At 70.2% G+C, this 111661-nt stretch carries 110 protein-coding genes, 2 tRNA genes, 1 pseudogene and 1 riboswitch (1 of these 114 cut by a window edge); of the genes and pseudogenes, 66 read left to right on the top strand and 47 right to left on the bottom strand.

Annotated elements, in window-relative coordinates; translation table 11 throughout:
- The 3 genes from ACPL7H_RS14565 to nrdJ all read left to right on the top strand — a co-directional run.
- Window positions 1–1321 carry the 3' portion of an ABC transporter ATP-binding protein gene (locus tag ACPL7H_RS14565; protein WP_424797577.1) on the top strand. The gene continues 380 nt to the left of window position 1, outside the view, so the window shows 1321 of its 1701 coding nt (coding positions 381–1701); its start codon lies beyond the left edge, outside the window; the stop codon is at window positions 1319–1321.
- The gene (locus ACPL7H_RS14560) at window positions 1318–2184 is read left to right on the top strand and encodes an ECF transporter S component (protein ID WP_424797576.1); all 867 of its coding nucleotides are present in this window, start codon (window positions 1318–1320) and stop codon (window positions 2182–2184) included. The genes ACPL7H_RS14565 and ACPL7H_RS14560 overlap by 4 nt, the downstream gene beginning before the upstream one ends.
- Before the next feature lie 94 nt (window positions 2185–2278).
- On the top strand, window positions 2279–4399 hold the full coding sequence (nrdJ, locus tag ACPL7H_RS14555) for a ribonucleoside-triphosphate reductase, adenosylcobalamin-dependent (RefSeq protein ID WP_424797575.1): 2121 nt from the start codon (window positions 2279–2281) through the stop codon (window positions 4397–4399).
- A 107-nt stretch (window positions 4400–4506) separates the two neighbouring features.
- Here the strand turns inward: nrdJ and ACPL7H_RS14550 are convergent, their stop codons facing one another.
- Window positions 4507–5919: a glutamyl-tRNA reductase gene (locus tag ACPL7H_RS14550; RefSeq protein ID WP_424797574.1), complete on the bottom strand. Its 1413-nt coding sequence runs from the start codon at window positions 5917–5919 to the stop codon at window positions 4507–4509.
- 44 nt (window positions 5920–5963) lie between these two features.
- Between ACPL7H_RS14550 and hemE the strand changes: the two genes are divergently transcribed.
- The 10 genes from hemE (at window position 5964) to ribH (ending at window position 16306) form a co-directional block, all read left to right on the top strand.
- The gene (gene hemE, locus ACPL7H_RS14545; protein WP_424797573.1) at window positions 5964–7013 is read left to right on the top strand and encodes a uroporphyrinogen decarboxylase; all 1050 of its coding nucleotides are present in this window, start codon (window positions 5964–5966) and stop codon (window positions 7011–7013) included.
- The gene (locus ACPL7H_RS14540) at window positions 7010–8416 is read left to right on the top strand and encodes a protoporphyrinogen/coproporphyrinogen oxidase (protein WP_424797572.1); all 1407 of its coding nucleotides are present in this window, start codon (window positions 7010–7012) and stop codon (window positions 8414–8416) included. Before hemE ends, ACPL7H_RS14540 begins: the two co-directional genes overlap by 4 nt.
- Window positions 8413–9372 (top strand): hydroxymethylbilane synthase, encoded by a 960-nt coding sequence (gene hemC / locus ACPL7H_RS14535; protein WP_424797571.1) that lies wholly within the window; start codon window positions 8413–8415, stop codon window positions 9370–9372. The genes ACPL7H_RS14540 and hemC overlap by 4 nt, the downstream gene beginning before the upstream one ends.
- A gap of 11 nt (window positions 9373–9383) precedes the next feature.
- Complete coding sequence (locus ACPL7H_RS14530) at window positions 9384–10202, top strand: uroporphyrinogen-III synthase (RefSeq protein ID WP_424797570.1); 819 nt, start codon at window positions 9384–9386, stop codon at window positions 10200–10202.
- The gene (gene hemB, locus ACPL7H_RS14525; protein WP_424797569.1) at window positions 10202–11203 is read left to right on the top strand and encodes a porphobilinogen synthase; all 1002 of its coding nucleotides are present in this window, start codon (window positions 10202–10204) and stop codon (window positions 11201–11203) included. The genes ACPL7H_RS14530 and hemB overlap by 1 nt, the downstream gene beginning before the upstream one ends.
- Window positions 11200–12519 (top strand): glutamate-1-semialdehyde 2,1-aminomutase, encoded by a 1320-nt coding sequence (hemL, locus tag ACPL7H_RS14520; protein WP_424797568.1) that lies wholly within the window; start codon window positions 11200–11202, stop codon window positions 12517–12519. Before hemB ends, hemL begins: the two co-directional genes overlap by 4 nt.
- 71 nt (window positions 12520–12590) lie before the next feature.
- Window positions 12591–12718: riboswitch (FMN riboswitch) on the top strand.
- Between the two features lie 86 nt (window positions 12719–12804).
- Window positions 12805–13839 (top strand): bifunctional diaminohydroxyphosphoribosylaminopyrimidine deaminase/5-amino-6-(5-phosphoribosylamino)uracil reductase RibD, encoded by a 1035-nt coding sequence (ribD, locus tag ACPL7H_RS14515; RefSeq protein ID WP_424797567.1) that lies wholly within the window; start codon window positions 12805–12807, stop codon window positions 13837–13839.
- A gap of 12 nt (window positions 13840–13851) precedes the next feature.
- Window positions 13852–14451, top strand: a complete 600-nt coding sequence (locus ACPL7H_RS14510) for a riboflavin synthase (RefSeq protein ID WP_424797566.1) — start codon at window positions 13852–13854, stop codon at window positions 14449–14451.
- 26 nt (window positions 14452–14477) lie between these two features.
- Complete coding sequence (gene ribB, locus ACPL7H_RS14505) at window positions 14478–15827, top strand: 3,4-dihydroxy-2-butanone-4-phosphate synthase (protein ID WP_424797596.1); 1350 nt, start codon at window positions 14478–14480, stop codon at window positions 15825–15827.
- Window positions 15824–16306: a 6,7-dimethyl-8-ribityllumazine synthase gene (gene ribH, locus ACPL7H_RS14500; RefSeq protein WP_424788312.1), complete on the top strand. Its 483-nt coding sequence runs from the start codon at window positions 15824–15826 to the stop codon at window positions 16304–16306. Before ribB ends, ribH begins: the two co-directional genes overlap by 4 nt.
- A gap of 145 nt (window positions 16307–16451) precedes the next feature.
- Here the strand turns inward: ribH and ACPL7H_RS14495 are convergent, their stop codons facing one another.
- The 3 genes from ACPL7H_RS14495 to cmtR form a co-directional block, all read right to left on the bottom strand.
- Window positions 16452–16694 carry a hypothetical protein gene (locus tag ACPL7H_RS14495; RefSeq protein ID WP_424797565.1) on the bottom strand — a complete coding sequence of 81 codons (243 nt, stop codon included), beginning with the start codon at window positions 16692–16694 and terminating at the stop codon, window positions 16452–16454.
- Between the two features lie 12 nt (window positions 16695–16706).
- Window positions 16707–16847 (bottom strand): hypothetical protein, encoded by a 141-nt coding sequence (locus ACPL7H_RS14490; protein ID WP_424797564.1) that lies wholly within the window; start codon window positions 16845–16847, stop codon window positions 16707–16709.
- Window positions 16848–16964: 117 nt separating this feature from the next.
- Window positions 16965–17321, bottom strand: coding sequence for a Cd(II)/Pb(II)-sensing metalloregulatory transcriptional regulator CmtR (cmtR, locus tag ACPL7H_RS14485; protein ID WP_424788310.1), 357 nt, complete (start codon window positions 17319–17321; stop codon window positions 16965–16967).
- Between the two features lie 17 nt (window positions 17322–17338).
- Here cmtR and ACPL7H_RS14480 point away from each other — a divergent pair, with 17 nt between their 5' ends.
- From ACPL7H_RS14480 to ACPL7H_RS14470, 3 genes are all read left to right on the top strand, one after another.
- A complete protein-coding gene (locus tag ACPL7H_RS14480) occupies window positions 17339–18361 on the top strand; it encodes an aldo/keto reductase (protein ID WP_424797563.1) in 1023 nt (340 codons plus the stop codon).
- A gap of 82 nt (window positions 18362–18443) precedes the next feature.
- The gene (locus ACPL7H_RS14475; RefSeq protein WP_424797562.1) at window positions 18444–18800 is read left to right on the top strand and encodes a PadR family transcriptional regulator; all 357 of its coding nucleotides are present in this window, start codon (window positions 18444–18446) and stop codon (window positions 18798–18800) included.
- Window positions 18797–19426 carry a hypothetical protein gene (locus ACPL7H_RS14470; protein ID WP_424797561.1) on the top strand — a complete coding sequence of 210 codons (630 nt, stop codon included), beginning with the start codon at window positions 18797–18799 and terminating at the stop codon, window positions 19424–19426. The genes ACPL7H_RS14475 and ACPL7H_RS14470 overlap by 4 nt, the downstream gene beginning before the upstream one ends.
- Window positions 19427–19430: 4 nt before the next feature.
- Here ACPL7H_RS14470 and ACPL7H_RS14465 read toward each other — a convergent pair whose 3' ends face one another.
- The 3 genes from ACPL7H_RS14465 to ACPL7H_RS14455 are packed head-to-tail and all read right to left on the bottom strand — an operon-like array spanning window position 19431 to window position 21080.
- Complete coding sequence (locus ACPL7H_RS14465) at window positions 19431–20117, bottom strand: alpha/beta fold hydrolase (RefSeq protein ID WP_424797560.1); 687 nt, start codon at window positions 20115–20117, stop codon at window positions 19431–19433.
- Window positions 20118–20119: 2 nt separating this feature from the next.
- On the bottom strand, window positions 20120–20923 hold the full coding sequence (locus ACPL7H_RS14460; RefSeq protein ID WP_424797559.1) for a DinB family protein: 804 nt from the start codon (window positions 20921–20923) through the stop codon (window positions 20120–20122).
- Between the two features lie 13 nt (window positions 20924–20936).
- Window positions 20937–21080 (bottom strand): hypothetical protein, encoded by a 144-nt coding sequence (locus tag ACPL7H_RS14455; RefSeq protein ID WP_424788304.1) that lies wholly within the window; start codon window positions 21078–21080, stop codon window positions 20937–20939.
- A gap of 86 nt (window positions 21081–21166) precedes the next feature.
- Here ACPL7H_RS14455 and ACPL7H_RS14450 point away from each other — a divergent pair, with 86 nt between their 5' ends.
- Entirely contained in the window at window positions 21167–22120 is a 954-nt protein-coding gene (locus tag ACPL7H_RS14450) for a helix-turn-helix transcriptional regulator (RefSeq protein WP_424788303.1), read from the top strand.
- A gap of 9 nt (window positions 22121–22129) precedes the next feature.
- Here ACPL7H_RS14450 and ACPL7H_RS14445 read toward each other — a convergent pair whose 3' ends face one another.
- Window positions 22130–23095, bottom strand: a complete 966-nt coding sequence (locus tag ACPL7H_RS14445) for an arsenic resistance protein (protein WP_424797558.1) — start codon at window positions 23093–23095, stop codon at window positions 22130–22132.
- A gap of 112 nt (window positions 23096–23207) precedes the next feature.
- On the opposite strand from ACPL7H_RS14445, the gene ACPL7H_RS14440 reads away from it, so the two are divergent.
- Window positions 23208–23639: an ArsR/SmtB family transcription factor gene (locus ACPL7H_RS14440; RefSeq protein ID WP_424797557.1), complete on the top strand. Its 432-nt coding sequence runs from the start codon at window positions 23208–23210 to the stop codon at window positions 23637–23639.
- A complete protein-coding gene (locus tag ACPL7H_RS14435; RefSeq protein WP_424797556.1) occupies window positions 23636–25276 on the top strand; it encodes a SulP family inorganic anion transporter in 1641 nt (546 codons plus the stop codon). Before ACPL7H_RS14440 ends, ACPL7H_RS14435 begins: the two co-directional genes overlap by 4 nt.
- Window positions 25277–25321: 45 nt before the next feature.
- Here the strand turns inward: ACPL7H_RS14435 and ACPL7H_RS14430 are convergent, their stop codons facing one another.
- The 3 genes from ACPL7H_RS14430 to ACPL7H_RS14420 are packed head-to-tail and all read right to left on the bottom strand — an operon-like array spanning window position 25322 to window position 27813.
- On the bottom strand, window positions 25322–26080 hold the full coding sequence (locus ACPL7H_RS14430) for a sugar isomerase domain-containing protein (RefSeq protein WP_424797555.1): 759 nt from the start codon (window positions 26078–26080) through the stop codon (window positions 25322–25324).
- Window positions 26081–26096: 16 nt separating this feature from the next.
- Window positions 26097–26816 (bottom strand): N-acetylmannosamine-6-phosphate 2-epimerase, encoded by a 720-nt coding sequence (locus ACPL7H_RS14425; RefSeq protein WP_424797554.1) that lies wholly within the window; start codon window positions 26814–26816, stop codon window positions 26097–26099.
- Window positions 26809–27813, bottom strand: coding sequence for an N-acetylglucosamine kinase (locus ACPL7H_RS14420; RefSeq protein ID WP_424797553.1), 1005 nt, complete (start codon window positions 27811–27813; stop codon window positions 26809–26811). Before ACPL7H_RS14420 ends, ACPL7H_RS14425 begins: the two co-directional genes overlap by 8 nt.
- A 230-nt stretch (window positions 27814–28043) precedes the next feature.
- Between ACPL7H_RS14420 and manD the strand changes: the two genes are divergently transcribed.
- Entirely contained in the window at window positions 28044–29276 is a 1233-nt protein-coding gene (gene manD / locus ACPL7H_RS14415; RefSeq protein ID WP_424797552.1) for a D-mannonate dehydratase ManD, read from the top strand.
- Window positions 29277–29286: 10 nt separating this feature from the next.
- Here manD and ACPL7H_RS14410 read toward each other — a convergent pair whose 3' ends face one another.
- Window positions 29287–29799: a GNAT family N-acetyltransferase gene (locus tag ACPL7H_RS14410; RefSeq protein ID WP_424797551.1), complete on the bottom strand. Its 513-nt coding sequence runs from the start codon at window positions 29797–29799 to the stop codon at window positions 29287–29289.
- A 57-nt stretch (window positions 29800–29856) separates the two neighbouring features.
- Here ACPL7H_RS14410 and ACPL7H_RS14405 point away from each other — a divergent pair, with 57 nt between their 5' ends.
- Together ACPL7H_RS14405 and surE are read left to right on the top strand one after the other, a co-directional pair.
- The gene (locus ACPL7H_RS14405) at window positions 29857–30888 is read left to right on the top strand and encodes a PfkB family carbohydrate kinase (protein WP_424797550.1); all 1032 of its coding nucleotides are present in this window, start codon (window positions 29857–29859) and stop codon (window positions 30886–30888) included.
- Window positions 30888–31760 (top strand): 5'/3'-nucleotidase SurE, encoded by an 873-nt coding sequence (gene surE / locus ACPL7H_RS14400; protein WP_424797549.1) that lies wholly within the window; start codon window positions 30888–30890, stop codon window positions 31758–31760. Before ACPL7H_RS14405 ends, surE begins: the two co-directional genes overlap by 1 nt.
- A gap of 7 nt (window positions 31761–31767) precedes the next feature.
- Here the strand turns inward: surE and ACPL7H_RS14395 are convergent, their stop codons facing one another.
- On the bottom strand, window positions 31768–32346 hold the full coding sequence (locus ACPL7H_RS14395; protein ID WP_424788291.1) for a helix-turn-helix domain-containing protein: 579 nt from the start codon (window positions 32344–32346) through the stop codon (window positions 31768–31770).
- Window positions 32347–32420: 74 nt separating this feature from the next.
- Between ACPL7H_RS14395 and ACPL7H_RS14390 the strand changes: the two genes are divergently transcribed.
- Window positions 32421–32843: a VOC family protein gene (locus tag ACPL7H_RS14390; protein ID WP_424797548.1), complete on the top strand. Its 423-nt coding sequence runs from the start codon at window positions 32421–32423 to the stop codon at window positions 32841–32843.
- Window positions 32844–32931: 88 nt separating this feature from the next.
- On the opposite strand, the gene ACPL7H_RS14385 is transcribed toward ACPL7H_RS14390, so the two are convergent.
- From ACPL7H_RS14385 to ACPL7H_RS14375, 3 genes are read right to left on the bottom strand one after another with little or no spacing between them, the layout of a single operon-like run.
- A complete protein-coding gene (locus ACPL7H_RS14385) occupies window positions 32932–33279 on the bottom strand; it encodes a DUF202 domain-containing protein (RefSeq protein ID WP_424797547.1) in 348 nt (115 codons plus the stop codon).
- Window positions 33276–33647, bottom strand: coding sequence for a YidH family protein (locus tag ACPL7H_RS14380; RefSeq protein ID WP_424797546.1), 372 nt, complete (start codon window positions 33645–33647; stop codon window positions 33276–33278). The genes ACPL7H_RS14385 and ACPL7H_RS14380 overlap by 4 nt, the downstream gene beginning before the upstream one ends.
- A 43-nt stretch (window positions 33648–33690) precedes the next feature.
- Complete coding sequence (locus tag ACPL7H_RS14375) at window positions 33691–34941, bottom strand: aspartate aminotransferase family protein (RefSeq protein ID WP_424797545.1); 1251 nt, start codon at window positions 34939–34941, stop codon at window positions 33691–33693.
- A gap of 147 nt (window positions 34942–35088) precedes the next feature.
- Here ACPL7H_RS14375 and ACPL7H_RS14370 point away from each other — a divergent pair, with 147 nt between their 5' ends.
- Window positions 35089–36546, top strand: coding sequence for an NAD-dependent succinate-semialdehyde dehydrogenase (locus ACPL7H_RS14370; protein ID WP_424797544.1), 1458 nt, complete (start codon window positions 35089–35091; stop codon window positions 36544–36546).
- A gap of 120 nt (window positions 36547–36666) precedes the next feature.
- A complete protein-coding gene (locus ACPL7H_RS14365; protein WP_424797543.1) occupies window positions 36667–38070 on the top strand; it encodes an FAD-binding oxidoreductase in 1404 nt (467 codons plus the stop codon).
- Window positions 38071–38103: 33 nt separating this feature from the next.
- Here the strand turns inward: ACPL7H_RS14365 and ACPL7H_RS14360 are convergent, their stop codons facing one another.
- The 6 genes from ACPL7H_RS14360 to ACPL7H_RS14335 all read right to left on the bottom strand — a co-directional run bounded on the left by ACPL7H_RS14360 (window position 38104) and on the right by ACPL7H_RS14335 (window position 44443).
- Window positions 38104–38778 carry a GntR family transcriptional regulator gene (locus tag ACPL7H_RS14360; protein ID WP_424797542.1) on the bottom strand — a complete coding sequence of 225 codons (675 nt, stop codon included), beginning with the start codon at window positions 38776–38778 and terminating at the stop codon, window positions 38104–38106.
- Window positions 38778–39605 carry a maleate cis-trans isomerase family protein gene (locus tag ACPL7H_RS14355; RefSeq protein WP_424797541.1) on the bottom strand — a complete coding sequence of 276 codons (828 nt, stop codon included), beginning with the start codon at window positions 39603–39605 and terminating at the stop codon, window positions 38778–38780. Before ACPL7H_RS14355 ends, ACPL7H_RS14360 begins: the two co-directional genes overlap by 1 nt.
- Before the next feature lie 329 nt (window positions 39606–39934).
- The gene (locus ACPL7H_RS14350; protein WP_424797540.1) at window positions 39935–41122 is read right to left on the bottom strand and encodes a M20 family metallopeptidase; all 1188 of its coding nucleotides are present in this window, start codon (window positions 41120–41122) and stop codon (window positions 39935–39937) included.
- Entirely contained in the window at window positions 41122–42339 is a 1218-nt protein-coding gene (locus ACPL7H_RS14345; RefSeq protein WP_424797539.1) for a PLP-dependent aminotransferase family protein, read from the bottom strand. Before ACPL7H_RS14345 ends, ACPL7H_RS14350 begins: the two co-directional genes overlap by 1 nt.
- Before the next feature lie 27 nt (window positions 42340–42366).
- On the bottom strand, window positions 42367–43605 hold the full coding sequence (locus ACPL7H_RS14340) for a M24 family metallopeptidase (RefSeq protein ID WP_424797538.1): 1239 nt from the start codon (window positions 43603–43605) through the stop codon (window positions 42367–42369).
- Window positions 43598–44443: a maleate cis-trans isomerase family protein gene (locus ACPL7H_RS14335; protein ID WP_424797537.1), complete on the bottom strand. Its 846-nt coding sequence runs from the start codon at window positions 44441–44443 to the stop codon at window positions 43598–43600. Before ACPL7H_RS14335 ends, ACPL7H_RS14340 begins: the two co-directional genes overlap by 8 nt.
- Window positions 44444–44496: 53 nt before the next feature.
- On the opposite strand from ACPL7H_RS14335, the gene ACPL7H_RS14330 reads away from it, so the two are divergent.
- From ACPL7H_RS14330 to ACPL7H_RS14315, 4 genes are all read left to right on the top strand, one after another.
- Window positions 44497–45468, top strand: coding sequence for a D-2-hydroxyacid dehydrogenase (locus tag ACPL7H_RS14330; RefSeq protein WP_424797536.1), 972 nt, complete (start codon window positions 44497–44499; stop codon window positions 45466–45468).
- A gap of 53 nt (window positions 45469–45521) precedes the next feature.
- Window positions 45522–46943: an amidase gene (locus ACPL7H_RS14325; RefSeq protein ID WP_424797535.1), complete on the top strand. Its 1422-nt coding sequence runs from the start codon at window positions 45522–45524 to the stop codon at window positions 46941–46943.
- Complete coding sequence (locus ACPL7H_RS14320) at window positions 46940–47443, top strand: DUF3830 family protein (protein ID WP_424797534.1); 504 nt, start codon at window positions 46940–46942, stop codon at window positions 47441–47443. Before ACPL7H_RS14325 ends, ACPL7H_RS14320 begins: the two co-directional genes overlap by 4 nt.
- A gap of 97 nt (window positions 47444–47540) precedes the next feature.
- Window positions 47541–49427, top strand: a complete 1887-nt coding sequence (locus tag ACPL7H_RS14315) for a BCCT family transporter (RefSeq protein ID WP_424797533.1) — start codon at window positions 47541–47543, stop codon at window positions 49425–49427.
- Window positions 49428–49581: 154 nt separating this feature from the next.
- On the opposite strand, the gene gdhA is transcribed toward ACPL7H_RS14315, so the two are convergent.
- The 3 genes from gdhA to ACPL7H_RS14300 form a co-directional block, all read right to left on the bottom strand.
- A complete protein-coding gene (gdhA, locus tag ACPL7H_RS14310) occupies window positions 49582–50937 on the bottom strand; it encodes an NADP-specific glutamate dehydrogenase (RefSeq protein ID WP_424797532.1) in 1356 nt (451 codons plus the stop codon).
- A 94-nt stretch (window positions 50938–51031) separates the two neighbouring features.
- Complete coding sequence (locus ACPL7H_RS14305) at window positions 51032–51919, bottom strand: M48 family metalloprotease (protein ID WP_424797531.1); 888 nt, start codon at window positions 51917–51919, stop codon at window positions 51032–51034.
- Between the two features lie 34 nt (window positions 51920–51953).
- Window positions 51954–52313 (bottom strand): BlaI/MecI/CopY family transcriptional regulator, encoded by a 360-nt coding sequence (locus ACPL7H_RS14300; protein WP_424788272.1) that lies wholly within the window; start codon window positions 52311–52313, stop codon window positions 51954–51956.
- Between the two features lie 194 nt (window positions 52314–52507).
- Between ACPL7H_RS14300 and ACPL7H_RS14295 the strand changes: the two genes are divergently transcribed.
- The 3 genes from ACPL7H_RS14295 to ACPL7H_RS14285 are packed head-to-tail and all read left to right on the top strand — an operon-like array spanning window position 52508 to window position 54929.
- Window positions 52508–52909: a hypothetical protein gene (locus ACPL7H_RS14295; protein WP_424797530.1), complete on the top strand. Its 402-nt coding sequence runs from the start codon at window positions 52508–52510 to the stop codon at window positions 52907–52909.
- Complete coding sequence (locus tag ACPL7H_RS14290; protein WP_424797529.1) at window positions 52909–53967, top strand: hypothetical protein; 1059 nt, start codon at window positions 52909–52911, stop codon at window positions 53965–53967. Before ACPL7H_RS14295 ends, ACPL7H_RS14290 begins: the two co-directional genes overlap by 1 nt.
- 5 nt (window positions 53968–53972) lie before the next feature.
- A complete protein-coding gene (locus tag ACPL7H_RS14285; RefSeq protein ID WP_424797528.1) occupies window positions 53973–54929 on the top strand; it encodes a metal ABC transporter substrate-binding protein in 957 nt (318 codons plus the stop codon).
- 12 nt (window positions 54930–54941) lie between these two features.
- Here ACPL7H_RS14285 and ACPL7H_RS14280 read toward each other — a convergent pair whose 3' ends face one another.
- A complete protein-coding gene (locus ACPL7H_RS14280) occupies window positions 54942–55574 on the bottom strand; it encodes a DUF4203 domain-containing protein (RefSeq protein WP_424791638.1) in 633 nt (210 codons plus the stop codon).
- 131 nt (window positions 55575–55705) lie between these two features.
- Between ACPL7H_RS14280 and ACPL7H_RS14275 the strand changes: the two genes are divergently transcribed.
- Window positions 55706–56320, top strand: a complete 615-nt coding sequence (locus ACPL7H_RS14275; RefSeq protein ID WP_424797527.1) for a TetR/AcrR family transcriptional regulator — start codon at window positions 55706–55708, stop codon at window positions 56318–56320.
- A 34-nt stretch (window positions 56321–56354) separates the two neighbouring features.
- On the opposite strand, the gene ACPL7H_RS14270 is transcribed toward ACPL7H_RS14275, so the two are convergent.
- The 6 genes from ACPL7H_RS14270 to ACPL7H_RS14245 all read right to left on the bottom strand — a co-directional run bounded on the left by ACPL7H_RS14270 (window position 56355) and on the right by ACPL7H_RS14245 (window position 64391).
- On the bottom strand, window positions 56355–57527 hold the full coding sequence (locus ACPL7H_RS14270) for an acyl-CoA dehydrogenase family protein (RefSeq protein WP_424797526.1): 1173 nt from the start codon (window positions 57525–57527) through the stop codon (window positions 56355–56357).
- Window positions 57528–57687: 160 nt separating this feature from the next.
- Window positions 57688–59307 carry an ATP-binding cassette domain-containing protein gene (locus ACPL7H_RS14265; protein ID WP_424797525.1) on the bottom strand — a complete coding sequence of 540 codons (1620 nt, stop codon included), beginning with the start codon at window positions 59305–59307 and terminating at the stop codon, window positions 57688–57690.
- Complete coding sequence (locus ACPL7H_RS14260) at window positions 59304–60161, bottom strand: ABC transporter permease (protein WP_424797524.1); 858 nt, start codon at window positions 60159–60161, stop codon at window positions 59304–59306. Before ACPL7H_RS14260 ends, ACPL7H_RS14265 begins: the two co-directional genes overlap by 4 nt.
- The gene (locus ACPL7H_RS14255) at window positions 60158–61156 is read right to left on the bottom strand and encodes an ABC transporter permease (RefSeq protein WP_424797523.1); all 999 of its coding nucleotides are present in this window, start codon (window positions 61154–61156) and stop codon (window positions 60158–60160) included. Before ACPL7H_RS14255 ends, ACPL7H_RS14260 begins: the two co-directional genes overlap by 4 nt.
- Window positions 61157–61160: 4 nt before the next feature.
- Window positions 61161–62822, bottom strand: coding sequence for an ABC transporter substrate-binding protein (locus ACPL7H_RS14250; RefSeq protein WP_424797522.1), 1662 nt, complete (start codon window positions 62820–62822; stop codon window positions 61161–61163).
- Window positions 62823–62969: 147 nt separating this feature from the next.
- Window positions 62970–64391, bottom strand: a complete 1422-nt coding sequence (locus ACPL7H_RS14245) for a serine hydrolase domain-containing protein (protein WP_424797521.1) — start codon at window positions 64389–64391, stop codon at window positions 62970–62972.
- Between the two features lie 196 nt (window positions 64392–64587).
- On the opposite strand from ACPL7H_RS14245, the gene ACPL7H_RS14240 reads away from it, so the two are divergent.
- Window positions 64588–65175 (top strand): TetR/AcrR family transcriptional regulator, encoded by a 588-nt coding sequence (locus ACPL7H_RS14240; protein ID WP_424797520.1) that lies wholly within the window; start codon window positions 64588–64590, stop codon window positions 65173–65175.
- A gap of 2 nt (window positions 65176–65177) precedes the next feature.
- Here the strand turns inward: ACPL7H_RS14240 and ACPL7H_RS14235 are convergent, their stop codons facing one another.
- Together ACPL7H_RS14235 and ACPL7H_RS14230 are read right to left on the bottom strand one after the other, a co-directional pair.
- Window positions 65178–65948 (bottom strand): ABC transporter ATP-binding protein, encoded by a 771-nt coding sequence (locus ACPL7H_RS14235; RefSeq protein ID WP_424797519.1) that lies wholly within the window; start codon window positions 65946–65948, stop codon window positions 65178–65180.
- A gap of 78 nt (window positions 65949–66026) precedes the next feature.
- The gene (locus tag ACPL7H_RS14230; protein WP_424797518.1) at window positions 66027–67169 is read right to left on the bottom strand and encodes an acyl-CoA dehydrogenase family protein; all 1143 of its coding nucleotides are present in this window, start codon (window positions 67167–67169) and stop codon (window positions 66027–66029) included.
- Between the two features lie 424 nt (window positions 67170–67593).
- On the opposite strand from ACPL7H_RS14230, the gene ACPL7H_RS14225 reads away from it, so the two are divergent.
- From ACPL7H_RS14225 to ACPL7H_RS14155, 15 genes are all read left to right on the top strand, one after another.
- Window positions 67594–69624 carry a cytochrome c oxidase assembly protein gene (locus ACPL7H_RS14225; protein WP_424797517.1) on the top strand — a complete coding sequence of 677 codons (2031 nt, stop codon included), beginning with the start codon at window positions 67594–67596 and terminating at the stop codon, window positions 69622–69624.
- Between the two features lie 166 nt (window positions 69625–69790).
- On the top strand, window positions 69791–70072 hold the full coding sequence (locus ACPL7H_RS14220) for an HU family DNA-binding protein (RefSeq protein ID WP_424788257.1): 282 nt from the start codon (window positions 69791–69793) through the stop codon (window positions 70070–70072).
- A gap of 258 nt (window positions 70073–70330) precedes the next feature.
- Window positions 70331–71830, top strand: a complete 1500-nt coding sequence (locus ACPL7H_RS14215) for an arsenic transporter (protein WP_424797516.1) — start codon at window positions 70331–70333, stop codon at window positions 71828–71830.
- 93 nt (window positions 71831–71923) lie between these two features.
- Window positions 71924–72598 (top strand): helix-turn-helix domain-containing protein, encoded by a 675-nt coding sequence (locus ACPL7H_RS14210; protein ID WP_424797515.1) that lies wholly within the window; start codon window positions 71924–71926, stop codon window positions 72596–72598.
- Between the two features lie 14 nt (window positions 72599–72612).
- Complete coding sequence (locus ACPL7H_RS14205) at window positions 72613–73029, top strand: arsenate reductase ArsC (protein ID WP_424797514.1); 417 nt, start codon at window positions 72613–72615, stop codon at window positions 73027–73029.
- Complete coding sequence (locus tag ACPL7H_RS14200; protein WP_424797513.1) at window positions 73026–73748, top strand: arsenate reductase ArsC; 723 nt, start codon at window positions 73026–73028, stop codon at window positions 73746–73748. The genes ACPL7H_RS14205 and ACPL7H_RS14200 overlap by 4 nt, the downstream gene beginning before the upstream one ends.
- Before the next feature lie 66 nt (window positions 73749–73814).
- Window positions 73815–74156, top strand: coding sequence for an ArsR/SmtB family transcription factor (locus ACPL7H_RS14195; protein WP_424797512.1), 342 nt, complete (start codon window positions 73815–73817; stop codon window positions 74154–74156).
- Between the two features lie 22 nt (window positions 74157–74178).
- Window positions 74179–75099, top strand: coding sequence for a three-helix bundle dimerization domain-containing protein (locus tag ACPL7H_RS14190; protein ID WP_424797511.1), 921 nt, complete (start codon window positions 74179–74181; stop codon window positions 75097–75099).
- A gap of 126 nt (window positions 75100–75225) precedes the next feature.
- Window positions 75226–76134 (top strand): phosphate ABC transporter ATP-binding protein PstB, encoded by a 909-nt coding sequence (pstB, locus tag ACPL7H_RS14185; RefSeq protein WP_424797510.1) that lies wholly within the window; start codon window positions 75226–75228, stop codon window positions 76132–76134.
- A gap of 55 nt (window positions 76135–76189) precedes the next feature.
- Window positions 76190–77350, top strand: coding sequence for a phosphate ABC transporter substrate-binding protein PstS (gene pstS / locus ACPL7H_RS14180; RefSeq protein ID WP_424797509.1), 1161 nt, complete (start codon window positions 76190–76192; stop codon window positions 77348–77350).
- A 90-nt stretch (window positions 77351–77440) separates the two neighbouring features.
- Window positions 77441–78433, top strand: coding sequence for a phosphate ABC transporter permease subunit PstC (pstC, locus tag ACPL7H_RS14175; protein WP_424797508.1), 993 nt, complete (start codon window positions 77441–77443; stop codon window positions 78431–78433).
- Complete coding sequence (gene pstA / locus ACPL7H_RS14170) at window positions 78430–79359, top strand: phosphate ABC transporter permease PstA (protein WP_424788247.1); 930 nt, start codon at window positions 78430–78432, stop codon at window positions 79357–79359. The genes pstC and pstA overlap by 4 nt, the downstream gene beginning before the upstream one ends.
- A complete protein-coding gene (locus tag ACPL7H_RS14165) occupies window positions 79359–80132 on the top strand; it encodes a winged helix-turn-helix domain-containing protein (RefSeq protein ID WP_424797507.1) in 774 nt (257 codons plus the stop codon). Before pstA ends, ACPL7H_RS14165 begins: the two co-directional genes overlap by 1 nt.
- A 132-nt stretch (window positions 80133–80264) precedes the next feature.
- Entirely contained in the window at window positions 80265–80615 is a 351-nt protein-coding gene (locus ACPL7H_RS14160; RefSeq protein ID WP_424791661.1) for a DUF3039 domain-containing protein, read from the top strand.
- Window positions 80616–80692: 77 nt separating this feature from the next.
- Complete coding sequence (locus tag ACPL7H_RS14155; RefSeq protein WP_424797506.1) at window positions 80693–82456, top strand: DEAD/DEAH box helicase; 1764 nt, start codon at window positions 80693–80695, stop codon at window positions 82454–82456.
- Window positions 82457–82498: 42 nt separating this feature from the next.
- Here ACPL7H_RS14155 and ACPL7H_RS14150 read toward each other — a convergent pair whose 3' ends face one another.
- Window positions 82499–83632, bottom strand: a complete 1134-nt coding sequence (locus tag ACPL7H_RS14150) for an FUSC family protein (protein WP_424797505.1) — start codon at window positions 83630–83632, stop codon at window positions 82499–82501.
- Between the two features lie 129 nt (window positions 83633–83761).
- Window positions 83762–85090 carry a nicotinate phosphoribosyltransferase gene (locus ACPL7H_RS14145; protein ID WP_424797504.1) on the bottom strand — a complete coding sequence of 443 codons (1329 nt, stop codon included), beginning with the start codon at window positions 85088–85090 and terminating at the stop codon, window positions 83762–83764.
- Between the two features lie 114 nt (window positions 85091–85204).
- On the opposite strand from ACPL7H_RS14145, the gene clpS reads away from it, so the two are divergent.
- The 5 genes from clpS to ACPL7H_RS14120 all read left to right on the top strand — a co-directional run bounded on the left by clpS (window position 85205) and on the right by ACPL7H_RS14120 (window position 90884).
- On the top strand, window positions 85205–85498 hold the full coding sequence (gene clpS / locus ACPL7H_RS14140; protein WP_424797503.1) for an ATP-dependent Clp protease adapter ClpS: 294 nt from the start codon (window positions 85205–85207) through the stop codon (window positions 85496–85498).
- Window positions 85498–86271, top strand: a complete 774-nt coding sequence (locus ACPL7H_RS14135; protein WP_424797502.1) for a DUF2017 domain-containing protein — start codon at window positions 85498–85500, stop codon at window positions 86269–86271. The genes clpS and ACPL7H_RS14135 overlap by 1 nt, the downstream gene beginning before the upstream one ends.
- Window positions 86272–86310: 39 nt before the next feature.
- Entirely contained in the window at window positions 86311–87210 is a 900-nt protein-coding gene (gene murI, locus ACPL7H_RS14130; protein WP_424797501.1) for a glutamate racemase, read from the top strand.
- Entirely contained in the window at window positions 87207–87980 is a 774-nt protein-coding gene (locus ACPL7H_RS14125; protein WP_424797500.1) for an MBL fold metallo-hydrolase, read from the top strand. The genes murI and ACPL7H_RS14125 overlap by 4 nt, the downstream gene beginning before the upstream one ends.
- A gap of 276 nt (window positions 87981–88256) precedes the next feature.
- Window positions 88257–90884, top strand: coding sequence for a phosphoenolpyruvate carboxylase (locus tag ACPL7H_RS14120; protein ID WP_424797595.1), 2628 nt, complete (start codon window positions 88257–88259; stop codon window positions 90882–90884).
- Between the two features lie 114 nt (window positions 90885–90998).
- Here the strand turns inward: ACPL7H_RS14120 and ACPL7H_RS14115 are convergent, their stop codons facing one another.
- On the bottom strand, window positions 90999–92069 hold the full coding sequence (locus ACPL7H_RS14115; RefSeq protein ID WP_424797499.1) for an alcohol dehydrogenase catalytic domain-containing protein: 1071 nt from the start codon (window positions 92067–92069) through the stop codon (window positions 90999–91001).
- Between the two features lie 71 nt (window positions 92070–92140).
- Between ACPL7H_RS14115 and rph the strand changes: the two genes are divergently transcribed.
- Window positions 92141–92911: a ribonuclease PH gene (gene rph / locus ACPL7H_RS14110; RefSeq protein WP_424797498.1), complete on the top strand. Its 771-nt coding sequence runs from the start codon at window positions 92141–92143 to the stop codon at window positions 92909–92911.
- A gap of 17 nt (window positions 92912–92928) precedes the next feature.
- Window positions 92929–93513, top strand: a complete 585-nt coding sequence (gene rdgB, locus ACPL7H_RS14105) for an RdgB/HAM1 family non-canonical purine NTP pyrophosphatase (RefSeq protein WP_424797594.1) — start codon at window positions 92929–92931, stop codon at window positions 93511–93513.
- Window positions 93514–93555: 42 nt separating this feature from the next.
- Here the strand turns inward: rdgB and ACPL7H_RS14100 are convergent, their stop codons facing one another.
- A complete protein-coding gene (locus ACPL7H_RS14100) occupies window positions 93556–94095 on the bottom strand; it encodes an NUDIX hydrolase family protein (RefSeq protein WP_424797497.1) in 540 nt (179 codons plus the stop codon).
- A 117-nt stretch (window positions 94096–94212) separates the two neighbouring features.
- Between ACPL7H_RS14100 and ACPL7H_RS14095 the strand changes: the two genes are divergently transcribed.
- From ACPL7H_RS14095 to ACPL7H_RS14080, 4 genes are all read left to right on the top strand, one after another.
- Entirely contained in the window at window positions 94213–95040 is an 828-nt protein-coding gene (locus tag ACPL7H_RS14095; protein ID WP_424797496.1) for an AzlC family ABC transporter permease, read from the top strand.
- Complete coding sequence (locus ACPL7H_RS14090) at window positions 95037–95348, top strand: AzlD domain-containing protein (protein ID WP_424788233.1); 312 nt, start codon at window positions 95037–95039, stop codon at window positions 95346–95348. Before ACPL7H_RS14095 ends, ACPL7H_RS14090 begins: the two co-directional genes overlap by 4 nt.
- 43 nt (window positions 95349–95391) lie before the next feature.
- Window positions 95392–97017 carry an NAD-dependent epimerase/dehydratase family protein gene (locus ACPL7H_RS14085; RefSeq protein WP_424797495.1) on the top strand — a complete coding sequence of 542 codons (1626 nt, stop codon included), beginning with the start codon at window positions 95392–95394 and terminating at the stop codon, window positions 97015–97017.
- Window positions 97018–97090: 73 nt separating this feature from the next.
- Complete coding sequence (locus tag ACPL7H_RS14080; protein ID WP_424797494.1) at window positions 97091–98134, top strand: zinc-dependent alcohol dehydrogenase; 1044 nt, start codon at window positions 97091–97093, stop codon at window positions 98132–98134.
- A gap of 98 nt (window positions 98135–98232) precedes the next feature.
- On the opposite strand, the gene ACPL7H_RS14075 is transcribed toward ACPL7H_RS14080, so the two are convergent.
- Window positions 98233–98466 (bottom strand): hypothetical protein, encoded by a 234-nt coding sequence (locus ACPL7H_RS14075; RefSeq protein WP_424788230.1) that lies wholly within the window; start codon window positions 98464–98466, stop codon window positions 98233–98235.
- Window positions 98467–98655: 189 nt separating this feature from the next.
- Here ACPL7H_RS14075 and ACPL7H_RS14070 point away from each other — a divergent pair, with 189 nt between their 5' ends.
- Entirely contained in the window at window positions 98656–99849 is a 1194-nt protein-coding gene (locus ACPL7H_RS14070; RefSeq protein ID WP_424797493.1) for a zinc-dependent alcohol dehydrogenase, read from the top strand.
- A 66-nt stretch (window positions 99850–99915) separates the two neighbouring features.
- The gene (locus ACPL7H_RS14065) at window positions 99916–100812 is read left to right on the top strand and encodes an SDR family oxidoreductase (RefSeq protein WP_424797492.1); all 897 of its coding nucleotides are present in this window, start codon (window positions 99916–99918) and stop codon (window positions 100810–100812) included.
- 41 nt (window positions 100813–100853) lie between these two features.
- Here ACPL7H_RS14065 and ACPL7H_RS14060 read toward each other — a convergent pair whose 3' ends face one another.
- Complete coding sequence (locus ACPL7H_RS14060) at window positions 100854–102374, bottom strand: FAD-dependent oxidoreductase (protein WP_424797491.1); 1521 nt, start codon at window positions 102372–102374, stop codon at window positions 100854–100856.
- Window positions 102375–102527: 153 nt separating this feature from the next.
- Window positions 102528–103952 (bottom strand): DEAD/DEAH box helicase, encoded by a 1425-nt coding sequence (locus ACPL7H_RS14055; RefSeq protein ID WP_424797490.1) that lies wholly within the window; start codon window positions 103950–103952, stop codon window positions 102528–102530.
- 342 nt (window positions 103953–104294) lie between these two features.
- Between ACPL7H_RS14055 and ACPL7H_RS14050 the strand changes: the two genes are divergently transcribed.
- Complete coding sequence (locus tag ACPL7H_RS14050; protein WP_424797489.1) at window positions 104295–105440, top strand: cytochrome P450; 1146 nt, start codon at window positions 104295–104297, stop codon at window positions 105438–105440.
- A gap of 120 nt (window positions 105441–105560) precedes the next feature.
- Here the strand turns inward: ACPL7H_RS14050 and ACPL7H_RS14045 are convergent, their stop codons facing one another.
- Complete coding sequence (locus tag ACPL7H_RS14045) at window positions 105561–105926, bottom strand: fluoride efflux transporter FluC (protein ID WP_424797488.1); 366 nt, start codon at window positions 105924–105926, stop codon at window positions 105561–105563.
- Window positions 105923–106360, bottom strand: a complete 438-nt coding sequence (locus tag ACPL7H_RS14040) for a fluoride efflux transporter FluC (protein WP_424797487.1) — start codon at window positions 106358–106360, stop codon at window positions 105923–105925. Before ACPL7H_RS14040 ends, ACPL7H_RS14045 begins: the two co-directional genes overlap by 4 nt.
- A 185-nt stretch (window positions 106361–106545) precedes the next feature.
- Between ACPL7H_RS14040 and ACPL7H_RS14035 the strand changes: the two genes are divergently transcribed.
- Entirely contained in the window at window positions 106546–107763 is a 1218-nt protein-coding gene (locus ACPL7H_RS14035; RefSeq protein WP_424797486.1) for a hypothetical protein, read from the top strand.
- A gap of 44 nt (window positions 107764–107807) precedes the next feature.
- Here the strand turns inward: ACPL7H_RS14035 and ACPL7H_RS14030 are convergent, their stop codons facing one another.
- Window positions 107808–108182, bottom strand: a complete 375-nt coding sequence (locus ACPL7H_RS14030) for a MerR family transcriptional regulator (protein WP_424797485.1) — start codon at window positions 108180–108182, stop codon at window positions 107808–107810.
- 33 nt (window positions 108183–108215) lie between these two features.
- On the opposite strand from ACPL7H_RS14030, the gene ACPL7H_RS14025 reads away from it, so the two are divergent.
- On the top strand, window positions 108216–109547 hold the full coding sequence (locus ACPL7H_RS14025; RefSeq protein WP_424797593.1) for an MFS transporter: 1332 nt from the start codon (window positions 108216–108218) through the stop codon (window positions 109545–109547).
- Here the strand turns inward: ACPL7H_RS14025 and ACPL7H_RS14020 are convergent.
- Both ACPL7H_RS14020 and bcp read right to left on the bottom strand, forming a co-directional pair.
- Window positions 109499–109580, bottom strand: a tRNA-Leu gene (locus ACPL7H_RS14020). The genes ACPL7H_RS14025 and ACPL7H_RS14020 overlap by 49 nt on opposite strands.
- A gap of 29 nt (window positions 109581–109609) precedes the next feature.
- Window positions 109610–110086 (bottom strand): thioredoxin-dependent thiol peroxidase, encoded by a 477-nt coding sequence (bcp, locus tag ACPL7H_RS14015; protein WP_424797484.1) that lies wholly within the window; start codon window positions 110084–110086, stop codon window positions 109610–109612.
- A 147-nt stretch (window positions 110087–110233) separates the two neighbouring features.
- Here bcp and ACPL7H_RS14010 point away from each other — a divergent pair.
- Window positions 110234–110306 (top strand) — tRNA-Lys (locus tag ACPL7H_RS14010).
- A gap of 253 nt (window positions 110307–110559) precedes the next feature.
- Here ACPL7H_RS14010 and ACPL7H_RS14005 read toward each other — a convergent pair.
- A pseudogene (locus ACPL7H_RS14005) lies at window positions 110560–111537 on the bottom strand (IS1634 family transposase); the annotation flags it as partial.
- Window positions 111538–111661 lie beyond the last annotated feature (124 nt).

The raw sequence follows: 111661 nt of genomic DNA, 5'->3' as shown, positions 1-111661 counted from the left end.
CCTGCTCGCGCTGGCCCCGCTGCGGGACCGGGCGCTGACCGAGTTGTCCGGCGGGGAGCAGCAGCGGGTGGCCATCGGCGCGGTGATGACGGCCCAACCGCGGATCCTCGTGCTCGACGAGCCGACCTCCGCGCTGGACCCCGGCGCGGCCGAGGACGTGCTGGCGGCCCTGACCCGGTTGGTGCACGACCTGGGCGTGACCGTGCTGCTGGCCGAACACCGGTTGGAGCGGGTGATTCAGTTCGCCGACTCCGTTCTCGAGGTCCATCCCGATGGCACGGTCACCTACGGCGACCCCGGGACGGTCCTGGCCGCCAGTCACAGTGCGCCTCCGGTGGTGGAGCTGGGCCGCCTCGCGGGGTGGGACCCGGTGCCGCTGTCGGTGCGGGACGCGCGCCGGCGTGCCGGGCCGTTGCGCACACGGCTGGGGCCGCCGGACGGTGACGGCGCGCGGGAACCCGGCAGCACCGGCTCGCCCCGGTCGCGGCGGCCGGCAAGGACCACCGACGACGACGCAGGCGGACCGGGAACCGGCGGTGCACCCGGGCATGGGCTGCTGAGCGCGCGCGGCCTGAGCGTCACCTACGGAGGCGTCACCGCGGTGCACGACCTCGACCTGACCCTGCATGCCGGTGAGGTCCTGGCGGTCATGGGTCGCAACGGCTCCGGCAAGTCCTCCCTGCTCTGGGCCCTGCAGGGCACCGGATCACGCTCGGGCGGGCGGGTGAACCTGCTCCGCGCAGCGGGAACACCGGACCCGGCCGCGTTGTCCCCGGCCCGGGCCCGCCGCCACGTGGCCCTGGTGCCCCAGACGCCGGCACACCTGCTCTACCACCAGTCGGTGGCCGCCGAATGCGCCGCAGCCGACACCGATGCCGGGGCGGCCGACGGTACCGCCGCGGACCTGCTCGACCGGATCGCTCCCGGCCTGGACCGGGCCAGGAACCCCGCGGACCTGTCCGAGGGCGGACGGCTGGCGCTGGCGCTCGCGGTCCAACTGGCCGCCGACCCGCCGGTGCTGCTTCTGGACGAACCGACCCGCGGCCTGGACTACGGCGCCAAGGAAGCGCTGGCACGGGTGCTCACCGCTCGTGCCCGGGCCGGCCACGCCGTCGTCCTGACCAGTCACGACGTGGAGTTCGTGGCCCGCTGCGCCCACCGGGTGGTGACGTTGGCGCAGGGACAGGTGGTGGCCGATGGCCCGGCGCGGGAGATCCTGGTCGCCTCGCCCACCCTGGCGCCGCAGACCGCGAAGATCCTGCACCCGCTCGGCTACCTGACCGTGGCCGAGGTGCGCCGGGCACTGGAGGCGCGGGCATGAGCCGGGGTCCGGACGCTACCCCGGCCGTGCCCCTGCGGCCCCGGACCCTCGTGGTCCTGGCCGCCGCCACCGCGGTCGGCCTGGTCATCTTCGGCTGGCCGTTGGTGATGACCGAGGGATTCATCCAGGTCGATCATGTCCCGATCGCGCTCGGTCTGGTGCTGAGCCTGGTGCTGGTGGTGCTGCTGGTGGCGCTGGCCGACGGGGGGATCGGGGTGAAGGCGATCGCGCTGCTGGGCCTGCTCTCGGCCGTGGGGGTGGTGCTACGACCCCTGGCCGGCGGCACCGCCGGGATCGAGACCGTCTTCCTTCCGCTGGTGCTCGGTGGGCGGGTGCTGGGCCCCGGCTTCGGGTTCGCGCTGGGCTCCACCACGCTGTTCGCCTCGGCGCTGCTCACCGGCGGGGTCGGGCCCTGGTTGCCCTACCAGATGCTGGCCGCCTCCTGGGTGGCGATGGGTGCGGGTCTGTTGCCCCGCGGGGTGCGCGGACGGTGGGAGGTCGCCATGCTCGCCGGGTACGCCGTGATCGCCTCGGTCGGGTACGGGTTGGCGATGAACTTCTCCTTCTGGCCCTTCCAGCTCGGCCTGGGCACCGAACTCTCCTTCGTCCCCGGCGCGGCGGCGGGGGAGAACATCCAGCGGTTCCTCGTCTATGCGGTGACCACCTCACTGGTGTGGGAGATCGGGCGTGCGATCACCACGGTGGTGGGCATCGTGGTGATCGGTCCGCTGGTGCTGGCCACCCTGCGCCGGGGGGCCAGCCAGGTCGGGTTCGCACCCGCTCCGGCCGCTGTGGTGCGACACGCCGACGGAGGACACGCCGACACGCCGGACACAAGATCTGGTGGTCGTTCCGAACCCTGACTACTAGGTGTAGTGTTGGTCATCCAGCGAATTACATTGATGTCGTTCACGCCCCAGCCGCGTCCCAGCCACACCGAAGAAAGCAACTCACCTGATGTTCTCCTTCCAGCTCCCGTCCACGTTCGTCGACTCCTACGCCACCCGGCAGGTGCCGTGGGGCTATGCCGACGCCGCCGGCAACTCCCTGGGTGAGATCACCTTTTTGCGTACCTACTCGCGCCAGCGGGAGGACGGCACCAAGGAACGCTGGCACGAGGTGTGCAGCCGGGTGGTCGAGGGCATGTTCTCCATCCTCAAGGACCACTACACCTCCCAGCGCCTGCCCTGGGACGAGGCGGAGGCGCAGGAGATGGCCCAGGACGCCTACGAGCGGCTGTTCCAGCTCAAGTGGACCCCGCCGGGCCGGGGCCTGTGGGTGATGGGAACCCCGCTGGTCAACGAGGTGGGCAACTCGGCTCCGCTGCAGAACTGCGCGTTCGTGTCCACCGAGGACATGACCGAGCAGGACCCCTCGGCGCCGTTCACGTTCCTCATGGAGGCCTCGATGCTCGGGGTCGGGGTGGGCTTCGACACCCGCGGGGCCAAGAAGGGCTTCACCATCGCAGACCCAACGGTGCACGACTCGGCCACCGGCCTGGAGATCGACGCCGACGGACGCGCACTGCGCCCGGTGGTGGAGACCGGCACCCCGGTGTTCACCATCCCCGACACCCGCGAGGGCTGGGTGGACTCCACCGCGATGGTGATCGACGCCTACCTCAAGGGCACCGAGCTCCCGGCGATGGACTACGCCCAGATCCGCCCCAAGGGCGCACCGATCAGGACCTTCGGCGGCACCGCCGCGGGACCGGCGCCGCTGCACCGGCTGCACACCGCGATCCGGGGTGTGCTGCACGGCCGCGGCGGCCAGGCCCTGACCACCCGGGACATCGCCGACATCGGCAACCTGATCGGTGTGTGCGTGGTGGCCGGCAACGTGCGCCGCTCCGCCGAGATCCTGCTCGGGGAACTGGACGACCCGGACTTCCTCAACCTGAAGAACCCCGAGGTCTTCCCCGAGCGCAACTCCTACGACGCGCAGGCACCTGGCTGGGCCTGGATGAGCAACAACTCCGTGGTGGTCAACTCCGGCGATGACCTGTCCGGCGTCACCGAGGCGATCTCCCGCAACGGTGAGCCCGGGGTGATCTGGCTGGACACCACCCGTGCCTATGGGCGTCTGGCCGACCCCGCCGACCACAAGGACCACCGGGTGATGGGCTACAACCCCTGCGCCGAGCAGCCCCTGGAGTCCTTCGAGTGCTGCACCCTGGTGGAGTCCTTCCCCTCCCGCGCGGAGTCCAAGGAGGACTTCCTGGCCACCCTCAGGATCGCCTTCCTCTACGGCAAGATCGTCACGCTGCTGTCCACCCACTGGGAGCGCACCAACGCGGTGATGCAGCGCAACCGGCGGGTGGGCACCTCGATGTCGGGCATCGCCGACTTCGTGGACAACCACAGCACCGAGGTGCTGGTCGAGTGGATGGATGAGGGTTACCGGGCGGTCCGGTCCTGGGACGCGGAGTTGTCCGAGAAGCTCGCCGTGCGCGAGTCCATCCGCACCACCACCGTCAAGCCCAGCGGGACCGTGTCCATCGTGGCCGGGGTCTCCCCGGGGGTGCACTGGGCCCCGGGCGGGACCTACTTCGACCGGGCGATCCGGTTCCGCAACGAGGACCCGCTGGTCACCCTGTTCCAGGCCGCCGGGTACCGGGTGGAGCCGGCCAGCGAGGACCCGACCGGCACCACCGTGATCTTCTTCCCGGTCAAGTCCGCGGCCCGCCGCTCGGAGAAGGACGTGTCCCTACGGGAGAAGGCCGAACTGGCCGCGCTGGCCCAGAGGTACTGGTCGGACAACTCCGTCTCGGTGACCCTGTCCTTCGACCCCGAGTCCGAGGGCGACCAGATCGGGGACATCCTGACCGACTACGCCGGCCGGCTCAAGACCGCCTCGTTCCTGCCGCAGGGCAATTTCACCTACCCGCAGATGCCCTACACCCAGATCACCCGGGAGGAGTACGAGGCGGCCACGAAGAAACTCATCCCGGCCTTCCTCGATGCGATCTACGACGGCGACATGGAGACAATCGACGCCATCGGTGAGGCGTTCTGCGAGACCGACGACTGCGAGATCGACGACCTGAAGATCAACGCGGACTTCAACGCCGCCACCTGAAGCCACGGACCGAAGGGCTACGCGGTACCGTCGCGTCCGGCTGCGGCGAGACCGGTTCCGTGCCGGACACGCGGTACCGTCGCGTCCGGCCGGGTCGAGGCGGACGGTCAGCTCGGGGAGACCAGGGCGCGTGCGTCCGGCATGGTTCCGGCGGCGCACGTGTCGTGGGCCGTCGCGCGGCGCGGACGGTCCCGGGGTAGTGGGTCCTCGCGCTGGACCTGCACGCCGGTGACGAGGGCCAGCGCCTCGATGAACTGTTGACTGCGGCCCTCCCGGCCCGCTGCGCGTGCGGCGACAGTGGGGTCATGGAGGAGTTTGGCGGCCAGCCGGCGTAGGGCTTGCGTCGCCTGGCCGGCGTCCACCACACCGGACATCGGTAGCCGGGCAAGCTCTGCCTCGAGCGCACCACCGACGTGCTCACGCATGGCGACGACGACATCGTCCATGGCCCTCTCCGCCCTTCGTCCGAAGAACTCCTCGACCTCTTTGGCGAGGATCTCCTGGGCGCGGTGGACCTGGCCGTCGGTCGCTGCCGGTGCGTGGCTGCGTACGGTGTTCAGGTCCAGCAGCACCAGACCCGGAAGGTCGGCCACACCGGCGGCGACGTCGCGACGGAGGGCCAGATCCACCAGAACGAGGGGAGTCCTCGCGGGCGATCTCATCGCCAGGGCCTCGGAGGCGGTTTCGACGTCGATGACCGGGGTGCCCGTGCCACGGCAGCAGATGACGAGGTCGGCGGTCGCGAGTGCCGCGACCAGACCGTCGGCGGCCAGGGGCACGACGGCGTTCTTCGCCGCGAACTCCTCGGCCCGGTCGGAGGAGGACCAGACGCTGATGTCGGCGCACGACCGCTTGCGCAGGGCGGCGACGGTCGCACCGGCGTAGGCGCCGGTGCCGACGACGACGGCGCGCGCTCCGGCCCAGGTGCCGGCGGGCACCCGCGGTCCGTCCGCGTCGCTCCAGGCGGGAACTTCCCGCGGACAACCCGCACGCGACGTGCGTGCTGAGGCGAGGTCGATGGCAACGGACACGACCGATCGACCGGCGGCGGCCAGGTCGGTGGACACGGCGATGCGGCGCGATGCCCGGGAGGCGCGCTGGAAGACGTCCTCGAGCGTCGGTGACGTCGTCCCGTCCGCGCGGGCGGACTGCAGGGCGCGGCGAAGTTGACCGGCGATCTCCCGCTCACCGACGACCATGGAGTCCAGGCCCGCCGCCACCTCGAAGACGTGCCTGACGACCTCCTGGCCGACGGCGTGGGACGTGCGGGCGGCGACGTGTGCGCGCGATGTCCCGGATGTCTCGGCGAGTGCCTGGCGGGCAGCCTCGATCGCGTCGGTCTCGGCCCCCGCCGGCTCGAGGTAGATCTCGACCCTGTTGCAGGTCGAGAGAACGAGCACACCTTCGACCGCGGGATGGGCGGCCAGGCGAGCCCCGGCGGCTTCGGCACCGACCGAGAGTCTCTCGAGTTCTGGCAGGGGTACGTCGTGGTGGTTGGCAGCGAGAATGGCGAGCGGCATTCTGGCAGGTTAACTAACCCCGCGAGGTTTGACACAATGCTTGAGTGAATTCATCTGATGATCCCTCGTCGACCCCCTCCGCCCTGTTGTCCGCGTACTCCGGGCTCCGGCCGGAACGACTGCCCGTGTGGTTCATGCGTCAGGCCGGCCGGTCCCTGCCGGAGTACTGGAAGGTCCGGGAGGGAACCGAGATGCTCGAGTCCTGTCTCCGGCCGGAGTTGTCGGCGGAGATCACCTGCCAGCCGGTGCGGCGGCACGGCGTGGATGCCGCGATCTTCTTCTCCGACATCGTCATCCCCCTGCGACTGGCGGGTGTTGACGTCGAGATCGTCCGGGGTGTGGGCCCGGTCATCGGCTCGCCAGTGCGCACGGCCGCCGACGTCGACCGCCTCACCGCACTACCCGGCGGCGACATGACGGCGATTCGCGAGGGCGTCGGCATCGCCGTGCGCGAGCTCGACGGTGGGAGTGAACCGGTCCCGCTCATCGGTTTCGGTGGTGCCCCGTTCACCCTGGCGGCCTACCTCGTCGAAGGGCGGCCCTCACGGGATCACCTCGCCGCCCGAACGATGATGCACGCAGACCCGGCCGCATGGGCCCGGTTGATGACCTGGGCGGCGGACCGCACCGCGGAGTTCCTCCTCGCCCAGATCGATGCCGGGGCACGCGCGGTCCAACTCTTCGACTCGTGGGCCGGTTCGCTGTCGGTCACCGATTACAGCGAGCGGGTCGCGCCCTACTCCGCCCGCGTCCTGTCCGCTGTCGAGGGCCTGGTGCCGCGGGTTCACTTCGGGACCGGCACCTCGGAGATCCTCACTCTCATGCGCGACACCGGTGCTGAGGTCGTCGGGGTGGACCACCGGATCGGCCTCGACGAGGCTGTCCGGCGACTAGGTCCCGGCACCGTCGTGCAGGGCAATATCGACCCGGCACTGCTCGCCGCGCCGTGGGACGTGCTCCAGCGGCACGTGGAGGATGTGATCGACCGGGGGCGATCCGCCGCTGCGCATGTGCTCAACCTCGGCCACGGTGTTCCTCCCGAGACGGATCCCGCCGTCCTCACCCGCATCGTCGAACTCGCGCACGCGCGATGAGGGATGCAGTGGACGTCGTCGTCGTCGGCGGCGGTATCGGCGGCCTCACGGCGGCGTGGGAACTGGCCCGCAGCGGACGCCGGGTCACGTTGGTCGAGGCCTCCGACCATCTCGGTGGGCTCGTGCGTCCGCTCGACGTCGGCGGTGTGATCGTCAACCGCGGGCCGGAGGCGTTCGCGGTACGGCGGCCCGCGGTGGCCGAGTTGTGCGCCGAACTCGGGCTGCCCACGGAGCTGCCCGCGCACGGTTCGTGGCTGGTCACCCCGGAACAGGGCGCCTTCCGTGCCCCGGCCCGCGCCATGCTCGGCATCCCCGCGGACCCGAGCGCCCCCGACGTCGTCGCCGCCATCGGTGAGGCCGCGGCACGACGCGCGGCACTGGACGCCGATCTGGGCCCGACCCCCGGCTCCGACGCCCGCGACCTCGCGACGCTCATCACCGTTCGGATGGGCGAGGGGCTGCTCGAACGCCTCGTACGGCCTCTGGTCTCGGCGATCCACGGCGCCGATCCGTCGGTGCTACCGGTCGACAGTGTCATGCCGGGCCTTCGCGATGCGCTACGGCGCACCGGGTCGCTTGCCGCCGCCGTCGCCGCGACCCTGCCCGAGGGGCCCGCCGTCGCGTCCGTCACCGGAGGCATGCACCTCCTCGCCGAGGCCCTCGCGGAGGCCGCACGCGCCCACGGCGCCACCTTGCTCACACGCGCCCCGGTCGCCGCGATCGAGTCCGGTTCCCGCGGGCGCTGGCGGGTCGTGGTCGCCGGCGGCACGGACGTCCCGGAGGCGCACGACGTCGTCGTGGCGACGTCCGGGGCCGCCACCCTCGCGCTCCTACAGCCGCACGTGGACACCCACGCGTTGCGGACGACGACGGGTCAGCCGACGACCCACATCACGCTACTCCTCGACGCTCCAGAACTCGACGACGCCCCTCGCGGTAGCGGAGTCATTGCCGCAGAGGGGGTGCCCGGGGCCAAAGCGCTGACCCACGTCACCGCGAAGTGGGACTGGGCCGCCCGGGCCGCCGGGCCAGGGCGGCATGTGATCCGACTCTCCTACGGCCGGCCGGGGCAGGAACCACCCCCCGATTCCGTCGACACCGTCACGGACGCCGCCCGCCTGCTCGGCACCGATCTTCGGGCCGACCAGGTGCGCGACAGCAGGGTGGTCCGCCACGCCGGAGCGCTCGTTCCGGCTGATCCGCACGTTCGAGATGCGGTGCTCGACCTGTCCCGGACGATGGCCGGGCGTGGCCTTCACCTTGCCGGCGGGCTCGTCGCGGGGACGGGATTGCCCGCCGTCGTGACGCGGTCGCGGTCGCTCGCCGCGATGCTGGGCGGCCCGGCCAGCGCGCCCGCCCTTCGTGCGGCTGCACGGCCTGCCGATGAGACAGTGGCACTGTGAGCGCCACCTCCGACTCGAGTCCCTGGGTGCTGGGCACCCGGGGCTCCGACCTCGCCCGGACCCAGGCCGGAGGCGTCGCGGACGACCTCGTTGCCGCCGGCGCCGGGCCCTTCGAACTGCGCATCGTGCGCACCGAGGGAGACGTCCGCACCGAGTCCCTCGCCTCGCTCGGTGGTGCCGGCGTCTTTGCCGGAGCACTGCGCGCGGCGCTGGGTGCGGGGACGGTCGACGTCGTCGTCCACTCGCTCAAGGACCTCCCCACGGCGCCTGCCCCGGGGTTACGGATCGCCGCCGTCCCGGTTCGTGCGGATGCCCGGGACGCGCTGTGCGCACGGGAGGGTCGCACCCTCGACACACTGCCGCGAGGCGCCCGTGTCGGAACGGGGTCCCCCCGCCGAGCCGCCCAGCTGCGCGCCGCCCGCCCGGACCTGGACGTCGTCGACATCCGCGGCAACGTCCCAACCCGGCTTGCTCGCACCGAGAACGATCTCGACGCCGTCGTGCTCGCGCTCGCCGGCCTCGCGCGCATCGGGCTCGCCGGCCGCGCGACCGACGTCCTCGACCCGGTCGCGATGCTGCCGGCTCCCGGTCAGGGTGCGCTCGCCATCGAGACCCGCGTCGAGGTGCCTGAGCCGCTGGGTCGGGCCCTTGCGGCCCTGGACCATCTGCCGACCCTGATCGAAGTCACCGCCGAGCGCCAACTCCTCGCCAGTCTGGAGGCCGGCTGCGCCGCCCCCGTCGGTGCGCTCGCGACCCTGGAGGGCGAGACGCTCAGGCTCGAGGCGGTTGCGGCGGCGATCGACGGTAGTCGGGTGCTGCGCTCGTCCGGGACGACGTCGGTGGACCTCACGGGCCGGCGTGATGATGTGCTGGCGAGCGCTCGCGAGCTCGGCCACGAACTCGGCACCGAACTCATCGGGCAGGGTGCCGGCGAACTCGCCAGGGCAACCCCGTGACCGAGGCGTCGGTGAGCAGTGACTCCCCGGCTCCGGGCTCGCCGCTCTCGGGCCTGCGAGTGCTCGTCCCGCGGGCCGGCGCCGAGGACCCGATCGCGCGCGCGGTCCGGGAGGCCGGGGCCGTGCCCGTGACCGTCGCACTCACCGAGACCGTGCCGGCCCACGACACCGTGATGGAGCGTGCCCTCGCACTCGGCGGTGCTGCGTGGCTGGTGCTCACCTCTGCTCGCACGGTTTCGGTGCTCGCGGACTACGCGGCCCGGACCGGGGCACCGCTCGGGGAGCGCCTTCGCCGTGCCGTTGCGGCCGGCACCCGACTGGCCGTCGTCGGCCCCGCCACCGCGGCTGCGCTCGCCGGCATCGGGCACCCGCCCCACCTGTGTGCCACCGCCCCGGAGTCGGCCAGGACGCTCCTGGCCGGCTTCCCCCGTCTCGGCGGCGGCGGTCGCGTGATCCTGCCGTGCTCCGCCCTCGCCGCGCCGGAACTGGTCCGGGGACTGCGCGAGCGGGGTTGGGACGTCGACCGCCAGGACGTCTACACCACCCGGGGCGCGGACCTCGACGCCGCCACGCGGGCACGGCTGACCGAGCCGTGGCCGGACGTGATCCTCCTCACCGCGGGCTCAACGGTTCGCGCCCTCGTGGCGCTTCTCGGTCCGCCGCCCTCCTCCACCGCCATCGCCGTCATAGGCGACCCCACCCGGCGCGCCGCCGAGCAGGCCGGGTTACGGGTCGGCGGCGTCGCGCCCGAGGCGACCCCGGCAGGCCTCATCGCTGCCGCCGCCCAGTCACTCCGTCACTGCCACCCCGACCCAGGAGCCGACCACTGATGTCCCCCATGCCTCCGCTCGCCGACCGCCCGCGGCGCCTGCGTGCCAGCGCCCCGTTGCGCCGACTCGTCGCCGAGCACCGCCTCTCGCCCTCCGACCTGGTGCTGCCCGTCTTCCTCGCCGAGGACGCGAGGGAGTCGCGTCCGATCTCCTCGATGCCGGGGGTCGTCCAACACACCGCGGACTCACTGCGCGCTGCGGCACACGAGGCCGCCGCTGCAGGTGTCGGCGGCATCATGCTGTTCGGAGTACCCGCCGTCCGCGACGCCGACGGCTCGGGCGCTACTGACCCGGACGGGATCGCCAACCGTGGTCTGGCGATGCTGCGGGAGGAGGTCGGCGCGGACGTCGTCATCATCTCCGATCTGTGCCTCGACGAGTTCACCGACCACGGTCACTGTGGTGTGCTGGCGGCGGACGGCTCGGTCGATAACGATGCGACGCTTCAGCGGTACGCCGAGATGTCGCTCGCCCAGCACGAAGCCGGCGCACATGTTCTGGGTCTGTCCGGCATGATGGACGGCCAGGTGGCCGCCTGCCGTGCCGCGCTGGACGAGGCCGGTGCCACCAGCGCCGCCATCCTCGCGTACTCGGCGAAGTATGCCTCCGCCTTCTACGGGCCCTTCCGTGAGGCGGTGGACTCCCGGCTCCGTGGCGATCGCCGCACGTACCAGATGGACGTCGCGAACCGCACCGAGGGCACGCGCGAGGCGCTTCTGGACCTCGCGCAGGGCGCCGACGTCGTCATGGTCAAGCCGGCGCTCGGCTACCTCGACGTTCTGTCCGACGTCGCCTCGGCCGTCGACATCCCGGTGGCCGCCTACCAGGTGTCGGGCGAACTGGCGATGGTCGAGGCGGCCGCGGCGAACGGCTGGCTGGACCGGGGCCGCACCATCCTCGAGACGCTGACCTCCATCCGCCGCGCGGGAGCCGGCATCATCGCCACCTACTGGGCCACCGAGGTGGCGGGCTGGCTCACCGGACAGCAAGGAGAGAAATGACCACGAACGATGATCTGTTCACCCGGGCACTCGGCGTCATCCCCGGGGGCGTGGACTCCCCGGTCCGTGCCTACGGCTCCGTTGGCGGCAACCCCCGCTTCGTCGCCGCGGCGTCCGGTGCTCGCATCACCGACGTCGAAGGACGCACCTACGTCGACCTTGTGGCCTCGTGGGGGCCGGCACTGCTCGGTCACGCGCACCCCGAGGTCGTCGCCGCCGTCCAGGACGCCGCGGCTGACGGGCTGTCCTTCGGTGCGCCCACGCTCGGTGAGATCGAACTGGCCGAGACCATCCGCGAACGGGTGCCCCCGGCGCAGCGGGTGCGCCTGGTCTCCACCGGAACCGAGGCCACGATGACGGCGGTGCGCCTCGCGCGGGGCGCCACGGGCCGTGACCTCGTCGTCAAGTTCGCCGGTTGCTACCACGGTCACGTCGACTCCCTGCTCGCCGAGGCCGGCTCGGGCGTGGCGACCTTCGGCCTACCTGGTTCCGCCGGGGTCCCGGCGGCAAGCGCCGCACAGACGATCGTGGTGCCGTACAACGACATCGGCGCGATCGAAGCGGTGTTCGCCGAGCGCGGCGAGGAGGTCGCCTGCGTGATCACCGAGGCCGCACCGGCCAATATGGGCGTTGTCGCACCCGCTGCCGGGTTCAATGCGGCCCTGCGGCGTCTCACCGCGCAGCACGGTGCGCTCCTCGTTCTCGACGAGGTGCTGACCGGATTCCGCGTCGGTCCGGCGGGCTGGTGGGGGCTCGAGGGTGCCGAGGAGTCCTGGGCCGCGGACCTCATGACGTTCGGCAAGGTCGTCGGCGGCGGGATGCCGCTGGCCGCGGTTGGGGGTCGTGCAGAACTCATGGAACTCCTTGCCCCGACCGGGCCCGTCTACCAGGCCGGGACCCTGTCCGGGAACCCGCTGGCAACCGCGGCCGGGCTCGCGACGCTCCGGCTCGCCGACGCGAGCGTCTACGCGCACGTCGACCGCGTGGCGGGCGTCATCGCGCAGGCTGCCGGGCAGGCCCTCTCCGCGGCGGGTGTGCCGCATGTGGTCAACCGGGCCGGGAACCTCTTCTCCGTGTTCTTCGGTCCGGACGCCGCGACCGGTGGCGTCCACGACTACGCCGGTGCCACGGCGCAGGAGTCGTGGCGCTATCCGGCATTCTTCCAGGCGATGCTACAGGCGGGGGTGGCCCTGCCGCCGAGCGTGTACGAGGCGTGGTTCCTCAGCGCAGCACACGACGACAACGCTGTGGACGTCATCCTCGAGGCGTTGCCGCGCGCGGCCCGGTCCGCCGCCCGGGCGCTGCCACCTGGTTGATGACGCCGGCGCCGCGGTGCACGGCGGTTTGGCTGTCCCTGGGAAGTGTGCCATGCTGCTGTCCAAGCAACACGTGCTCCGGGGTCGGTGAAATTCCGAGCCGGCGGTGACAGTCCGCGACCCGCGCGTCTGATGACAAGCGGTTGACCTGGTGGAACTCCGGGACCGACGGTGAGAGTCCGGATGGGAGGCAGCACTGTTGGCGCCGCCGTCGAACGACGACGGCGCCAGTGGCATCGTGCGTCCTCAGGCACCCCGGCTCACACCGAGGCAAGAGGAGACCAGGTGCCGGACGACGCTATCAACCGGGCGCTCCAGCGCGCGCTCGTGCTCGCTCGGCGGGGACCGCAGCGCGGTGGCAACCCCCGCGTGGGGTGCGTCATCATCGGTTCCTCCGGCGCCGTCCTCGCTGAGGGTTGGCACCACGGTGCCGGAACCGAACACGCAGAGGCCGCAGCCATGGCGGCGGCTGACCGTTCCACGCTCCGGGGTGCGACCGCCGTCATCACTCTGGAGCCCTGTCACCACAGCGGACGCACCGCGCCCTGTTCGCAGGCGCTGCTCTCAGCCGGGATCGCCCGGGTCGTGTATGCGGTCCGCGACCCCGATCCGGTCGCCGCCGGTGGCGCACAGTGGCTCCGGTCGCAGGGGTTGGAGGTTCGCACCGCACGGGAGGCGGAGGTGCCCGACGACGTCGTCCGCGGTGCCGAAGCACTCACCGAGGCCTGGGTCACCGCCGTGGAGCGTCGGACGCCGTGGGTCCTGGGCAAGATGGCGGCCAGCCTGGACGGCCGGGTCGCGGCGGTGGACGGCACCTCGAAGTGGATCACCGGACCGGTCGCCCGCGACCATGCCCACGCGGTGCGCGGTGACGTGGACGCCATCGTCGTGGGCACAGGCACCGTCATCGCCGACGACCCCGCGCTCACCGCACGCCGGGCCGGCGGCACGCTGGCAGACCACCAGCCGCTGCGGGTGGCCGTCGGCCATCGTTCCGTGCCCGCCTCAGCCGCGATCCGCAACGGCCCGGGGGACTGGCTCCACCTCACGACACGCGACATCCCCTCGGTCCTCGCGCGGCTCTGGGATGTCGGCGCCCGCCGCGTCCTGATCGAGGGCGGCCCGACCCTCCTCGGGGCCGCCGTGCGCGCCGGCGTGGTGGACGAACTGCACAGCTACGTCGCGCCGGTCCTGCTCGGAGCGGGCCCGGCCGCCGTCCCCGACCTCGGTGTGTCAACCCTCGCTGACGCGCACCGCCGACACACGACCGACGCACAACACCTGGGTGAGGACATCCTCGTCGTCACCCGACGAGCCTGAGGAGTTCTGGCGATGTTCACCGGACTTGTCGAGGAGGTCGGAACCGTTGACGACCGGACCGATCTTGACGGCGCCGCCGTTCTCGCTGTCACCGCGACCACCGTCCTCGAGGACCTGCGCACCGGCGACTCCATCGCGGTCTCCGGGACATGCCTGACTGTCACCGAACTGGACGAGCGCGGCTTCACCGCCGACGTCATGCCCGAGTCGCTGCGCCGGACGACCCTCGGTTCGCTGGCGCCCGGCGACCCGGTCAACCTCGAACGCGCAGTTCGCGTGGATGCTCGGCTGGGCGGCCACGTCGTCCAGGGGCACGTCGATGGCGTCGGCACGGTCCTGCAGCGCAGACCCGGCCCCCGATGGGACGAGGTCGACCTCGGGATGCCCGTCGCCCTCGCCCGGTATGTGGCCGAGAAGGGATCCATCACCGTCGAAGGGGTATCGCTCACGGTGACGTGGGCCGGCGACGAGGCCTTCGGAGTCGCGCTCGTCCCCACAACTCTGGAGCGGACCACCCTCGGTACGCTGGCTCGGGGGGACAGGGTCAACCTCGAGGTCGACGTCGTCGCCAAGTACGTCGCACGCCTACTCTCGGTGAGGGCTGACGTGTGAGTGTCGCGAAGGTTCCTGCGCGATCGGTGCCCTCGGGTGGCGCGGTTTCAGCGCACCGGGAACGCGTCGACGCCGCTCTGGCGTGCCTGCGCGACGGGCGCCCTGTTCTCGTGGCCGACGACCGGGACCGGGAGGACGAGGTCGACGTCGTCCTTCCCGCGGCGACGGCCACCACCACATGGGTTGCCTGGACCATCCGGCACACCTCGGGCTACCTGTGCGCCCCGCTTCCCGAGCACCGGGCCGACCACCTGGAGCTGCCGGTCATGGTGCGCCGCACCCAGGATCCACGCGGCACGGCGTACACCGTGTCCGTCGATGCCTCCGGCGGCGTGGGCACCGGCATCTCAGCGGCGGATCGCGCAACGACCCTGCGAGTGCTCGCCGACCCGACCGCCGGTCCAGCCGACCTCATCCGGCCCGGTCACGTCCTCCCGCTGCGCGCCCTACCCGGCGGCGTCCTGGAGCGGCCCGGACACACGGAGGCCGCTGTTGACCTGTGCCGCCTCGCCGGCGTCGGTGACGTGGCAGCCATCGCCGAACTCGTCGAGGACGACGGCACGATGACCAACCGTGCCCGGGCGGCGGTTCTGGCGCGGCGCCACGGCCTCGCCCTACTCACGATCGCAGACCTCATCGCCTACCGGAGTGCCGAGGGTCGGCCTGCGGTTCCGGCACCGGCACACACCTCGAACCGGGTCCGCGCCCGCGGGACCGCCCGCCTGCCCACCCCGCACGGCGTATTCGACGTTCACGCCTATGCGGACCTGCGCACCGGGGATGAGCACCTCGCCCTCACCGCACCCGGCCCGATTCATGACGGCGGCACCGCCGCGCGCCCGGACCCACTGGTTCGCCTGCACTCGGAGTGTCGCACCGGGGATGCGCTCGGATCCGCGCGGTGTGATTGCGGGGAGCAACTGCGCACCGCCATGGCCCGGGTTGCCAAGGAAGGCGGCGCGGTGATCTACCTCGGCGGTCACGAGGGCCGCGGCATCGGGCTTCTCCCGAAGATCGCGGCGTACGCACTGCAGGATGCCGGGGCCGACACCATCGAGGCGAACCTCAGGCTGGGCCATCCCGCCGAGGCGCGCGAGTACGGCGCGGCCGCGGCGATCCTCACCGACCTCACGATGCGCAGGATCCGGCTGCTCACGAACAACCCCGCCAAGGTCACCGGCATGACCGACGCCGGTATCGAGGTCAGCGCCGCGCTCGGGCTCGACGTGGGTCACACGCCCCATAACCATCGCTACCTGGAAACCAAGAGGACGGCCATGAACCATCATCTGCCGAGTCTGGACGCCCGCATGGGTGGCACAACCACTCCCCGCCCCGCCGAACGCGGAACCGACGCCACGGAGGACCTGTCATGAGCGGTCCGGGAGCGCCTACCGTCACACCCGACGGCGCAGGCCTCACGGTCACGGTGGTCGCCGCGCAGTGGCACGCCACGGTCATGGAGGGCCTCATCGCCGGAGCCCTCCGCGCCACGCACGAGGCCGGTGCTGTCGCGACTCTCCTGCGGGTTCCCGGTTCGTTCGAACTCCCGGTGGCTGCTGCCGCCGCCGCTCGGGCCGGCGCGGACGCAGTCGTCGCGCTCGGCGTCGTGATCAGGGGGGAGACCCCGCACTTCGACTACGTCTGTCAAGCCGCGACGAACGGCCTCACTGACGTCACGGTACGAACCGGTGTGCCAGTCGGCTTCGGACTGCTCACCACCGACGACGAGGCGCAGGCCCTGGACCGGGCGGGGCTGCCCGACTCGCGAGAGGACAAGGGAGCCGAAGCAGCCCAGGCAGCCATTGCGACGGTACTCTCCATTCGCCGCCTCGACGGCCGCGACCGGATCTGACTGCCCGATCGTGACCGGCGAGTAGGTGCTCGGAGAACCTACTCGAGCGGGTTCTTGCGATCGACGTCGGGCTCCCGTCCCCTCAGCAGCCACGACGCCGCATGAGCTCCCGCCGGGTCAGGAGGGAGCCGGCTGCTCCGCCGCCTCAGTCGCGCTGACGGCGTGTGTGGTCGGCCGGTTCGTCGCGGTTCATCTCCTCCAGGACCTCGACGGGCGACTCCACCTCCCCGCGCCACGCCTCGATGCCCTCACGGATCGCCAGGAAGGCGACCACCAAGGCCGCGACGGAGTCGGCCCAAGCCCAGCCGAACAGGGTGTTGAGCAGCAGACCGATCAACACCGTGCCGGACAGGTAGACGCAGAGCACCAGCTGCCTGGCATCGGCCATCACACTCTTGGACTAGAGTTCACGGCCGGTTCGGTGCTCCAGCCAGGCCAGCGCCGGCATCACGATCAGGCTCAGAGCCGCGATGCCGATACCCAACGGGGAGGAGTCGACGTCCGGGGTTCCGGTCAGGGAGAGCACCGAGTCGGTGATCACGGGCGCCGGCCCAGATCGCGACGATGGCTTCCAGGACGTTGTAGGTGATGGTGAAGGCGACGATGAAGCGCACGCGGCGATCGAGGGTGGTGCGGCGCGCTGCGGTGACCGCAGCGGTCATGAGGTCCTCGCGGCGCAGCAGTCGGGGACGGGGCAGGCGGAATCCATACACGGTGCGTCCTCATCGACGGCCAGCGTCACCTCGATCAGGACGGTCAGGGCGCGGGCCAGGTGTGGATCGGCGATCTCATACCGTGTCCGGCGGCCCTCCGGTTCGGCGACGACGATGCCGCAGTCGCGCAGGCAGGTGAGGTGGTTGGACACGTTCGAGCGGGTCAGCCGGAGATCGCGGGCCAGCGCGGCCGGGTAGCTCGGCGCGTCCAGAAGCGTCATGAGGATCCGGGACCGGGTCGGGTCCGCCATGGCCCGGCCCACCCGGTTCATGACGTCGAGATGGTCGGCAATAGTCAGCACCCGATGACTATACAGCGGTGACTGTACTAGTTTGTCGCGCCCGTCTGATGACGGCAGCGCTCGGGGTCGGGCTGGCAGACTGGCCGGTGCCGTACTCCCACGACGAAAGGTCTGCACCGGTGCCTCCCGACATTCCGACCCTGGCCACTCCGTCCGCCATCACGCTGGGCACCTCCGGGCTGGGGCAACCGGACGACGCCGAATCCGAGGCCGCGCAGGTGCGTGCTGCCGTGGCGTTGCTGGGCAGTGAGCACACGCTCATCGACACCTCCAACGCCTATGGCGGGGGCCGCAGCGAACTCATCCTGGGGAAGGCGATCGCCGAGGCCGGTGGCGTGCCGGCGGGCAAGCAGATCGTCTCCAAGGCTGACGCAGAGCCCGGTACCGGCGTCTTCGACCGGGATCGGGTGATGCGCTCCTTCGAGGAGTCCATCACCAGGCTCGGGCTGGACACCCTGCCGCTGTATCAGTTGCACGACCCGTACACCATCACCTTCGCCGAGGCGATGGGCACCGGGGGTGCGGTACAGGGTCTGGTGGAACTGCGTGAGCAGGGCGCGATCGGTGCGATCGGCGTGGCCGCCGGACCCACCTCGATGCTCACCGAGTTCGTGCGTACCGGCGCCTTCGACGTGCTGCTCACCCATAACCGCTACACCCTCGTGGACCGCTCGGCAGCGGACCTGATCAGCGAGGCGGCCACCGCGGGCATGACGGTCCTGAACGCCGCTCCCTACGGGGGCGGGCTGCTCGCCGGTGGCCCGCGGGAGGGGGCGACCTACGCCTACCAGGCTGCGCCGTCGGCCCTGTTGGCCTGGCTGGAGAGGCTCCAGCAGGTCTGCACCGCGCACGGGGTGCCCAGCGCGGCGGCCGCGCTGGCGTTCTCGGCCCGCAACCCCCACATCGCCTCCACGGTGGTGGGCGTGCGTTCACCGCAGCGGCTGGTCGAACTGGATCGGTTGCTGGCCACGGAGGTGCCCGCGCAGATCTGGTCCGCGATCGAGGCGCTCGGCGTGCCGCCGTCAACGATCGAGGACTGAGGGTTCGATCGCGGACGCCGGCAAGGTGATGAGCAATGCCATCTAACTTGCATAGCAACCTAGGTTGCTTTACGTTAGCGGGATGGCGACGCCGTCGACCCAGGAGTGGCCCGCGCAGTGGCTTCGCGGCCCGCTTCCGCTGTGCGCGCTAGAGGTGATCGCGCGGCACGCACCACTGCACGGCTACGCGATCACCCAGCACTTGGAGGAAGCCGGCCTGGGCAGCATCGGGGGAGGCACGCTCTACCCGCTGCTCGGCCGGTTCGAACGGGACGGGCTGGTCAGCACCGACTGGGTTGCCGGCGCGAACGGCCCGGCTCGGAAGGTCTATGTCCTGACCGAGACCGGCGTGCAGCGACTGCAGACCGATGCCGAGCGCTGGCACCGGTTCGCCGAGATCACCACCACGTTGCTCGCCAAGGAAGGGGCGCCGGCATGAGCACCTCGATCGATGAACTGTATGACCGGATTCCCCACGTCGACCGCCACTGGGCGGCCCGGGCGATGACCGAGCTGCGGCTCCGCGATGTCAGCGGCGCGGACATCGGTGCCGCCATGGCCGAGGTCGACTCCCACATGGCTGAGCACGGCGGTGACATCCATGAGGTATTCGGTGATCCCGCGACCTATGCGGCCGCACTCGACCTGCCCGACACCGACAGGCTGCGTGGGTCCCAGTGGGTGGGCGTCTGGCTACCGTCCCTCCTGTTGTACGCCGGGGTCAGCATGCTCCTGGGCGCCGTGGTGCAGGCCTTCGGTGGAGGTGGGCTGCCGCTGGCCCCGATGGGGATCGTGCTCCTGGTTCTCGTGGCCGTGGCGTGGGCGGTCGTCCGGTGTGACCTGCTCCGGGTGATGGTGACCCGGCCGGTGGTCAGCGGGGTGGTGCTGGCGGCACTCATCGCCGGAATCGGCGTCCTCACGGCGCTCGTACCCGGTCCGTGGCTGGATCTGGCCCCCGCGGTGGCGATTCCCGCCGGAGGTGCCCTGGTCGCGGCAGGGATACTGCTACTGGAACGCCTCCGGCGGCGCGCGGTGGCCAACGCGATCACGCTACCGCGCGCCTAGGGACCTACCCGGTCAGGGTCGAGATGATCTGCGCGAGTTCTCCGGGCCGGGTCAGCATCGGCCAGTGCCCGGAGTCGATGTCGACGAAGGTGACCTGCTCGGCCTTGGTCAGTTCGGGCATCTCACCGGCCCTCAGCCACGCCTCGGCGTCCTCGGCGCTGTACTCCGGGCACACCAGCACCACCGGCACGGCATAGCGGCGCTCATCGCGCAGGTGCACCACCCCCTTGGTCACCGTGCCCGGAACCGGGATCGCCGCTGCGCTGAAACGGTCCTTGGCAGCCTGGTCCAGGTCGGCGGAGTCGGGGCCCTCGAAGGCTTCCCAGCCGGGGAAGGGAACCTGCCCGTTGGTGGGTTCGAAGAAGTCGGCGTAGGTGCCGCCGTCAGCGGCCGGGAAGCCGCCGATCAACGCGACCGTGGCGACCTCCTCCGGCCTGGCATCGGCCGCGATCCAGGCCAGGGTGCACGCGGCCGAGTGCCCCACCACCAGCACCTGACCGGATGCGGCGTCCACCGCCTGCAGCACTGCCTCGACCTGGTCGGCGAGCGTGGCCTGCTGCCCGGCGGAGCCGCTGGTCTGCCCCGGGAGCGCCACCGGGTGCGGGCGGTGGCCGAGTCGTCGAAGTTCGCCGGCCACCTCGTCCCAGGCGCTCGCGTCCAGCCACAGCCCGGCGATCAACACGATGTCCATGCTCATCCCTCCTCGTTCGCCAGAATATCCAGGTCACGTTCGGCGTACCGCCGGTGCTCCCACTGCTCGACCAGCACGATCCACAGGCAGGTCCTGACCGGGAAGTCCTCCGCCTGCGGCCAGCCCGGTTCGGTGCGGGTCACCGTCGCCTCCAACTGCTCCGGGGTCAGGTCCTCGATCACCCGGCGCACCGAGGCGGTGCGCCGGTCCCGGACCGCCAGCACCTCGTCCAGGGTCGGACGGGCCTGGCGGTCCCACGGGATTCCGTCCCAGCCGGGCGCTTCGTCCCAGGGCAGGTCGAGCGGGTGCCAGGGGGAGAGCTCGCCCAGGATCATCCGATCCACCCAGGCGGCGTTGGCGAAGTTCAGGTGGCGCAGGGTCTGGATGAAGGACCACTCCTCATTGACGCTGCGATGCAGGATCTCGGCATCGAAGGTGCGTGCGCGTTCGATGGTGCCCTGCCACAGGCGCTCCAGGGTGGTCCAGGCCCGGCCGAACTCCTCCGGAGTGCTGGCCCGCAGGAGGGTGCGCTCGGGCTCGCGCCGGTCGAGTTCCGCCTCGATGAGGGGGCCGACGTCGACGCCGTTGATCACGACGTTGCGCAGTTCACCATCGATCGTGACGTCGACCAGCTCGGCACCGCGCACCCGGGTCCCGGCGAATAGCGACCCGCGGATGTCCGCGCCGGAGAAGTCGACCGAGCGCATCCGGGCGTCGGTGAACCGGACCCTGGTCAGGTGGGCCTCGCGCAGATTCACCCGCTCCAGGTTGGCGCCGGCCAGGTCCCGGTCGGTGAGATCGGTCACAACCGGGCCCCGCTCATGCCGAGCGGGTGCCGCGCCTGCGGCGACGTCCGGAGTGGCGGGCCGACGCGCTCTGCGGCCGGATCAGGTCCCACTCCGGTGGGTCGGTCGGGGTGCGCACCACGTGCAAGCCGAGTGCGGCATTGGTGAGTTGTTCCATGACTCCTCCTTCGTTGCTTACCACCGTAGAAGCCATTCCGGACGATCTGCTTCCGCCTTCTTTAGATGCCGTACTACCGTGGTCCGATGACCGACCTGAGCCCCACCGCCCGTGCGTTGCGCGCGTTGGAAATCCTGCACGCCCGCCCGGGGGTGACCGCCGAGGAGCTGGCCCAGCGGCTGGATGTCAGCGAACGCGCCGCCCGGCGCTACATCGGCATCCTGCGCGAGGCCGGGATCCCGGTGGAAGCGACCCGCGGCCGCTACGGCGGCTACCGGCTGGGCCGCGGCACCCGGCTGCCGCCGGTGACGTTCACCGAACTCGAGGCGCTCGCGCTGGTGATGGCGGTGCTGGACAGCCACCCCACCGCCACCGATGACGACGACGCGGTGGGCCAGGCGCTGGGCAAGGTGATCCGGGCGCTACCCCCGGCGATCGGCCGCCAGGCCGGGGAGATGCGCGCCCATGCCGCGGCTGCACCGGATCCCTATCAGGCCCAGGCTGACCCCGCCATCGCCAGTGCGCTGATCGCCGCTGCTGCAGCGCACCAGCGCACCCGGATCACCTACCGCAGCAACCCGGACCGGGAGTGGGACGCCGACGTGGACCCGTGGTCGGTGGTGGTGCGCTTCGGGCGCTGGTACCTGCTCTGCTTCGCCCACCACGTGCGCGCGGTGCGCACCTACCGGGTGGACCGGATCTTGAAGGTGCAGCCCGGCACGTTCACGTTCGAACCGCGCCAGGACCTGGACCCCGTGGCCGAACTGGAAGAGAATCTCGGCCTGGGCTGGCCGTTCGAGACGCGGGTGGTCTTCCACCATACGCAGGACGAAGTGAAGCAGTGGGCGCATCCGGCGATGGGCCGCCTCGATGACCATGCCGAGGGGTGCCTGCTGAGCGGGACCACCAGCGACCCGTACATGTACGCCGCGGAGTGGCTGGCCCGCATCCCGCTGTCCTACCGGGTGGAGGGCGGGGCCGAACTGCGTGAAGCCGTGGTGGCGCTGCGGGATCGACTCGGCGTGGCGGTGTTCGGGTAGGGGACCGGGTCAGCGGTCGGGGAACAGCCGGGGCACCAGCCACAGGCAGGCGATCATGCCGAACAGTTCCACCAGCGCCTGGATCACGATCACCAGCGCCACCACCTCCCACCCGGGCGGAAGCGCCAGTGCCACCGGTAGCACCAGGAACGAGTTCCGGGTGGCCAGGGTGAAGGCCAACGTGCGACCCCTCGCCGGAGCGAGGCCCACGAGAAGGGTGCTCATCCTGGCCACCACCAGTGCGCCGGCGAGGAAGACTGCGGCGACGGTGACGACGACCGGCACCAGGTGGGCGGCCCCGAGCGCGGCATCGGTGTGGGCCGCGGCGACGGCGAAGATGACCGATCCCAGCAGGGGCACCGGGGCGTGTCCCAGGATGTTCCGGATCTGCTCACCATCACGGCGCCGGCGCAGCGCCGGCTCGGTCAGCACCGCAGCCAGCAGCGGTCCGAGCACCACGAGCAGCGCCGGCCACAGGTCGGCGAGGTCCAGTGCGGCGCTGATCCGGGTACCGGCCATCAGCCACAGGTAGGCAGGTAGGAGGAGGAACTGCAGAAGGAGATTCACCGGCGTCAGCGCGATCGCGGCCGGAGTGTCACCGCGACCCAACTGCGTGAACGTGATGAACCAGTCGGTGCACGGCACCAGCAGCACCAGGAGCAGTCCCAGCCGCAGCGCGTCGTCGGCGGGGGTGAACTGCAGCACGAGCCATACCAGGGCCGGCATGATCAGGAAGTTGCCGGCCAGCGCAGACGCGAGAAATCGACCATCGGCGAAAGCCGCTGCCATCGAGCGCAGCGGCACCTGGGTGAAGGTGGCATAGAGCAGCAGGGCCAGCGCCGGCCAGACCGCGATCTCCAGCGCGAGGCCGGCCTGGGGCCACCGGCTGCCAGTTCCGAGACCGAGGAGGGCGAAGCCGAGATAGATCCAGACCTGCCCGCGCTCCAGGCGCTCGCGGAGAGTGGGAGTCGGCACGCGCTCGACTGTAGGTCACCTGGGATCACCTGGAGCCCCAGCGCGGGCACCTCCGACCAATTTGACATCGACAATATGATGGAATGGTCAAGTCATCATCTTGGAGGCATGTGTGGGGTTCGCGGTACAGAATCAGCCGCTGTATGAGATCAAAGCCGACCTGTTCAAGGGCTTGGCGCATCCGTTCCGGATCCGGATCCTCGAACTCCTCGCCGCCGACCCCGAGGTCTCGGTGGCGCAGATGCTCACCGATATGGACCTGGAGGCCTCGCACCTGTCCCAGCACCTGTCCGTGCTACGTCGGCACCGCTTGGTGACCTCCCAGCGACGGGGCTCGCACGTCTACTACCAGCTCGCCTCCGCCCGAGCCGCCGAACTGCTCACGGTCGCCCGGTTGCTGCTCGCGGACATCCTGCAGACCAACGCCGCCCAACTCGAACAGGCCACCGCACCGGCGCCACCGGCGCAGCAGCCACAGGCTCCGCCCCAGGAGCCGGCAGCGGCAGTCCAGGACTCTCCGACAGATGCGGTGGAGGCTAAGTGAGCACCTGGCGCTCCCTGTTCCCGAGCCGCCAGGACTACACCGGACTGGGCAGGACATGGAAACGCGACGTGATGGCGGGGCTGACCGTCGGCATCGTCGCGCTGCCCCTGGCCCTGGCCTTCGGCGTGAGTTCGGGTGCGGGCGCCGAGGCCGGACTGATCACCGCGATCGTGGCCGGACTGGTGGCCGCGATCTTCGGCGGCTCCCACATCCAGGTCTCCGGCCCCACAGGGGCGATGGTGGTGGTGCTGCTGCCGATCGTGGTCGACCACGGCCCCGGTGCCCTGGTGGTCACCAGCGTGATGGCCGGTCTCCTGGTGCTCCTCGCCGGATTCCTACGGCTGGGCCGCACCATCAGTTACATCCCCTGGCCCGTGGTGGAAGGGTTCACGATGGGGATCGGCGTCATCATCTTCGCCCAGCAGATCCCTGCCGCCGTCGGGGCCTCCGATGCGGTCGACTCCACCAACGCCGTGGTCGCGGCTGCGCAGGCTTTCGGAGCGGCCACCTGGCCCAACACCTTCCTCACCCTGGGGGCGGTGGTCACCGTGGCGGCCATCATGATCGCCACCGGTCGGTGGTTGCCGCAGGTGCCCGGCTCCTTCCTGGGGATCGTGCTGGTGACCGTGATCGCCGTCGTCGCCGCGGTGCCGCTGGAGACCATCGGCGCCCTGCCCGACGGTCTGCCCGCACCCACGCTGCCGGAGGTGAACCTGGACATCCTGCAGACGCTGGCCGGGCCTGCGCTGGCGGTGGCCGCACTGGCAGCGATCGAGTCGCTGCTGTCGGGCCGGGTGGCCCACTCGATGTCCGAGGTCGGCCCGTTCGATGCCGACCGGGAACTGGTGGGACAGGGCATGGCCTCGGTGGCCTCGGGACTGTTCGGGGGCATGCCGGCCACCGCGGCGATCGCGCGCACCGCGGTGAACGTGCGCTCGGGAGCCCGAACCCGGGTGTCCGCGGTGGTGCACGCCCTGGCGCTGCTGGCCGTGGTGTACCTGGCCTCCCGGGTGGTGTCCCAGGTACCACTGGCCGCGCTTTCCGGTGTGCTGATGGTCACCGCCGCACGGATGATCTCGGTGCGGGTGGTGCGCACCATGTTCGCCACCACCCGCTCCGACGCGTTGGTGTTCACCATCACCGCGATCATCACGGTGTCCTTCGACCTGGTGGTGGCGATCCTGATCGGGCTGGCGGTGGCGGCGTTCTTCGTGCTGCGGGGCCTGAGCCGGGCCAGCGGCGTGCACCGGGAGACGATCGCCGGGAAGGTCCAACCCGGCGATGAGCGGATCGCGGTGTTCCGCATCGACGGTGCCCTGTTCTTCGGAGCGGTGGAACGGATCATGGAACGGGTCGGCGAGCACGAGGGGATCGACGTGGTGATCCTGCGGCTGTCCCAGTTGCATCTGGTCGATGCCACCGGTGCGCACTCCCTGGCCGCGGTGGTCTCGGAGTTGGAGAAGCGCGGCGTCACGGTGCTGATCAAGGGTGTGCGCCCGGAGCACCTGAACCTGATGCGCCGGCTGCAGGTGTTCAGCGCGTTGCGGCACCGCAGCCACCTGTTCGATGATCTCGAGCCCGCGGTGGAGCACGCCCGCTCCCACATCCAGCGGATCGACGCGGCCGCCCGGCCCTAGCCCGCTCCCGCCCCGCGAACCGCCCGGGATGGTGGCGAGACCGGCTCAGGGCTCGCCGACGCGCAGCCGGGTGCCGTAGCGGGCACGGATGGTGTCGTTGTGCTCATCCCCGCCGGGTACGTTCGCCGACACCAGGATCGGCGGCGTGTCGCCGCGATCGAGCATGATGCCGCAGACCTCGGCGGCGATCATCTCCGCGATCATGTTGGCGGTGACGGCGCTGGAGGGGACGGCCGCCCCGACACCCGGGATCTCCACCTCGGCATCGCCGAACACCGACCCGTTGTCGATCACCACATCGGCCACCTCGAACAACCGCCGGCCCGAGGGGTGCCGGGAGGTGATCTGGGTGGTGTGGTCCATGCTGGTCACCGCGATCACCTGGTGCCCGCGCCGGCGGGCCTCCACCGCCATCTCCACCGTCGCCCCGTTGCCGCCGGAGTTCGAGGCGATGATGAAGGCGTCGGCCGGGTGCAGTTCGGCCAGGTCCAGCACCGCGTGGGCGGTCTCGGGCCTGCGCTCGGCATCGGGGGTCATGATGTCGGCCGGGTCGGTATCGCCGTACATCACCACGTCCTTGACGTTGAGTTGATTGGCCGGGACCAACCCACCGGCCCGGCCGGCCACCTCCATCGCGAATCCCCGGGAGTGCCCGGTGCCGAACGCCTGGATGATGCCGCCGGCGTCGAGCGCCCGCACGTACACCTCCGCGGCCGCGCGGATGTTGGCGGTCTGGGTGGTCAGCACCCGGGTCACGGCGGACATGATGGCGGAGGCGGCGATGGTCTGGTTGATCACGGTCACGGAAGGTCTCCCGGGGTTAGGCGGCACCGCCGCGCGGGGTGGCGGCGGCGAAGGAACGGGTCAGGGTGAACGGGTCGGTGATCGCGGTCCCGACGACGACGGCGTGGGCGCCGGCATCGAAGGCCGCGTTCACATGGGCGGGGGTGCGGTAGCGCCCTTCGGCGACGACGGGCAGGTCGAACCCGGCGCACATGGCGGCGAGCAGGTCGAGGTCGGGGCCGGCGGGCTCGGGCCGTGCCGTTGCGGTCGCGGTGGCCGCACGAGCGCCGGTATATCCGGCCAGCGTGGTGGCCAGCAGGTCGGCCCCGGCCCCGGCGGCGTGCTCGGCGCTCGGTATCGAGTCACAGTCGGCCATCACGGGCACGCCCAACCGGGCATGGATCGCCTCGATCAACTCCGCCAGGGTCAGTCCCGCAGGGCGCGCGCGTGCGGTGCCGTCCACCGCCACCATCGCGGCTCCGGCGCGCACCACCTGCTCGGCACCGGTGAAGGTCGGGGTGATGTAGACCCCTGTCCGCCGCCCGGCCTTGGTGATGCCGATGATCGGCAGGTCGGTGACGGCGGCGATCGCGGCCACATCGGCGGCCCCGTTCGCGCGGAGACCCACGGCTCCGCCGGCCTCGGCGGCCCGGGCCATCGTGGCCATCACCGGTGCCTGCCCGATCGGACTGGCCTCGGGAGCCTGGCAGGAGACCACCAGGCCGCCGGCCGGAACGGGTATCGCGCGGCTACTCACGCCGGCCTCCCGGGGAGGGTTGTGAGGAGAGATCGTCGTGCGGCTCGACGGCAGGAGGCGTCGTCGTCGGCCGGCTCGTCGTACCGTAGGCGTGCACCCTCGGTGCATAGGGCCCGGCATCGCCGCCGGCCAGCCAGGCCGCCCCGTCGAGCGCGGTGCCGGCCGGGTCCTGCAGGTGCGCGTCCGGCAGCACCTGGGCCAGAGCACTGGCCAGCACAGGGGTGAGCACCTGGCGTGAACGCATCAGGCCACCGACCACCACGACCGGGACCGGACCGGTACCGAACCCGGCAGCCGCCGCGGTGATGGAGCGGGCCAGCGAGGTCATCGAGGTCCGCACCAGCCCTGTCGCGGTCGGCTCGCCGGCATCGGCAGCGGAGATGACGTCAGCGGCGAAGGCGGCCACAGCGGCGACCGGTGCCTTGGAGCGATAGATGCGGTGTGCGATCTGGTCCACCGGGCCGTACCGGGCGATGGCCGCCCTCGTCAGGGTCGTGGGCGGGTGCAGGCCCTCGGCGTGCTCCAGCACGGCCCGCAGCCCGCGCCGGCCGAGTTGGAAACCCGACCCCTCATCGCCGAGCAGGTAGCCACGACCGTCCACCACGTTGAACTCACCGCCCGGGGTCAACCCGATGACGGCGGTTCCGGTGCCGATCGCGGCGACCACACCGGGCGCGCCCCGCAGGGCACCGGCGTGCCCGGTGACGTCATCCCCGACCAGCAGCACCCGGGTGGCGCCGCTGGCCGCAGCCACACCGCGGGCCAGCTCCCGGAGCGACTGGTCCTCCTGGAACAGCCCGCTCATCCCCAGCGCGGCCACCTGGACGCGCGGGCTGCCCAGCCGCGCCAGCCCCTGCCGGATCGAGGCGAGCATCCCCGGAACATTGCCGCCGGGACGATGCTGCACGCCGTCGGCCTGCGCCTGGGCACCACCGGAGTGGCGCAACCGGATCTGGGACTGCCCACCATCGATAGCCAGCCATGACGTGATGCTCATGGGCCGGCCTCGGGCATCTCTACTCCTCCTGACAGGTGACGCACAGGTCTCCAGCGACCCAGCCTCGCAGGCGGGACGCCGATGACCTCAGCCTAAGGGGCACAGGTACAGGGAAGGCCGGTGACGCGACCGCACCTCGCCGGTCGGGTGGCCCAGTCGCGGCGAGGCCGGCGGGAACAACCTTCGGCAACCGGTTGTCTGGCCTGGTTTCCCGGTGTTTGTCTGGGCCGATGATCATCGAACAGGCCGACGTCATCGTCACCAGCCCGGACCGCAACTTCGTCACCTTGAAGGTCACCACCGACGAAGGGCTCACCGGCCTGGGTGATGCCACGCTGAACGGCCGCGAGCTCTCGGTGGTGTCCTACCTGCGCGACCACGTGGTGCCGCTACTGATCGGCGGCGACGCCGGGGCGATCGAGGACACCTGGCAGTTCCTCTACCGCAGCGCCTACTGGCGCCGCGGTCCGGTGACGATGGCCGCGATCGCCGCGGTCGACGTCGCGCTCTGGGACATCAAGGCCAAGGCTGCCTCGATGCCGCTGTACGAACTGCTCGGCGGGGCCTCCCGGCGCGGGCTGCTCGCCTACGGACATGCCTCGGGCGGCACACTCGAGGCGCTCTTCGACAGCATCCGCGAGCACCAGGAGCAGGGTTTCAAGGCCATCCGGGTGCAGAGCGGGGTGCCGGGCCTGAAGTCGATCTACGGCATTGCCTCGGACGCCACCTACTCCGAGGGTGGGACGCAGGAGTACGAACCGGCCCAGCGCGGTGCGCTGCCCCACGAGGAGGACTGGGACACCGGCAGCTACCTGCGCCACATCCCGACCGTTTTCGAGGCCGTCCGCAACGAGTTCGGCCCCGAACTCCCGCTGCTGCACGATGCTCACCACCGGCTCAGCCCGATCCAGGCGGCGCGCCTGGGCAGGTCCCTGGAACCCTATGACCTGTTCTGGCTCGAGGACGTCACCCCGGCGGAGAACCAGGAGGCGTTGCGGCTGGTGCGCCGGCACACCACCACACCCCTGGCGATCGGGGAGATCTTCAACACCGTCTGGGACTACCAGCAGATCGTGCGCGAACAACTCATCGACTACGTGCGCAGTTCGGTCACCCACACAGGCGGGATCTCCCACCTGAAGAAGGTGCTGGATTACGCCGCGCAGTACCAGATCAAGTCCGGGATGCACGGGCCGACCGACGTCTCCCCGGTGGGAATGGCCGCGGCGCTGCACCTGGGCCTGGCGATCCACAACTTCGGAATCCAGGAGTACATGCAGCACGGGGCCCGCACGAACGAGGTGTTCAAGCAATCCTTCACGTTCACCGACGGGCTGCTGCACCCGGGGAACGCTGTGGGTCTGGGCGTCGAGTTGGACACCGACGAGGCCGGCAAGTATCCCTACGAGCGGGCCTACCTGCCCTATAACCGGCTCGCCGACGGCACCGTGCACGACTGGTGAGGTGGCGTGCTCAGGTGGACACCAACTGCTTGCCGAAGAAGTGCGTGGCGTGGGGGTTGTCCTCGAACCGATCCACGGGCTGATAGCCGGCGGAGGTGTACAGGCCGCAGGCCTCGACCAGTGATTCGTTCACGGCCAGCAGCACCCGCCGCGCTCCGAGCGCACGCGCCCGGTTCTCCAGTTCCTTGAGGAGGAACGTGCCCAGGCCGCGCCCGCGCACGTCGGGTTTGAGCCACATCCGCTTGATCTCCACCACCCCGGGCTCGAGCACGTAGACCGCCCCGAAACCCACCACGGTGGCGGTGCCGACCTCGCGGACCAGCACGAAGTCCCCTCGCGGCGGCGTCACATCGGCTGGATCGTCGGCATGGGTGAGGTCGGGGTCCTCGTCGGTGCCCAATCGCTCGCTGAGTTCGCTGCGGTAGTGCTGCATGGCCCGTGCTGCCGCGACACTGCCGGCCTGCCCACCCAGGATCCGCACCGGCGCGGGCGGGCGGTGCTCGGGGCTCGTCGGGGGCACCATCCACCTAGTGTGCACCGCCATGCTGCGGGCTGTCCTGTCCGGTTCTAGGCTCGCGCTATGGCAGACCCGGACCAACCCCACCGGAGCCCCCGCCTGTGCGTGCTGGCGGCCACCCCGCTCCTGATGGTGGAGATCGAGTCCTCCGACGAGGAGGGCGAGGCGGCAGGGAATGTGCATCTGCATCCGGGCGGACAGGGGTTGTGGGTGGCCCGTATGGCTTCATCGCTGGGCGCCGGGGTGACCGTGTGCGGCCCCTTCGGTGGCGAGGTCGGTGCGGTGCTGAGCCCGATGCTCGCGGAGGAGAATCTGCGGATCCGGGCGGTGCCGTACAACGCGGGCAACGGCGCCTATGTGCACGACCGGCGGGCAGGGCAGCGGGTGACCCTGGCGCACATGGTTCCCGGACCGCTCACCCGGCACGAGATGGACGACTTGTACGGCACCGTGCTGGTCGAGGCGCTGGAGTGTGACGTGTTGGTGGTGACCGGGGCCGAACCGGAGCGGGTCCTGCCGGCGGAGTTCTTCGCCCGGATCGTGCGGGACGTGCGCAGCGCGGGGATCCCGGTGGTGGCCGACCTGTCCGGGAACACGGCGAAGGCGGCCGCGGCGGAGTGTCCCACGCTGCTGAAGATGAGCCACGAGGAGATCCAGGCCGCCGGCCTGGCTGACCATGACGATCTGGCCACCCTGGAGGAGGCCGGCCGGGAACTGGTCTCCGGCGGGGTGGAGGCGATGTTGATCTCCCGGGCCGGGGAGCCGCCGCTGCTGGTCACCGCCGACTCCGCGCGACTACTCGTGGGACCGGTCGTCACCCCACTGGACCACCACGGCGGGGGCGACTCCATGACGGCCGGGGTTGCGGTGGCGCTCGGGCGCGGAGCCGGGGTGGCTGAAGCCGCCCGGCTAGGTGCCGCGGCGGGGGCCCTGAACGTGACCCGTCGGGGGCTGGGCACCGGCAGGCGCGAACAGGTCGAGCGGTTCGCCGACCACATCGGGATCGAGGAGGTCGCCGGCGCGGGCGGCCGGAGTGCGGACGGCACCGATGCCGGCGGCAGTGAGCGCGGGAACGACGGCGGGAGCAGCGGCTGATGCGGGTCCTCATCACCAACGACGACGGCATCGCCTCTCCCGGCCTGACCGTGCTGGCCGAGGTCGCCCTCGCGGCCGGGTGCGACGTCGTCGTGGCCGCCCCGCACCGGCAGTACTCCGGTGCCAGCGCGGCCCTGACCGCACAGGAGGTCGACGGCGCGCTGGTGCTGGTTGAGGGGCGCCCGCCCGGACTGCCGGAGGAGGTCACCGCATTCGGGGTCAAGGCCGCGCCCGCGCTGATCACGTTCGTGGCCGCCTACGGCGCGTTCGGTGAACGCCCCGATCTGGTGCTCTCCGGCGTCAACCTCGGCGCGAACACCGGGCGGGCCACCCTGCACTCCGGCACCGTGGGTGCCGCACTGTCGGCGGCGACGCAGGGGATCGGAGCACTGGCCGTCTCGATTGCCTCCGGGGACCCACAGCACTGGGACACGGCGCGGCTGGTGAGTGAGCACGCGTTCGACTGGTTGCTCCGTCAGCCGGCCGATGAGCGGGTGCTCAACGTCAACGTGCCCGATATCCCGGCCGGCCAGTTGCGCGGACTCAAACCCGCACCACTGGCCAGTTTCGGTGCCGTGCAGGCCAGTGTGCGGGAGAAGGGCAAGGGTTACGTGATGCTGACCTACTCCGGTGTCAGCGCCCGGGAGGAGCCCGGCTCCGACCACGACCTGCTCACCCGGGGCTGGGCCACGGCCACCCTGCTCAGTGCGCCCTATGACGATCCCGGGCAGACCGTGCTGCCCGAGTTCGAGAGTGGCGGCACGGACGTCGCGGTGGACGTGGGCTCCGGAGCGGTGATGAGTTCGGGCGATGACAAGCCCAGCGGTGAGATCTCCGAGGAACTCACCGGCCGGGATGCCCCCGGCGGGTGAGCGGCGCTCAGGGCGTTGCCGCCTCCAGGAGCCGGTCCAGCACCCGCCCGGCCGCCGCGCGGGCAGCATCGTCGCCGGGGTGCTGGGCGAGCCAGAGCGCGGCCTCGTTCATCGCCCCGGACAGTTGTGCCGCTGTGGCATCCAGGAGTTCCGGAGCCACACCGACGCTGTGCAGCACCTCGCGCAGATGGGCGCCGGAGTGCTCGGCATCCAGGGCGCGCCATTGGGCCCAGCCCATCACGGCGGGAGCGTCGATGAGCAGGATCTGCCCCACGGGGGCTGCGGTGATCGCGTCCAGGAAGGCGTGGCTGCCGGCGCGCAGTTGAGCGCCGGGCTCGGTTCCGGACTGCTCGGCGGCGGCGACCACCGCCGCGGCGACATCGGCCTGCAGGGCAGCGGCCACCGCGCCGAAGAGCCCCGCCTTGCTCCGGTAGTGGTGGTACACCGCGCCTCGGGTGACCCCTGCCGATCGGGCCACGTCCTCCAGGGATACCGCGGCGTAGCCCTCGGAGGCGAATGACTCGGTAGCGACCCGCAGGAGGGTCCGGGCGGTCTCCGCGGCTACCGCGGCAGAAGCACGTGCCATCGCTCTTCCTTTACCTACTCGGTGTATGTATCCTTATCGTGCTTACAAACACAGTGTACGTAAAGGAGAGTGCGATGTCTGTCACCAGCGTCTACCCGGTCCTGATGTCCGACGACGTGGCCGCGGCCGCGCGGTTCTACCGCGAGGTGCTCGGATTCGAGAGCACCTTCGAGGCGGACTGGTACGTCAGCCTGCGCCTGGGGGAGTACGAGCTGGCGATCCTGCAGTGCGACCATCCCACGGTGCCGGCCGGGTTCGGTGCACCCGTACGCGGCCTCATCCTCAACATCGAGGTGGAGGATGTCCACCCGCTTCACCACGCCCTGACGGCCGAACATGGGCTGACGCCGGTCCTCGCGCTGCGGGATGAGGGCTTCGGGCAGCGACACTTCATCGTCGAGGCCCCCGGCGGGGTGCTCGTGGATGTGATCCAGCCGATTCCGCCTACGGCACAGTTCGCGCAGGCCTACGCACAGGAGGCCCTGCCCACCGGGTGAGGTCGGTTGGTCGTGTTCCGGGCCCGCAGCCGTTCGTGCGATCGGCGGGCGGTGCCCGGATCGCCGGCACGGGTTCCGGCAGGGGTGGTCAGGTGCCTAGCGCCGCGGTGGACACGAAGACGACGCCGGCCAGGATCGCCACCCCCGTCATTAGTGCCACCGCCGCGATCAGTCCACCACCGGGCATCCGCTCGATGGTGGGTGCGCCGATCGTGATGGCTCGCACCACCCGCTCGGCCTGCCGGATCCGCGCGGTGAAGAGCCACAGCATCCCGACGCCGCAGACCAGGGCCGCCGCCGGCAGCGCGATCCCCAGCACCGCGTTGCCGGCGGCCAGGTATCGGCCGGCCAGGGCCAGCCCGGCTGTCACGGCGAGGACGGTGCGGCGCCAGGCCAGATCGGTACGTTCGAACTGCAGGCCCCGGTCCCAGGTCATCCCGACCCGCCGAGTAGCAGGCCCGCACCCACCAGCACCGTGACCGCGACCAACCCGATGGTGACCGGCAGGGTGGTCAACGGTGAGGGCAGCGGGCGGTCCTGCCGCAGCGCGCGCTCGATGCGAACCCACCCGATCCAGGCCTGCAGCACCACGAGCAGGGCGGTGGCCACCAGCGCCAGGGCGGCGATGGCACGCACGGTGGGGTTGAGCGGGGTGGCCAGCGCCTCCAGGGCTACCGCGCCGGCCAGGAAGGCCAGGGCGGTGCGGACCCAGGCCAGGAACGTGCGTTCGTTGGCCAGGGAGAAGCGCGGGTCTGGCTCGTCGCCGGAGGCATAGACGTGCCGGGGGAAACGGGCCCTAGCCATCGAACCTCGCTCTGGACGGTCTGCTCTGTGCTGTCACCGCCCCTCAGAGTACTGCCTGCACCACCTCGGCCCAGATCTGCCCGGCCTCCTCGACCTGATCCTCGGTGACGACGAGCGCCGGGATGAAGCGCACCACCTGGCCCCAGGGACCGCAGGTCAGCAGCAGCAGCCCACGTTCGGCGGCCGCTTGCTGGGCCCTGGCGGCGGTGGCCCCGTCCGGGCGGCCGTCGGCGTCCCGGAACTCATTGCCCAGCATCAGGCCGAGACCGCGCACGTCGGTGATCGCGCTGTGTTCGGCCGCTACCCGCTCCAGCGCGCCCCGCAGTTGCGCGCCCCGCTCGCGGGCGTTGGCCACCAGGTTCTCCTCGGTGATGACGTCCAGCGTCGCCAGCGCTGCGGCGCAGGCCACGGCGTTTGCGCCGTAGGTGCCGCCCTGCGAGCCGGCCCAGGCCTTGCTCATCAACTCCTCCGAGGCGGCGATCGCCGAGAGCGGGAAACCGGAGGCAATGCCCTTGGCGGTGGTGATGACATCGGGACGCAGGCCGAAGTGGCCTGCGCCCCAGAACTCCCCGGTGCGGCCCCAGCCGGTCTGGATCTCGTCGACGATCAGCAGGATCCCGTGCCGATCGGCGCGTTCGCGCAGCCCGGCGAAGAACTCGGCGTTGCCGGGCACGTACCCGCCCTCGCCCAGCACCGGCTCGACGATGAACGCGGCGGTGTCAGCCGGGGCGCTCATGGTCTGCAGCGTGTAATCGAGCTGGTTCAGGGCGAACGTGGTGGCCTCGGCCTCGCTCCAGCCGTAGTGCGTGGGGTCGGGGAAGGGGGAGATGTGCACCCCGGCCATCAACGGGGCGAACCCGGAGCGGAACCGGGTGCCGGAAGTGGTCAACGAGGCCGCCGCGACGGTACGTCCGTGGAAACCCCCGTGGAAGGCGATGATGTTCGGGCGCCCGGTGGCCTGGCGCACCAGGCGCAGCGCCGCCTCGACCGCCTCGGAGCCGGAGTTGGCGAAGAACAGCGAGTCCAGGCCGCTGGGTAGCACCTCCGAGAGCCGCTCGGTCAGGTCCAGCAGCGGGCGGTGCATCACGGTTGTGTACTGGGCGTGGATGATCTTGGCGACCTGTTCCTGTGCGGCGGCCACCACCTTGGGGTGGCTGTGACCGGTGCCGGTCACGCCGATGCCGGCGGTGAAGTCCAGGTAGCGCCGGTCATCCTCATCCCAGAGCAGCGCACCCTGTCCCCGGGCGGCGACGACGCCGGTGGCCTGCTTCAGGTTGGGGGACAGTTCAGCCATGTTCATGCTCCTGTGTAGGATTGTCGACAATCTGTCGGGTCCATTGGTACCACGGTGAGGTGGCCTCGTGCTACCGCACCGCGCGCGTTCAGGTTGCGACACCTAGATAGGTTGCCCCCATACCCCAATCTGCGAAAGGCGAACCACATGGCTCACCAACTCCCCGCCGGGACTCCCACCGGTCTGTTCATCGATGGGCAGTGGGGTCCGGCGTCGAACCAGGCCCAGTTCGATGTGGTGAACCCCGCCACCGGTCAGGTGCTGACCCAGGTGGCCGACGCCGATCCGTCCGACGGCCGCCGCGCTCTCGACGCCGCCGTCGCGGCCCAGCCGGCCTTCGCCGCGCTGGCGCCCAAGCGCCGCCACGAGATCCTCATGGACGCCTTCAACCTGCTGCATGAGCGCATCGATGATCTGGCGCTGCTGATGACCCTGGAGATGGGTAAGCCACTGGCCGAGGCCAAGGGCGAGATCACCTATGCCGCCGAGTTCTTCCGCCACTCCGCCGGCGATGCGCTCCGCATCTCCGGTGGTTACCAGACCGCACCTCAGGGCGGAGCCCGGTTCATCATCACCAAGCAACCGGTGGGCCCGTGCCTGCTGATCACCCCGTGGAACTTCCCGATGGCCATGGGCACCCGCAAACTCGGACCCGCGATCGCCGCCGGGTGCACCTCGGTGATCAAACCGGCCGCCCAGACGCCGTTGTCGATGCTGGCGCTGGTGGACATCCTGCGCGAGGTGGGCCTGCCCGACGGGGTCGTCAACACCGTCACCACCTCCGACTCCGGCGGGGTGATGGAGCCGCTGATCCGGTCCGGCCTGGCGCGCAAGCTCTCCTTCACCGGATCCACCCCGGTGGGCAAGAAACTGCTGGAACAGTGCGCGGACAAGGTGATGCGCACGTCGATGGAACTGGGCGGTAACGCCCCCTTCATCGTGTTCGACGACGCCGACCTGGACGCCGCCGTCGAGGGCGCCTTCCTGGCCAAGATGCGCAACATGGGCGAGGCCTGCACCGCTGCCAACCGGATCTACGTCCAGCGCGGCATCATGACCGACTTCGCCACCAGACTCACCGAGAAGATGTCCGGCCTGACCGTAGGCCCCGGCACCGACGAGGGGGTGAACGTGGGCCCCCTGATCGACCAGGCAGCGCGGGACAAGGTCAGCGAACTGGTCAGCGACGCACTCGAGCGTGGTGCCACGGTGCTCACCGGCGGGCAACAGTCCGAGGGCGAGGGCTACTTCTACCCGCCGACGGTGCTGTCCGACGTGCCGGTCGATTCGCGGATGGGAAGTGAGGAGATCTTCGGTCCGGTGGCGCCGTTGACCCCCTTCGACACCGAGGAGGAGGTGCTCGCCGCGGCCAACAACACCCCCTACGGCCTGGTCTCCTACGTCTACACCACCAACCTGGACCGGGGCTTGCGGATGGCCGAGGCCCTCGAATCGGGCATGGTCGGCCTGAACCAGGGCGTGGTGTCCAACCCGGCGGCACCCTTCGGTGGGATCAAGGAGTCCGGCCTGGGCCGCGAGGGCGGGACGGTGGGGATCGAGGAGTTCCTGGAGACCAAGTACATCGGCATCGCAGTGGCAGACTGAGGGCACAAGTCCGGGCCGTGCCAACCGGGCCGCAACGAGACTCGTCCGACCGACGACGACGTAGCGAGCGGCGGCGGTACCGGTGCGCCCGGGCGCACCTCACCTGACGTAAGGATCACGATGCCAGAGCCGATCGCGCCGTCGGACCGGGCCGACGGCCGCACCGCACCCGAGGGACTGCCCGACCTGGAGGCCCTGCGCGTCCGGCTCGGGCCGCGCCTGCTCACCGACCCCGACCAGGTGGCGCCCTACTGCCGCGACGCCTCCCGGGCCGTCCCGGACGGACCGGCCCACGCCGTCGTCCTGGCCGCGGACACCGCTGACGTCAGTGCCGCGCTGGCCTGGGCGAACGAGCACCGGGTGCCGGTGTCGGTGCGCGGTGGCGGGACCGGGCTGTCCGGGGGAGCGGTGTCCTACCCCAGCGGGCTGGTCGTGTCACTGGAGGCGATGAACAGGATCATCGATATCGACATGGGCAACCGGCTGGCCGATGTGCAGGCCGGCGTGATCACCGCGGACCTGGATGCGGCCGCCCGGGAGCGGGGCCTGTTCTTTCCGCCGGACCCGGCGAGTTCGCGTACCTCCACGGTGGCCGGCAATATCGCCAGCAACGCCGGAGGTCTGCGCGGGGTGGCCCACGGGGTGCTGGGCGACTTCGTCGCGGCACTGGAGGTGGTGCTGGCCGACGGCAGGGTGCTGCGGACCGGGCGGCGCACCACCAAGGACGCCACCGGGTATGACCTGACCAGCCTGTTCGTCGGGTCCGAGGGCACCTTGGGCGTGATCACGGCCGCCACGGTGCGACTCAAGGCGGTGCCGCCGGGGCAGCCGCGGATGTTCCGGGTCAGTTTCGATGACATTGAGGACGCCGGCCGGGCGGTGATGGCGATCGTGTCCAGTCCGGCTCGCCCGGAGGTGCTGGAGATGATCGATGCCCTCGGGGTGGAGATCATCGAGGACTATCGACCCAGTGGTCTGCCGCGCCCGCAGGCTGCGCTGCTGATCGGGCAGACGGTGGGCATCGACGCCCAGGAGCAGGCCGAGGCGATCCTGCGGATCTGCACCGAGCACGGCGGGACCGAGGGCGAGGTCTTCGCCGACGAGGAGTTGCTGGAGGCCAGGCGGCGCTCGCATCCGGCCCTGGTGGCACGCGGGATGCGGGTCTCCTCCGACGTCGGCGTGCCGGTGGCGGCGTTGGCGCAGATGGTCACCGGGGTCAAGCAGATCGGGGCCGAGCACGGCCGGCGGGTCTCGATCGTGGCGCACGCCGGGGACGGCAACCTGCACCCCACGGTCGAGGCCGGGGCGGGGGAGGATGAGTACGCCGCCGCCCAGGCCGTGATCGATGACATCACCCGGTTCGCGCTGGACCTGGGTGGCACCGTGAGCGGGGAGCACGGGATCGGTTCGCTCAAGCGGCACGCGCTGGCCTGGCAGGTCGAGCCGGTCTCCCGGGAGATGCAGGCCGGGATCAAGGCCGTGTTCGACCCCAACGGCATCCTCACCCCAGGCCGCGGGATCTGATCCCACCCGGCGCGCGGGGAGTTGCCCGGGTGGTCAGTCCTGCTGGGCGATGAGGCGCTCGAGTGCGTCCGCCATGTGCGCCACGATGAGGTCATCGGTGTGCTCGGCACCCCCGGGCACGAAGGATTCCGCGATCGAGCGGTGCTCCTCGACCCTGGTCTGCGGGTCGGCGTAGGTCGGCTCCAGGGCACGGATGCACATGCGGGTCTCGGTGAGCACGGTCTCGTGCGCACGCTGCAGCCGCGGGCTTCGGGCGCCGGCCACCATCGCCTCGTGGAAGCGCACGTCGGCCTCGGAGACGGCGACGACGTCCCCACTGCCGGCGGCGCGGTTCATCTGTTCCACCGCCACCAGGAGTTCGGCGCGCACCGGGTCCGGATCCAACCGGTGCACGTGTGCCGCGGCGGTGCGTTCGATCCCCTCCCGGGCCAGGTACATGTCCCGGATGTTCTCCGGGGACAACTCGATCAGGAAGAGCCCGCGGTTGCGATGGGACACCAGCAGTCCCTCCTGGGTCAGGCGCTGCAGCCCCTCGCGGAGCGGGCCACGGCTGACTCCGAGCTGGGCCGCCAGCGCCGACTCGTGCAACTGGCTGCCCGGCGGGATACGGCCCTGCGCGATCGCCTCGCGCACCTGGGAGGCGATCAGGCTGGGCGTGGACTCCTGCACCACCGGATCCAGTGGACGTATGCCCTCGATCGTGGCCATCAGGATGCCCCCTCCGTACCGCCGGAGGCATCTGCGCCGGTATGGGTGCCGGCGCCGGCGCCGGTGCCGGTGCCGGTGGTGGTGGTGCCGGTGGTGGCGGGGGTGGTGGTGGTGGCACGGCCGAACAAGGCGCCGAAGCCCTCCAATTGTGGGCGCAGGCCGAGTAGGCCGAGACCGTCGAAGACGGTCACCTGGTTCGCGGTCAGGACCGGTGTTCCGGCCACGTGCTCCAGGTCCGGCAACCAGCCCAGTGAGTGCATCGCGGTGTCCGGAACCAGGATCGCCTCGGCGCCGGAACGGCCGGCACCGGCAACGATCGCGCAGACGTCGTCGCGACCGAGGGTGCTCACCTGGGCAGCGGTATGGATGTCGTGGCTGGACATCCCGACGACCTCGATCCCACCGGCCCGGAGGAAGTCGGTGAAGTGCTCCGCCACGTCCCGGGGGTAGGAGGCCGCGACCGCCACCCGCTGCAGGGAGAGGGCCCGGCAGGCGCGCACGAAGGCCAGCGACGTCGAGGAGGATGGTCGGCCGGTGCGCTCGGCGATCTCGGCGGCCTGGTCGTGGGCGCCCTCCCAACCGAACACGAAACTCCCCGATGTGCAGGCCCACATCAGCGCATCGACGCGATCCCGGATCCGGGCGGCGCCCTCCAGGAGGCGTTCGCTCGAGCCCAGGTCGAGCAGGGCATCGACCTCATGGGCGTCGACGCCCACCGAGGTCTCCTCCACCAGCAACTGAACCCCATGGGCAGCCAAGGGCTCGGTCAAGTGGGTGTAATCATCGGCGGCGCTGTCGCCGGGGTACAGCAATCCGATCGTGGGCACCGGAACCTCCACGCGTGTCGATTGTCGACAATCCTACCGTTCCTCGGTCCCTGGGCTACCACCCGCCTCGCCCCAACCGTCCAATTGGGCGCTCGCGGCGGTGGGTGCGGGACCGGTCCCGCCGGAACTGTCCAATTGGGCGCTCGCGGCGGTGCGTCGGGTGGTGGGTGCGCTGGAACTGTCCAATTGGGTGGTTGGGGCGGTGCGTTGGGTGGTGGGTGCGCTGGAACTGTCCAATTGGGTGGTTGGGGCGGTGGGGATCGCGCGGCGGCGGAGCCGGGGAGCCAACGAGCGAGCGGCGAAGTGGCGCGGGGGTGGGGGAGGGGCGGTTAGGTGAGCAGGTTCAGGGCCATCAGCGCATAGGCCCCGGCGGCGGTGGTCAGGTCCTCCAGCGCCACGGACTCGTTCGGCCGATGCGCCTGCTCGGTGACCGAGCCGGGCCCGAGCACCACCACCGGTATACCGGCATCGCGTGCCAGGAACCCGCCATCGCACGCCGCCGTCCAGCCACCCACCGGCAGGTCCGGCCCACCTGCGGCGGGTACCGCGGCGGTGGCGGCCCGCACCAGCGCGCTCGCCGGGTCGGTCTCGAATCCGGGCATGTTCATCGGCATCAGCACATCCACTGCCAGCCCGCGCCGGTCCAGACCCAGGCCCGCGATCCGCTCGCGCACCTCGGCGAGCACCTGCTCGGGGTCCTCACCGGGCAGTAGGCGCCGGTCGGCGCTGATCCGGCAGTGGTCGGGCACCATCGACCCGCCCACACCGCCGGTGACCACGCCCACGTTCCAGGTGGCCGCCCCCGCCAACGGGTGCGCGTCGGCAGCCAGTTCGGCGTGCCAGGCCTCCAGGTCGGCGACGATCGCAGCCGCCCCGTAGATCGCGTTGCGTCCGTCGGCTGGGTTTCCGGCGTGGGCCGCCCGGCCGTGCACGTCGATCTCGATATAACTGGCGCCACGGGCGGCCACGATGGTCTGCAGATCGGTGGGCTCGGCCACCACGCACCCGGCGTGGGTCAGGTGCGCCGGGTCGGTGATGAAGTCCCGGATCCCGATCCCGAGCTCCTCCTCATCGACCACCGCGGCCAGTTCCACCGGCCCGCGCAGGCGCACACCGGATCGGGCCAGGGCGCCCATCGCCACCAGGGCCGCGGCCAGCCCGCCGAGCATGTCCGCCGCTCCGCGCCCGTACAGACGCCCATCACGGACCACCGGTTGATACGGGTCGGTGCGCCATCCGGTGCCGGCCGGGACCACGTCGGTGTGCCCGAGCAGCAACAGTCCGGGTTCGGCACCGGCGTCGGGGGTGATGATCCGCACGTTCGGCCGCTGGGGTGCCACCACCGTACTGCTGGCATCCAGGCCCAGGTCGCGGGCGTGTTCGGACAGGACCCGAGCGGTCACCTCCTCGGTGCCCATCTCGCCCTGCCCGGCGGCGGTGATCAACTCCGCTGCCAGGTCGGCCACCGCCTCCGGTGCGATCCCCTCCAGAACCGCCGCTGCGTCGTCGTCGGCCATCAGGACCGGCCCTGCAGGCGCCGCACCGCAGCGGCCAGGCGGGCCACGCCCTCGCGGGTGCGGTCGGGGTTGGTGGAGGCGAAGCACAGCCGCAGCGCGTTCGGGAACCGTTTGGAGGGGGAGAAGGCGTTGCCGGGGATGTAGGCAACCCCCTCCGCCAGGGCGATCTCGAACAGGGCCTCGGTGTCCACCGACTCATCGAAGGTCACCCAGAGGAAGAAGCCGCCGTCGGGGTCGGTCCACCGGGCGCTGTCGCCGAAGTGCTCCTGCAGTGCCTCCTGCATCGCCTGCTTTCGGCGCCGGTACTCCGCTCGTTGGGTCTGCAGGTGCTCCTCCAGTCCGCCGCTGGTGAGGAACCCGGCGAGCAGACGTTGCGCAGGCAGGTTGGTGCAGGTGTCCATCGCCTGCTTGGCGTTGATGATCAACTGCTGCAGTGAGGGGGCGGCGTCCACCCAGCCCACACGCAGCCCAGGGGCGACCATCTTGGAGAACGTGCGCACCGAGAACACCAGCGGATCACCGTCGGCCAGTTCGTGCAGGGTGGGTACGGCGGCACCGGAGAAGCGCAGCAGTCCGTAGGGGTCGTCGTCGATGATCATCGAACCCCAGGAGCGTGCCAGTTCCAGCAGTTCGTGGCGCCGCTGCAAGGTCATCGTGGTGCCCGAGGGGTTCTGGAACGTGGGCACGGTGTAGATCGCCTTCGGGGTGCGCCCGGTGGCCTCGACCAGCTCCGCCATCCGGGAGACGATCAGGCCCTCGGTGTCGACCGGTGCCTCCAGCAGTTCAGCCTGGTAGGACAGCGCGGTCGCGGAACCGTTGGTGTAGGTCGGCGATTCCACCACCACCAGGTCACCGGGGTCGACGAAGATCTTGCAGGCCAGGTCCAGACCCTGCATCCCTCCCGCGGTGATGGTCAGCCGGTCGCTGGTCGTGGCATCGGAGGTGCCCTCCAGCATCGCCAGCAGCGCCTCACGCAGCGCCGGGTCGCCCTCGGTGGCGGCGTAGTCGAACGCGTCGGCCCGCCCCGCCCCGATCGCCTCCACCCCGATCGCGGCCAGCGCCTCGGTCGGGATCGCCTCGGCAGCCGGGCTGCCCATCGCGAACCGGACCACGTCATGGGTCTGGGCGGCCAGCAGCGATGTGGAGGAGTCGATCACCGAACCCACCAGAGAATCGGCGCGTGCGGCCAGGGGCAGGGTGCGGTTCGCGGTGTTCATGCCTGTGCTACTCCTTCGTGACGACATTCATGTCTTGACTGTCAGCCCTTGCGGGAAGTCGGTCAATTGCTCGACTCCGTCGGCGGTGACCATCACCGACTCGCTCATCTCATACCCCCACCCCTCCATCCACATCCCCATGATGATGTGGAAGCACATCCCGGGGGCCAGCACGGTCTGTTCCTCGGCACGCAGGCTGATGGTCCGCTCGCCCCAGTCCGGGGGGTAGCCCACTCCGATGGAGTACCCGATCCGTGATTCCTTGTAGAACCCGCGCCGTGCGATGGAGTCGGCGAACGCGGCGTGCACCTCCCGGCCGGTGGCCCCCGGGCCCATCACATCCAGGGCGGCGTGCAGGCCCTCGGTGACGGCATCGGCGCAGCGCGCGAGCTCGGCGTGGGGCCTGCCCAGCGCCACGGTGCGGGCCAGCGGGGCGTGGTACCGGCGGTGCACCCCGGCGATCTCGATCGTGGTCGGCTCACCGCGCACCAGCGGGGCGTCCGACCACGTCAGGTGCGGCGTCCCGGCCGACTGTCCGGTGGGCAGCATCGGCACGATCGCGGGGTAATCCCCGCCCAGGTGGTGGGAGCCGAGGGCCTGGGCGTGCTGGATCTCGGCCACCACGTCGCACTGGCGCCGGCCCACCTCGATGGCGTCCATGGCCACCTGCATCACCGTGCTGGCGATCTGACCCGCCACGCGCATCTTCTCCTGCTCGGCCGGCGACTTCACGGCCCGCACCCAGTTGACCAGTTCGACGCTGTCGACGATGGCGGCGTGCGCCAGGCGGGAGTGCAGGGCGAAGAAGCCTCGGGGGGAGAAGTAGTGGGCATCCATCTCCACCGCGATCACGGCACCGGGAACGTCCTCGAACAGACCGAGTTCGCGGGCCTGCTCGGTGATCCAGTCCATCGGGTGGATGTCGGCCCGCTGCACGTAGTGCTCGGGGTAGCCGTGGATGTGGGTGCGTTCCAGGTAGGCCGTCCAGTGTGCCCCCTGGGCGTCCATGGCCCGGGCGAACAGGTGCGGGCTGCCCTCGGCGGGCACCACCAGACACTGGGGGGTGTAGAAGGACCAGGCGTTGTATCCGGTGAGGTAGTACAGGTTCGCCGGGTCGGCCACCATCAGGGCGTTCAGCCCGCGGGATGACATCGCGTGCTGGACGCGCTCCAGCCGGTTGATGTATTCGCTGACGGCGAAGGGACGGGCGTCGAACGGCTCTGGGGTGTGGGGCAGGGTGTAGCCGGGAACTTCCAGGTCAGTCATTCCTCACCTCCGCTCGGATCGGCGCCGACACAGCCGGGGTAGCGGGCCATGACGGCACAGCCGGGGTGGTGGGCTGATGTGTCAGCAGGTGTTGGCCCGGTCCGACCGCGCTCAGCCCGATGGTGCGCAGCGCGGCCCAGATGGTGGCCTGGTTGGCGGTGATCACCGGGATGCCCAGTTCGGCCTCCAACGGGGCGATCAGCGGGCGGGTCGGCAGGTTCGTGCACGAGACGACCACGGCCTGCGGTGGCCGGCCGAGGGTGGGCGATGCGCGGGCGGCGCGGCGGATCAGATCGGCGGTGCGTTGGTACGGCACGGTCCAGATCCTCCCGCTCAGGCCCAGGCTGTGCAGCCCGCTGACGGCGATGCCGGCCTGGTGCAGGAAGGCCGCAAGGCGGGCGGCGATCGGCTCATCGTACGGTGTGGCCACCGCCACCACCTGGGCATCGAGCACCGCCAGCGCCTGCAGCAGCGCCCCGGAGGTGGTGACCGCGTGGTCGAAACCGCCGCCCCGCAGCGCCGAGACGATTCCTGCCTCCCCGGCCAGTCCGCCGACGAAACTGCCCGAGGTGCAGGCGTAGGCCATCACCTCGGGATTGATCGTGTGCAGGTCCTGCGCGCAGCGCGCGATCACCTCCGGGGCCCCGATCAGTTCGGCCTGGGTCAGGTTCACCTGCACCCGCTGGTAGGGGGTGCGCGTCAGGTGCAGGCTGACCTGCGGCGGAATCCACTCCCACAACTCGCGGTCGAGGGCGAAGTCGTAGGGCGCGATCACCCCCACGCCGCGCTGATCCAGCGGCGTCAGGGCCGCCACCGGTTGATCCTGCACCAGTTCCATAGTCGTACCCTAGATTGTTGACAATCAGACAGGAAGGCTTATAACGTCCCGGTGTGTCTGGTTCCGTCCCGGCGATCGCCGTGCTGCTCGATTCCGAAGGCTCGCGCCCGCCGGGTTTGAAGGCTCTGGAGGGGCGCGCGCAGGTGCGCTACGCGGACGCGGACTCCCTCGGTGAGGCGGTTCAGGGAGCTCAGGCGCTGTTCCTGTGGGACTTCTTCTCCACCGCGGTGCGCGACGTGTGGGACCGGTGCGGTGACCTGGACTGGATCCACGTGGCCGCAGCCGGCGTCGATACCCTGCTGTTCGACGAACTGCGCGAGTCCGACGTGATGGTCACCAATGCTCGGGGGGTGTTCGACCAGCCGATCGCCGAGTTCGTCCTGGCCAGCGTGCTGGCTCACGCCAAACTCCTGCACGAGAGTGCGCAGTTCCAGGCCGAGCGCACCTGGGTGCACCGCGAGACGACCCGGGTGGCGGGCAAGAACGCGTTGGTGGTGGGGACCGGGGCGATCGGCCGCGCCTGCGCCCGGTTGCTCGGTGCAGTCGGCATGACCGTGCACGGGGCGGGCCGCAGCGCCAGGGCCGGTGACGCCGACTTCGCCGGAATCCACGCCAGCGCGGACCTGCCCGCCTATGTGGGCTGGGCCGACTACGTGATCAATGCCGCCCCCCTGACCCGCGCCACGACCGGGCTGTTCGACGCACCGGTCTTCGCCGCCATGCGCCCCGGCGCCCACTTCATCAACATCGGGCGCGGAGCGAGCGTGGTGGAGGACGATCTGCTGACCGCGGTGCGTCAGGGGCCCCTGGACGGGGCCAGCCTGGATGTGTTCGGCACCGAACCGCTCCCGGCCGAGCACCCGCTCTGGGACGCACCGGGGGTGCGGATCTCGGCGCACATGTCCGGGGACGTGGTGGGCTGGCGCGATGAACTCGCCGCCCAGTTCCTCGACAACGCCGAGCGCTGGTTGGCCGGTCAGGACCCGGTCAACGTGGTGGACAAGTCCGCCGGATTCGTCCGGTAGCCGGGGTCCGGGCAGGGCCGCAGAAGCGTAGACGAGGGCGAAGGAGCCGGTGGATGAGTAGCGAGTTGGCGATGGCGGACGCCGCCACGCTCGTGGCCGGCTACCGCTCCGGGGACTTCACCCCGGTGCAGGCCACCGAGGCGGCACTGGCCCAGATCGAACGCCTCGACCCCCACGTGCACGCGATGGTGCTCACCGACGCCGAGGGTGCGCTGGCGGCCGCTACCGCCTCCGCCCAGCGGTGGGCCGCGGGGGAGCCCAGGGGGCCGGCCGACGGCGTCCCCACCACGATCAAGGACATCCTGCTGGTCCGGGGCTGGCCGACCCGGCGGGGTTCGGCGCTGTGCGCCCACCTGCCCCCGGCGGATCAAGACTCGCCGGCCGTGCAGCGGCTGCGCGAGGGTGGGGCGGTGTTCCTGGGCAAGAACACCACCCCGGAGTTCGGGTGGAAGGGGGTGACCCATTCCCCCTCCTACGTCCCGACCACCAACCCCTGGAACCCCGGGTTGACCGCCGGTGGCTCCTCCGGCGGTGCCGCGGCCGCGGTGGGCCTGGGGATGGGCGCGTGGTCGATCGGCACCGATGCCGGCGGATCTGTGCGCATCCCCGCCTCCTTCACCGGGACGGTGGCCCTCAAACCCACCTACGGCCGCATCCCGGCCTACCCAGCCAGTCCCTACGGCACCCTGGCCCACCCAGGCCCGATGACGCGCACCGTGGCCGATGCGGCCGTCCTGCTCGACCTGGTATCAGCCCCGGACCACCGGGACTGGTTCTCCCTGGAGGCTCCGTCGTCGTCCTTCACCGTCGGACTGCACGACGGCGTAGCGAACCTGCGTATCGCCTTCTCACCTGATCTGGGGTACGGCGAGAACGACCCGCAGGTGGAGGCGGCGGTGCGCGCGGCGGTGGAGGTCTTCGCTGCGGCGGGAGCGAACGTGGAGGAGGTAGCGCCGATCTTTCACGACCCGGTCTCCGCCTTCCATACGCTGTGGTTCCCCGGGGCGGCCAAAGTGGTCGAGACGTTCTGGACCGGCGAGGGTGACTGGGAGCGGGTGGACCCCGAATTGCGCGCGGGCATCTCCCAGTTCGGGCAGGTGGACGCCTCGGCCTACCTCGATGCCACCGCGGTGCGGATGGATCTGGGCCGCAGGATGGGAGCCTTCCACACCACCTATGACCTGCTGCTCACCCCCACGATGCCGATCGCTGCCTTCGAGGCGGGTCTGGAGGTGCCCCGCGGTTGGGGCCGGCGGTGGTGGACCTCCTGGACCCCCTACACCTACCCGTTCAACATGACCGGTCAGCCGGCGCTGAGCCTGCCGTGCGGGTTCACCGGCGACGGTCGCCCGATCGGGTTGCAGATCGTCGGGCCGCGCCACGCCGACGGGTTGGTCCTGCGCGCGGGACAGGCCTTCACGGACCACACTGACTGGCACACCCGCCGGCCACCGATGGCCATGGAGGAACGATGAACCAGCACCTGCGCATCACCCTGACATCCCGGGGGGTCAGCGCCCGGGCCCGGTTGCTCACCGAGGCCGCACCCCGCACGTGCGCGGCGGTCTTGCAGGCGCTGCCGGCCGGTGGGCAGGTGTACCACGGCAAGTACGCCCGCAACGAGATCTACACCTTGATCCCGCATCCGGGATCGGAGCCCGGGGCGGAGAACACCACCATCACCCCGATACCCGGGGACCTGTGCTGGTTCACCTTCACCGGAGACGACCTGGGCAATCCTGCCTACGGCTATGAAGGCGCCGAGCAGCACCGCGAGACGGGGTCCATCGTGGACTTGGCGGTGTTCTACGGGCGGAACAATCTGCTGATCAACGGTGATCAGGGGTGGGTTCCGGGCAATGTGTTCGGCACGATCGTGTCCGGTCTGGAGGAGTTTGCGGCCGCCTGTCAGGACGTCTGGATGGGCGGAGCCCGGGGAGAAACGCTAACGTTCTCACGCGAAGAGACAGGCTGAGCCGCACCGCCATAGGGCACCGAGGCCGGGCGGAGAAGGGGGATCCGAGGCACCTACTGAATTGATCACCGTAGATCCAAGGAGAAAGTGGGACTCCGTGAACAAGTTTGCTGAACTGCTCGGTCTGCGCACCAGTCCGAGAATCTTCTTCGGCGCCGCCGCGATCGTGATCCTGTTCGTTGTCGGCACCTTGGTCTTTACCGATGCGGTCGGACGCGGCACCGAGGCCGCCTCGACGTGGTTGATGGACAACATGGGCTGGTTCTACGTCCTGGGCGTCACCAGCTTCCTGGTCTTCCTCATCTACATCGCGATGAGCAGGTTCGGGCGGATCAAGTTGGGGCCCGACGACGAACCCGCCGAGCACTCCGGGCGATCCTGGTTCGCGATGCTGTTTGCCGCCGGGATCGGCACCATCCTGATGTTCTGGGGTGTGGCCGAACCGGTGTCCCACTTCGGCGATCCGCCCCGCCAGGGTGTCGAGCCCGGGAGTGTGCAGGCCGCCGAGGAAGCGCTCGCGTTCACCTTCTACCACTTCACGTACCACACCTGGGCGATCTTCGCGCTGCCCGGTCTGGCGTTCTGCTACTTCCTGTACAAGCGCAACCTGCCCCCGCGGGTGTCCTCGATCCTGCAGCCGATCCTGGGGGAGCGGATCCACGGCCGCATCGGCCAGGCGGTCGACGTGCTGGCCATCGTCGGCACCGTCTTCGGTCTGGCCGTCTCGGTGGGTCTGGGCACCCTGCAGATCAACGGTGGTCTGAACCAGCTGTTCGGAATTCCGGAGTCGGATCTGACGCTGATCATCGTGATCGTGGTGGTCTCACTCATCGCGTTGGTCTCGCTGGCCGCCGGGCTGGAGAAGGGCATCAAGCGCCTCTCCAACATCAACATCGTCGCCGCCATCGGGCTGATGCTCTTCGTGTTCGTCACCGGTGCCACGGTGTTCATGACCAAGGGCACGATCGAGGCGTTCGGGAGTTATCTCGCGATGCTGCCGGAGCTGGCGCTGTGGAACGACACCTTCGGCGACACCGGATGGCAGTCCAGTTGGACGGTGTTCTACTGGGCCTGGACGATCACCTGGGCCCCGTTCGTGGGCCTGTTCATCGCCCGGATCTCCCGGGGCCGCACGGTGCGGGAATTCGTCCTCGGGGTGCTGGCGATACCGGCGACCTTCAGCGTGATCTGGTTCGGCATCTTCGGCAGCGGTTCCATCGACATCGAGATGAACGGCGATGGCGGTCTGGTAGACCGGGTCGTGGGCGATGGCGACATCCCCGGTGCGCTGTTCGCGTTCCTGGAGAATTTCCCCTTCGCGATGGTGACCTCGGCGATCTCGATCGTCCTGGTGGTCATCTTCTTCACCACCTCGGTGGACTCCGCGGCGCTGATCACCGACACGATGGCCAATGGTCACGAGGAGGACGCACCGTTGCGCCAGCGTGTCTTCTGGGGAATCTCGATCGCCATGATCGCGGTCATCCTGCTCACCGTCACCGCCGGCGGGGCCGGACTGGAGGCATTGGAAACCACCACGATCGTGGTCGGCTTCCCGTTCTTCATCCTCGCGTTGTTCCAGATGTACAGCGTCTATCGAGCGATGCGTGAGGACGCCGGGGAGTTGCCGCCGATGCGTACCCGTAGTTGGCGCCAGGTTCTCCCGCCGGAGGAGCACGAGCGGCGCAGGGAGGCCGGGGAACTCGAGGGTGAGGTGATCGAACCCCAGGCCCTCACGTCCGTACCGCGCATGCGCGAACCCTATGAGCCCCTGCGCCCGGTCGCAGCAGGGCCGCTGGCGCGCCGAACCGGCTCGGCCCCGTTGGCTTCCAGTCTGGGCCCGGCGGCTCGTGAACTGGCTGCTGAGCAGGCGCGCCGTGCCGGTGCCACCGCTCCGGATGGGGCGGCCGGTGCCACCGGTACGAACCGTTCCGGAGGTGGCGGCATGGCACCTGACGCCGATCCGGAAGCCCGGGGCCGATAGGGGGGCACCGGCGGTAGGTCGTCCGAACCGCTCGCGCCTTCCCGACGTCGGCGAGAGCGACGCGGGTGGTCATGCTCGAGTGTTCTGCCACTCGTCATCGGCTACCGGCGTCGCTCTCGGGCGGGCCGGGTCGGCGCCCGCGGGACGGGGCGGGTCAGATGACCCCGAGGGAGAGCATCGCGTCGGCCAGCGGGATGAATCCGGCCACGTTTGCCCCGGCAACGTAATCGCCCGGGGTGCCGTACTCCTCGGCGGTGGCCAAGCAGCGGTCGTGGATGCCGCGCATGATGTCCTCCAGCCGGGCCTCGGTATGCTCGAAGGACCAGGAGTCCCGTGAGGCGTTCTGCTGCATCTCCAGCGCACTGGTGGCCACGCCACCGGCATTGGCTGCCTTGCCGGGCCCGAACTTCACCCCGGCATCTCGCAGCGCGCGCACCGCTTCGGGGGTGCAGGGCATGTTCGCGCCCTCGGCGACGATCTGCACGCCTGCCTTGATCAGGGCGGCGGCGTCCTGGCCGTTCAGTTCGTTCTGCGTCGCGCTGGGCAGGGCGATCTGGCAGGGCACCTCCCAGACCGAGCGGCCCGGGACGAAGCGGGCTCGACCGCCCTTGGCCTCGACGTAGTCGGAGACCCGCCCGCGACGGACGTCCTTGATCTCGCGGAGCAACTCGAAGTTGATGCCGTCCTCGTCCACCACGTAGCCGGAGGAGTCCGAGCAGGCCACGACGGTGCCACCGAGCTGATGCACCTTCTCGATCGCGTACAGTGCCACATTGCCGGAGCCGGAGACGACCACCTTCTTGCCCTCGAAGGTCTCCCCGCCGGCGCGCAGCATCTCGTTGACGAAGAAGACGGTGCCGTATCCGGTCGCCTCGGTGCGGACCTGCGACCCACCCCAGGTCATGCCCTTACCGGTGAGCGTGCCGGACTCGTACCGGTTCGTGATGCGCTTGTACTGGCCGAACAGGTAGCCCAGTTCGCGCTTACCGACCCCGGCGTCACCTGCGGGCACATCGGTGTACTCACCGATGTGGCGATAGAGCTCGGTCATGAAGGACTGACAGAACCGCATCACCTCGGCGTCGGAGCGGCCCTTCGGGTCGAAGTTGGACCCGCCTTTGCCACCACCGATCGGCAACCCCGTCAGCGAGTTCTTGAAGATCTGCTCGAAACCCAGGAACTTCACGATCCCCACGTTCACGCTGGGGTGGAACCGCAGGCCGCCCTTGTAGGGGCCCAGCGCGGAACTGAACTCAACCCGGTAGCCGCGGTCGATCTGCACGGTGCCTGAGTCGTCCACCCAGGGAACCCGGAAGATGATCTGCCGCTCCGGCTCACACATGCGGCGCAGCACCGCGGTGGTGCCGTTGGCGTACTCGGGATGCTTGCTCACCACGGGACCCAGGCTGCCCAGCACCTCACGGACCGCTTGGTGAAACTCGGTCTCACCGGGGTTGCGTGCGAGCACCTCGGCGTAGATGTCCTGCAACTTCTCGTCCAGTCCGGGCATGGCGACAACTCCTCTTCGTCAGGGCGCGCTACGTTCAGGCGGCGACGTCCGCAGAGGATGTTACAGGTATCGCAATGTGGCGGTCGCGGCTGTGTCAAAAACTGGACAATGCTCGGCCCGCCTGCAGCAACCACGGCCCAGCCAGCACGGCGGTGGGTATCACCAGCACGGCCACGGCCGCCAGGTAGGCGAGCGCGGCCGTCCCGCGGCGCCTGAACCGGCTGGGCTCGGGCTCGGCAAGGCGTTGCAACCGCGCCTGTATCCGGGGGTCATCGGTGGTATCGGCCAGGGTCTCCAGGGCACCGCGCAGTTGCGCCCGGGGCGCGCGGGCCAGCGCGGCATCGTCGGCGAGCAACTCCAGCAGATGGTCGACGGCGTGGCGGGCCACCTCCGAGCGCACCACCGTGGGGAACGCCACATGCAAGGCGGTGAAGGCTTCCCGGACCAGGTCGTGCCGTGCGCGCAAGTGGGCGCGTTCGTGCTCGATCACCGCCTCCACCTCGCCCGGGCCGAGCAGATCGATGGCGGCATCGGTCAGCACGACCCTCGCGTCCTGCCCGGGGACGCAGTACGCCATCGGGACGCCGCCGGCCAGCACGTGTACCCGGCGCGGGTCCGGGGTGGCCAGCAGATCCAGCAGTTCGCGGTGCCGGGCCCGGCGACGACGGGTGTCCAGCCCCAGCCGCAGCGAGGTGAGGCCCAATCGCACCACGATGACGCCTGCCCCGGCGCCCGCCACCGCGAGGGCGACGAACAGCGCCGGGCGGCCGAGCGTGCCGCCGGCGTTCTGATAGGAGCGCCAGGCCTCCTCCGGGATCGCCAGCACCGCCCCTACGGCGGCGAGTACCGCGGCCAGGGCCACCGCCTGCCACAGCGTCACCCCGGCCCGGGGCGCCTGCTGCAACCATCGGGCGCGAACCAGGATCGGTGGGAGCACCCAGGACAGCACGAGCGCCAGCACCAGCAGGGCGATACCGGTCACGAAGGGGTCCTGGACGGCGGAGCGGCGCCCGCCCTCAGTGCTGGGTGTCCAGAGCCGCGCGGATCGCCTCGGCTTCGCGTGGGCTGACCCGCCCGACGAACTGCTGCAGGGCGGCGACCCGCTGGGACGGCTCGGTTGTGCCCCCGAGGGCGTCCAGCATCAGGTCTGCGGTCAACTGCTCCCGGGTGCGGCTGGGGGAGTAGCGGAAAGCCCGGCCCTGGCGCTCCTGGGTGAGGAGGCCCTTCTTGGCGAGCCGATCCAGCACGGTCATCACCGTGGTGTAGGCGAGTGGCCGGTCCGGGGTCAGGGCCTCGTGTACCTCGCGCACGGTGCAGGGGCCGTCGGCGGCCCACAACTGCGTCATGATCGCGCTCTCCAACTCACCCATCGCCATCGTCCCAGGGTACTACGCGGCGCACGTACGACGCCATCTAGTACGACGCTACGCAGTAGTGGGATCCGTCGAATTGCTCGGTCAATTCCTTTTGATAATGAGAACGGGTCCCATTATGTTTAGCGATGTACTTCATCTCCGAGCGGAAGGAACGAGCGCCCCGCGCTCATCACGGCATGAGAAATGAGAACCCCATGGACGAACGAGTCCGGGAACCCCGCAAGAGCCCGCTGCGCGTCGGGAGCGCTCACGCCCCGGTCCTGGCCGCACGCGCCTCCACCGATGACGGGGGCGCCCGTACCCGCCCCGGGGTGGTGACCGCGCTCGGGTTGGCCCTACCCCTGGTACTGCTTGCGGCCTGTGGTCAGAGTGACCCTGATCCAGGCCACGCCGCGACCGATCGGCCAGTCGATACGGACACCGAGGAAGCGACGGAACAGGAGGTTGCCGAGGTGGCTGCGCGTACTCCGCGGCTGGCGATCACCTACGACGGCGGGGTGCAGGTGCTGGACGCCGCCACCCTGGAGGTGGTCTCCGACATCGACCTCGCCGGTTCAACAGGCTCGCCGACGCCGGTGACGGACGGCACGCACTAGTGTCCACCAGCGGCGGCTTCCAGGTGTTGGACCTGGGTACCTGGGCCGAGCCGCACGGCGACCACGCCCACTACTACACCTCCGATGCGGTCCTGACCGAGACCATCTTCCCCGCTCAGGCACCCGGGCACGTGGTGGTCAACGAGGGCCGGACCACCCTCTTCGACGACGCCGGTGGTCAGGTGACCGTCTTCGATTCCGGCGACCTGCGGGACGAAAGCCGTGACGTGCGGGGCTACACCGCCGAGGATCCGCACCACGGGCTCGCACTGGAACTGAGTGATGGCACCCTGGTGGTCTCCCACGGCGACACCGAGGCCCGGACCGGCATCCGTGTGCTGGATGCGGCCGACGCCGAGATAGCCGCCTCCGACGAGTGCCCGGGCCTGCACGGCTCGGCGGTCAGCGCCGCCGAGACCGTCGTGGTCGGATGCGCCGACGGCGCCCTGATCTATGCCGACGGCCGGATCGCCAAAGCGACCAGCCCGGATGAGGACGGCTCGATCGGGACGTTGTCCGGTGCGCCGAATTCCGCGGTAGTGCTCGGTAACTACAGCGAACCCACCCAGGTCTCGTTGATCGACACCGCCTCCGACCAGGTGCACCTGGTGGGCCTTCCTGCGGCGTACTCCGGGACCTCGCTGGCCCGCGGCGATGACGGCGAGGCGCTGGTGCTCGGCACCGACGGTCAGATCCACGTGATCGACCCCGAGACGCGTGAGGTGGTGGCCGCCATCCCGGTGATCGAGGAGTGGAGCGTGCCCGAGGACTGGCAGGAGCCGCGCCCGGGCTTGACCGCACTCGACGGCTCGGTCTTCGTCACCGACCCGGGCACGGCCACGATTCACGCCGTGGACATCCCCACCGCCGAGGTGTGGAACACCGCAGAGTTGAACGTGACGCCGAACGACCTGATTGGCGTCACTGGCGATCTGGTGGCCGAGGTGTCCGAGGACGATCACGCCCACGATGAGGACGACCCCGCCCACGACCACGACCACGACCACGATCACGATGAGGACGATCACGATCACGACGATGAGGACCATGACCATTGAGTCCGGTGGCCGCCGTCAAGGGCACGCGGCCGGCGTCTGCGGCCCGGGCGCGCCGCCCCGGCGCCCGGGCGCGGTCCCGCTCCGGCTGCGGGCTCGCCGTCGTTTCGGCAACGGGTCTGCTGGCCCTGGCAGGCTGCACCCCGCCGGATGAACCGGAGGGCATGCACGTCGTGGCCGGATTCTCCCCGTTGGAGTTCCTCGGCGCCGAGATAGGGGGGCCGGAGGTTACCGTGACGTCGCTGACTGCCGATGGGGCCGACCCGCACAGCCTGGAGTTGTCACCGGTGCAGGTCGGCGAGATGGAGTCGGCTGACCTGGTGATCTACCTCTCCGGGCTGCAGCCGGCGACGGATGAGGCGGTGGACATGGTCGATCCCGCGCATGTTGTCGACGTCGAAGCCGTCGCCCGAGCGCAATTACCCGCCGACGCCGGACCGCCAGACGTTGATCCGGACGACCCACACTTCTGGTTGGACCCGCTTCGCTTCGCCGCGGCGGGCCATGAAGTGGCCACCGAACTCGCCGCCCTGGACCCGGAGGGTGCCGCAGGCTATCGGGCCCGGGCGCAGGCCCTGGAGGCAGACCTGATGGACCTGGACGGGGAGTTCGGCGCCGTGCTGGCCGGGTGCACCGGAGCGACGCTGGTCACCTCTCACGAAGCGTTCGGGTACTTGGCCGATCGCTATGGCCTGGAGCAGGTCGGCATCGCCGGCGTGGATCCCGAGGTGGAGCCCTCCCCGGCCCGGATGCGCGAGGTCGCCGGCGTGATCGCGGACACCGACGTGCTGACCATCTTCTTCGAGGCGAGGGCCAGCCCCCGGGTGGTGGAGGTACTCGCGGAGGAGATGGGTGTGCAGGTCGATGTGCTGGACCCGATGGAGCGCGGTACCGGCGCGGACTACGTCGAGGTGATGCGGGCGAATCTGGAGGCACTGGAGCGCGGCCTGAACTGCCCTGGGTGAGGCGGCGCCGGCTCAGGCCCCGCCGGCCGGTGCCGAGCGCTGCCACTGGGCGCGCCCACCGCGCCGGACGCGGCTGCGGCCCTGAACCACGATGCCGGCGACGGCGACCACGATGTAGAGCACCGTCCACCACCAGCGGTCCGGCCAGGCGATCTCCGCCAGCTCCGGTCCCGGGGGCGCCTCGCCGATCAGGATCAGCACCGAGGCCAGGATGAGTGCGGCGCCGGCCAGCGCCGTCAGCACGATCAGCAGTATCGCGGGCAGGCGCAGGGCCAGCGCCACCAGCGCCAGCACCAGGCCGGCGATCAGGCCCACCACCATGGCCACCACCTCGGAGGCACCCAGGGAGTTCGCCAGCGCGGTCCCGAGTGCGAACCCGAGCGAGCCCAGCCAGATCAGCACGGCCAGCACGTAGAACCAGTACGCCGCCAGCGCCAGCAGAACCGCCGCCGCGATCGCCGCGATCCACCCCCAGGCGTCCCCGAGTAGCGGCTGGTCGGTGAGGCCGGCGGCCAGGGATGCCCCGAGGCTGAATCCGACGAACGCCCCCCACAGCGCCAGCAGGATTCGAGCCAGGGAGCCACCGCGGAAGCACAGCAGCGCCCCGAGGGCGAGACCGAGCAGGCCGATCAACAGGTTCGTCATGTCCCCATCGTCGCAGGGATCGCCCGATGACGCTCGGGGCGTCGATCACCGGCATGCGGCGGCGGGTAGGTACATCGTGCCGGGTGAACCGGTCGCGCCGCCGCGGGCCGGCGGCGGTCTAGCATGAGGGGATGGTGCTGATGAGCGAGGGTGTGCGGGAGCGGCCGGTGGCCTCCCCGCGTCGTCAGCAGATCCTGGACGCCGCGGCCGACCTGTTCGCCCGGCACGGATTCCACGGGGTGTCCATCAACGACATCGGCCGCCAGGTGGGTACCTCCGGCCCGGCCCTCTACCGGCACTTCGCGAGCAAGGAAGCAGTCCTCGCCGAACTGCTGATCGGGATCAGCGAGCGCATCCTGAGCGTCGCCCGGGAGCGACTTTCGGACGTCGAGCCGGGGCGGCAGGCGCTCGCGGTGCTGGTGGACTGGCACGTGCAGATCGCTCTGGACCACCCGGCCCTGATCACGATCCAGGATCGTGACCTGGACAGCCTGGCCGAGGAGGAGCAGCGCAACGTGCGCCGGCTGCAGCGGGCCTATGTCGAGATCTGGGCCGGCACGATCCTGGACGCCGCCCCCGGGGTCGGGGAGGCGACCGCCCGGTCAGCCGCACACGCCGTTCTCGGCCTGATCAACTCCACCCCGCACAGCGCCCGCCTCGGGCGCGCGGCCACCGGCGCCCTGCTGCAGCGGATGGCGTTGGAGGCGTTGAGCCCGCAGTCGCTGGCCGGACCCGGACAGCCCTGAGTGCCCTGATCCCGCGGGCGGCGACGGGGCGTGCTCAGCGGGGCAGTCCGAGTTCGCGGGCGATCACCATCCGCTGGACCTCCGAGGTGCCTTCCCCGATCTCCAGGATCTTGGCGTCCCGGTAGTACCGGGCCGCGGGGAACTCCTCCATGAAGCCGTTCCCGCCCAGTACCTGCGTGGCGGTACGGGCCGCATCAACGGCTGCCTCGGTGGAGTAGACCTTGGCGATCGCGGCTGCCCGGGTGAGATCCCTGGCGGGCCGGCGTCCGGCGTCGCACTCGTCCTTGAGCCAGGCCGCGCGATAAGTCAGCGCGCGGGCCGCCTCGACCGAGACGGCGAGGTCGGCCAACGGGAACGCCACCCCCTGGTTCGCCCCGATCGGGCGTCCGAAGGCCTCCCGGGTGCGGGCGTAGTCGGTGCCCAGGTCCAAGCACGCCCGGGCCAGACCCACCGCGAGCGCGGAGATTGCGACCCGACCGTGGTCGAGCAGGTGCAGGAACTGGCGCAGCCCGGCGCCGCGCTCGCCGACGATGTTCCCGGCCGGGATCCGACAGTTGTGGAATGTGAGCCCGTGGGTGTCCGAGGCGTGCCAACCCAGCTTGTCGTAGGGGGGGTCCACGGTCAGTCCGGGTGTGCCGGCGGGTACCAGCAGCGTGCTGATCTCCGGGCTCCCGTCCGGCATCTCACCGGTACGCGCGGTGATCGTCACCAGGGAGGTGATCGGGGTACCGGAGTTGGTGATGAAACTCTTGGAGCCGTTGATCACCCAGTCATCGCCCTCCAGCCGGGCTCGGGTGCGAGTGGCGCCGGCGTCGGAACCTGCCCCGGGTTCGGTGAGCCCGAAGGCGGCAAGGGCGCGCCCGGCCACCAGGTCCGGCACCCACTGCTGCTTCTGCTCATCGCTGCCGAACCTCAGCAGCGGGCTGATCCCCAGCCCCACCGCTGCCGAGAGGGTGATGCCGATGGACTGGTCCACCCGTCCGATCTCCTCGATCGCCACGCACATGGAGAGGAAGTCGCCCGCGGCGCCGCCGAACTCCTCCGGTGCGGTCAGCCCGAACAGGCCGAGCTCGCCCATCTTCGGGATCAGGTCGACGGGGAAGTGGCGCTCGCGGTCCCATTGCGCGCTGTGCGGAGCGATCTCGGACTCGGCGAAGTCGCGCACCACCCCGCGGAACATCTCGTGGTCCTCGGAAAGTTCGAACATGGTCCCTCTCGGCATTGAGTGTGCCTGCGTCCCAGCGAGTCCCCGGGAACTGGTCGCTTCCGTCCCGGGGCAACGACACGCGTTAGCGATCGATAACAGAGCCGATGTTAGCGCTCGCTAACCTGCGCTGTCCAGAGGGGCCGACGCCGAGGATCTGCTGCTAGTCCCAGTTCGGTGCCGCAGCCAGGAGTTGGCGTGTGAAGTCCTGCTCGGGCCGGGCGTAGACCTGCTCCAAGGGGCCACTTTCGATCACCTTGCCGGCGCGCATCACCAGGACGGTCTCGCACACCCGGCGCACGACGGCCAGGTCATGGGAGATGAAGACCAGCGCCACCCCCTCGGTGGCCTGCACGGTGGTGAGCAGGTCCAGGATCTGTGCCTGAACGGTCACGTCCAGGGCCGAGACGGGCTCATCACATACCAGGACCTTCGGACGGCCGGCCAGGGCCCGGGCGATCGCCAGGCGTTGGCGCTGTCCACCGGACAGTGCGCGCGGGTAGCGGTTCAGCGCCTCCTCGGGCAGGCCCACCCGGGCCAGCAGTTCCGCCGGCGTCCGGCTCGAGCGGGCCCGGTCCAGCGTCCGGCGCAGGATCTGCCCGGCGCGGTGGCGCGGGTCCATGCTGCCCAGCGGATCCTGCGGGATGTACTGGATCTGCCGGCGGCGCGATCGACGGTCTCGTTCGGGAACCCCGCTCCATGCCTCACCGGCGAGGTCCACCTCGCCCTCGTCCGGTTCCTCGGCGGCCAGCAGGAGCCGGGCCAGGGTGGTCTTGCCCGATCCGGACTCACCCACCACTCCAATCGCCTCGCCTGGCCGGACCTGCAGGTCCACTCCGTCCACGGCGGCCAGCGAGCCACCGGACGGTAGACGGAACCGGCGCACCAGGCCGCGTGCGGCGAGCACCGGTGACCACGCCCCGGCCTCGCCGGAACCGGGGTGCTTCGGCCGGGCACCGCCGGCCCCGTCGGGCTGTGCACCTGTGGACGACGTCCCGGCCTTGGGGCCGCGGGGCACCGCCGCCATCAACTCCCTGGTGTAGGGCTGCTCGGGAGCGGTGAGCACCTGCATGGCCGTACCGGCCTCGACCAGCTGCCCCTGGGCCAGCACCACGATCCGGTCGGCCACGCGGGAGACCGCGCCCAGGTCGTGACTGACCAGTAGGATGCCCATCCCCTCATCGCGCAGCCGGGCCAGCAGGTCCAGGATCGTGGCCGCGACCGTGGCATCCAGGGCGGTGGTGGGCTCATCGGCCACCAGCAACTGCGGGCCACCGGCCAGGGCGGAGGCGATCAGCGCCCGCTGGCGCATCCCGCCGGAGAGTTCCGCGGGGCGCTGCTGGGCGCGCAGGTGCGGCTGGTCCAATCCGGCGTCGGTGAGGGCCTGCAGCACCCGCTCGCGGCGCTGCGCGCTGGGTACGCCGCGTACCGCAAGGGTCTCGGCGACCTCGGCACCCACGGTGCGCAGCGGATCCAATGACCCCAGCGCATCCTGGAGCACCATCGCCACCTGGGCGCCCCGGATCCGGCGCCAGTGCCGGGGGGTGAAGGACCGGGCATCCTGGCCGAGGACATCCAGGACACCGGCGCGGATCTGTGCCGGTACACCACCCTCACCGGCCAGACCCAGCGCAGTGCGGGCCAGCACCGACTTGCCCGCACCGGACTCGCCCACCACCGCCACGCACTCCCCGGCGGCCACACTGACCGAGACCTCCCGCAGCACCCGGCCCACGCCGTCGAAGGTCACCGACAGGTCCTGGATCCTCAGCAGCGGGCTCATCGCCGGCCCACCCGACCCACCGCCCGGCCCAGCACGGTCAGCGCGCCGGCGGTGACGGTGATGGCCAGGCCCGGGCAGACAGCGAGCCACCAGGCGCTGGTGATGTGCAACCGTCCGCCGTTGACCATCGCCCCCCACTCCGGGGATGGTGGCAGTGCGCCCAGCCCCAGGAAACTCAGTGCGGCCACCCAGACGATCGCCTGCCCGATACCCAGGGTGATCATCGCCAGCAGCGGCCACAGGGAGTTGGGCACAACATGGCGAAGCAGCACCTCGAACGGGCCGGCCCCCTCCAGGCGTGCCGCCTCGACGTACCCGGCCCGGGCCACCGTGCGGACCCGGGCGCGCAGAATCCGGGCGTATCCCGGTGCGGTAGCCAGGCCCACCGCGATCACCGAGGCCCGCACCCCCGGGCCCATCACCGCCACCAGCAGCAGTGCCAGCACCAGGGTGGGCAGCGCGAACAGTACCTCGATCACCCGGCGCAGGCCCGCATCCAGCCAGACCGGTCCCAGGCCGGAGGCGAACCCGATCACCACCCCCAGACCGACGCCGATCCCGGTGGCGGCGAGCCCGATGCCCACCGACTGCGAGGCGCCGTGCACCACCCGGGCGAACACGTCCCGCCCGGAGGTGTCGGTGCCGAACCAGTACCCCGCGCCGGGCGGGGACAGCGCATCCGCCGGGGCGATCGCGTTCGGGTCGACACCGGTGAGCACCTGCGGCCAGAAGGTGGCCAGGCCGACGACGGCCACCACCACCGCCGCGATCAGCCCGGGCAGGCCGAGCCGGGACAGGGCACCACGCCCCGGGAGCACGCGCGACCTCGGCCGGGACACACCGGACACGCTCATCCGCCCACCGCCGTATCCGTCTGCGGCGTGCGCGCACGCCGGGAGGCCGAGCCTGCTCGCAGCCGCGGGTCCAGAACCCACTCGGCCAGGTCGGCCAGGGTCATCACCACCACGTATCCCAGCGCCACCACCAGCACCGAGCCGATCACCAGCGGTACGTCCTGGCCGGTGGTCGCCTCCATCAGCAACCGGCCCAACCCGGGCCGCCCGAACAACGTCTCCACGACCACCGCCCCGGACAGCAGCGACCCGAAGGCCCACCCGGACAGTGCGATCGCCGGGAGGGCGGCGTGGCGCAGGGAGTGGCGGACCAGCACCCACTGCTCCGAGGCGCCCCGGGCGCGGGACGTGGTGGCGAACGGGGCGGTATGGGCCTCGGCCAGCCCGTCTCGCATCACCTGCCCCAGGAAACCCGCGACGGGAACGGCCAAGGTGATGGTGGGCAGTACCAGCGCACTGGGTGCCGAGGAGGTGCTGGTGGCCGGCAGCCAGCCCAACGAGACCGCGAAGAGGGCGATCAGGACCGCACCGAACCAGAAGTGCGGCAGCACCGAGGCCGCGATCTCCACCCCGCGCAGCACGCTGACCGCCAGCCGGCCCACCCGCCCTCGGGCGCTGACCGCCGCGGTAGCGATGAGCAGCGCCAGTACCCACGCCAGCGCCAGCGCGGCACCGGCCAGGATCAACGTGGCCGGCAGCTGCCCGCCGATCAGATCCGACACCGGCTGGCGCCGGGCGTAGGAGTCTCCGAGTTGGAAGGTGGCCACCCGCCACAACTGGAACAGGTACTGCACGAGCACGGGCTCATCCAGGCCGTACTCGGTCCGCACCGCGGCCACGGCCTCCGGGCCGGCCTGTGAACCGGGCCCACCCAGGATGGCCTCTGTGGGGTCGCCGCCGGCCCCGCGAAGCGCGAAGAAGACCACGGTCGCCACCACCCAGGCCACCAGCGCGGCCGCTCCCAGACGCCCGGCGATCCAGCGCAGCGCGAGCATCACCTCAGTCCAGGCGGGCGTCGATGAAGGTGGGTGTGGCCACGGTGTCCAGCGTCCACACCCCCGAGGCTCCGTTCACCAGGAAGTGGTTCTGCTGGTCATACAACGGCAGGATGTGGAATCCCTCCAGGACCCGGGCCTGGGCCTGGGTGTACAACTCCTCACGCTCGGTCTCGTCGTCGGTGGCCACGGCCCGCTCCAGGAGTGCGTCCAGTTCCGGATCATCGACCTGGGCCAGGTTCGCGAAGTAGCCCGAGGGTGCCGGGACCAGGGAGTCGGAGTGGTACAGGATCCGCAGCACGTCCGGGCCGACCTTGGTGTAGGGCGCGGTTACCGCCTCGTAGTCGTGGGCGGCCAGGTCGCCGTACCAGGTGGACAGGTCCACCGGGTTCAGGATCACCTCGAAGCCCACTGCGCGGGTGTTGGCCTGCACCTGTTCCAGCAACGACTGTTCGGCGGCCACCGACTGGTTGGTGGAGACCGGGATGCGCACGCTCAGGCGCCGGCCGTCGCGGACCCGGTAGCCGTCGTCGTCGAACTCGCTCCACCCGGCCTCGTCCAGCAGCCGTTCGGCGGCCTGGGGGTCGGTGCTGAACAAGGACTCGTCGGCGTAGGCGTAGGGCTCGATCGAGGACAGCGGGGAGAACGCCTGCTCGGCCACACCGGCGTACAGCGTGTCGATGCCCGGGCCGACGTCGGCGGCGCGGATGAATGCCTCCCGAACCCGCTCGTCGTCGAAGGGGGCCTGTCCGCCGTTGAGTTCGAGTCGGTTCACCGAGCCCGGACGGGGCGCGTCGATGTACTCGATGTCCTCGCCCGCCCCGGCGATCGCTTCCGGTTCGGGGTTGTCGATCACGTGCACTTCCCCGGACTGCAACGCTGCGTAACGTGTGGCCGGGTCCGGGATGAACCGCCACGTGATCTGGTCCAGGTGTGCCACGCCGTCGTTTTCGGCCCGAGGCACCCCGGAGGTGTAGTCGGGGTTGCGTACCAGGGTGACGTGCTGCTGGGGCACCCACTCCTGCACCACGAATGGGCCGGTACCGACCGGCGCGGCGCAGTTGGCGTCCATCCCGCGATCGATCCCGGCCGGGGATTGCATCGCGTTCCACGGCTGGGTCAGGGACTCCAGCAACGCCGAGTCGGGCTCGGCCAGGTGGAAGCGGGCGTGATGGTCATCCACCGCCTCCACCCGCTCGACCTTCTCCATCGCCAGGTAGCCGGTGGAAGAGGCCGTGTCGGGGTCCTGTACGTGCTCGACGTTGATCCGGACCGCCTCGGCATCGAAGGGGGTGTCGTCAGTGAAGGTCACACCCTCGGCGAGGGTGAAGTCCCAGGTGAGGCCGTCGTCGCTGACCTCCCAGTCGGTGGCCAGCCAGGGCAGGATGGTGCCGTCGGCGTCCCGGCCCAGCAGCGGCTCCAGGTACTGGGTACTGATCAGGGCCTGGGGGTAGTTGCCGCCCACGTGGGGGTCCAGGCAGGTGGGCTCGGCGTCCCCGGTGGCATAGATCAGGGTGCCGCCGCCGGCGGCATCCTCGGGTGTGGCCGGGTCCGGGCCGGCCCCGTCCTCGGGCTCGGTGGTGCAGGCAGCGATGGTGAGGACGACGGCGAGGCTCACCGCGGTCAGGGCCGGCCGGCCGCGAACGGGGCGGGGGAGGGTAGGCATGAGTTCCTTCACCGGGTGGGCGCGGCCGCAGGAGGCGACCCGACTTGCTGGACGGAGTCCAACAAGTCTATGGCTCTCGGGTACTGCCACTGCCCGGCCGTGATGAACCTCACGGCCACCGCGCCCCTCGTGCCGTAGCAGGTGCGCTCACGCGCCACCCGGCAGCGGACCGCGAGCCAGGTCGGAGCGGCGGGCCAGGAACGCCTGCGTCGGCCATGCTTGGGCGCCGCCGATCCACACCGAGGTGATCTGGTCGTCGTCGTCCCGCTCGTAGCGCACCTGTTCGCCCACGGGACCGAACCCGGAGGCGCTCTCGATCTGCAGGGAGTTCGCACCGGTGGGGGTGACCTGCAGGTAGGCTTCGGTGGGGTCGGGGTTGCTCGGAGTGAGCAGGTACAACTGGTCGCCGGCGCGGGCCACGTCGGTCACGCCCCACAGACTGGCGAACCGTCCGACGTAGCGGTCCAGGTCCACCTCCGGGCCGGGGGCGGACGCGGGTGCGGGCGGGGGGTTCAGGGCCAACTCGATCAGCCGCACGATGCCGGTGGCCAGCGCGTCGGCCGGTCCGTCGATGGCGTTGGTGAGCACGCTGACCACGATCTGATCGGTCGCGTCGATGTAGGTGCGGGTGATCTGACCCGGGTAGCCACCGGCGTGGCCGGCCAGGTCCCGATCGCCCAGCCGGCGCAGGCTCATACCCACCCCGTACCGGGCGGTAGGAGTGCCCGGGCCCTCGATCACCGACTCCAGGCGCTGCATCACGCGTTTGGAGGCATCGGTCAGGAGCGCGTCCGAGCCCAGGAAGTGGGCTGCGCCGTAGGTGGTCACATCCGCGGCCGTGGAGTAGAAGCCGGTTGCCGGACCGAAGGCACGGGAGTCCACGTGGGTGATCGGCTCGCGCTGATCCGACCCGTGCAGCAGCGCGGTGTGGCCGTGGACGAAGTCCGCCGCCCGAGCCGGATCGAACTCCGGGCCGGTGTCGGCCAACCCGAGCCGATCGATCACGTGTTCGCGGACGTAGTCGGCGTAGCCGGTCCCGGAGGCGGCCTCGATCACCAATCCGAGCAGGGAGTAGGAGACGTTGGAGTACTTGAAGTGTTCGTTGCGCTGGTAGGTCAGGGCCTCATCGGTGGCCAACCGCAACAGTCCGGCGCGGTCGGGGAAGGGGGTGAGTCGCTGCCAGAATCCCTTGTCCCTGCCGTCGCGGATGATCCCGCCCTGGTGGCCGAGCGCCTCCCGGACCGTGACCACTGCGATCGGGGCGTCGGCGAGTTCGGGGATGTGCTCGCCCAGCGGGTCGTCCAACCGCAACCGCCCGGCCTCGACCAACTGCATGATCGCGGTGGCGGTGAAGGTCTTGGAATGGGAGGCGATCCGGAACAGGTGACCAGTGGTCAGTTCCTCCCCGGTGCTGGTGTCGGCCACTCCCCATGCGGTGTTGAGCACGAGCTCCTCCCCGACGCGCACCGCCGCCTGGATCCCGGGTATCCGGGCGTGGGCGCCCTGGAAGGCCAGCCACTGCTCGAGATAGTGGGCCAGGGCTCGGATCGTCTCGGTTCGGGCGTGCATCGGACTCCTTCGCCGGTAATGGATTTCGGTGCCGACGCTATCGTCCCCAGTCGTCCCTGACCCGGAGCCGCGCGGGCCTCGGCGCACCGACAGCGAGGTCGAACGGGCAGGCTCGCACCGCCCGCGCCTCCGTCTCGCGCAGTGAGCGCGCGCGGACGCGGGTTGCCGTCCCGGGACTTCTTCGTACGATGGTTCTATGACCCCGCCGCGCCGCTCCGGTCGGCCCAGGGCTTCCTCCTGGGCCGTGCTCGAGGAGGCCGCCGGGGAATTGTTCCTGGAGCGAGGCTACGCGCGCACCTCCGTGGTGGACATCACGCGCCGGGCCGGGGTCTCCCGGAACACCTTCTTCAACTACTTCACCACCAAGTCCGACCTGCTCTGGACCGCCTTCGACTCAACCTTCGGGGAACTGGCGGATGCGCTGGTGCGCACCCGCGGCGCGGACTTGGATGACGTGGTCCGGCACGCCCTGCTCGAACTCGCTGCGGAGCTTCCTCCGGAGAACGTGGCGCTGGCGTACGGTCAGGCCGAGCCGATGGGACTGGATGAGGAACTGCGCCACGCCGCGTCCTTGCGGGTGGGAACGGTCGGTTCGGTGATTCGCAGGCATGCCGTGGAGGCCGGGGTGGAAGGAGTCCGCGCAGAGGTTGCCGGGACCGCCTACGCCGGAGCACTCATCGCGGCGATCGGGGCGTGGTCCAGGGCGGGTGCCTCCCGGCACTCACTGCCGGAGATCCTCACCGAGGCCTGGGAGCCACTGGTGGGACTGCTCAGGTCGGCCTGATCTCAGGGCCGGAACGGCTGGTTCGCCAGCGGCGCAGCCTCGGCCAGGTCCCGTACTGCCGGGTGGTCGGAGGTGGCCAGCACCTCGCGTAACGGGCCGAACGCCACGAACGAGCCCTCGGCCAGGATGAGCACGTTCGGGCACATCCGCTCCACCAGTTCCAAGTCGTGTGAGAGCAGCAACACCCCGGTGCGCAGTTCGGTGACCAACTCGCCGATCTGCGCGGCCATCTCCAGGCGGGCCGCCGGGTGCACAGCGGTGAGGGGTTCGTCCAGGAACAGGATCTCCGGACGGGTGGCCAGCGCCTTGGCCAGGGCCACCCGCTGACGTTCCCCGCCGGAGAGGGTGATCATCGAGCGGCTCTCGAACCTGTTCGGCAGGCCGACCGTGGCGAGCAACTCCTCCACCGAGGTGGCGTGCGTGCGCCCGGCCTTGCGTGCCTCTGCCAGGGCCCCCTTGAGTACCCGGCCGGCGGTGATCTTGGGGTCGGAGATGGTCATCGAGTACTGCGACACCGCCCGCACCGCACCGTTGAACCGCTTCTTGTCCTTGCGGGACAGGCGGTGCACGTTGCGACCGTCCCAGGTGACCTGCCCGGCGTCGGGTCTCAGCGCGCCCAGCAAGGTCTGCACCAGGGTGGTCTTTCCCACTCCGGACGGGCCGACCACTCCCAGCGGGGGAAGTCCCGGCTCGAGTGTCAGATCGACCCCGTTCAGGACCGGCACTCCGGGGTAACTGACGTTCAGGCCGGTGGCGTGCAGGGTTGCGGACACTTCGGGTGGACTCCTTGGGTGGTGAACGTTTCCTTCCGCATCGTATCCGGCGCGGCCGGCGCGCCCGAGGTGGTGCGCTCAGTCCGGGACGGGACCGAGCAGGTGGGTGGCCATCGTCTGGTGGGCCGAGTCTTCCGAGGAGGGATGGAAGATGCCGGCCAGCACGTCGCGGTACAGCCGGGACAACTCGTGGCGGCGGAAGTAGGAGGCGCCGCCGGCGGCCCGCACGGCGTGTTCCACCACGTCCTTGGCGGCCTGCGTGGTCCGCACCTTCAACGAGGAGAGTTTGGCGAACCACGCCGGACCGTGCTCGACCTGCTCGTCCACATCCCTGGCCAGCGCCAGTAGTTGCGTCCTGGCACCCTCCAGGGCGATTCCGGCCGCCGCGATCCGGCGCCGCGGGTCGGGCAGGTGCGCGAGCGTCGTGCCGTCGTGCTGCATCGAGGTACGGGCGCGCACGGCTTCGATCGCCAGGTCCAGGGCGCGCTGGGCGATCCCGACGTACACCGAGGAGGTGAGGATCTCGAACGAGGAGAAGATCCCGAAGATCAACGGGTCGGGGTTGGGCCCGGGGTCCAGGCGGCGCACCACCCGATCTGCTGCGGCGCGGGCCCCGTCGAGCACGGTGGTGTGGGACTGGGTGGCGCGCATACCCATGGTGTCCCAGTCGTCCTTGGTCGCTACGCCCGAACGGGTGATGAAGGCGTAGACGCTCTTGGGCGCATCGGGGGAGGTGTGATCGCTGCCGAAGGTGCCCAGCCGGGTCCACACCGGCGCCAGGGAGGTGAAGATCTTGGTGCCATGAAAGGTGTAGCCGCCTTCGCCGTCGGGCCGTGCCTCGGTGCGCGAACCGAACAGCACCAGGTCATTGCCAGGCTCGGAGATACCGAAGGCGAGCACCTCCCCCTCGGCGGCCTCCCGCACCACGAACTCCAGCGCGTCGTCGCCGCGGTCGGCCATCACCCGGGCCACCGCGAGCCAGACGTGGTGCATGTTCACGGCCAACGCGGTGGCGCCCGAGGCCCCGGCCAGGCGCATCTGTTCGCCGACCATCTGGGCCAGGGAGAGGCCCGAGCCGCCCAGGTCCACCGGCACCAGGGAGCGTAAGTAGCCGGCACCGGCGAGCTCGTCGAAGTCCTCGATGGGGAACTCGTTGCGTTCGTCGTACCCGGCGGCGCGCTCGCGGATCCGCTCCAACAACTCCTCGGTCAACACGCTCATCGTCCACCTCCGGTTGGGTTCGCCTCGCGTCGAGCCTAATCACCGACCTGTCGTGCCGCCCCCTGCGGGCCGACGGACCGGCCCTCCGCTGTGGCCCACGGGACCCACCAACTCGGGACCCGGCCGGCCGGTCGTACACTAGGGACCAACCCGGCGAACCCGGCGAGGTCCCTCGATCCGACGACGGCGCTGCGCGCCGCCCGGGGGATGCGCCGTCGAACTCGGGCGATCCAGCCCCGGCTGGACGGGCGTTCCGTCCGTGCCAGGGACCGGGTCGTTCGGCCCGGCCCCACAGCCTTCCTACCAGAGCAGTCCGAGGTGAACACAGGTGCCAGCGGTTTCTGACGCCACGCGAACCGGGTCACCGGCCACGCAGGGTCGGCGACGGCTAGGCGGCCGGCGTGGCTACCTCGCCTTGATCGGCGTGGCATTGGTGGTAGCGGTGGCCGTGAGTCTGCTCGCCCTGACCACGACCGGTGAGTTGGTTGCCCAGGCGCTGCTGGACCCCGGGGCCGGCGTGCGGTACGGGCTCCCGGTCTCCCGGGCCGTCCATGACATCGCCGCCGCGGCGACGGTCGGTACCGCGGTGCTGGCCGCCTTCGCCCTGCCCGGGAATCCGGACCACCGCGGCGTCTCCGGCATCCACCAGTGGCGCCTGGCCCGCTGGGGCGCCCTGGCCGCCGGGTGCTGGGCACTGGCCGGATTGGGTCTCCTCGTTCTCACCACCGCCCACACCATCGGTATGCCCCTGACCGACCCGGGGCTGTTCGGCCAGGTGGTCTTCTTCGCCACCGAGCTGCAGGCCGGTCGAACCCGGGTGCTATCGGTGGCCCTGGTGCTGGTGACGGTGGTGTTGCTGGCCTTCCCCAGCCGCATCGGCCGGTTGGGGTGGGCCGGCGGGCTGAGCATCGCGGCATTGCTCCCGCTGGCGCTTTCCGGGCACGCCGCCGGCGCCGATGAACATGCCAACGCCGTCAACAGTCTCGGCGTACACCTCATCGGGGTGACCATATGGGTCGGAGGGTTGCTTGCGCTGTGCGTGCTGGCGCCGCGCCTTGGCAGGCACCTGCGCCCGGTGACGCTGCGTTACTCCCGGCTGGCCCTGGTGGCGTTCGCCGCGGTTGCGCTCTCCGGTGTGGTCAACGGACTGCTGCGGCTGCAGGGCCCGGAGGATCTGTTCGCCCATCCCTACGGCCGGCTGCTGCTGGTCAAGATCGCGGCGCTGGCTGTGCTCGGCACGGCCGGCTGGGTGCAGCGGCAACGGATCCTCCCCTCCCTGGACGGGCCCACGGGCACGCGCCGGTTCGTGCGTCTGGCGGCCGGTGAGATCGTGGTGATGGCCCTGACGGTGGGGGTCTCCGTGGCACTGTCGGCAAGTGCCCCGCCGGTGCCCCAGGAGCGGGTCACCTACGACGTCCAGCATGCGCTGCTGGGCTTCGCCCCGCCCCCGCCGGTCTCGCCGGTGAACCTTCTCACCCAGGTGCAACCGGACTGGATGCTGATCGCCGCGGTGCTGCTCGCCTCGATCCTGTACCTGCGGGGGGTGCGCATCCTGACGCGACGCTCGGTGACCTGGCCGATCCACCGCACGATCTGCTGGCTCCTGGCGATGGTGCTGCTGGTCTTCTCCACCAGCGGCGGGCTGGGCGTGTACGGGCGGCTGCAGTTCAGCACCCACATGCTCCAGCACATGAGCCTGATGATGGTGATCCCGTTGCTGTTGGTACTCGGGGCGCCGGTGCTGCTGGCGCTGCGGGCGTTGCCGGTGCGGCGCGACGGCTCCCGGGGCGTGCGCGAGTGGCTGTTGGTGATACTGCAGTCCCGGTACGGCCACTTCATCACCCGGCCGGTGGTCGCGGGAGTGATCTTCGCCGGGAGCCTGATCGCCTTCTACTTCACCGGCTGGTTCGAGTGGGCGCTGCGCGATCACGGCGGTCACGTGGTGATGCAGGCGCACTTCCTGCTGACCGGGTACGTCTTCTTCTGGGTGCTGATCGGCGTGGACCCCGGTCCACGGAAACCGCCGCATCTGGTCCGGCTGCTGGTGCTGTTGGTGACGATGGTCTTCCACGCCTTCTTCGGCATCTCGGTGATGGCCCTCAGTTACGTCCTCGCCGAGGACTGGTGGAACCAGCTGGGCTTCACCGACACGGAGGCGCTGCTGGCCGACCAATCCGTCGGTGGGGCGATCGCCTGGGGCGCCGGTGAGTTCCCGGTGATCATCGCCGCCCTGGTCCTGGCCGCACAGTGGCTGCGCTCGGATGAGCGTCAGGCCCGCCGACTGGATGAGCGAGCCGTGCGCGACGGCGACCGGGAATTGCACGACTACAACGACTACCTGCGCCGATTGCACGCCCAGGACGAAGCAGGTTCCGCGGCAGGTTCTGGCACTGCCACCGCCCTGGGAGGCGATTCGCCGCCCGGAGCCGCGGACGGTGCCAAGGGTCGTTACTGATGTGACACATGTGAGTAATGTGATTGATGTGGAGATTGAACTCGAAAGAATCGGCGAAATCTCGCTGAAAACGAGCGTGTTGGTGCCGATTGCCCCATCGGAGTCGTAGTGTCGTCACGGCGCTACCCAGACGGGTTGCGATCAAGATCGATGAGAGGGAACTTACGTGTCCGTCAACCGCACTGACCTCGTAGCTGCAATTGCCGAGAAGTCTGGACTGAACAAGTCCCAGGCTGACGCCGCCCTGGGTGCCTTCCAGGAGGTTCTGGTGGAGTCCCTGGGCAAGGGTGAGCCCGTCAAGGTCACCGGCCTGCTGAGCGTGGAGCGCGTCGAGCGCGCTGCCCGCACCGGCCGTAACCCCCGCACCGGTGAAGAGATCGAGATCCCCGCCGGATACGGCGTGAAGGTCTCTGCCGGCTCGGTCCTGAAGAAGGCCGTCGCCAAGTGACCCACTCCGCTCGGGTCTGACCCGAGCGGGCTACGAAGGGGCGCGAAGACCGGATGCGGTCTTCGCGCCCCTTCTTTGTCGGCCGGAATCGGTACCGGGGGCGAGGGTGCACGCTACAGATTGACGCCTATCGATGGGTCGTGCCATGCTGCGCGGTGTTTGATCGATGGTCGTCAATGTGAAGGCGACCGTGCGCTGACAAGAAGGGCTCGACGCGTCATGTCCACGACGACGAACCTGCACGGGCAGGTGTGAGGCGTGCTGCTCGCGCTGGTCATCTTCGCCGTCACCCTTGTCCTGGTGATCTGGCAGCCGAGAGGGTTGGGCATCGGGTGGAGCGCCCTGGGCGGCGCCGTGGTGGCACTTCTGGCCGGGGTGGTCCATCTCAGTGACGTCTCCGTGGTGTGGGGCATCGTGTGGAACGCCACGTTGACCTTCGTCGCCATCATCATCATCTGCTCGATCCTGGACGAGGCGGGCTTCTTCGAGTGGTCTGCCCTGCACGTGGCCCGCTGGGCACGGGGCAGCGGTAGTGCGTTGTTCAACCTCATCGTCGTACTCGGCGCGGCGGTCGCGGCGGTGTTCGCCAACGACGGCGCCGCCCTGACCCTGACCCCGATCGTGTTCGGGATGATCATGGCGTTGAAGTTCTCGCCGAAGGTCGCCTTCGGGCTGGTGATCGCCACCGGCTTCATCGCCGACACCGCCAGTCTGCCCTTCGTCGTGTCCAACCTGGTCAACATCGTGATTGCCGACTACTTCGGAATCGGCTTCGCTCGGTACGCCCTGGTCATGGTGCCGGTGGCGCTCGTCTCGGTCGCCGCGAGCCTGGGGATGCTGCGGTTGTTCTTCCGCAAGGACATTCCGGGTCGGTATGACCCCAGCGCGTTGCGGCGTCCGGCCGAGGCGGTGGGCGATCCGACGACGTTCCGAGCCGGCGTCGTCGTGCTGGTGATCGTGCTGATCGGCTACTTCGCTGCCGATGCCGTCGGCATGCCGGTTGCCGCCGTGGCCGGGCCCGGCGCGTTGGTGCTTGCGCTGATCGCAGCCCGCCGGCCACGGGCGTTGTTCCGCCGGGTCGGTGCCCGGGCACGCCCGTCGGGTCAGGACGAGGACCTCGCCGCACTCCCGGCGACCGATGCCCACGTGCCGGACGCCGGGGACGAGCGGCAGGAGGGGGCGGCGCCGGCCGTGACGGACCTTGCCCGGTTCGGTCAGGGCGGGGCCGGACTGAGCCGGACGGCGCCGCTCACCTCGGCCGAACCTGCGATCGCGGTGTGGTCGGTGGTGCGGGGCGCCCCGTGGCAGATCGTGCTGTTCAGCCTGGGGATGTACCTGGTGGTCTATGGGCTGCGCAATCAAGGCCTCACCGACCACCTGGGGGAGTTGTTGGCGGCGATAGCCCAGCATGGCGACCTGGCCACGGCCACCGGTACCGGTTTCCTGGTGGCCGGGATGTCGTCGGTGATGAACAACATGCCCACCACCTTGATCGCCGCCCTGGGCATCGAATCAGCCGGGGCTACCGGGCTGACCGAACAGATGATGGTCTACGCGGCCGTGATCGGGGCGGATCTGGGGCCGAAGATCACCCCGATCGGATCCCTGGCGACGCTGCTGTGGTTGTCGGTCCTTGATCGCAAGGGCATGCACATCGGATGGGGAACCTACTTCAAGATCGGGATCGTGCTCACGATCCCGGTACTGGCCGTCACGCTGCTCGCACTTGCCGGGTGGTTGACGATCCTCGGCGCCTGAGACCCCTGACGGTAGGGCCTGGCCATCCGGCAGCGAGGCCTCCCGGGGTGGCGCGGGTTGACACCGTCGCATTACTCAATCACTATTGACTCAATGAGTGATGAGGGAAGTTCGATCGAGCGGCGAGCCCGGTTGCACGCCGCCCTCGCCGACCCAGCACGGCTGCGGATCCTCGACGTGTTGGCCCTGGGCGATGCCTCGCCCTCCGAACTCGCTGAGACCCTGGGTGCGCCGTCGAACCTCGTGGCCCACCATCTCGGTGTGCTGGAGCGTGAAGGGGTGCTGAGCCGGAAGAAGTCCGAGGCCGATCGACGACGCAGTTACGTCCAGATCGTGCCCGGGTCGTTGGACGAACTCACGCCCTGGGACCATCGCCGGGTCGTGCGGGTGGTGTTCGTGTGCACCCGAAACTCCGCTCGCTCCCACCTCGCCGCCGCACTGTGGCGCGTCGCGAGCCAGGTTCCGGTGATCTCGGCCGGTACCCACCCGGCTGACCGGATCTCCCGCGGGGCCATCGAGGTCGCCCGCCGTCACGGCCTGGACCTGCCCCTGGTGCGGCCCCGGCACCTCAGCGACGTGCTGGCGGAGGGTGACCTGCTCATCAGCGTCTGCGACCGGGCCCACGAGGAACTGGCCTTGCCCATCGACATCCACTGGTCGGTTCCCGACCCCGTCACCCGCGGGGACGACGGCGCGTTCGACGAAGCGCTCGATGAACTCACGCGCAGGGTCCAGACTCTCGCGCCCCGACTGTCCCCGATGCCCTAGAAGGAGATCACCAGATGGCTCACCCTCCCAGCGTCCTGTTCGTCTGCGTCCACAATGCCGGTCGTTCCCAGATGGCCGCGGGTCTACTCACCGCCCTATCCGCAGGGCGGGTGGAGGTGCGGTCGGCCGGTTCGGCGCCGAAGGACCAGATCAACCCCGTTGCCGTGGAGGCGATGAAGGAGCTCGGCATCGACATCTCCGCCAATGAGCCCAAGATTCTCACCCCGGATGCGGTGCAGTCCTCCGACGTGGTGGTCACGATGGGCTGCGGGGATGCCTGCCCCTACTTCCCGGGGGTTCGGTACGAGGACTGGGAGCTGGAGGACCCTGCGGGCAAGGACATCGAGACCGTCCGCCGGGTACGTGACGACATCCAGGTCCGGGTCCAGAAACTACTGACGGAGTTGCTGCCCGCGGCGGCAGCGCGATGACCTCCGCGGGCGTCGACGGCCGCGCCCCGCATGAGGCTCACCCCCGGGACGACACAGCCGTCCCGGCGGTGCGGAGCGAGGGCGGGGGGTTGTCGGGACTGCTCCGCCCCGACCGGGTCCTGGACCGGATCGCGCAAGACCTCGCGGAACGGTTCGCCAGTGTGTTCAGTCCCGAGACGGTCGACCGTTACGTGGTGGAGTCTCATGCCGCACTAGCGCGGACGTCGAGGGTCCCCACCCACCTGCCGGCCCTGACGGCACGGTTCGCCGCGGACCGGTTGCACGCCCTGGCCCGGGCCGAGGCAGTGGTGCCGCGCGATGTGCCCGAGGTGCTGTTCGTCTGCGTCCAGAACGCCGGGCGTTCCCAGATGGCGGCCGGTCTGCTCAACCGGCGTGCGGCCGGCCGGGTGCGCGTGCGTTCAGCGGGTTCCGCACCGGAGGAAGCGATCCACCCGAGCGTGGTGGCCGCGATGGCCGAGGTGGGCGTCGACCTCACCGCGGAGTTCCCCAAGCCGCTGACCGACGAGGTGGTGCGAGCCGCCGACGTCGTGATCGCGATGGGCTGCGGAGATGCCTGCCCGGTCTATCCGGGCAAGCGATACGAGCACTGGCCCCTGGAAGACCCGGCGGAGGCCACGGTCGAGGAGGCCCGGCGGATCCGGGACGTGGTCGACGCCCACGTGCGCCGACTCATGACCGAACTGCTCCTGGAGCCCTGATGGCCTGCGGCCCCGCCGATGTGCCCCCGCCGATCCGGCGCGGCGCCGGGGCTAGGATGGCGTGCCATGACCCCCGCCCCGGCTCGGCGCCCCGCGGATGCCGAGCCGGCACCTGCGGCGTTGCAGCCGGCGATGAGCCGCGAGGAGGCGGAGAGCACGGCCGGCCTGCTGAAGGTCGTCTCCACTCCGACCCGGTTGCAACTGCTGAGCCTGATCCACCACAGCCCAACCGGCGAAGCGTGCGTCACCGACCTCGCCGCGGCTCTGAACTTCCGGCAGCCGACGATCACCTACCACCTCAAGGTCCTCGCCGAGGCCGGGATCATCACACGCACTCCCCGCGGCCGGCGCGTCTGGTGCTCGATCGTCCCGGAGCGGTTGGCCGCCATCGGGGACCTGCTGAGGTAGTCGGCTCCCTCGGGAGCAATGGGTGACCCGGCTGCGCGCACGTCGGCTCGCGGTCATGGCCGACCCGGCACGTGTGCAATTGCTCGACCTCATCCTGCACCGGTGGGACGTCACGGCGCTGACGTTGGCCGGCCGTCAGATGGACGTCGCCGCGGTGCAGGCTCATCTGGACGCGATGGCCGACGTCGGGCTGCTGGAGCCTCGTCGGCTCCACGAAGGGGAGCGTTCCTACGCGCCGACTGCCGATGCCCTGGCCATGTTCGGCGGGCAGGTACTGGACCGGCGGGAGGACCGGAGGGCACGCCCGGTGCCACGCCCTACCGGGCTGGTCGAGGCCCTCGCGCGGGACTTCCAGGGGGTCTTCGCCAGGGAAACGATCGAGCAGTTCGTGGTGGACAGTCACGCACTCCTGGCCGCCCGGGCCAGCGTCCGGGCCCACCTTCCGGTCCTGACTGCCCGGTTCGCGGCCGATCGTCTGGCCGCACTGGCCCGGGCAGAAGGGCGCACTCTGCGCACGAGCACCGACGTCCTGTTCGTCTGCGTGCGCAATGCCGGACGGTCCCAGATCGCCGCAGCCATCCTGCGCAGCCGCGCCGGACCGCACGTGCGGGTGCGGACCGCCGGCTCATTGCCCGGGGCCCGGATCAACCCGCACGTCGCCACGCTGCTGGAACGTCGTGGTCACGCCACCGTCAATGAGTTCCCCAAGCCGCTGACCGAGGAGGTGGTCCGCGCCTCCGACTACGTCATCACGATGGGGTGCGGAGACGCCTGTCCGCTGCACCCAGGGCCGACCTACCTGGACTGGCAGGTGCTTGATCCATCCGGCCAGCAGGAGTCGGTCGTCGAGGCGATCATCGACGAGGTCACGCACCGTGTCGAAGGCCTGCTGCGCACCCTGTCCGGACCCGCGGCAACGGCGGGCACGCGCGGCAAAGCATAGAGGTACGTCGATGTTGTGCCGGAAGTCGGCCCTCGTTCACCCGGGATTCATATAGAGGGGCTTCTATGTGTCTCGACGCCGTGGTTGCAGCCCGCGGCCACTCACCTCGAGACGAACGGAGACCCTATGGCGCACCGGCCAGCGCCGACCCCGACCGACCAGCGCCCTGAGATCGACCAGCGGCCTGAGATCCAGATCGAGTTCGGCCGTGATCACACCCCGGCGAGTCGTGGGAACACACCGCCAGAAGAGTTCGAGGCTCCTGTCTTCGAACTGGATGATGCCTCGGTCAGTTACGGGTCTTTCGCGGCCATCAAAGACGTCAGTATGACCATCCCGCGGCGCGAGATCACCGCGCTGATCGGGCCCAGCGGCTGCGGGAAATCCACCCTGCTGCGCTCATTGAACCGGATGAACGACCTCATCCCCGGCGCCGGCATCGGTGGATCCTTCCGCTACAACGGCGAGGACATCTACGCCCCCGGCGTCGACCCGGTGGAGGTGCGCCGGCGGATCGGGATGGTCTTCCAGAAGCCGAATCCGTTCCCGAAGTCGATCTACGACAACGTCGCCTTCGGGCCACGCCTGAACGGTCACCGGGGCAGGATGGACGACCTCGTCGAGGAAGCGTTGCGCAAGGCGTTCCTGTGGGATGAGGTGAAGGACAAGCTCAAGGACTCCGGGTTCTCCCTGTCCGGGGGGCAGCAACAACGGCTGTGCATCGCCCGCGCGATCGCGGTGAGCCCCGACGTCATCCTGATGGACGAGCCCTGTTCGGCGCTCGACCCGATCGCCACCCTGCGCATCGAAGACCTCATGCGCCAGATGCGCGACGAGTACACGATCGTCATCGTCACGCACAACATGCAGCAGGCGGCCCGGGTCTCGGACCGCACCGCATTCCTCACGGTCGACATCGACGACGAGGCCGGCGAGCGGAGCGGCGCGCTCGTCGAGTACGACCTGACCAGCACGATCTTCGCCAACGCGTCCGACCAACGGACCGAGGACTACATCACCGGCCGCTTCGGCTGACCGAGTCCACTTCCCGCACCGACCCACACCCACCCCCAAGGAGACGGAAGACACCATGACCAGCACCACCCTCACCAAGCCACGGGCGGCCTCCGCGGCAGCCATTACCGCACTCGCGCTCGTGCTCGCATCCTGCGCAGGTAGCCAGGGCCCGGCCGACGCCGCCCCGGGCGACGACGCAGAGCCGGCCGAGGAGATCAGCGCCGACGACCCCGACGACGCCGACGACGACTCGGCGAGCGCCGGCCTGAGCGGCGAACTGGAAGGAGCCGGTGCGAGTTTCCCCAACCCGGTCTTCCAGGACTGGGCCTTCGAGTACTCCAGCGAGGTCGAGACCGGGGTGCAGATCAACTACCAGTCGATCGGCTCGGGCGGTGGGATCGAACAGTTCCTGCAGCAGACCATCGACTTCGGTTCCTCCGAGCGCTACCTGCGCGACGAGGACCTCGAGGCCGGGGCCGCGGCACGTGGCTGCGCGGCCATTCAGTTTCCGGTGCTCTTCGGTGCGGTGACGCTCGCATTCGGCGACGACGAGATGGAGGGCCTGGTCCTGGACGCAGAGACGATCGCGGGCATCTTCCAGCGGGAGATCACCCACTACGACGCCCCGGAGATCGCCGAGCTCAACCCCGACCGCGATCTGCCGAACACCGAGATCATCCCGGTACACCGTTCCGACGGCTCCGGGACCACCTCGGTGTTCACCACCTACCTCGAGGACGCCGCACCGAACTGGACGCTCGGTTCGGGCACCGAGGTGCAGTGGCCGGCCGAGACCCTCGGCGGCCAGGGCAACGAGGGCGTCACCGCAGGAATCGAGCAGAACCCCGGTGGTATCGGCTACGTGAACCAGGCTTACGCCATCGTCAACGACCTCGCTACAGCGGCGGTGGTGAACGAAGACGGACATGCGGTTCAGGCCACCCTGGAGGCCACCACTGAGGCCCTCGAGGTGCTGGAGATCCCGGACAGCTTCCAGTTCGACATCCTTGGAGTCGGGGGAGAAGGCTTCCCCATCGTCGGCGCCAACTGGATCTTTGCCTGGGAATGCGGGTATGACGACGACACCGCCGAGATGCTCAAGCACTACTGGACCTGGGCCACCCAGGACCAGGTGGCCATCGACCTGGCCCGGGACCTCGCCTACGCGCCGCTCGGCGACGGACTGCGCCCCCGGGTGCAGGAGGCCATCGACCTCATCAACAGCCAGGAGTAGACCGGGTCGCAGGGCGGGCCGCAGCCACGCCCGCCCTGCCCCCGATCTTCACCACCGACCCTCAGTTCCTGATGAGCAGATCGGCCACCAATGACTGTGACCAAGCCACCCGGGCGTAGTGCACTGCACAGCCACGGGGCCGGGCGGTACTCCGACCGGATCTTCACCGCGTTCCTGGCGCTTGCCGGCGCCAGTGTGCTGCTCGTGCTCGGGGCGATGCTGCTGCGCACTGTCTTCGACGCCTACCCGGTCTTCGTCTACCAGGGCTTCTTCGAGTTCGTCCTCGGGCCGGAGTGGCACGCCGGGTTCGCGCGTCACGAGTTCACCGGGACCTACGGTGCGATGCCGTTCATCCTCGGCACGTTGTACACCTCGGCGATCGCGGTCGCGATCGCACTTCCGCTGGCGATCTGCGTGTCACTGTTCATCACCTTCTACGCCAGCAGGAGGTTCCGCACCCTGCTGTCCTACAGCGTGGAGATCCTCGCCGCGGTGCCCTCGATCATCTTCGGCCTGTGGGGCCTGCTCTGGTTCGTGCCGAACGTGTTGCACCCGATCTCCCGGGCGATCAACACCACTCTCGGCTCGGTGTTCCCCTTCGTCGGCGGTTCGGTACCGAACACCAACTACTTCCACGCCGGGGTCGTGCTGGCGATCATGATCCTGCCGATCATCACCGCGATCACCCGCGAGGTGATGGCCGCCACCCCACCGGAGGAGGTCCACGCCGCCTACGGGCTCGGGGCGACCAAGAGCGAGGTGCTCGGAAGGATCGTGCTGCCCCGATCCTTCGGAGGCATCGTCGGAGCGACGATGCTGGGTCTGGGCCGCGCACTGGGGGAGACGATCGCGGTGCTGATGCTCATCGGAGGTTCACAACAAGCCGGGTCCAGGCTGTTCTTTCCCGGGGACTCTCTTGCCGCCCACATCGCTGCGACGTTCCAGGACGCCTCACCCGAGACGCTGACGGCGTTGATGGGGATCGGCGTCGTGCTGTTCCTGTTGACCATGGTCGTGAACGTCCTTGCACGTCTGATCGTGTGGCGATTCGCCCGGACCGCTTCTGCTGGAGATGCCCTGTGACGCACACCCTGACCCGTCCGAACGAGAAGTCCGGGCCCTCTGCCCCCGCACCTCTCACGTCCCGGACCGGCAACGGCAGACGCCGCAAGCGTTTCGATGCGGCTACCCGGGTCGTGTTGACGTTCCTGATGGTGTTGGCCGCGATCCCCCTGCTACTCATCATCATCGAGGTGGTTCGGATGGGGGCCGGGGTGATCTCCTGGGAGTTCTTCACCGAACGGGAGCACCCGCCGGCACGGGAGGGCGGCGGGTACGCCGCCGGCTTCATCGGCACCGGGATCATCATGCTGATGGCGATCGGCATCTCGGTACCGCTCGGCCTGGCCGCTGCGGTCTATCTGGTCGACTACGGCACAGGGTCGTTCGCCACCCTGATCCGTTTCGTCACCGACGTCATGACAGGTATCCCGTCGGTGTTCATCGGGTTGGCCGTCTACGCGATCCTGGTGCTGGGTACCGGACAGGTGGTCGGATTCGGGGCGTTCACCGGCGCGGTCGCGATCGCGATCGTGATGCTGCCCATCGTGGTGCGCTCCTGCGAGGAGGTGCTCAAGACCGTCTCAGCGGACATCCGCCGCGGATCCTTTGCGCTGGGTGCGCGCAAGTGGCAGACCACCACCCGTGTGGTCCTGCCGGCTGCCGCCCCGGGCCTGACCACCAGCGTGATGCTCGCCATCGCCCGCGGCGCGGGGGAGACCGCCCCGCTCATCCTCACCGCATTCGGCAACGTCAACATCGTCTACGCCGCCTACAACGTGGCGATCAGCGCCGTGCCGTTGCAGATCTACAACGGCGCCCGGCAACCGTTCGATCCGGGGATCGAACGGGCCTGGGGTGGGGCGCTGGCCCTGCTGGTGGTGGTCCTGGTGCTCACCGTCGTCGCCCGGTACGTCGGAGCACGCGCCTCGAAAGCCCACCGCGTGTGATGGTCGCTGCCCACGTTGCCCCGGACCCGGCGACCGACCGAGCTACCGAGGTGCGCTACCTGGACACTCTGCGCACCTGGCAGCGGCATGGGCAGGTCAACTCGGTGTCGTTCCTCGACCCCGGGCTCGACTGCGAGGCACCGATCATCAAGGATCTGCGCGGAATCGGCCTCGCGGTCGCGGTGCACACCGAACCGCACCGAGCGCTGCTCGCCTGCGGCCGTGACCAACCCGACGTCCTGGTGCTCTCCACGGCCGTGCCCACGGCAGAGGCGATCGGTGCGGTGAGCGCGATCCGGGACGAACTGGGCACACCGGTACTGCTCGCACTCGGGACGGATGAGACCGAGGCCGCCTCGCCCATCATCTTCGCCGGCGCCAGACCCATCCTGGAGCACCCCTACCGGCTCGACTCGGTTCTGACCGCACTCGCCGGGATCGAGGGGAGCACACGGACCACGCGGCCCCTCGAACTCGGCCCCCTGTGGCTCGACCCGGCCGCGATCGAGGCCCAGGTGCACGGCCGCGTGGTCCGCCTCAGCCTGAGGGAGTTCAGGCTGCTGTACGCCCTCGCGGGCCGTGCCGATGAGGTGATCGGCACCGCGGACCTGATCAGCATCGTGGGGCCGGGGCGTGGCGGCGTCCCGGTGGCGCTCACCCCGATGGTGAAGCGGGTGCGTGAGAAGCTGGTGCGCGCGGGTGTCGACCCGGTGGAGAACGTCCGAGGGCTCGGTTACCGGCTGGCCGTAGCACGGCTGTCGTCTGCGCCCTGAACCGCTGGACACCGGGTCAGGCGCGGGGCGGACGCTTCGGGTGCGATGCGGAGAGGACGAAGAGGCAGGCATCGGCCACGACGGGAGTGCGGGGTGGTGGAGCCCGGTTGAGCGGGCTCGTACACTGGGGGCATGACCGAGCAGAATCCGCCGACGCAGCCACAGGAGACCGAACGCCTCTCCGGTGGCGCTACCTCGACAGACGTGCTGGAGCGCGAGGAGGTCCGGGACAAGACCGACGCCGGTGATTCCGAGCGGTACTCCCATTACGTACGTAAGGACAAGGTGACCGCCTCGGCCGTCTCCGGTGGGCCGGTCGTGGCGCTGTGCGGGAAGGTCTGGACCCCCAGCAGGGATCCGAAGAAGTACCCGATCTGCCCAGCGTGCAAGGAGATCTACGAGACGATGGGCGCCGGGGGCGACGGGGACGATTCGGGTTCGGGCAAGGGCCGGGGCTTCTTCGGCTTCGGCTCCAAGAAGTGACCGGCGGGCATCACCAGGCCGCCCCTCCTCACCATCCACAGCACGACGCGGGTCCCGTTCGCACCGGGTCGGCCGACGTGCCGGGGTCGACTGCGGCCGCCTCCCACCTGCCTCCGGCCTACCCCGACCGCGCTGCGTGGGGGACAGCGGAGCGGCTGCGTGCGTGGCAGGCCGCGGCGTTGGATACCTACCTGCGTGATCAGCCTCGCGACTTCCTCGCCGTGGCCACGCCCGGGGCCGGTAAGACCACCTTCGCGCTGCGTGTGGCCACTGAGTTGCTGCAGCAGCGCGTGGTGCGCCGGATCGCGGTGGTCGCTCCCACCGAACACCTGAAGACCCAGTGGGCCGATGCTGCCAGGCGGGTCGGCATCGCCCTGGACCCCACCTTCCGTAACGCGCAGGGCCGTCACGGCGCCCAGTTCGACGGGGTGGCCCTGACCTACGCCCAGGTGGCCGCGAACGCCGCTCTGCACCGGGCCCGCACCGAGGCGGCGAGCACGCTGGTGATACTGGATGAGGTCCACCACGGCGGGGACGCGTTGTCCTGGGGCGAGGCGATGCGGGAGGCGTTTGAGCCTGCCACCCGGCGCTTGTCGCTGACCGGCACCCCGTTCCGCTCCGACACCGCAGCCATCCCGTTCGTGGACTACGAACCCGGACCCGACGGCATTCGACGCTCCCGGGCCGATCACACCTACGGCTACGGCGACGCGCTGCGCGACGGTGTGGTGCGCCCGGTGCTGTTCCTGTCCTACTCCGGGCAGATGCGCTGGCGCACCCGCACCGGAGAGGAAGTCAGCGCCCGGCTCGGGGAGGCCGCCACCAAGGACATCACCGCCCAGGCCTGGCGGACCGCCCTGGATGAGCAAGGGGAATGGATCCCTGCGGTGCTGGCCGCTGCGGACCGGCGCCTGACCGAAGTGCGCCGGCACGTCCCGGACGCCGGCGGGCTGGTCATCGCCACCGACCAGACCAAGGCCCGCGCCTATGCGGAGCAGTTGCGTCAGATCGCCGGCGAGAAGCCGGTGGTGGTGCTCTCCGACGACGCCGGGGCATCGGGTCGGATCGAGGAGTACGCCACCGGCGACCAGCGGTGGATGGTGGCGGTGCGGATGGTGTCCGAAGGAGTGGACGTGCCCCGCCTGGCCGTGGGGGTCTACGCCACTGCCACCGCGACCCCGCTGTTCTTCGCCCAGGCGGTGGGCCGCTTCGTGCGGGCCCGGCGGCGCGGGGAGACCGCTTCGATCTTCCTGCCCTCGGTCCCGGTGCTGCTGGCGTTGGCGGGTGAACTGGAGACCGAGCGCGACCATGCCCTGGACCGGCCGGTGGCCCAGGGTGAGGAGGTCTGGCTCGACGACGACGCGCTCGCCGGAGCGAACCGCACGGAGCAGGCCTCCGATGAGCAGATGCTGCCCGGCTTCGCCGCCCTGGACGCCCAGGCCTCCTTCGACAAGGTGCTCTTCGACGGCGGTGAGTTCGGCACCGGCGGGGACCTGGGATCGGATGAGGAGCAGGACTTCCTCGGACTGCCGGGGCTGTTGGATGCCGATCAGGTGGCCACGTTGTTGCGCAGCCGCCAGGCCGAGCAGCTCGGCCGGCACAAGGCCCCGCGCGCCGGCGCATCGGCTACCGACGTGGTCGACCATCGCCGGCTGACCGAGTTGCGCAAGGAACTCAACGCGCTGGTCAGCGCCTGGGCGCGGCGCAGCGGCACTCCGCACGGAGTGGTGCACACCCGGCTGCGTGAGCACACCGGCGGCGGGGAGGTGGCCCGCGCAAGCGCCGAGCACCTGCAGGCACGCATCGCCAAGGTGCGCGCCTGGTTCGTCGGCCGGCGCTGACCGGGTGCCGCGGCAACGGACGCACCCACGGCACCGTCTCGATCAGACCCGCGGATTCGGGCGGTCGGCCTGCCTGGCCTCCCTGGCCGAGGCGACGTCGTCGACGATCACCGCGATGTGCTCCATGCTGGTGATCAACGAGCCGTACACGGGCCAGTCGGCCCCGGGCAGCTGCCCACCCTCGGTCAGCCGCCCGGCCAGTGCCCGGAGCCGGTCGTGCACCGGTTCCACCTGGGCGTCGGGATCCTGGATTGACCGGCCGGCATCACGCACGATCGCCACCCAGGCCTGCCGGAACATGTCATCCCAGCGGCTCTCCGCGATCGTGGCCTCACGTAGCGTCCGGGCCAGATGCCGCAGATGGGAGACTCCCTCACCGATCCGTTCCAGGAGCTCCTCGTAGGAGGTTGGCTGCCCGGCTCGAGCCCGGTCCTTGCGCCGCTCCCGCACACGGGGCCGCGCCGGGGCCAGCAACCGCGGGTTGGCGCGGCGGCTCTCCCGGGCGAAGGAGACCCACTGCGAGGCGTGCTCGACCTCGGCGGTGATCGAGACCGTCTCGCTGACCCAGGCGTCGGCGCGCGCGGTGTCCCAGGACGTCTCCAGCTCCTCGGCGATCTCGATGAGCACCTGGCCCATACGGCGGTTCACGCTGTCCACGTACCGGGCGGCCCGCCCCTCCCAGAGCGGTGGCACGAGCACCAGGTTCACCACCACGCCGACAGCCACCCCGAGGGCCACCTCGAGCAGACGATCGTCGAGCAGGGGAGCCTGCTCGCCGAAGCCACTACCGAGCACGAAGATGGCGGTGGTGGCGATGGCCACGCCCTCGTCCCTGAGCCAGCGCAGACGGGCAGCCACAAGCCCCACCAACAGCGCCAGCCCGAACGTCCAGAGCGTGACTCCGAGGTAGGCGCCGATCACGAACGACAACCCGATGCCGACCGCGGAGGCGACCATCGTCTGCAGGCCCCGGCTCAGGGACCGGTAGACGGTTGCGTGCACGGTGAGCAACGCCGTCCAGGGAGCCAGGAACGGGAGTTCGGTCTCGAAGACCGCCACGGCCAACCACCAGGCCGCTGTGGCCGCGATGGTGCTCTTGAGCACCTGGATCCCGGTAGTCACGAACTCCGGGGAGCGCACCCTGTTGACGATGCGGCGCCACACTCGACCCTTCACGGTCCCCTCCTGTCTGCTGCTCGGGCCCTGCCGTCGCGCGCCCTGGGAGGCTTGTCCGCGCTCGAGGGTATGTCACCCACGGCCGGGCCCGCGCGTTGAGACACGGCGCCCCATCGGACCGGAGGGCGCTCAGAGCATCTGGTGCACCGTCTCCAGGGCCGGATCGCCGGCGGACAGCCGCCGGGCGTAGGGGGAGAGCTCGGCCCGTGAGGCTCGGTGTCGTTGCGAGGCGGCATGCACGCCCGAGGTGCCGGTGAAGGACCTGTGCACTTCGCCGTCGAGCACCAAGGGCACCTGCAGGACGCGAAGATCCTCCTCGCCCGGGGCCCACTGCGCCCCGGCGCCAGCCACCACGACCTCCTGTTCGGCCCGCCCGGCGGGGTCCAGGCGCCTGGCCGCGTTCTTGCGTCCGCCGACGCTGGTCTTGGCCGAGGAAGCCTTCTCCACCGACTCCATCTGGCCGCTCGCGCCCTCACGGGAGACCAGTTTGTACACCATCCCGCAGGTGGGTGCGCCCGAGCCGGTCACCACCGAGGTGCCCACCCCGTAGGAATCGACCGGTGCCGCCGCCAGTGAGGCGATCGCGTGCTCATCCAGATCCGAGGACACCACGATCTTGGTACCGGGCGCACCGAGGGAGTCCAGTTGGTCCCGGACCTCCCGGGCCACCACGCCCAGATCGCCGGAGTCCAGCCGCACCGCGTCCAACTCGGTGCCGGCGGCCTCGATCGCCCGGCGCACGCCCTCGGCGATGTCATAAGTGTCCACCAGCAGGGTGGTGTGCGGGCCGTAGGCGGCGATCTGCGCCGCGAAGGCGGCCGGTTCGTCGTCGTGCAGCAGTGTGAAGGAGTGGGCGGCGGTGCCGATCGTCTCCAACCCGTACCGCCGTCCGGCCTCCAGGTTGGAGGTGCCGGTGAACCCGCCCACCACCGAGGCCCGTGCGGCCGCGACCGCGGCCTGTTCGTGTGCGCGCCGCGATCCCATCTCCAGGCACGGGCGCGAGCCGGCGGCCGAGGTCATCCGGGAGGCCGCTGAGGCCACAGCGGAGTCGTAGTTGAGCACCGACAACGCCAGGGTCTCCAGCAGCACCCCCTCGGCGAAGGTGGACTCCACCACCAGTACCGGGGAGCCGGGGAAGAAGACCTCGCCCTCCGCGTACCCGTAGATGCTCCCGGTGAAGCGGTAGTTCGCCAGGTAGTCCAACATCTGGGTGTTCGCGACCCCCTCGTCGCGCAGGTGCTGCAGCTCGGCGTCGGTGAACCGGAAATCGGTCAGCGCCTCCAGGAACCGTCCGGTACCGGCCAGGACCCCGTAGCGGCGCCCGGGGGGCAGCCGGCGGGTGAACACCTCGAACACGCAGCGGCGCTCCGCCGTCCCGCTCGCCAGGGCGGCCTGGACCATGGTGAGTTCGTACCGGTCGGTCAACAGGGCCGTGCTGGGGGCGTGCGGTTGCGTCATAGCGCCCGACCCTACTGACTTCACCGCAGCAGAGACAGCGGGTGCCTCCGTGGCCGGGCCGCCGCGGGCGGGCACCGGATGGGCTGCTCGGCACTCGGGGCCTACCCTGGTGGCATGACCGCCGCACCGGACACCGACACCGAGGTGGGCATCGGCGCGCGCACGGAACCGGACAAGGTCTGGCGCACCATCGTGTGGAACGACCCGGTGAACCTGATGAGTTACGTGGCCTACGTGTTCCGGTCCTACTTCGGCTATTCCGAGCAGAAGGCCACCGAGTTGATGCTCCAGGTCCACCATGAGGGCAAGGCGGTCGTGGCCTCCGGGGCGCGGGAGAAGATGGAGGCGCACGTGCAGGCCATGCACTCCTACGGCCTGTGGGCGACGCTGGACCAGGAGGGGGCCTGATGCGCGCGTTCGTACGCCGTCGTGGCCGTTATGTGGCCGAACTCGACCCAACCGAACGCTCCATCCTGGCAGGGGTGATCGCCGACACCGCCACGCTGCTGGGCGATCCTCCCCGGGACCTGGCACCCGGCGGCCCGGGGCAGGAGGCCGACGACGGGGCTCACCACGGCCCTGCCGGTCCCGATGCCGGTGCCGGACCGGGAACGGGCGAGGGGTCCCACCCGGATTCCGCAGCGGTCTCCGGCGGTGGCGGCGGCGCGGCCACGAACGGGCCGGAGGATGCCGGAGCCACGGGGGATGAGGACGACGCGGCCGAGGGTATGGAGGAGCAACTGGCCCGGCTCGGCCAGGACGTGCCCGAGCCCGCCGACCCGGCCCTGGCCCGGCTGCTGCCCGCCGCCAGCCGTGACGATCCCGAACTGGCCGCAGAGTTCCGTCGCCTTACCCAGGATGAGTTGCGCAACGACAAGATCGCCCGGCTGCGGATGGTCTGGGCGGCGCTGCGTGCCCCGGGCATCAAACTCACCGTGCCGCCGGAGGAGGCGATGGACTGGGCGGCCGCGATGACCGATGTGCGCCTGGTGCTGTCCGAGCGGCTGGGGATACGCTCCGATGCCGACGCCGAGGAGATCTACGCGCTGTCCACCACATCGGGCCGTCCCGGCAGCAGCGAGGAGGAGGATCTGCGGCTGGCACTGGCGAGTGTGTACTCGGCTTTCACCTGGTTGCAGGAGTCCCTGGTCCAGGTGATGTTGCCTACACTCCAGGACTGACGCTCCTGCGACCCCGGTCGCCGGGCTAAGCTGGGGGCGATGAAGCAGGCACCGATCGGGATCTTCGACTCCGGCGTGGGCGGGCTGACCGTGGCCCGCGCCGTACTCGACCAGGTGCCGGGGGAGTCGGTGCGCTACGTCGGCGACACCGCCCACGGCCCCTACGGCCCGCTGTCGATCGCCCAGGTTCGTGCGCACGCGCTGCGGGTGATGGACGATCTGGTGGACTCCGGTGTGAAGATGTTGGTGATCGCCTGTAACTCCGCCTCCGCGGCAGTGCTGCGCGATGCCCGCGAGCGCTACACCGGCAGCCGTGGCATCCCCGTGGTGGAGGTGATCCAGCCGGCCGTGCGCCGGGCGGTGGCGATGACCCGCAACCACAAGGTGGGTGTGGTGGCCACGCAGGCGACGATCACCTCCCAGGCCTACGAGGACGCCTTCGCCGCAGCGACGCACCTGGACCTGACCACGGCGGCGGCGCCTCGCTTCGTGGAGTTCGTCGAACGCGGGATCACCGCCGGTGGTGACGTGCTGGAGGCTGCCGCGGAGTACCTTGCCCCGTTGCGCCGGGCGCAGGTGGACACCCTGGTGCTGGGGTGTACCCACTATCCGTTGCTGACCGGGGTGCTCCAGTACGTGATGGGCGATGACGTGACCCTGGTCTCCTCCGCGGAGGAGACCGCCAAGGACGTCTATCGGGCGCTCCTGGCCCATGACCTGGTGCGTGATGACGGTGCCGCCCCGGTGCACAGGTTCCTCGCCACCGGGGACACCGATGCCTTCGATGACCTGGCCCACCGATTCCTGGGACCGGAGGTCGGCTCGCACAGCGCGGTGGAGATCACCGGTGAGATCCCGAAGATCACCGTCGCCGCGGGCCCGGGAGCGGAGCCGGTGCCCGGGGTACGGACACGAGGGGGAAGTGGGGCACGGGGATGAAACTGACGGTCGTGGGCAGTTCCGGGTCGATCTCCGGGCCGGAGTCGGCGGCCTCGTGCTACCTGCTGCAGGCCCACGACGGCGACCGCACCTGGCAGGTGCTGCTGGACCTGGGGCCCGGAGCGGCGGGGCAGGCGATGCGCTACGTGGACCCCGCGCAGGTGGACGCGGTGCTGGTCTCGCACCTGCATGCCGACCACATCGCCGACCTGGCCGGGCTGGAGGTACTGATCCGCTACGGCCCGGGCGCCCCGCGCCCCCCGGTGCCGGTCTATGGCCCGGCAGGTACCCGCGCTCGGATCGCCCAGTTGTGCGGGGAGTCCGGCAATCCCGATCACGCCTTCACCGTCACCACCTGGCAGCCCGGCACACCGGTGCACCTGGGTCCGTTCGTGATCGAACCATTCGAGGTGGAGCATCCCGTCCCCGCCTACGCCATGCGGATCACCGGACCGTCCGCCGAGGGCGCTGGGCCCCGGGTGCTCACGTACACCGGGGACACCGACCATTGCGCCGGCGTGACCCTGGCCGCCCGCGACGCCCACGTGCTGCTGTCCGAGGCCGCCTTCCAGGAGGAGCGCGACCAGGTGCGCGGGATCCACCTGACCGGGCTGCGCGCCGGACAGCTGGCCACCGAGGCGCGCGCCGGGCGCCTGATTCTCACCCACATCCCGCCCTGGACGTGCGCCGCCACCGTACGCACCGAGGCGACCGGCACCTACGCCGGACCGATCGAGGTCGCCGAACCCGGTGCTACCTGGTTGATCTGACCGGCGCATCGGTTGTCTGGCGGGGTGGCCGGTGATGAACTGTGCGTTCCTGACCGGTCGGGGTGATCGGCGTCACGCGTTCTGGGTGATTTCCATGCCATTGGGTAACCGTTCATGAGACGGCGTACAAGGAAGGCCCAAGAACTCGTTACGCTTTCGATCATGTCGATCAGACCCGAGACACCAGCCACGGACGTCAGCACGTCGGCCCAGGACGCCGAGAGCGCAGCCACGCCGGCCGAGCACCTGGCGTCCGGCTCCCGGACCGGAGCGGCGATGGAGGTGCCCGAGGCACTGCGAAACGACGTGCGGATGCTGGGCGGCATGCTCGGCACCGTGCTGGCCGAATCCGGTGGGCAGGATCTGCTCGATGACGTCGAGCGGCTGCGTGAACTGACCATCACCGCCTACTCCGAACCCGGCTCGGACGCCTTCACCCAGGCTGAGGAACTGGTTGACTCCTTCACGCTGGAGCGGGCCGAGGACGTGGCCCGGGCGTTCAGCGCCTACTTCCACCTGGTGAACCTGGCCGAGGAGTTCCACCGGGTCCGGGTGCTCCGCGAACGCGACCAGGTGGGAGGCTCGCCCACGGCCAGCGGCCGTCCGCCGGAGGACTCGATGGCCCAGGCGCTGGAGTTCCTCACCGACCAGGTGGGCCGGGAGGAGGCCTTCGCCCGAGTCGAGGCGCTGGAGTTCCGCCCGGTGCTGACCGCCCACCCCACCGAGGCCCGGCGGCGCGCCGTGTCCTCGTGCATCCGGCGGATCAGCGAACTCGTCGGGCAGTGGGATGACCAGCGGCTGAGTGCCCGCGAACGCGGGGACGTGCAGCGCGCGCTGCTGTCGGAGGTGGACACCCTGTGGCGCACCTCCCCGCTGCGGGCGGACAAGCCCACCCCGCTGGATGAGGTCCGCACCGCGATGGGTGTGTTCGACCAGACTCTGTTCAGCGTGTTGCCGCAGATGTACCGGCGGCTGGACGATCTGCTCGACGGGGACCACGCGGTGAGCCGTGAACCTCGATCGCGCGCGTTCGTGCGCCTGGGTTCCTGGATCGGGGCGGACCGGGACGGTAACCCCAACGTCACCTCCGGCATCACCCGAGCCGCCGCCGCGATCGCCAACGAGCACGTGCTGCTCGGGTTGGAGCGGGTGGCGCAGCGGATCGGACGCGGTCTGACTCTGGACTCCCACACCACCCCGACCACCGCGGAGTTGGAAGCGCTGTGGAACCGTCAGCGCCGCCTCGCCGCGGAACTGACCTCCGACATCGCAACCCGGTCCCCGGACGAGCCCTACCGCCGGGTGGTGCTGATGATCGCCGAGCGCATCGCGGCCACCCGGCAGCGCGACGCCGATCTGGCCTACGGCGACGCCGATGAGTTGCTCGCCGACCTCGAGGTGGTGCAGACCTCCCTGGCCCAGGTGGGAGAGAAGCGCAAGGCCTACGGCGAGATCCAGGAACTGATCTGGCAGGTGCAGACCTTCGGGTTCCACCTGGCTGAACTGGAGGTCCGCCAGCACGCCAAGGTGCACTCGGCGACCCTGGCCCAGATCGACGCCGATGAGGAACTCAGCGAGATGAGCGAGGAGGTGCTGGAGACCTTCCGCTCCATCGGGGCGATCCAGGACCGCTACGGGGAGTTGGCCGCCCGGCGCTACATCGTCTCCTTCACCACCTCGGCCACCGACCTGGCGAACGTGTTCCGGCTGGCGGTGGCCGCACTGGGCTCGGAGCAGGAGGCGCCGGTGTTGGACGTGATCCCCCTGTTCGAGACGCACCAGGACCTGAAGAACAGCACCGAGGTACTGGACGAGATGATCGAGCTGCCCCAGGTGCGCGCCCGCCTGGAGGCCACCGGTAGACGCTTGGAGGTCATGCTCGGGTACTCGGACTCCTCCAAGGACGTCGGCCCGGTCGCGGCCACCCTGGCGCTGTATGAGGCGCAGTCGCGGATCACCCGGTGGGCCAAGGACAACGACATCACCCTCACCCTGTTCCACGGTCGTGGGGGCGCCCTGGGCCGCGGTGGCGGACCGGCCAACCGGGCCCTGATGTCCCAGCCGCCCGGGTCGGTGGACGGCCGGTTCAAGCTCACCGAACAGGGCGAGGTGATCTTCGCCCGCTACGGGGACCCGGTGATCGCGGCCCGGCACATCGAACAGGTGGCGGCGGCCACGCTGCTGGCCTCCACCCCGCACATCGAGCAGCGCAACGCCACCGCGGCCGAGGACTTCGCCGACGTCGCCGCCACCATGGACCGGGTGTCCCGGGACCGGTTCTTCCAGCTGGTGCACGCCGAGGGTTTCCCGGGCTGGTTCGCCGAGGTGACCCCGCAGGAGGAGGTCGGCTGGCTGGCACTGGGTTCGCGCCCGGCCCGGCGCGGCCTCAGCGTGGAGTCGCTGGAGGACCTGCGCGCGATCCCGTGGGTGTTCGCCTGGACCCAGGCCCGGATCAACCTGACCGGCTGGTTCGGGCTCGGCTCGGCGCTGGCCGCGGTGGGGGACCTGCAGCGGCTGCGGGAGGCCTACCGGCGCTGGCCGCTGTTCACCACCATGATCGACAACGTGGAGATGTCCCTGGCCAAGACCGACGAGCGGATCGCCCGCCGCTACTTGGATCTGGGCGACCGGGAGGACCTGAGCGAGTTGGTGATGGAGGAGATGGTCCTGACCCGCCAGTGGGTGGTGGACATCACCGAGCAGGACCGGTTGCTCGCCGGCCACAGCGTGCTGGGCCGGGCGGTGCAGCTGCGCAGCCCCTACGTCGACGCGCTCTCGCTGATCCAGCTCCGTGCGTTGCGGGCGCTACGCGCCGATGAGGGGGAGGACGTGGACGACCAACTGCGCCGGGTCATGTTGTTGTCGGTGAACGGAGTGGCCGCAGGCCTGCAGAACACCGGCTGAGTGCCCGCCGCCGCCGAGCGTGCCTACCGACGGCGAGCGTGCCTACCGACGGCGAGCCCTGCGGGTATCGCCCTGAGCGCGCAGGCTCGCCCTCGAGACCCGCAGCACGGCTCGTCATGCCGTGAGCGTGCTGCTGCCGTCGCCGTCGCCGGTAGGGGTGGGCCGGACCACCGTGATCCCCGGAGCCGGGTCCCGGTCCATCCGTGCCAGCGCCCGGGGAACCTCGTCCAGCGTGATCTGGCGGGTGACCAGGTCCGCCGGGCGCAACGTCCCGGCGACGACCAGGCCCAGCATCGGCCCGTACTGGGCGGCGGCCATTCCGTGGGAACCCAGGAACGCCAGTTCCCGCGCGATGATCGCGCCCACCGGAAGCGATGGTTCCTCGGCGAACAGACCGATCTGCACGTGCCGTCCGCGGGGAGCCAGACTGAGCAGTGCAGCACGGGTGGTCTCCGCCCGGCCCAGGGCTTCCAGGCTCACCTGCACCGGACCGAACCGGCGCACCTGCGCGGCGAGGCCCTCCGGGTCAGCGGTTCCGGCCAGTACCGTGTGTGCCGCTCCGGCGGCCCGGGCCAACGTCAGCGCTGCCGGGGCCCGGTCCACCGCGATCACCTCGGCACCCAGGGCCGCGCCGATCATCACCGCCGAGAGCCCCACCCCACCGGCGCCGATCACCGCCAGGCGCTCACCGGGCCGCACCTGGGCACGGTGATGCAGGCCGGCGAAGGCGGTGGCGAACCGGCAGCCCAACCCCACCAGGGCGAGCGGGTCCAGGCGCTCAGGGACGACGACGGCGTTGAAGTCGGCGTGCCGCACTCGAACCTGCTCGGCGAAGGATCCCCAGTGGGTGAACCCGGGCTGGGTCTGGTCCGGGCACACCTGCGCTTGGCCATCGGTGCATTGGGGGCACACCCCGCACCCGCACACGAACGGGGCGATGATCCGCTGACCCACCTGCACCGACGCCACCGCTGCGCCGGTAGCGACCACGCGCCCGACGAACTCGTGGCCGGGCACGTGCGGCACCGCGATGTCACGGTCGTGACCGGCCCAGCCGTGCCAGTCGCTGCGGCACAATCCGGTCGCCTCCACCGAGACCACCGCGGCGTCGGGCTCGGGCTCGAGGTCCGGAACCTCCCGGACGGCGGGCATCTGCCCGAATGCCTCGTAGACGACAGCGCGCATCTGCACAGTGTGGGCCATCCGGGGTCCGTTGTGGACCGGGCACCGCCGAACGTGCTTTAGGGTCGGTAACCATGACAGTCCAGCGCACCGAAGGTCGATCTACCACCGAGTTGCGGCCGGTGCGGTTCACCCGGGGCTGGTCGGATCAGGCCGAGGGCTCGGTCCTGGTCGAGTTCGGCGGCACCCGGGTGTTGTGCACCGCCTCTTTCACCGAGGGTGTGCCCCGGTGGCGCCGGGGGTCGGGGAAGGGCTGGGTGACCGCGGAGTACGCGATGCTGCCGCGATCGACCAACACCCGCTCGGACCGGGAGTCGGTCCGGGGCAAGATCGGGGGACGCACCCACGAGATCTCCCGCCTGATCGGACGCTCGCTGCGCGCCATCATCGACACTGGCGCGCTCGGGGAGAACACCATCATGCTGGACTGTGACGTGTTGCAGGCCGACGGCGGCACCCGGACCGCGGCGATCACCGGCGCCTACGTGGCATTGGCCGACGCGGTCGCCTGGGGCAAGCAGAACAAGGCGATCTCCACCAAGACCACGGTGTTGACAGACTCGGTCTGCGCCGTCAGCGTGGGTCTGGTCGACGGAGTAGCGATGTTGGACCTGGACTACCCCGAGGACGCGCGGGCGGACACCGACATGAACGTGGTGGTGACCGGGTCCGGCGGGTTCGTGGAGGTGCAGGGCACCGCGGAGCGGGAGCCGTTCAGCCGTACCCAGCTCGAGGAACTACTGGATCTGGCCGCGTTGGGCTGTGCCGACCTGACCGACCGCCAGCGCCAGGCGCTGTCCGCTGACGTGGCCCCTCGATCGATCCCGGGCGTCCTGGGCCGGTGAGCCGGCCCCGCGTGGTGATGGCCACGCACAACCAGCACAAGGTCGGTGAACTCCGGCAGATCCTGTCCGGGCTGCTCGAGGCCGGCGATGTGATCGGGGCCGGTGAGGCTGGCGCCCCGGACGTCGCCGAGACCGGGGTCACCTTCGCCCAGAACGCACTGCTGAAGGCCCGTGCCGTCGCCGCGCACACCGGCCTGATCGCCGTGGCGGACGACTCGGGCCTGGCTGTGGACATCCTCGGCGGGGCCCCGGGTATCTTCTCCGCGCGCTGGGCCGGTCGCCACGGTGACGACACCGCGAACCTGAACCTGCTGCTGGATCAACTGGCCGACATCGCCCCGGAGCACCGCCGCGCCCGGTTCGTCTGCGCCGCGGCTCTGGCCACCCCCGAGGGCACCGACGTGGTCGAGCACGGCTACCTGCCCGGGGTCCTTCTCACCGAACCGCGGGGCAGCGGAGGGTTCGGATATGACCCGATCCTGGTCCCGGATGGGCAGGACCTCTCCTGCGCGGAACTGAGCCCCACGGAGAAGAACGCGATCTCCCACCGGGGGCAGGCATTCCGGGCCCTGGCCACCCACCTGGGCCCGTTGCTGGGCTGAGCCCAGCCCGCCCTGATCGCGTCGCAGGGCCCGAGCGCGACCTCAGACGATCCGGCCGGCGTGGGACAGGGCCTGGCGGACCAGCGCCCCGTGCCCGTCGACCATCTCGGCCTGGATGCCGGGATTCAGCGCCTCCTCCGGGCTGAGCCAGGTGATGTCGAGCACGTCCTGCTGGGGCGCGCAGTCGCCGTCGACCGGCACGATGTAAGCCAGCGATACGGCGTGCTGGCGCGGGTCGTGGTACGGCGTGATCCCCGGGGTGGGGAAGTACTCGGCCACGGTGAAGGGCACCAGGGACACCGGCAGCCGGGGCAGTGCCATCGGCCCCAGGTCCTTGTCCAGGTGTCGCGACAGCGCATCGCGCAGCCGCTCGTGATACATCACCCGCCCCGAGACCAGTGATCGCTGGATGGTCTCATCGCGCGGGGTACGCAGTAGCAGCGCCACCTGCTGGATGGTGCCGTCGGCGTCCACCCGCACCGGCACCGCGTCGACGTACACGATCGGCAACCGACGCCTGATCCTCGCCAGTTCATCGGGCGCGAACCAGGTGTTGATGTCATCCGATGCGATCTCGCTCATCACGTCCTCCGCCTTGGGCTTCTGCTGCGTACTTGTGCTGCGACCACGCTAGCGCCCCGGCGGCCGGCTGGTGGACGCCGGTTCCGTTCCGGTCGGCACAGGTGTGAGAATCCAGATGTGCACGAATCTCAGACCCACGGGCCGGGGGCCCGGGCCGAATCCGCCGGGCTCGGCGGAGCAGCCGGGCAACTCGACCCCCGCGAGCCGCTGGTCGAGCGAGCCGAGATCGTCCGGGCCGCCATCGCCCTGGCCATCTACGCTGCCGCCTTCGGGTTGTCTTTCGGTGCCGTATCGGTGGCTTCGGGACTGAGCGTGGCGCAGACGATGCTGTTATCGGCGGTGCTGTTCTCCGGGGCTTCCCAATTCGCCTTCGTCGGTGTGGTGGCCTCCGGTTCTCCCTTCGCAGCGATCCCGGCGGCCCTGTTGCTCGGGGTGCGCAACACCTTCTACGGCGTCACGATCGCCCAGATCCTGCGTCCGAAGGGGTGGCGCCGGTTCCTGTCCGGGCACCTGTCGATCGACGAGACCGCCGCGATGACGATCGCCCAGCGCAGCCCACGGGCCAAACGGTTCGCCTTCTGGGCAAGTGGCGCGGCGATGTTCCTGCTGTGGAACGCCGGCAGTGCCGCCGGGGCGCTGCTGGGCAGCGTGCTGGACACCGCCACGTTCGGTCTGGACGCGGCGGCCCCGGCGGCATTCCTGGCGCTGCTGTGGCCTGCGCTGCGAACCGCGCGGGCGCGTTGGGTGGCGGCCGGGTCGGTGGCGCTGGCCCTGGTCCTGATCCCCTTGGTACCGCCGGGGGTGCCGGTGCTCGCCGCGGTCGCGATCGCAGTGCTGGCCGGCTTGGCTGAGGTGCGCAAGGACAAGGCACACCATGGTGAGGGTGCCGCTCCGGCGAGCACGGGTGAGGAACCCGGCACGGAGTCCGGGGGAGGCCGGCGATGAGCGCCTTGTGGATCGCGACGATCGTGGCCGCGGTGGGGTGCTACCTGTTGAAACTGGCCGGGACCGCGATGCCGGAGACGGTGCTGGAGCACCCGCTGGTGCAGGCGATCTCACGGTACCTGCCGGTTGCGATGCTCTCGGCCCTGATCGTCACCGAACTCGCCGCCGGGGACCGCTCCTTCGACGTGGACTGGCGGGTGCTCGCCGGTGTGGGCGCCGCCATGATCGCACTGTTGCTGCGGTTCGGGTTCCTGGTGGCCTTCGCGGTGGCGATCATCGTCACCGCGCTGTTGCGCCTGGTCACCTGAGGGGCCGAGTTGCGCGTCCATCCGATGGGCTTAGCGTGGACGGATGAGCCGAGTCGTCGTCGTAGGAGCCAGTGGCAACGTGGGAACCGCCGTGCTGCGGGCCCTGAACAGCGACCATGAGATCGGTTCCGTGCTCGGCATCGCACGCCGTCCACCGGTCACCGACGCCGAGCCGTACGGGCAGGTGGAGTGGGCCGCCGTCGACATCGCCGAGGGCGAGCACGTCGTGGACGAACTCACCGAGTTGTTCACCGGCGCCGATGCGGTGATCCACCTCGCCTGGCAGATCCAACCGAACACCCGTCGGGACCAGTTGCGTGAGGTGAATGTGGATGGCACCCGGCGGGTGGCCGAGGCGGCCGGGCGGGCCGGGGTGGGCCAGTTGCTGGTGGCCTCCTCCTGGGCCGTCTACAGCCCGGACCCGGACAAGCAACGGCGTGATGAGACCTGGTCCGCCGGTGGGGTGCGCTCCTCCCACTACAGCGTGGACAAGGCCGCCCAGGAGCGCGTTCTGGATGACTTCGAAGCAACCCATCCCCAGGTTGCCGTGGCGCGGATGCGCACCGCCCTGGTGTTCCAGCGCGAGGCCGGGGCCGCGATCACGCGGTACTTCATCGGCCCGTTCATCCCCCCGCAGGTGTTGTCCCCGCGCACGTTGCCGGTGGTGCCGCTCCCGCAGGGACTGCAGGTGCAGGTGATCCACGCCGAGGACGCCGCCGAGGCCTACCTGACCGTGTTGCGTGCCGGAGAGCGCGGAGCGTTCAACGCCGCCGCCGAGCCGGTGCTGGACGTGGCCGCCTTGGGCCGCCTGGTGGGCCGCGGACGCACCGTGGAGGTGCCGTGGGGTCTGGTGCGGCCGCTGCTTGCGCTGGGCCACAAGGCGCGACTGGCCGCTGCCGATGAGGGGTGGGTGGATATGGCGCGGGAGTTGCCGATGATGGACTCCTCCCGGCTGCGCGGCCTGGGTTGGCAGCCACGCCATGGCGCCGAGGAGACGTTGACCGAGATGTTGCGCGGCTTGGCCGGATCGGAGGGCACCCCCACCCCGGTCATGGTGCCCGGCGTGCGAAGTTTCGGGCACATGGAGGAAGCGGCGGCGACCACGATGACACCCTCCCGGCCGCGCCCGACATTGCCGCAGGAGGCCGGACGTGACGGTGTGCCGGACCACATCAACGCACCGCTGCTGAGCCTGTACCTGTCCGACCACCTGACCGGTGCGACCGCCGGACGGGACCGGATCGGCCAGATGGCCCGCCAGTACGCCACCACCCGGCTCGGGCCGGAACTGGCCCGTATCAGTGCCGAGATCGAGGGTGAGCACGCCTTCCTCAGCGACGTGGTGGACACCTTGGGCCTGCACCAACGAAGCCCGCGTAAGGTCTTGGCGGCCGTGGGGGAACGGCTGGGCCGACTGAAGATGAACCGGCGGGTCCTGCAGACATCCCCGATGACGCCGTTGCTGGAACTGGAGTTGATGCGCAGTGCCGTGATCGGCAAACGCTCCGGCTGGCAGGTGCTGGCCACCTACGCCGACGACCTGGGCCTGCCCGAGGAACTCTTCACGGACCTGGCCGAGCTCGCCGCCCGGCAGGCCGATGATTTGGAGCGGTTGCACGAGCAGGTCCGAGTCCAGGCCTTCGCACTCGAGGGGCAGCACGTGGCCTGAGTGGCCTGGGCCGGTGGGCCCGCAACTGTCCCATTCGCTGCGCACCCGCGCCGGAGTGAATACGCTGTGGTGGATGCGAACCCTGGTCCTGACAGATTTCCACCACCTGACCATTGACGAACGTCCCGCCCCGCGGGTCGTTGACGGCGACGACGTCGTGATCGCCCTTGCCTATACCGGGATCTGCGGCACGGATCTGCACGGCTATACCGGCGAGAACGGTCGGCGCGTGCCCGGGCAGGTGATGGGTCACGAGGCGGTCGGGCAGGTCCTGGACGCCGGTCCGGCCGCCAGCGCCGCAGGGCTGGCGATCGGCCAGGCGGTCACCTTCAACCCGGCGCTGAGTTGCGGGGAGTGCCCCGCGTGCGCCCGGGGCGCCGAACAGCACTGCGTTTCGGGCAAGGTGATCGGGGTGGCGCCGGAGATCGTTTCGGCCTATGCCGAGCAGATCGTCGTACCGGCCGGCAACGTGCTGCCGCTGCCGCAAGGGGTCCCACTCGCCCACGGAGCCCTCGCCGAGCCGCTGGCGGTGGGCGTCCAGGCGGTGCGCCAGGGCGGTATCTCCGGGGGTAGCACGGTGCTGGTGACCGGTGGTGGGCCGATCGGGCAGGCCGTGGTGCTGGCAGCGCTGCGCGCCGGTGCCGAGCACGTGGTGGTCAGTGAGCCGGTGAAGGGTCGGCGACAGTTGTGCGAGCAACTGGGCGCCACCACCATCGACCCGGCCGAGGGTCCGGCGAGCGAGCAGGTGCTGGAGATCCTGGACGGGCCCGCCCAGGTGGCGGTCGACGCCGTCGGCGTGGATGCCACCCTGGCCGACTGCCTGCACTCCGTGGGGCCGCAGGGCACCGTGGTGCTGGTGGGCATGGGTACCCCGCGAGTGAGCATCCCGGCGTTCGCGATCAGCACCGGCCAGCGCCACCTGGTGGGGAGTTTCTGCTACAGCCGGGAGGTGTTCGCCCACGCGGTGGACCTCCTCGGCCAGGCGGGCATGGACGCGGGCAAACTGATCAGCAGGGAGGTCCCGCTCGCCCAGGCACCTGAGGTCTTCGCCGAGATGGCAGCCGGGCAGATGGACCCGGGCAAGGTGCTGCTCCGGATGGGCCGCGACGCCGTCTGAGAATCGCGCGCGACTGCAGGCCGTAGGCGGCGATGACGCAAGCCGGCGGCGATCCCTGACCGCCGACGGTCGGGCCCGAGCCCGGGAACGTGCCCTCCTCAGGCGCGGTCCTGCACCTGGTCCTCCCCGCTCCCACGGGCGCAGTGCGCGCAGCAGTAGATCACGTCGTCGGCCTCCACCCCGTGGCCCAGGATCCGCACACCGCAGTGTGCGCAGGTGGGTGCCATGGCGTGGATGGCGCACTCGAAACTGTCGAACACCCCCGAAGAGTCGTCGCGGGTGATCGTCATCGTCTTGTCGTAACTGTTGCCGCAGGTGTCGCAGGTAGCCATGATGCGCTCCCTTATGTTGCCGATGTCGGTCCGTTTCAGGATCACCCAGCAACCGGCCCGGCGCGACCCGAGTCGCTCCGACGTGCAGCCGTGGTGGACCTGACCTACGTTGACAACCCCCGATGCCAGCGGATCCGGGGCGGGGCCCACCCGTAGCACCTCTGACCCAGGGAAGGTCGTGATCCTTCGATGCGCGCAGTCGTCTGGCAAGGCAAGGAGAAGGTCGGCGTCGATGAGGTGCCGACGCCGCGGCTACGGGAGCCCACCGATGCGATCGTGCAGGTGACCTCCACCGCCGTGTGCGGCTCGGACCTGCACCTGTACGCGGTGCTGGGCCCGTTCATGACGCAGGGTGATGTGATCGGCCATGAGGCGATGGGCGTGGTCACCGAGGTGGGCGCGCAGGTGGAGCACATCAAACCGGGGGACCGGGTGGTGATCCCGTTCCAGATCGCCTGTGGTCACTGCTGGATGTGTGACAACGGGCTGCACACCCAGTGCGAGACCACGCAGGTACGCGAGCACGGCACCGGTGCCGCGCTGTTCGGCTACAGCGCGCTGTACGGCCAGGTGCCAGGGGGGCAGGCCGAGTACCTGAGGGTGCCGCACGCCGACTTCGGGCCGATCAAGGTGCCCGACGACGACGAACCCGACGAGCGGTACCTGTACCTCTCCGATGTGCTTCCCACCGCATGGCAGGCGGTGCAGTACGCGCACATCCCCGCCGGCGGCAGCGTGCTGGTGCTGGGGCTGGGACCGATCGGGCAGATGTCGGCCCGGATCGCCCGCCACCTCGGGGCCGAGACAGTCCTGGCCGCGGACCTGGTGCCGGAACGGCTGGCGATGGCCCAGCGGCACGGGGCGCACGTCCTGGACCTGCGCGACATCGACGACCTCGGTGCCGTGGTGCGTGACCTCACCCAGGGGCGCGGACCGGATTCGGTGATCGACGCCGTCGGGATGGAGGCGCACGGGTCACCGGTCGCCGGGGCCGCGCAGAAAGTGGTCGGGTTGTTGCCCGACGCCGTGGCGGCGCCTCTGCTGAAGACCGCCGGCCTGGACCGGCTCGCCGCCCTGTACAGCGCGATCCACACCGTGCGTCGTGGAGGAACGATCTCCCTCTCGGGCGTGTACGGCGGCACGGCCGACCCGATCCCGATGCTCACCGCATTCGACAAGCAGCTCACCGTGCGGATGGGCCAGGCGAACGTACGCCGATGGGTGGATGACCTGATGCCGCTGGTCACCGACCCGGCCGACCCCCTGGGTGTGCTGGACCTGCGCACCCATCGGCTGCCTCTGGCAGAGGCACCGCACGCCTACGAGATGTTCCAGAAGAAGCTCCACGGCTGCATCAAGGTCGTCCTGGATCCGATGGCCTGAGCGCACTCGCGGTCCAACGACCGGGACAAGCAGTAGGAAACCCCGACGACGAACACGGAGGAACACATGGCCACCGACCAGCTCGAGTTCACCAACCCGGTCGAACGATTCGCCTCGATCAGCCCGCCCGAGCAGCGCCAACCCGAACCGGGACTGGAAGCGGAAATGGACCCGGTGCCCGACATCGGCGAGCACACCTACCGCGGCACCGGTCGGCTCAAGGGGCGCAAGGCCTTGATCACCGGCGGCGACTCCGGGATCGGGGCCGCCACCGCCGTGGCGTTCGCCCGTGAGGGAGCGGACGTGGCGATCGCCTACCTCCCAGCGGAGGAGACCGACGCGGCCAACGTGGCACGCATCATCACCGAGTCAGGTCAGCGGGTGGTGCAGATCCCCGGCGACTTGATGGACCCCGAGTACCCCAGCCGGGTGGTGGAGGAGGCCGTTCGTGAGTTGGGCGGACTCGACATCCTGGTCAACAATGCCGCCAAGCAGGTGGCGATCGAGGGCCTGGCGGACCTGTCCGATGACCAGCTCGAGGAGACCTTCACCGCCAACATCCTGTCCATGTTCCGCCTGACCAGGGCAGCACTCCCGCACCTGCAGCCGGGTTCCAGCATCATCAACACCACCTCGATCCAGGCCTACCAGCCCTCGCCCACGCTGCTGGACTACGCCGCCACCAAGGCCGCGATCAACAACTTCTCCAAGGGTCTGGCCGAGGAACTCGCCCCGAAGGGCATCCGGGTCAATGCCGTGGCGCCCGGGCCGATCTGGACGGCCATCCAACCGAGTGATGGCCAGCCGATCGAGAAACTGCCCGACTTCGGCAAGGACGTCGGGCTGGGCCGGGCCGGGCAGCCCACGGAACTGGCGCCCGCGTATGTGTTCCTGGCCTCCTCCGAGTCCAGTTACGTGCTCGGGGCCACCATCCACGTCAACGGTGGCCAACCCACCCCCTAGCCGGACCGCCACACGCGCGCAGCCCGGGTCGGCCGCGGACCTCAGGTGCGGTTCTCGGCCGGCCCGTTCCCGGCCGGCCCGGTTTCGTCGTCGACCGGCTCCAGGCCGGACGTGGCCGGACCTTCGATCAGGTCGCCCGCGGCGGTGAACCGGGACCCGTGCAACGGGCAGTCCCAGCTCTGCTCGGCGTCGTTCCAGCGGACCAGGCCGCTCATGTGCGGGCAGGTCGCCGAGACACTGCGGGTGCGGCCCTGCACCGTCGAGGTGGCCACCGCCTGCATCCCCTGGCGGGCCACGCACCCGGCGCCCTCGGAGGGGTCCTCCTGCCGGGAGCGCAGGAACGCGAGCCGGTCGGCGGCCAGGGTGCCCGCCACCTTGACGTTGTGAGTCACCCCGGAGCGGGCACCGGAGAGTTCGTGGGTGTGCCAGCTCCGGTACGCATCCGCCCACTCCGGCACCGCGCCGCCCAGGTGGCCGGCGATAACCGCGGCCGCGGCCGGGGCGTTCGTCAACCCCCACTTGGCGAACCCGCTGGCCACCAGCACCCGCCGGCCGGTCGGGGTCAAGGGCCCCACGTAGGGCAACTCATCCACCGGGTGGTAGTCCTGGGCGGACCACCGGTGCGCCGGGTCCGCACCGAAGTGAGAGCGGGCCCAGCCGGTCAGGTCCTCCAGCCGGGCGGCCTCGGACTCGGCATGACCCACCTCGTGGGCGTACCCCCCGGCCAGCACCCACTGGCCCGTCTCCGCCGGTGCGGTGCGCACCGACCAGCCAACGGTGTCGACCGCCAGGTACATGTCCATCTGCCCTGCCGACGGCAGGTGCGCCGCCGTCAGGTAGGAGCGCTGCGGCACCACCCGCGCGAAGAAGCCGCCGCGGTCGGCGATCGGGATGCCGGTGGCCAACACCACCCGATCGGCGTTCACCTCTCCCTTGGTGGTGGCCAACGTCGGGTCGCGGTCGCTGCCCACCGAAACCACCCGGTGCCCGGTGGCCAGGGTGATGCCGGCGGCCTCGGCAGCCGAGGTCAGTGCCGCCAGCAACTCCACCGGGTTCACCTGGGCCTGATCGGGCAATCCGGTGCCGCCGGCGAACGGGAACGGCACGTCGTCCTCATCGCGCCAGAACGGGTCCAGGCCGTGCTCGGTGAGCAACTCGTGCTCGCGTTCCACCTGGCCCAGCCCACCGGCGTCGGCGGCGTAGGTGATGCCCGCCGGGTGTTGTACCGCCACCTCGTGCTCGGCACAGAACCGCAGCAACCAGTCCATCCCGAACCGGTTGCCGCTGACGTACTGGCCCAGCGTCTCGGCCGGATGCTTGCCCGCGATGGAGGAGAACCGGGTGCCCTGCACCAGCGAGATCTTCGCATTCGAAGCCCCCGTGGTGCCGGCGCCGATGGTGCGCGCCTCCAGGACGATCACCCGATGCCCCAACTCCGCCAGCAGCACGGCTGTGGCCAGACCGGTGATCCCGGCGCCTACCACGGCCACCTCGTAGTGGGCCGACAGGTCGGGATCGTCGAAGGTGGGGAGGGTGCGTTCGGCGAACCAGAGCTGGGTCATAGCGGGTCCTTCCGTGGCCCGGCGGCAAGAACTCTCAGCGTATGGGTGGGACGAACAGGCGCAACCGGTGGCCGCGAACCCTCCGAGGGCACCCCGGGGACGTCGATCCGACGGGACCTCCGCGGCCGACTGAGCCGCGCCGGGCGGTCGAACCTAGACCGAAGCCGACCTCGTCTGGGAGCCACCTGCCCGGCCACGGGGCGCCCCGGAGCGACTGTGCCCGCGGGACCTACGCCGCCGGCCCGGCCCGGAGGAGCCACCGGCGCCCGAACTGGACCCGCCGTGAGGGGCCCCACCACGACCACGGCCACCGGAGCGACCACGCCCTGCGTTGGCGCGCTGCTGTGGCTGCGCCGGTGCCGGTGGCTCCACATAGGCGGCGACCTCACCCACGAGGGCGGTCACCGCGCCCGAGGTGGCCGTGACCGATTCGGGCTTGACCGAAATCTTGGCCTTGCGCATCAGTTGATGGGTGTCCCGGCGCTGTTCGGGTAACACGAGGGTGAGCACACTGCCCTCGGACCCGGCCCGGGCAGTGCGTCCGCTGCGGTGCAGGTAGGACTTGTGTTCCGCCGGCGGGTCCACGTGCACCACCAGTTCCACATCGTCCACGTGCACACCGCGGGCGGCCACATCGGTGGCCACCAGAACCGATGAGGTGCCGTCTGTGAAGGCCTTGAGGTTCCGGTCGCGCTGGTTCTGGGAGAGGTTGCCGTGCAGGTCCACGCTGGGGATGCCCGCGGCGGTCAGTTGGCGGGCGAGCTTCTTGGCCTGGTGCTTGGTGCGCATGAACAGGATCCGTCGCCCGGTGCCCGAGGCCAGCGCCTGGACCACGTCGCGTTTGGTGGTCACGTCGGCCACCTCGAACACCCGGTGCGTCATCGCCGACACCGGGGAGTTGGCGCTGTCCACCGAGTGACGCAGTTCGTCCTTCAGGTAGCGGCGCACGAGTGCGTCCACACCGTTGTCCAGGGTGGCGCTGAAGAGCATCCGTTGGCCCCCCGACGGGGTGCGGTTCATGATCCGGGTGACCACCGGTAGGAAGCCGAGGTCGGCCATGTGGTCGGCCTCGTCCAGGACGGTGATGCTCACGTCCCCGAGGTTGGCGTGGCCCTGGTTCATCAGGTCCTCGAGGCGGCCCGGGCAGGCGATCACGATGTCCACACCGGCGCGCAGCGCGCTGACCTGACGGTTCTGGCTGACACCACCGAAGATGGTCGTGACGGTCAGGTCATAGGCACCGGCCAGGGGTTCGAACACCGCGGCGATCTGGGTGGCGAGTTCGCGGGTGGGAGCCAGCACCAGGCCGCGGGGATGGCCCGGACGGGTGCGACCGGAGCCGTGGCCCCGACCCCCGGCCGGTTGCCGGCTCGCCTGGGCCAGGCGCGTCACCAGCGGCAGCGCGAAGGCCAGGGTCTTTCCGGACCCGGTCTTGCCGCGGCCGAGCACATCCCGGCCGGCGAGCGTGTCGGGCAGGGTGGCGACCTGGATGGGGAAGGCTGAAGTGATCCCGGTGGCGGCGAGCCGCTCGACCAGGGGGGAGGGCACGCCGAGCGCGCCGAAGTCGTTCTGGGACAAGTGTTCGTCTCTCAATGCTTTGGGCCGGCGTCATGCCGGTGAGGGCCCGGGGGCCCGGTGGCGAAGGTGGCAGTGGCCACATCCGTTCGCCGAAGAAAGTCACTCGCGGGCCGGTGTTGCTTCGCCCAGCGTGATGAGGGAGCGTTCTGCGACGCAGGAGAGGCGGTGATCCGCCGCTCGGTGTCTTCGAGACTAGCACCTAAACGAGGCGACGACGTCGAAGCCCCGGTTCATCCGGCGTGCCACGGTGGTGCCCGGGCCGGTCAGGCGTCCAGCGGCACCACCGCAGGCAGCCGCGTAAAGTCGCGACGGAGACATTCGCCATCGAGCCAGGAGGCAGGAGTGGGAGACCCGGTCGAGATCGACGCGGAGCACACGTGGACGGACCAGCGGGTCATCCTCGATGAGATGCGGGAGCAGTGCCCGGTGGCTCACACGGACGGGAACGTGATGCTCCTGCGACACGCCGACGTCGTCGCCGCGGCTACCGACCCTGCGACGTTCTCCAGCACGGTCTCCACCCGACGGGTGATCCCCAACGGGCTCGACGGTCCCGAACATGCGCACTACCGGGCGATCGTGGACTCCTACCTCGGCCCGGAGGAGGTGGCCGACCAGGAGGGTCAGTGCCGCGCGACGGCCACCGCGATCGTGCGGGACCTGCCCCGCGGCGAGCTGGTCAGGACCATCACCGACATCGGCGTTCCCTACGCGGTGCGCACCATGTCGGCGTGGTTGGGCTGGCCCAGCGAGTTGGAAGCGGACCTGGTGGCCTGGATGGCCAGGAACCACGCTGCGACCAGATCGGGGGAGCGGGCCCGCACCGCGGCGGTCGCCGAGGAGTTCGACGACATGATCCGCTCCCTGCTCGCGGAGCGCCGGACCGGCCCGGTTACCGACGTGACCGGCGCGCTGATGCGTGAGCAGGTGGATGGACGTACGTTGACCGACGCCGAGGTCGTCTCCATCCTGCGCAACTTCACCGCCGGAGACTTGGGCTCGCTGGCCACCTCGGCGGGCGTGATCGTGCACTACCTGGCCTGCCACTCCGAGATCCAGCGTTGGCTGCGCGAGCAGTTGAGTACCGCATCCCCGGCCGAGTTCGAGGACGCGCTTAACGAGATCCTGCGCATCGATGACCCGTTCGTCTCCAACCGCCGACGCCTCACCAGACAGGTGCAGGTGGGTGGAACCACCCTGGACGCGGACACCCAGGTGCTCTTGAACTGGACCGCCGCGAACCGGGATCCGCGTGTGTTCGATGACCCCGATGAGTACGACCCGGCTGGTCACGCCGAGGCGAACCTGGTGTTCGGGATCGGCCCGCACGTGTGCCCCGCTCGCGGGCTGACGTTGATGGAACTGCGGGTGCTCACCGAGGTCCTGCTCCAGGAGACCACCTGGATCGAACTGGACGCCCATGAACCGGCCGTGCGCGAGATCCCTCCGGTGGGCGGCTGGGCCCGGGTGCCGGTGGTGCTGCACTGAGGCTCCTCGGCCGTTCGAGGGGCGGGGAGGCCGCCCCGAGCCGATGGCCGACGGCCCGCGTAGCCCCGAGGTCGGGATCAGGTCCGTCCGCGGGCGAGAACACGTTCGGGCCCGCCGCGCTCATGTGGCGGTCAGCAGGATTCCGCCGATCGCCACGGCGGTGCAGGCCACGATCATGCCCGGGCCGTGGAGCAGCGCCGCGGCGCGGCGTTCCTGCCGGAGAAGTTCCAGGCACTCCAGACTCGCCGTGCTGAACGTGGTGTAGCCGCCCAACAGGCCGACGGTGAGTACCGGGGCCCACGTGTGGTCGAGCAGCATCCCGGTGAGCACACCGAGCGCCAGCGAACCTGTGAGGTTGACGATCATCGTGCCCCAGGGATACCGGTCCCGCGCGCGGGTGGGCACGGCGCGATCGGCGAGGAATCGCAGCGCCGAACCCACCCCGCCGGCGAGCGCGACGACGAGGGCCGTGCCGAGCCCACTCATCGCCGCCCTGCCCGCGGGTCTGCGACCCGTAGACCGGCCCAGCTCGCCCCGAGACCGAGCAGGAGGGTGGCGCCGCCGTATCCGATCGCCTCGGCGTAGCGCTGCGCTACCAGGAACTGGGCGATGTCAGTGGCGAGCAGGCTGTAGGTGGTGTAGCCGCCGAGGAGCCCGGCGCCGAGCAGCAGGTGCAGTCGCCGGCGGGTGCGGCCGAGGTGAGAGCTCATGGCAAGCCGCTGCACGAGCACACCCAGCAGGAAGGCACCGGTGAGGTTGACCGCCAGGGTTGCCACCGGGAAGCCGGCCGGGCTACCGAGCAGTGCGTCGATGGCGTAGCGCGCGGGAGTTCCGAGTGACCCGCCCGACGCCACGATCAACGCGTCGCGCAGCACCGGCGCGGCGCTACCCCTGGGCGCTGTCGACCGTGGGGTGCTCATGGTGAACCTCTCGACCTCCGGCGCCCGGCGCCGTTTTGGGACGTACGTGAACGGGACGTGCCTGCGCCCGTCGGCGAACCGCTCGGCAGACTACCAATCCGGGTGTTGCTGCCTCAGGTGCCCGGTCATGGCATCGGACGGCGTTCATCGATAACCTGGTTCGATCTCGAGGAGGAGGTGGCACTATGACCGAGTCCGCACCCGCAGCAGAGTCCACGGTCAGCAAGTTCTTCGGGGGTCGGTACGGGCGATTGATCCTGCCCGGGGTGATCCTGCAGTCGGTGCTCATCGGCGGTGGTTATGCCACCGGCCGGGAGATCGTGGAGTTCGGCGCGACCTACGGCGCCATGGGTTGGATCGCCGGCGTGGCGATCATCATCGGCTTCGGGCTGATGGCGTTCCTGATGTTCGAGATCGCGCGCCGCTTCCAGGTGTTCGACTACCGGCGGCTGTTGCGCGTCCTGATCGGGCCGCTGTACTGGCTCTTCGACATCGTCTACATCATGCTCGCGATCCTGATCATCGCGATCATGGCTGCGGCCACCGGTGAGATCGTGCAGCAGACCATGGGGTTCAATTACTGGGTCGGCGTGATCTTCATGATCGTGGTGGTCTGGCTGCTGATCTACTACGGCGAGGGCCTGATCGAGAAGACCAAGAGCGTGGGCACCACCGCGCTGTACCTGGGATACATCATGTTCGCGATCCTGGTGATCAACCGCAACTGGGATCAGGTTGTCGAGACCTTCCGCACCGTGGATCACTCCCTGCACCCGGACATCTCGTGGATGGCGGTGCTGTGGGCGGGAGTCCTCTATGTCGGATACAACCTCGCCGTCTACCCGGCCGCACTGTTCACCGCCCGCCGGCAGACCCGGCTGCGGCACGCCCTGGTCTCCGGAGTCGTGGCCGGATTGTTCATGACCCTGCCGTGGTTCCTCACCTATATGGCCCTGATGGGCTTCTACCCCAGTGCGGAGGTCTTCGATGCCACCGTGCCCTGGCTGGTGATGCTGGGACCGGAGGCGGTCTGGGTGGTCGTGCTGTTCGGGATCGTGGTGGGTTGGACGCTGATCGAGACCGCAACGGGCATGATCTACGCCCTGGTCGCCCGAGTGGACCAGAACCTGGTGGACGCCAAACGCCGGCCGATGAACCGCCGTACCGGCGGCTTCATCGCCGTCGGCACCCTGGTGCTGGCGCTCCTCCTGGCCCAGGTGGGCATCATCGACCTGATCGCGGTGGGTTATACCGCGATGGCCTACGCCATGATCGCGGTGTTCGGTATCCCGCTGCTGGTGCGTGGTGGCTACCTGATCATCACCCGCAAGGGGCAGGCGTTCAGTGCGGCGACCGATCCCACGGAGCGACGCACGGAGCCGGTCGCAAACCAGCGGGACTGAAACCGCTGGACCGAACGGGTAGCGCCGAGGGCCGGGACAGTCCCTCAGGCTTCGGTGAGGACGGCGTACCGGGTCTGCCCGAGGAATCCCCGGATCGTGTCCCGACTCCTGGACAGGCAGTCGATCCTGCCCTCGATCTCGGCTAGTTCCCGTGCCAGTTTCTCCGCGACGTCCCGGCTGCAGGTTGCCACCAGCTCCTCGCACGGCAGCGCCTCCAGGTCCAGGATCGCCCGGACGAGCCGGGTGGGTAGGCCGGCTCGGATGAGGCCGGCCACCCGTTCTACCTTCGCCACATCCGCATCGCGGTAGGTGCGGTAGCCGTTATCGGCCCGCTCGGCACTGATCAGGCCCTGCTGTTCGTAGTAGCGCAGCAGCCGGGGGGCCACTCCCGTGCGCCGGGCCAGTTCCCCGATTCGCATCGACAAACCCCTCACGCCTTGACATTGACATTAATGTCAAACTTTAGCATCGGGCGCATGAACCGAGAGATCATGGACGCCCGAACCGAGGAGACCTCCGAGCGCGGCGACGTAGGCGTGGTACCCGTGCGGACGACCGGCCGGAGTGACGATCGGCTTCCGTGGCTGGCCTTGGTCACCATGACACTGACGACCTTCGTCGTCGTCAGCGCCGAGATGATGCCGGCCGCGGTGCTTCCGGACATGGCCGACGGGCTTGGTGTCTCCCTGGCGCAAGCGGGCCTGCTGGTCTCGGCCTGGGCTGCCACGGTGGTGGTGGCGAGCCTGCCGCTGGCGCGCCTGACCGCGCGGCTCGAGCGTCCCAGGGTGATCGCGGCGGCGCTGGTGGTGGTGGCGCTCGCAACGGTGGTGACGGCCTCGGCCGATACGTACGGCACCGCAATGGCCTCACGGCTGGTCGCTGCGGGCGCCACCGGTCTGCTCTGGTCGCTGATCAACGCCCACGCGGCCGCTATCGTGCCGCAACGCCACATCGCCCGGGCAGCGGCGATCGTGCTGTTCGGCGGCACCATGGGTACTGTCGTTGCGATCCCGGCCGGTAACGCCATCGCCCAGGTCGTCGGGTGGCGGGTGCCGTTCCTCGTCCTCGCGGTTGCGGCGCTGGCAGCGGCCGTGGCGGTGGGTGTGGTACTGCCCCGGCATCGTGTGCACACCGCCGTCGTCGTGACCGGCATACAGCGCACGGCCGCGCCGGTGCGGTTGTGGCCGGTGCTGGCCACCGCCGGGCTCGGCGGACTCGTGCTGTCCGCGCACTTCATGGTCTTCACCTTCGTGGCTGAGGTGCTGGCGCCCAGTGCGGTTCCGACGCCGCTGTTGCTCGTGGTCTTCGGCGCGGTCGGGGTCGGCGGCCTGGTGCTGGTGGGTCTGACCGGTGACCGTTACCCGACGATCGTGCCCGTGGTGGTCTCACTGGCGATGGCTGCCGGCGTGTGGGGCTTGGTCGGCCTCGGCCGCCACGCCGTGCTGGACGTGGTTCTGGTCGCAATGTGGGGCGTGGTGCTGGGCGGGGTGGGCCCGGCGGTGCAGGGCAGGGTGATGAGCATGGCCGGCAGCCGGCACCGGGCCACGGCGGGATCCCTGATGCCGATCGCGATGAATCTGGGCATCGCCCTCGGCGCGGCAGCGGGCAGTGCGGCGGTCGACCTGTGGTCGCCGCAGACACTGCCGGTGCTGGCGCTGGTCCCGCTCCTTGCCGCAGCCACGGGTTTCCTACTGCTGGCCCGGCACGCCCGCCACGGCGGGCTCGGGGCGACGGGTGCGCGAGGTGGGACTCGAACCCACACGCCCGAAGGCACAGGAACCTAAATCCTGCGCGGCTGCCAATTACGCCACTCGCGCTCGCGGACAAGCCTACGTCCGCCACGGCCTCAGTCGATACCGAGGTCCCGGCGCAACTTGGCGACGTGCCCGCTGGCTTTGACGTTGTACTGGGCCAGGGCCACCGAGCCCTCCGGGGCGATCACCACGGTGGAGCGGATCACACCGGTGTAGGTGCGGCCGTAGTTCTTCTTCTCACCCCAGGCACCGTAGACCTCCAGGGTGGCGTGCTCGGGGTCACTGAGCAGGGGGAACGTCAGCGACTCCTTCTCCACGAATCCGGCGAGCGCCTCCTCTGAGTCGGGGGAGACCCCGACGACGGCGTAACCGTGGGAGGTCAGGCTCGCGAGGTTGTCCCGGAAGTCGCACGCCTGCTTGGTGCACCCGGGGGTACCGGCAGCAGGGTAGAAGTAGACGATGACGCCGTTCGTCGCCTCGGCGAGATGGTCGGCCAGCGACCAGGACGAGCCATCGGCTGCGGTCAGGGTGAAGTCGGGGGCTTCGTCTCCGGGGGAGAGGCGATTCACAAAAGGCTCCTTGCGTCAGGGATCTCGATCTCGCCAGCCTACGCGCGGTGGCTGGCGTGGGCAGGGGTGTGGGACTGGTCACGAGCAGCCGTTCGGGTTCGCCGCACCGGTCCGGCTGCTGCTAGCATCACTACCCGCTACTTACGCGCGCCTCTAGCTCAATTGGCAGAGCAAGTGACTCTTAATCACTGGGTTCCGGGTTCGAGTCCCGGGGGGCGTACTTCGTTACCGAACCCAGCCGGATGAGTTCCAGCGGGCCCCTCTTCGCGGGTACTGCCTCAGGCCGGTGAGCACCTCTCGTGCCGCAGTTCCCACGCGCTTCGCCTTCCACATGCGCGATGGTGAGAGCTGTGCGACTCTCGTGCTACGAGACCGCACCGATGGTCATCTGGCCCACGGGGCCACGAATCCCGAAGTACCGACACACAGACTGGGGTCCGAGATGGACACATGGAAACCTGACTTGGCTCAATTTAGTGTGCCCCTTGATGGACCGCCTTGAGCGCGGCGGCGAGGTCCTCGGGGAGGGGGTCAGCGGCGGTTATGTCCTGGCCGCCTGCGCGGATGGTGACGGTCTTGTAGCGCCGGGCGGTGGTGATGAACTTCTTCAGTGACCAGCCGGTGAGGTGTTCCAGGCGACGTGCGACGGCCAGGGCGGCGAAGACCACGGTCAGGTGCGCCTCGATCGAGTCGTGCAGCCGGTGGTATATCGGGCGGGCGGGCAGGTCGTGTTTGGACATCCGGAAGGACTTCTCGATGTGCCAGAGCCGATGGTAGGCACTAATGATGAACTCCGCGCTGGCGCGCTCGGGTAGCAGGTTGGTGACGTAGCCCTTATAGCCTGCCAGGGCGCGGGCCTTGGCCTCCAGTTCCCGGTTGACGTAGCGATCCTCATCGATGAGGGTCAAGAACCGGTTCCGCTTGACCTGAGCCCGCCCGGCCGCGGCCCGTTCAGCTTTCGCGACCTGCTCATCGATCCCGCGCAGCGTCCGCCGGGCCCGCCTGGCGCGGTACTGGTAGTAGATGCGCCCTTCCCGGCGCGCTCCGGCCGGACCGGAGAAGGTTTTGGCGGTGAAGACCTGCCCATCCTCAGGCCCCTGGTCGGGGTGGTTCTCCATCCACTTGGCGATCACGTAGGGGATCTCGGGGATGCGCTGGCCGATGATGTAGGACAGGCCTGCTGCGTCGATGGCTTTGCGGTTGTCGTGGCTGAGCATGCCCGCATCGGCCACGACCGTGACATCGGATAACTCGTGTGCGACCTTGAACGCCTCGAGCACCGGCAGGATTGTTTTGGTCTCACCCTCGTTGCCCTTGAAGGAGTTGACCATCAGCGGGAACCCGCTGGCATCGGTGAGTAGTCCGATGAGGATTTGCGGGTCTATGCGACGCTCCTTGGAATAGCCTGGTTCGCGAAACCCGTCGGCTTCATCGGCCTCGAAGTAAAGCGTTTATGCCGACCTTCTGGTTATGCCGATGTTTGGGGTATCGGCCCAGGTCAGGGCCTTGTCGGTGGCCTGAAAGGTCGGCATATTCATAGGGTCGCGAGCCAGGCGAGGATGTCGGGTTCGGGCT

The organism is Pseudactinotalea sp. Z1732 (assembly GCF_049724975.1).
Classification (GTDB): Bacteria; Actinomycetota; Actinomycetes; order Actinomycetales; family Beutenbergiaceae; genus CALKWS01.
The sequence above is the reverse complement of the archived record's forward strand: the minus strand, read 5'-3'. Positions and strand labels throughout refer to the sequence as shown.

Bases quoted from the DNA above. Each gene is read 5' to 3' on its own strand.
- ACPL7H_RS14560 (WP_424797576.1), top strand. From the start codon at position 1,318: ATGAGCCGGGGTCCGGACGCTACCCCGGCCGTGCCCCTGCGGCCCCGG.
- nrdJ (WP_424797575.1), top strand. From the start codon at position 2,279: ATGTTCTCCTTCCAGCTCCCGTCCACGTTCGTCGACTCCTACGCCACC.
- ACPL7H_RS14550 (WP_424797574.1), bottom strand. From the start codon at position 5,919: ATGCCGCTCGCCATTCTCGCTGCCAACCACCACGACGTACCCCTGCCA.
- ACPL7H_RS14540 (WP_424797572.1), top strand. From the start codon at position 7,010: ATGAGGGATGCAGTGGACGTCGTCGTCGTCGGCGGCGGTATCGGCGGC.
- hemB (WP_424797569.1), top strand. From the start codon at position 10,202: ATGTCCCCCATGCCTCCGCTCGCCGACCGCCCGCGGCGCCTGCGTGCC.
- hemL (WP_424797568.1), top strand. From the start codon at position 11,200: ATGACCACGAACGATGATCTGTTCACCCGGGCACTCGGCGTCATCCCC.
- ACPL7H_RS14510 (WP_424797566.1), top strand. From the start codon at position 13,852: ATGTTCACCGGACTTGTCGAGGAGGTCGGAACCGTTGACGACCGGACC.
- ribH (WP_424788312.1), top strand. From the start codon at position 15,824: ATGAGCGGTCCGGGAGCGCCTACCGTCACACCCGACGGCGCAGGCCTC.
- ACPL7H_RS14495 (WP_424797565.1), bottom strand. From the start codon at position 16,694: ATGGCCGATGCCAGGCAGCTGGTGCTCTGCGTCTACCTGTCCGGCACG.
- ACPL7H_RS14475 (WP_424797562.1), top strand. From the start codon at position 18,444: ATGGCGACGCCGTCGACCCAGGAGTGGCCCGCGCAGTGGCTTCGCGGC.
- ACPL7H_RS14470 (WP_424797561.1), top strand. From the start codon at position 18,797: ATGAGCACCTCGATCGATGAACTGTATGACCGGATTCCCCACGTCGAC.
- ACPL7H_RS14465 (WP_424797560.1), bottom strand. From the start codon at position 20,117: ATGGACATCGTGTTGATCGCCGGGCTGTGGCTGGACGCGAGCGCCTGG.
- ACPL7H_RS14455 (WP_424788304.1), bottom strand. From the start codon at position 21,080: ATGGAACAACTCACCAATGCCGCACTCGGCTTGCACGTGGTGCGCACC.
- ACPL7H_RS14450 (WP_424788303.1), top strand. From the start codon at position 21,167: ATGACCGACCTGAGCCCCACCGCCCGTGCGTTGCGCGCGTTGGAAATC.
- ACPL7H_RS14420 (WP_424797553.1), bottom strand. From the start codon at position 27,813: ATGAGCATCACGTCATGGCTGGCTATCGATGGTGGGCAGTCCCAGATC.
- manD (WP_424797552.1), top strand. From the start codon at position 28,044: ATGATCATCGAACAGGCCGACGTCATCGTCACCAGCCCGGACCGCAAC.
- ACPL7H_RS14410 (WP_424797551.1), bottom strand. From the start codon at position 29,799: ATGGTGCCCCCGACGAGCCCCGAGCACCGCCCGCCCGCGCCGGTGCGG.
- ACPL7H_RS14405 (WP_424797550.1), top strand. From the start codon at position 29,857: ATGGCAGACCCGGACCAACCCCACCGGAGCCCCCGCCTGTGCGTGCTG.
- surE (WP_424797549.1), top strand. From the start codon at position 30,888: ATGCGGGTCCTCATCACCAACGACGACGGCATCGCCTCTCCCGGCCTG.
- ACPL7H_RS14395 (WP_424788291.1), bottom strand. From the start codon at position 32,346: ATGGCACGTGCTTCTGCCGCGGTAGCCGCGGAGACCGCCCGGACCCTC.
- ACPL7H_RS14390 (WP_424797548.1), top strand. From the start codon at position 32,421: ATGTCTGTCACCAGCGTCTACCCGGTCCTGATGTCCGACGACGTGGCC.
- ACPL7H_RS14385 (WP_424797547.1), bottom strand. From the start codon at position 33,279: ATGACCTGGGACCGGGGCCTGCAGTTCGAACGTACCGATCTGGCCTGG.
- ACPL7H_RS14380 (WP_424797546.1), bottom strand. From the start codon at position 33,647: ATGGCTAGGGCCCGTTTCCCCCGGCACGTCTATGCCTCCGGCGACGAG.
- ACPL7H_RS14375 (WP_424797545.1), bottom strand. From the start codon at position 34,941: ATGGCTGAACTGTCCCCCAACCTGAAGCAGGCCACCGGCGTCGTCGCC.
- ACPL7H_RS14370 (WP_424797544.1), top strand. From the start codon at position 35,089: ATGGCTCACCAACTCCCCGCCGGGACTCCCACCGGTCTGTTCATCGAT.
- ACPL7H_RS14365 (WP_424797543.1), top strand. From the start codon at position 36,667: ATGCCAGAGCCGATCGCGCCGTCGGACCGGGCCGACGGCCGCACCGCA.
- ACPL7H_RS14360 (WP_424797542.1), bottom strand. From the start codon at position 38,778: ATGGCCACGATCGAGGGCATACGTCCACTGGATCCGGTGGTGCAGGAG.
- ACPL7H_RS14350 (WP_424797540.1), bottom strand. From the start codon at position 41,122: ATGGCCGACGACGACGCAGCGGCGGTTCTGGAGGGGATCGCACCGGAG.
- ACPL7H_RS14345 (WP_424797539.1), bottom strand. From the start codon at position 42,339: ATGAACACCGCGAACCGCACCCTGCCCCTGGCCGCACGCGCCGATTCT.
- ACPL7H_RS14340 (WP_424797538.1), bottom strand. From the start codon at position 43,605: ATGACTGACCTGGAAGTTCCCGGCTACACCCTGCCCCACACCCCAGAG.
- ACPL7H_RS14335 (WP_424797537.1), bottom strand. From the start codon at position 44,443: ATGGAACTGGTGCAGGATCAACCGGTGGCGGCCCTGACGCCGCTGGAT.
- ACPL7H_RS14325 (WP_424797535.1), top strand. From the start codon at position 45,522: ATGAGTAGCGAGTTGGCGATGGCGGACGCCGCCACGCTCGTGGCCGGC.
- ACPL7H_RS14320 (WP_424797534.1), top strand. From the start codon at position 46,940: ATGAACCAGCACCTGCGCATCACCCTGACATCCCGGGGGGTCAGCGCC.
- gdhA (WP_424797532.1), bottom strand. From the start codon at position 50,937: ATGCCCGGACTGGACGAGAAGTTGCAGGACATCTACGCCGAGGTGCTC.
- ACPL7H_RS14300 (WP_424788272.1), bottom strand. From the start codon at position 52,313: ATGGCGATGGGTGAGTTGGAGAGCGCGATCATGACGCAGTTGTGGGCC.
- ACPL7H_RS14295 (WP_424797530.1), top strand. From the start codon at position 52,508: ATGGACGAACGAGTCCGGGAACCCCGCAAGAGCCCGCTGCGCGTCGGG.
- ACPL7H_RS14280 (WP_424791638.1), bottom strand. From the start codon at position 55,574: ATGACGAACCTGTTGATCGGCCTGCTCGGTCTCGCCCTCGGGGCGCTG.
- ACPL7H_RS14275 (WP_424797527.1), top strand. From the start codon at position 55,706: ATGGTGCTGATGAGCGAGGGTGTGCGGGAGCGGCCGGTGGCCTCCCCG.
- ACPL7H_RS14270 (WP_424797526.1), bottom strand. From the start codon at position 57,527: ATGTTCGAACTTTCCGAGGACCACGAGATGTTCCGCGGGGTGGTGCGC.
- ACPL7H_RS14265 (WP_424797525.1), bottom strand. From the start codon at position 59,307: ATGAGCCCGCTGCTGAGGATCCAGGACCTGTCGGTGACCTTCGACGGC.
- ACPL7H_RS14260 (WP_424797524.1), bottom strand. From the start codon at position 60,161: ATGAGCGTGTCCGGTGTGTCCCGGCCGAGGTCGCGCGTGCTCCCGGGG.
- ACPL7H_RS14255 (WP_424797523.1), bottom strand. From the start codon at position 61,156: ATGCTCGCGCTGCGCTGGATCGCCGGGCGTCTGGGAGCGGCCGCGCTG.
- ACPL7H_RS14250 (WP_424797522.1), bottom strand. From the start codon at position 62,822: ATGCCTACCCTCCCCCGCCCCGTTCGCGGCCGGCCGGCCCTGACCGCG.
- ACPL7H_RS14245 (WP_424797521.1), bottom strand. From the start codon at position 64,391: ATGCACGCCCGAACCGAGACGATCCGAGCCCTGGCCCACTATCTCGAG.
- ACPL7H_RS14240 (WP_424797520.1), top strand. From the start codon at position 64,588: ATGACCCCGCCGCGCCGCTCCGGTCGGCCCAGGGCTTCCTCCTGGGCC.
- ACPL7H_RS14230 (WP_424797518.1), bottom strand. From the start codon at position 67,169: ATGAGCGTGTTGACCGAGGAGTTGTTGGAGCGGATCCGCGAGCGCGCC.
- ACPL7H_RS14210 (WP_424797515.1), top strand. From the start codon at position 71,924: ATGAGTGATGAGGGAAGTTCGATCGAGCGGCGAGCCCGGTTGCACGCC.
- ACPL7H_RS14205 (WP_424797514.1), top strand. From the start codon at position 72,613: ATGGCTCACCCTCCCAGCGTCCTGTTCGTCTGCGTCCACAATGCCGGT.
- ACPL7H_RS14200 (WP_424797513.1), top strand. From the start codon at position 73,026: ATGACCTCCGCGGGCGTCGACGGCCGCGCCCCGCATGAGGCTCACCCC.
- ACPL7H_RS14195 (WP_424797512.1), top strand. From the start codon at position 73,815: ATGACCCCCGCCCCGGCTCGGCGCCCCGCGGATGCCGAGCCGGCACCT.
- pstB (WP_424797510.1), top strand. From the start codon at position 75,226: ATGGCGCACCGGCCAGCGCCGACCCCGACCGACCAGCGCCCTGAGATC.
- pstS (WP_424797509.1), top strand. From the start codon at position 76,190: ATGACCAGCACCACCCTCACCAAGCCACGGGCGGCCTCCGCGGCAGCC.
- pstC (WP_424797508.1), top strand. From the start codon at position 77,441: ATGACTGTGACCAAGCCACCCGGGCGTAGTGCACTGCACAGCCACGGG.
- ACPL7H_RS14165 (WP_424797507.1), top strand. From the start codon at position 79,359: ATGGTCGCTGCCCACGTTGCCCCGGACCCGGCGACCGACCGAGCTACC.
- ACPL7H_RS14160 (WP_424791661.1), top strand. From the start codon at position 80,265: ATGACCGAGCAGAATCCGCCGACGCAGCCACAGGAGACCGAACGCCTC.
- ACPL7H_RS14145 (WP_424797504.1), bottom strand. From the start codon at position 85,090: ATGACGCAACCGCACGCCCCCAGCACGGCCCTGTTGACCGACCGGTAC.
- clpS (WP_424797503.1), top strand. From the start codon at position 85,205: ATGACCGCCGCACCGGACACCGACACCGAGGTGGGCATCGGCGCGCGC.
- ACPL7H_RS14135 (WP_424797502.1), top strand. From the start codon at position 85,498: ATGCGCGCGTTCGTACGCCGTCGTGGCCGTTATGTGGCCGAACTCGAC.
- murI (WP_424797501.1), top strand. From the start codon at position 86,311: ATGAAGCAGGCACCGATCGGGATCTTCGACTCCGGCGTGGGCGGGCTG.
- ACPL7H_RS14125 (WP_424797500.1), top strand. From the start codon at position 87,207: ATGAAACTGACGGTCGTGGGCAGTTCCGGGTCGATCTCCGGGCCGGAG.
- ACPL7H_RS14120 (WP_424797595.1), top strand. From the start codon at position 88,257: ATGGAGGTGCCCGAGGCACTGCGAAACGACGTGCGGATGCTGGGCGGC.
- ACPL7H_RS14115 (WP_424797499.1), bottom strand. From the start codon at position 92,069: ATGCGCGCTGTCGTCTACGAGGCATTCGGGCAGATGCCCGCCGTCCGG.
- rph (WP_424797498.1), top strand. From the start codon at position 92,141: ATGACAGTCCAGCGCACCGAAGGTCGATCTACCACCGAGTTGCGGCCG.
- rdgB (WP_424797594.1), top strand. From the start codon at position 92,929: ATGGCCACGCACAACCAGCACAAGGTCGGTGAACTCCGGCAGATCCTG.
- ACPL7H_RS14100 (WP_424797497.1), bottom strand. From the start codon at position 94,095: ATGAGCGAGATCGCATCGGATGACATCAACACCTGGTTCGCGCCCGAT.
- ACPL7H_RS14090 (WP_424788233.1), top strand. From the start codon at position 95,037: ATGAGCGCCTTGTGGATCGCGACGATCGTGGCCGCGGTGGGGTGCTAC.
- ACPL7H_RS14085 (WP_424797495.1), top strand. From the start codon at position 95,392: ATGAGCCGAGTCGTCGTCGTAGGAGCCAGTGGCAACGTGGGAACCGCC.
- ACPL7H_RS14080 (WP_424797494.1), top strand. From the start codon at position 97,091: ATGCGAACCCTGGTCCTGACAGATTTCCACCACCTGACCATTGACGAA.
- ACPL7H_RS14075 (WP_424788230.1), bottom strand. From the start codon at position 98,466: ATGGCTACCTGCGACACCTGCGGCAACAGTTACGACAAGACGATGACG.
- ACPL7H_RS14070 (WP_424797493.1), top strand. From the start codon at position 98,656: ATGCGCGCAGTCGTCTGGCAAGGCAAGGAGAAGGTCGGCGTCGATGAG.
- ACPL7H_RS14065 (WP_424797492.1), top strand. From the start codon at position 99,916: ATGGCCACCGACCAGCTCGAGTTCACCAACCCGGTCGAACGATTCGCC.
- ACPL7H_RS14060 (WP_424797491.1), bottom strand. From the start codon at position 102,374: ATGACCCAGCTCTGGTTCGCCGAACGCACCCTCCCCACCTTCGACGAT.
- ACPL7H_RS14045 (WP_424797488.1), bottom strand. From the start codon at position 105,926: ATGAGTGGGCTCGGCACGGCCCTCGTCGTCGCGCTCGCCGGCGGGGTG.
- ACPL7H_RS14040 (WP_424797487.1), bottom strand. From the start codon at position 106,360: ATGAGCACCCCACGGTCGACAGCGCCCAGGGGTAGCGCCGCGCCGGTG.
- ACPL7H_RS14035 (WP_424797486.1), top strand. From the start codon at position 106,546: ATGACCGAGTCCGCACCCGCAGCAGAGTCCACGGTCAGCAAGTTCTTC.
- ACPL7H_RS14030 (WP_424797485.1), bottom strand. From the start codon at position 108,182: ATGCGAATCGGGGAACTGGCCCGGCGCACGGGAGTGGCCCCCCGGCTG.
- ACPL7H_RS14025 (WP_424797593.1), top strand. From the start codon at position 108,216: ATGTCAAACTTTAGCATCGGGCGCATGAACCGAGAGATCATGGACGCC.